The organism is Pseudomonas sp. NFPP02 (assembly GCF_900119355.1).
Lineage (GTDB): Bacteria > Pseudomonadota > Gammaproteobacteria > Pseudomonadales > Pseudomonadaceae > Aquipseudomonas > Aquipseudomonas paracarnis.
Window position 1 is genome coordinate 55625 of record NZ_FPJI01000011.1, and the last position, 113904, is coordinate 169528.

The following is a 113904-nucleotide window of genomic DNA, read 5'->3' on the forward strand; positions in this document are numbered from 1 at the left end:
GATTGAGATCAACGCAAACAGCCACGCATCAACCTGAGGGAACCACTGGTTGAGCACGTGCCCGGCGGCCAAGGCTTCGATGGGAATGACCAGCACCCAGAACCACCAATACAACCAGCCGATGGTGAACCCCGCCCAAGGGCCGATGGCCTGGTCGGCGTAGGTTGAAAACGAGCCAGTGTCCGGGCGTGCCACCGCCATTTCCCCCAGCATGCGCATGACCAGCACCACCAACAGGCCGGAAAACAGATAAGCCAGCAACACCGCTGGCCCGGCGGCGGCGATCGCGTGTCCGGAGCCGACAAACAACCCCGCGCCGATGATGCCGGCGATGGACAACATGGTCACATGGCGCGGCTTGAAGCCCTGCGCAAGCTGACCGTTGGAATCGTTGCAGTTGAGGCTAGTCATTGTTTTTGTTGTTCTCGGGCGGCCAATGACCTTCACCTTAAGTGCCCGAGGCCAGGCACAAGTAGCCTGGTTACGCCACCATCGTGCCTGATATCGACATGGGGAATAGTGGCATCCTGAAGTAACCGGCGGCGCGCCCTACTCTTGCGCGCTACGTATCAACGACCCGAACAGCTCGCCACGCGGCATCTTGCTCAGCTCGATATCGGCATTTTCAAACCATTCCCGCCCGGCTTCCGGGTGCGGCCCGCTCAGCACCACCACGCCACGTTCGTAGGTATAGCGCGCCGCCGCCACGTCACCATTGTGGTAGGTGGCGATGACCTTGTAGGGCGCAGTGGCATTGGCTTTGGGAAAATACGGACCGTCCTGATAGAACACAGAGTCGGGTTGCCCGTCCCACGTCACCCGCACGGCGGCGTCCTCAATACCGGACACTTCAAAACCGGGACGGCCAGCTTCGGTATCAAGCGCCTGGGGGATCAGGCCGAGGTTGTTGTCGTCGGCCAGGTAGGCGCCCATGCACAGGCCCAGGTAGCGGCCGCCTTTGGCGACGTAATCGCGGATGGCTTCGGCACGCGCATCGCCCAGGCTGTCGAGGGCGGCCGGGATGTCCTGGCCACCGCCGGGTTGCACGTATAGATCGTAGCGCGCCAGGGTTTGCGGGGTGATGTCGATGGGTTCGTCGGCACCGACGAAGTCGATCTGGTAATTGGGGTCCAGGCGCTGCAGGGCGGTTTTCACGTTTTCCGAGCAGTCGGGGCAGCCTGCCGGGCCTCGGTAGATGGCGACATGGGTGACGGGGCCTGCGCCGTGTACGGGTAAAGGATGCAGCGTAGCAACGGCGAGAAACGTGGCAGCGATGGCAGGCAGTTTCATGGGCTAGGCTCAACGGTCAGTTGAATGGGTTTGATCCAGACGTGGCAGCGCCAAGCCTATAACGATGAGCCTTTTGAATTCGTGAAGAGTTGTAAATCCACGAGGGCCATTTATCCACTTCCCAGCATCTGCCATAACGACGCGCCCACGCCAGTAATGCTCTCACCGGCGATCAGCCCCGCCGCTGCTGTGATCGCAAAGCGCTGCGTCACACTTGGCCAGCGACAGCTCACGGCCCAGGTCATGATCGCGCCAAGGGCCATCATCAGCGACACCGACGCAGGCAAGACAAACGCCAGTCCCAAGGCTGCCGCACTGGGCAGATAGCGGGCGCGATGGGTGGGCAGCGTGCTATCGAGTATGCCCAGCAGTACGCCGCACAGGCTTGCAACAGCAATGGCCGAGCGGATGCTGGGTGACAACGAATCCAGCCCGTGGGTCAGGGTTTGGGCCACGGCTTTCCAAGTGGCGACGGCCGGGGCTGGCCACTGTTCGGTGAGCAGCATGGTTTGCGGGTCGGGGATCAACGCCAGGTACGCGAATACGCCGATGACGCTGCCGACAAAAATCCCGAGAATCTGGGCGATAACCTGTTTGTGCGGCGTCGCGCCAATCGCTTTGCCCACCTTGAAGTCATTCATCAGGTCTGTGCACTGCCCCGCCGAACCGCCGGCGGTGTTGGCGCTCATCAGGTTGATCGGCACCTGGCCCGGCGCAACGATGCCAAAACTCAGCTGAGACAGTTGCCCGATGGCGCCAATCGGCGGAATACCGGTCGCCCCCACCACCCGCGCCGCCACGGCGGCCAGGCAGATCGCCAGGGGAATGGTTAGCAGCGCCATCCCAAGGTTGATACCGAACAACAGCGCTTGCAGGCTCACCACCAACACGATCGCCAGCGCGAACCCCACGGCAGGCCCAGGCTTGGGAACCGCCCAAGGCGTCCCGCCAGCCGCTCGGGTTGAGCGATGCAACGCCCACAGGCGAATCGCCAGGGACGCCAGGGTGGAACACACCATCAGGCTCACGCCGGGCCACAGCAGCCACTCCACCAGCGCGGCAAATTGCGGGCCGCTGCTGTCGGCGGGCAGGCTCACCAGGCCGTTGACCAACAGCCACGGCCCCAGCCCGCCCCATGCCAGCAAGGCGCCGAGCAGCAGGGTCAGGCCCACGCGAATGCCGATGATGCCGCCGAACCCCAGCAACAGCAGAGAGGGGTCGGCGGTGAAGGTCAAGCGCTCCAACTGGGCGTTCAGCGACCAGCGCGGGAAGGCCCACATAAAGGTATCCACCCACTTGACCAACCCGGACAACAACGCTGCGCCGAGCAGCACTTTCAAGCGCGTGGCGGCTTCGCGACCATGGTTGTAGATGTGCAGCAGGGTCTCCAGGGTGGCCATGCCTTCGGGAAACTTCAGTGCCTTGTCATTGAGCAATGAAGGCCGCAGGTACCACGCGATCCAGATCCCCAGGAAACTCACCGAGAACACCCAGGCGATCATCGGCAGCGCCGCCAGTTGGTTGCCGGTGAGCAAGGTATAAGCCGGGATGGGCGCGACCAGCCCGCCGGAAATGATCGACGCCGCGGCAGAGGCCACGGTCTGGTTGATATTGCTCTCGTGCAGGGTCCACGGCAGGTGTTCAGCGGAACGCCGGGCCAGGCCTTGCCAGAGGCCATAACCGATCAGCAAGGCGATGATCGACATATTGAACGACCAGCCGATCTTCAAGCCTGCGTAGACATTGGAAGGGGTCAGCAGGATGCCCAGCACGATCCCGGTGATAACTGCCCGCAGGCTCAGTTCGCGCTCTACGGGCGCGATTGACGAGGTGGAGTGCATGCAGATTCCTTTCGAGAAAAGCCAGTGCCACCTTTTAAGTGAGCGCTGGGAGACTCGAAGGTTCACCTGCCGAAACGGGTTCTGTAGGAGCGAGCTTGCTCGCGAAAAACCCAAAGGCGCCGCGTTTATCCAGGAAACACGCGTTATTGTTTACGTTTTTCGCGAGCAAGCTCGCTCCTACAGGAGGCGGTGTCGGTGGGCCCGCTATTTGGCGAACGCGTATTCCCCGCCCCGCTCCACCGCCTTGCGGTATGCCGGGCGCGCCTGGAGCTTTTGCAGCCATGCGGCCAAGTTCGGGTAGGCCTGCAATTTGCCCTGGGCCTGGGCGACTTCGCCGATAAAGCTCATCTGGATATCCGCGCCGCTGAGTGCGTCGCCCACCAGGTACGGCGTTTGGCCCAGCACGTCATTCAGGTAGCCCAGGTAGTTGGCCAGCTCCGACTCAATCCGCGGATGCAGCGGTGCGCCTGCTTCACCCAGCCGTCCCACATAAAGGTTGAGCATCAACGGCAACATCGCCGAGCCTTCAGCAAAATGCAGCCATTGCACATAGCTGTCATAGGCGTCGGTAGCCGGGTCGGGTTGCAGTTGGCCGTTGCCGTGGCGGCGGATGAGGTAGTCGATGATCGCGGCGGACTCGATCAGCACACGAGAGCCGTCTTCGATCACAGGGGATTTGCCCAGGGGGTGAATGGCCTTGAGTTCAGGCGGCGCCAGGTTGGTCTTGGCGTCGCGCTGGTAGCGCTTGATGTCGTAGGGCAGGCCCAGTTCTTCAAGCGCCCACAGGATACGTTGCGAGCGGGAGTTGTTGAGGTGGTGAACAGTGATCATCGAGGCGACACCTTGGGGGGATTTAAGAGAAGACTACAGCGTAGCGGTGAAGTGCCGCGAATGTGGCCAGGCAGCACCGGCCTGCGCGATCAAATGTGGCAGATGTCGAGCTTTAGCGAGGCTTCGAAGGCTGCGGCATTCACGACATGGATGTTGCCTGATACACCGCTCGAAGCCTCGCTAAGGCTCCACATCTCCCACACTGGACCGGTGGCGGTCAGGCAAGCAATTGAACGATCCACTTCACCTGCTGCACGATCTCCTGCACTTTCTGCTCGGGCACCGCCTGCCGCGCCTGTTCGAGGCTGGCCAATGTCTTGCGCTTCTGGCGCAACATCCGTTGCCATTTCGCCACAAACACCGGGCTGCGGGCCTGCATTTGCAGCGGGCCGAAGTACAGTTGCTCGGCGGTATAGGTGACCGCCTCGGCGCGTTCGGCAACGATGATTTCGTAGTAGAAGCGGTTTTCCAGCAGCAGCTCCTCGTGCAGGATCCGGTAGCCGTTGTCCATCAACCATAGGCGCAGGGGCTGCTCGCCGCCGTTGGGTTGCAGGATCAGGCGTTCCCGGCCATTGAGGTGCGCCTTGCCGCTTTCGAGAATGTCGCGGATCGTCTCGCCGCCCATGCCGCACAGGCTGATGGCGGTAATGTCATCGCCGGCTTGGATCGCCGCCAAACCATCGGCCAGGCGCACGGTGATGTGCTGCCTCAGGCCGTTGTCGGCCACGGTACGGTTGGCCGCCTGAAACGGTGTCGCGGCCACTTCCCCCGCCACGGCCGCCGCAATAGCGCCGCGGTGTATCAGGGCCACCGGCAGGTAGGCGTGGTCGGAGCCGATATCGGCCAGGCGGGCACCCGTCGGTATGTGCGCGGCAACGCGCTCCAGGCGCTGGGACAAGGTGTGTTCGTTCAACGGTGATTCCTTAAGAGTGCCCGGAAAATCGATCCCGGCTGTTAGTCAAGTGCAGCACCATGGCCGCCCGTGCGGCGTCCGGGTCCTGGCGCTTGATAGCGTTGTAGATGGCCTCGTGTTCCAGGTTCGCCAACTGCCCCAGTTGGGCAAAGTCCGCGCCGCCGCGCTCGACGGCATTCACCTGGGTGCGCGGAATCATCGCCGTGCCCAGGTGCTGCATGATGTCGGTGAAAAACGTATTGCCGGTGGCTTCGGCGATCAGTTGGTGAAAGCGCTTGTCCTCCTCCACACAGCTGTCGTTGTTGGCCAGGGAGGCTTGGTAGTCGTCCAGTGCCTGGCGCATGTGGGCCAATTGCGCGTCACTTCTGCGCAGCGCGGCCAGGGCCACCGCTTGCACTTCCAGGCCCAGGCGCAATTCGAGCATGTTGCGCACGCTGGCGACCGTGTCCACATGCAGGCGCAGGCCCGGCTGCGTGTGCTGCTCCAGCACAAAGGTGCCGATGCCGTGACGCGTCTCCACCAGCCCCGACGCCTGCAGCTTGGACAAGGCTTCACGCACCACGGTACGGCTCACCCCATGCTCAAGCACGATGGTGGATTCGGACGGCAGTTTTTCACCCGGCTTGAGTTGCCCCAACTGGATGCGCTGGGTCAGTGCCTCGACCACACCTTGGGCCAGGTTGGCGGAACGTTTGCGCACAGGCGGTGTGCTTTTAATCGGCATCGAGACGGGTCCACGGGGTTGGGCTGGGGGGAGCTTATCACCCTGAACGCACGGGGCGACGGGTGGCGGCGAAAAACACCCAACTTGTATGACAACATACTCATCCCACCTCACCCGACCCTGTCTTCGCTTCGAGAGAAGCGCACACCCCGAGCCGTCACTAGCGGGGCAAAACCCAATAAAATCTGGCAAATAACCAAAATAGCCAACCTCAATACCGGCTTATAAGAACAAAAACAGCCCTGACAGGATTGCGGCCTTTAAAAAACAACTTGTATGATGTCTGTCAACAAAACACCAAACCCGCATAAAAATAATCAGGGGGAGTTTTCATTCGTGAAGCATTCAAGCCCAGCATCTGCCGTACCCGAAAGTGATTCAGCGCTCGCCCGCGCCGTGAGCAAAGTGAAGGGCCATGTGCTCCCACTGTTCGTGGTCATGTTCATCCTCAACTACATCGACCGGGTCAATATCGGCTTCGTGCGCACGCACATGGAGCATGACCTGGGAATCGGCGCAGCGGCCTACGGCTTCGGCGCCGGGCTGTTCTTCATTGGCTATGCACTGTTCGAAGTGCCCTCCAATATGCTGCTGCAAAAAGTCGGCGCCCGCATCTGGCTGACCCGCATCATGTTCACCTGGGGCATCGTCGCCACGCTGATGGCGTTTATCCAGAACGAAACCCACTTCTACATCCTGCGTTTCCTGCTGGGTGTGGCGGAAGCAGGATTCTTCCCCGGCGTGATCTATTACTTCACCCGCTGGTTGCCCGGTGTGGAGCGTGGCAAGGCCATCGCGATCTTCCTCAGTGGCTCGGCGGTGGCGTCGTTGATCTCCGGGCCGTTGTCGGGTGCGTTGTTGCAGATCGAAGGCTTTGGTTTGCATGGCTGGCAATGGATGTTCGGCATCGAGGGCCTGGCCTCGGTGGCGCTGGGCTTTTTTGTGTGGTTCTGGCTGGACTCCAAACCCCATGATGCCAAGTGGATGAGCCGCGAAGAACAAGACGCCCTGGTTGACGCCATCGACCAGGAACAGCGCGAACGTGAAGCCCTGACCACGGTGAAACCCACCCTCGGCAAACTGCTCAAGGACCGTCAGATCCTGCTGTTCTGCGCTCTGTACTTCTGCATTCAACTGACGATCTATGCCGCCACCTTCTGGCTGCCCAGCATCATCAAGAAGATGGGTGACCTCACTGATGTGCAGGTCGGTTTCTTCAACTCGATCCCCTGGCTGATCTCGATCATCGCCATGTACGCCTTCGCGTCGCTGTCGGGCAAGTTCAAGTTCCAGCAGGCCTGGGTCGCGGCGGCGCTGCTGATCGCGGCGGCCGGTATGTTCATGTCCACCACCGGCGGGCCGATCTTCGCTTTCGTGGCGATCTGTTTTGCGGCCATCGGGTTCAAGTCTGCGTCGTCGCTGTTCTGGCCGATCCCCCAGGGCTACCTGGATGTGCGCATCGCCGCCGCGGTGATCGCGCTGATCAACTCTATCGGCAACCTGGGCGGCTTTGTGGCGCCGACTACCTTTGGCTTTCTGGAGCAGACCACCGGATCGATCCAAGGCGGGCTGTATGGCCTGGCCTGTACTTCGGTGCTCGCGGCCATCCTGGTGTTCTTTGCCAAGACCTCACCCTCTGCCGTACCGGCCGTGCCCAGCGGCGCCGCCATCAGCAAACCTCTTTGAACTCAGCCAGGAACGCGCCATGAATACCCCTGTCGTTACTCATTTCCAAGTCATCCCCGTCGCCGGCCACGACAGCATGTTGCTGAACCTCAGCGGCGCCCACGGCCCCTACTTCACGCGCAATATCGTCATCCTCAAGGACAGCAGCGGCAACACTGGCGTGGGCGAAGTACCCGGCGGCGAGCGCATTCGCCAAACCCTGGAGGATGCCCGCAGCCTGGTGATCGGCCAGCCGATTGGCCAGTACCAGCGCGTCCTCAACCAGATGCGCAGCACCTTTGCGTCCCGAGACAGCGCGGGTCGCGGCCTGCAAACCTTCGACCTGCGCATCACCATCCACGCCGTCACCGCCATGGAAGCCGCCCTACTCGACTTGCTTGGCCAATTTCTTGAGGTGCCGGTGGCCGCCTTGCTTGGCGAAGGCCAGCAACGCGACGCAGTGAAGATGCTCGGCTACCTGTTCTATGTGGGGGATCGCAACGCCACCGACCTGGCCTACCGCAACGAGGCCGATGCCGACGATGAGTGGTTCCGCCTGCGTCATGAAACAGCCCTGACCGCCGACGCGGTAGTGCGCCTGGCCGAAGCGGCCAAGGCCAAATATGGCTTCAACGATTTCAAGCTCAAGGGTGGCGTATTGAGCGGCGACGCGGAAATCGAAGCCGTCACCGCGCTGGCCGAGCGTTTTCCCGATGCGCGCATCACCCTTGACCCCAACGGCGCATGGTCGCTGAAAGAAGCCATCCGTCTGTGCCGCGACCAGCATCATGTGCTGGCCTACGCCGAAGACCCGTGCGGCGCAGAAAACGGCTACTCGGGCCGCGAAGTCATGGCCGAATTCCGCCGCGCCACGGGCCTTAAAACCGCCACCAACATGATCGCCACCGACTGGCGCGAAATGGGCCACGCCATCCAGTTGCAATCGGTGGACATTCCCCTCGCCGACCCGCACTTTTGGACCATGCAGGGCTCGGTGCGCGTCGCGCAAATGTGCAACGAGTGGGGCCTGACCTGGGGCTCGCATTCCAACAACCACTTTGATATTTCCCTGGCAATGTTCACCCAGGTGGCGGCGGCCGCACCGGGCGAGATCACCGCCATCGACACCCACTGGATCTGGCAGGACGGCCAGCGCTTGACGCGCGAACCATTGAAGATTGAAGGGGGTTACGTAAAGGTGCCGGCCAAGCCTGGCCTGGGTGTGGATATCGATATGGACGCGGTGGCCAAGGCTCATGAACTGTACAAAGGCATGGGCCTTGGAGCCCGGGATGACAGTGTGGCGATGCAGTTTCTGATCCCGGGTTGGGGCTTTGATAACAAGCGGCCTTGTCTGGTGCGGTAAATCGGCTTTAGGAATGCTCAGCGCAATTTGAGCGTGACGCAAATAATCCGATGCCCAAACAGGCATCGGATTTTAGTCAGATCAGAAGCTTAGCTGTTTGACCTCTGGCACGTCTGCCAGAGGCCCCTTTTGCGCTACTGCCGATTGGCGATCTCCAGATCCGCCTCTTCCTGCTCCAGGCCAGCGAGATCAGTGCCATTGATCATCGGCCCATAACGGCGGCTGAACTCCCAGTTGTAGGGCACATGGTCTTTGTTGATCCCGTTGTCCCAATTCACCGACCAGGTCATCAGGCCCTTGATTGACAATCCTTTGTCGTGCAAACGCTTGAATGTATTGGTCACGGCTGTCGGGTTGACTACATAACCGGTGGCAGCCGCATCGACGTTGGCGGGCAGGCCAATGACGAACTTGTCTGCCGGGATCTTGGTAAACCCGCGCGTTCCGCTCACCAGACTTTCGGTGAGGTAAAACAGGAAATCCTCCTTCATCGCGTCGTTGTTCTGGGCAATCCAGGCGCCGTTGCCATTGTTGACCTCCTGCACCCAGATGCCGTCGCCCCCCTGGTTGTAATACTGCGGGGCGATGAAGTCGTAATAGCCTTCCAGCGCCTGGATGTAACCGACGTATTTGCCGGCGGTGGTGAGGTACGGAAACTCCGGTGCCATGCTGATGATGAAGTGTTTGCCTTGACTTGCGTAGTGGTCCTTGACCAGTTTCAAGGCGGCGGGCAGGACAGTCTTGTTGTCGGCGAAATCAATCGCGCTCTGTTCAAGATCGATATCCAGGCCATCAAAGCCATAGGTTTCCACCAGGCGGATAATTTCGCTGGCCAGTGGCTGTTCGTTGCCTTTATGCAGTTCGATGTGTGCATCGGCGCCGCCAAGGGAAATCAGCACCGCCCTGCCCTGGCTGTTCAGCACGCCCACCTGGCGACGAAACTCGGCATCGGACAGGTTGTACGGTTTGAAGGTTGGGATACCGTTGCCCTTCATGAAGGCCACGGCCACCACGTTGTAATCCTTTGGGACATCCACCAGGCTGATATTGGCGAACTGGCCACGCTGGTAGCCATCGCTCGGGCCGGCAGGCCAGTTGTGCCAGAAGCCCATGAGGATCTTTTTGCCGGCAATGCTCGGCATCAGCGAAGCGGCATCGTTGAGCGGCGATTGCAGTGAGGTAAAGTCAATCTTTGACATGTTCTAATCCTTCAGAACGTGTGGGTTTAACGGCGCGGGCTTATTTGAAGTCCACATCGAAGGCTTGATAGAAGGCGTTGCCGGTGTTGGCGACGATCCACATCAACACAATCACATGCTGGCCCTTTTTGTGGGTCGGCAGTTTCACTTCATGATTGACCTTGGCCTTCAGTTCGCCTGCATGGCTGTAGTACGGCACCTGGGCATAGAAGTCTTCAGCGAACGGCTGGTTTTCCAGTTGCGCGCGGGTGATGCGCTGTTTCGGATCCCAGCCATCCTTGGTGATCAGCCAGCGATAGCCACGGGTGGTGTGCGGCGCGGTGTATGCCCAGGTGACCTTGAAGGTCTGACCCGACTCGACATTGAGCAACGGCCAGGTGAAGGCGCGGCCAAGTTTCTTGGCCATTTCCTCGTGGGTGAAGTTGATGCAGTCACGGGCATCGGTCTTGCCACCGCTGAGGATGACGCCGTCGGCGGGTGGGGTGACGCTGTCACTGTCGGTTTGATAAGGCGCCGGGAACGGACCGGCCGTCAGTGCCGGGAAGTTCTTGCCGCCTTCCATTTCATTGACCTGCCAGGTTTCCAGCAGGCCAAGATCCACGGCGACTGCGCCACGGCTGGAAGGGGATGTGACACGACCATGGCGAAGAGGTGTCTGGGTTTGTGGTTTGTTCATGTTGTGACTCCATTCACTTGATTAAGAACTCTCCCTTTCTTGAAGGAGAGGACCTCAACCTAACGGAGTTGCTTTTTTTTGCCACAGGCCCATTTTTCACTCATTTTCGTTTCGTGAGCGCGCAGACCCGCAAATACTGGATATACAACCAGTATTATAGAGGAAGCCTTACGCTACTAGAGGTCGATTTCCTACAAGACCAGGCGCATATCAACACGCTTCTCTCGTAAATGGCTTTATCCCCTTCGTAAGGGATGGGCGCTCTGTCGAAAAAAAGGGACGTATCTATTTTCATCAAAACCGTCCTCTGTTTGGTCCATCAGGTTTTGCCGATGACAGCCGTTTTTTTAGCGGTAGTCGCGGTAATCGGTCGCACCGTCAGTTCCACCCCCAATGCCAGCATCAGCTTCTGGACCGTCTCATAACGCGTCTTTGAGCCGCCTTTCAGGGTTTTATACAGACTCTCCCGATTCACCCCCGCCGCTTCGGCAACCTTGTTCACTCCCTGGGCCTTGGCAACCTCGGCCAGCGCCTTCATAAGGACTTGCGGGTTATGGCACGCCATGCTTTGCGCAAGATAGGCACTGATGGTTTGCGGGCTATCAAGGAAACGTGAAGCCTCATAGGCGCTGGTGCCGGATGTATCCAGCTCGAGGATCGGCATGTCCTCTGGTTTGAATGTCGACTTACTCATGTCATTGACCTCTCAGGGCATCGAGAATCTCTTTTGCCCGCTTGATTCCTCGTTTCTGGTCGGTTTTATCGCCTCCCCACAGCATCAGGTAAGCGGTGATGCCCGTGCGCACAAAGTAAATCCTGTAGCCGGGCCCGACAAACACACGCATTTCACTCATGCCATCGCCTACAGGCTGGCAATCGCCAAAATTGTTTTCTTCGGCTCGATCCAGGCGGATCAGTACAGCCGTCTTACCCCACACATCCTTCATACCGTCGAGCCATGTATCGAACTCGGGCGTCCTGCCGATCGTATTGGTCACAGATTCAAATGTAGCCTACTGGCTACTCCTTGTAGATGCCAGTGAATTTTTAATGTCGGTGTGCACCGCCAGAAAAAATCCTAGTCCAGCCGCCGCGCAGGCAGCCGAGCAATACTATTAGCGCTTGTGTCCTCAAGACCGAAACGTTGCGTCGCGACTGAGGCATCCTCTCTGTAGGAGCGAGCTTGCTCGCGAAGAACGTAAAGATAATGTGTTCATCCAGAATGAACGCGGCGCCTATGGTTTTTCGCGAGCAAGCTCGCTCCTACAGGGAGTGAGTGAGTGGGCCGGCGTTGATGTAGACCCGTCCTACAGCAAGCTGCACCACCTTGCTCCATTGCCTACAGTTGCGTCAGAATCCGCCGGCTTGTGCGCTTGGATGGGCGTCTCTAAGGTGGCTCGGTCGCTGACAACTCAGTGATCGGGTTTAGTAGCCCGAGGGTCAATTACATTTAGTGCATGAGCTTCATCTATCAGACGTTCCTGTCTGTGCCTGATGGTGGCTGTGCGTAGGGCGCCTTCGGGCGCGCCGGCTTTGTGTAATTCCCCGGTCTACTAACCTGCGTACAGCTGCCACCCTTTCGTTTAGTAGCGAAACGGTGTCGGCCCCATTCAGGAATTACGCATATGTACAAAGTCACCCCAAACCCTCCAAACGATCCAAACCTGAAGCTTGATCAGGCAGCCCGTCGTGCGATCGATCACGCCCTCAACCCCAACGCCGAACCCTCTCCTCCACCCTCGACACCGCTGTTCAGCGTTGCCGACGATGCCAGCAATGAAATGCTCGTCGCCAATAGCTATGAAACCTTTTCCTCAGTAACCGCCCTGCTGCTCGACCTGTCGGATGAACTGACCGGTAAACAGCGCGACGTCGCGTTGGCGATTCATCAGTTAAGTGAGCTGGGAATGTTGTTGGTCGATAAGTTGATGGAGCGCGAGGCGGCTGTAGCAGCTGGCTAAACGTTCAACACGCCCAAAAAAAGCCGAGCCGTCGCGCCCCAAGACGACTCGGTTTTTTTTTGCCAAAGCAGGGGTTGACCTTAAAGCGAGGTTTAAGGTGAGCATGCACCAACCGACAGGATTACTGGACCCTGGATCATGCTCAAAACCCTTATTTCTTTTGCGTTGGTAGCGATAGGTGGCGCGCTTATGACATTTGCACAGGCTGAACCCGGCCCTTCCACGGCCGCTGCAAACAATCGCCAGATCCTGGTGATCATGACCAACCACGCCAGCTACCCCTCAAGGCCCGATACCACGGGCCTGTGGCTGACAGAGCTGACGCATTTCACCGAGGTCGTGGAAGCGGCTGGCTACACGACGGTATTTGCCAGCCCCAAAGGAGGTGCTGTGCCTCTGGACGAGCGCAGCCTCGGTTGGCTGTACATGGATAAGGCGGCGCGTGAACAGTTGCAGTCCCCGGCCTTTCGCGCCCGGCTGCAAAACACGCTGCCCATCGCCAATGTCGATCCGTCGCAATTTCGCGCGATCTACTTCACCGGCGGCCACGGTGTCATGTGGGACTTCCCTGGCAACCTCGACCTGCAACGTGTCGCCCAAACCATTTACAACCAGGGCGGCATCGTCTCGGCCGTGTGCCACGGTGTGGCGGGCCTGCTGGATCTGAAGGATGAACAGGGCAACGCGATCATCAAGGGCAAAAACATCACCGGCTTCTCCAATCGCGAAGAACTGCTATCGGGCATGAAGCGTGAGGTGCCGTTCTTGCTTGAAGACCGGCTGCTGAGCCAAGGGGCGCGTTACCGCAAGGGCTGGGTGCCGTTCACCTCATTTGTCATCACCGATGGCCGCCTGATCACGGGCCAGAACCCGCAATCGCCCAAGGCCGTCGCACTCGCCGTAATAACCGAGCTGTCCCACGAACGATAGCGCCTAGCCCCTCTCTGGAGAAAACCGATTGAACATTCCAAGCGCCATTTTAACCGGATTGCTGCTCACCCCTTTTGCCAACCTTGCGTTGGCCGGAACGCCCGAGATGCCCAGCCCCAACGACACAACCCACATCGATATCGCCGGCCAGCAGGTGCCCGTCGTCAAGGGTGGCTTGTACGACCGCTTTCGCTCCAACCCGCCGTTGTCGGTGGTTGCAGCAGAATTACCCGGGGTTGATTTAAGCTGGTTCAAAGGGTTGCAAAAGCACAAGGTCGACATCGGTTTTGAATCCTACTCGCCCAATTTTTACTACCAGAACAGTCGGGTAACAGCAGTCTATACAGCCGACATCGATAAGCTTCGGGCGTTGATGCCACCGCAGGTACTGGCCGCCGTGCAGCCCTTGCAAGTCTGGCCGGGTCGCGGGCTGATCGCGTTTACTGCGTACACCTATGAGCATTGCGATAACGACGCCTATAACGAAGTCGCCGTGTCGATCATCACGAACAAACCTGGCAAAGCCAACCTGGGCCCCTTTACGCTGGTGGGCCAGTCGATGTCGCAGGACTTTTGGGGCTATGTGCTCAAGCTGCCGGTGAATACCGAGCTGGCGCGGGTGCGCGGGGTGGTCGGTTACAACCTGCCGAAATGGCTGACCGGCATTGATCGCAAAGAGGATGGGCACTCGGTGGTGTATGACATTACCGATAGCAAGACCGGCAAACTGGACGTGTCGTTCAAGGCTAAAAAGCTTGAGAAGCTGTCCCGTGATATGGACCTGGTCACCAGCAGTTTCACCAATCTCGATCACCACGGCCAACTGGCCTATGGGTATGCGGTTTCCCGCCAGCTCAGCCATGGCTCCAGCCGTGACGCAGACTCAGCCACCCTCACGCTAGGCGATGGCAGCCTGTCCGATTACCTGCGCGACCTCAAGCTGGGGAAAATGGTGAAGTACGAATACGTACCCGAGTTCCAGAGCGCACTCTATGCGCCAGAGCCGCTCGTCAACCTGATTGGCGAACGCTGAACCTCGTGCGCCGGTCAGGCCCTCGGGGCCCGGCGGGCGCTTTTTTTTGTGGATGAGGCTGGAGCGCCCCCTTCCTCGCGCAGACGGTTTATCAGCATCTGCGCATTCTCGGCACAGGCCATGCCCTCGGGCTTGCCTTCGATGCCCTTGATGACGTTCAGCAACTGCGCCTTGTTCTGGGCCAGCCGTTGTTGCAGAACCTCGATTTCCTCGACCTTGTGCTTGAGCCCGCTGAGCAGCTCGTCATGCTGCCAACCACCGGCACTGCGGGGCATTAACTGCCGGATTTCTTCCAGAGAGAAACCGGCTGCCTGGGCACCCTTGATGATCTCCAACACCGCCTCGGTGCCGGGCGTATAGTCCCGATAGCCGTTGGATTTACGCTCAACCGATTGGATCAGACCGCTCGCCTCGTAGAAGCGGATGCGTGAGGCCGCCAACCCGCTGATTTTTGCCAACTCGCCTATTCTCATGTACCACCCACAAAAAACCATTGACCTTAAAGTTGACTTTAAACCTAAAGTCATTGGGCGGCCAAGGCGGCAATTGGTAGGCGGCGCGCTTGCCAGACACGCATGGGCCGCAGTGGGTCAATCCAGTGCCATGATCGCGATTCGATCAGGCCATCATTTCATTTGGGAGAGGCGAACATGGGCTACGTCACCACGCGAGACGGTGTTGAAATTTTCTACAAGGACTGGGGCCCACGCGATGCCCAGGTCATTTTCTTCCATCATGGCTGGCCACTGAGCGCAGATGATTGGGACGCGCAAATGCTGTTTTTCCTGGGCGAAGGTTACCGGGTCGTTGCCCACGACCGGCGTGGCCACGGGCGTTCCAGCCAGGTCTGGGACGGGCACGATATGGACCACTATGCCGACGACGTTGCGGCGGTGGTCGAGCACCTGGGTATACAAACTGCGGTGCATGTCGGTCACTCCACCGGCGGCGGTGAAGTGGTTCATTACATCGCCCGCCACGGTGAAGAGCGCGTCTCGAAGGCCGCCATCATTAGTGCCGTCCCTCCTTTGATGGTCCAGACCCCGAGCAATCCTGGTGGCCTGCCCAAGTCAGTGTTCGACGACTTGCAGGCGCAGCTGAAAGCCAACCGCGCACAGTTCTATCAGGACGTTCCCGCCGGACCTTTCTACGGCTATAACCGCCCAGGCGCCAAGCCGTCCGAGGGCATCATCCTGAACTGGTGGCGGCAAGGCATGATGGGCTGTGCCAAGGCGCACTATGACGGGATCGTGGCGTTTTCCCAGACCGATTTCACCGAAGACCTGAAGAGCATCCAGATTCCCGTATTGGTCATGCATGGCGACGATGATCAGATCGTCCCCCATGAAAATGCCGGGGTGCTGTCCGCCAAATTGTTGAAAAACAGCACGCTGAAAATCTACCCGGGCTTCCCGCATGGCATGCCTACTACCCATGCCGATACGATTAATGCGGATTTGCTGGCGTTTATAAGGAGCTGATTGATTATTGGGGGGGCGGGTGACCGCCTCCCCTCTACCTGAACCGCTCGTTTCAGGTAATGCTGCGTCCTTCATTTCAAGGACGATAAAAACAATGAAAGCCCCCCTCGCCGCCCTGCTCCTGATCAGCCTGACTGGGCCTGCACTCGCCAACGACCCCATCGGTTTCCAAACCACCACCATCCCTGACACTCACAACATTCGCCCACTGGAAATGGCCGTGTGGTACCCCTCCACCAGCACCGCCCAACCCAAGCTGATCGCTGACAACCTGGTGTTCATCGGTGTGCTTGCGGTGCCTGATGCCGCACCGACGCCCGGTAAACATCCGGTGGTGGTGCTCTCCCACGGCTACGGTGGCAATTGGGGCAAGCAGGCGTGGTTGGCCAGTGCGCTGGCCCGGCAGGGGTATATCGTGGCGGCAGTGAATCACCCTGGCACCACCAGCCAGGATCGCAGCGCGCAAGCCGCCGCGCAGTTGTGGCAACGGCCCAAGGATTTGAGCCGGGCCATTGATGCGCTGCTGGCGCAGGCCACGCCATTTGGCGCGGCGGATAGTGGCCGGATCGCGGTGATAGGCCATTCCCTGGGGGGCTGGACGGTCATGGAGAGCGCGGGGGCGCGTTTTGACCCGGCGTTGTTTGCCCGGGACTGCGACGCCCATCCGACGTTGGTGGCGTGCAAGGCTTACCGTGAGATGAACCCTGAAGGTACGCCGAGCGGGAAGGCTCAAGTGGCCGCGGACTTGAGCGACAAGCGCGTGACCGCTGTGGTGTCTCTGGACTTGGGCCTGTCGCGCGGCTTTACCGATGCGAGCCTAGCGGCATTGCCGGTGCCGGCTCTGGTGATCGCCGCCGGTGTGCCGTCAGCGGATTTGCCGGCGCAGATGGAATCCGCCGACATGGCCAAGCGGCTGCCAAAAACGTCGACACAGTACGTGGAGATCCAGGACGCCAACCACTTCAGTTTTATGTCCCAGTGCAAACCGGGGGCGGCAGCGGTGCTTGACGCTGATGTGCCCGGCGACAGCATCATTTGCCAGGACGGCGAAGGCGCGCGGCCACGGCCCGTGATCCAGCAGCAGATAACCACGCTGATCACCCAGTTCCTGGCGCGCTGAGCCCGTGGCGAGGGAGCTTGCTCCCGCTGGAGTGCGCAGCGCTCCCAGCTTTTTTGGGGCCGCTACGCAGCCCAGCGGGAGCAAGCTCCCTCGCCACAGTTACCGGCTCTGCCTTAACTGACTGGCATTAACCCAGGGCCCGGTCACATTTGTTGAAACTGGTATCATCCGCGCCTTTCCCCTTCAGGCAACGAAACATGAACCGCCAGAAAAAACTCCAGCAGCTCTTCAAAGCCAAAGCGAAAAAGGCCAGCGCCAAGCTGGCGCCTAAAAGCAAAGACAAATACATCAGCAAGGCGGACCGCTTGAAGCTGGCGACCGAAGCCGGCCAAGAGTCGGTCATGGCTGTCGAGACGCCTGCTGAGTAAGGCGCATGGCTGAAGGGGTGGCCGCTTCATACTTACCCCAGATACGCCGCAGATGCCGCGCCGAACCGAAGCCTGCGCGCTCGGCGATGGCTTCAATGTCCAGGGCCGACTCGGCCAGCAGTTCGCGGGCCACGGCCAGGCGCAGGCGATGCAGGTAATCCAACGGGCGGATGCCGACATGCTCTTGGAACAGGCGCGCCAGGTGCCGGCTGCTGGTGCAGGCCAGGCTTGCCATGCGGGTGAGCGTCCAGGCCTCGCAGGGGGCGGCGGCGATGGCGTCTTGCACGCGATGGACCGCCGGGTGCAGGTGATTGCGCCCGGTCACCCAAGGCGATAGCTGCGGGTCGCTGCCGCTGCGGCGCAGGTACACCACCATGTCCCGCGCCACGGCGCAGGCCAAGCGTGGCCCGGCCAGTTCGGCAACCAGGTGCAGCATCAGGTCGATACCCGCCGTGATACCGGCGCTGCAACTGACCGGGCCGTCGGTGACGTACAGCCGGTTTTCCAGGACCCGGGCCTTGGGTGCGAGGGCTTGCAAGGTGGCGCACAGCGAATGGTGCGTGGTGCATTGGCGCCCATCGAGCAGCCCGGCCCTGGCGGCACTCAACGCGCCGGCGCACACGCACACCAGGCGTCCGGCCGAGGGCGCGAAGACGTTTTGCAACCACAGGGTGAGCTGATGGCTGGCCGATTCGAAAGCCTTTTGGTGGGCCTTTGATACGTTCATCGTGGAGCCCACCAGCACCACCAGCGTGCCGGGTTCCAGAGTCTGCGGCAGGGGCGCCAGCCCGGTCAGTGGCAAGCCGATGGAGCTGTGCAGCGACTCCACCGGGCTGACGTACTGCAGGTCGAAATCCACCGCCGCCGGGTCCTCGGCTTGCGCGGCCAGGCGCAACACTTCAGCAGGCCCCGCCAGGTCGAGCATCAGCACATTGGGCAACAGCACGAACAGCACCGGTACGCTCACAGGTTCATCCTTCCAAGGCCTGTTCGACCGTGACGATGCGCGCAAAACGCTCTTCCAGCACCAGCTCCGTGCGTTCGCGGATTTGCGCAGAGGTGTACTCCCGGCCGCTACGCAGGTGGGTCATGGGGAACGTCAATGTCGCTTCACTGACAAAGTCCACCTTGAAGCCGCTGTCCGACGCCTGCCGCGTGGTGGTCTCGCAGCATTGCTCGGTCCGGATGCCACTGATGATCAGCGTGGTGACGTCCATCTCCGTGAGGCGAGCGGCCAGGGGCGTACCGGCGAAGGCGCTGTGGTAACGCTTGTGGATCACCAACTGCGGATTGATCGATAGTTCGCTCAATGCCCTGACGTTGCCCGATTGCATGGAGAAATGCCCTTGGTCTTCAACATGGAAGACTTGTATCACCGGGATGCCCCGCTGAACACAACCATCGATGAGCGCCTGCTGTTTTTCCAGGTAGTCGGGCAGGTCATTTTCGGACCAGTAGGTTGAATGGCGGAAGGAATGTTGCGCGTCGATCACGATCAGGGCTTTATGGGTCATGGACGGTCCTTGTGGCTTGCATCAGTGGGTAAACGATGCACGCCATGGTAAGGACCACCCACAGTGCGCGACAGACGCAAGGCAGACTACTTCAGGACGGATTCGGACATATCACCGGGCACGCCATGGCACAACGGCTGCCGGGTTCGAAGCCATGGGCGTATTCATCCGTCAGGATCGTTTCCAGACGCGGATCGACGTGAATTGCAAAGCCCAGGCGCCGGTAGAACGGAGCATTCCAGGGTACATGCTTGAAGGTGGTCAGCGTCACCGCACGCAGGTGTTGGGCGCGGGCATGCTCTATCGCCGTTTCCACCAATCTGCGCCCCCAGCCCTGGCCTTGCAGCGGCTGGGCAACCGACACTTCATGGATATGCAGGTCGTCGCCAAAGCGTTCTGCGCTGAGGAAGCCTTGAGGGTGATCGTGGTCATCAACCACCACCCAACAGGTCGATAGCGCGATCCATTGCCGATGGCGTTCGATGCTGATCGACGCCGCATCCGCCAGCCAAGCCAGCCCTTCGATTGCGCGAAATGCCTGGGCTGCGCACTGCTCGATGGCGGGCAACAAACCGGCATCTTGCGCGCGCGCCAGGCGAATGTGGGTGGACTGCTCAGCAGCCACTCAAGGCCACCTGGGGCCGTTCGCCCGCAAAGAAGAAGGGCCGCAGGCGCACGCCCACGCCGTTACCGATAAAGGCCGCCACCAGCCACACCCAGCCATGCAGGCTGCCCGAGGCGATGCCACTGAAGTACGCGCCGATGTTGCAGCCATAGGCCAGGCGCGAACCGTAGCCAAGCATCAGGCCGCCGATCACAGCCGCGATCAACGAGCGCGCTGGAATATTCAGGCTGGGCGCGAAACGCCCGGCCAGGCCTGCGGCCAGCAACGCGCCGAGGACAATGCCGATGTCCATGACGCTGGTGATGTCTTCCCACACCGGTGCAGCCAGGGCCTTGGCATTGCCCGGCATCTGCCAGAATGCCCAACTGGCGACATCCACGCCCAGCCCGCTCGCCACCTTGGCGCCCCACAGCGCGAACGCCGAGGTGATGCCCCACGGCCGTCCGGCCAGGGCGAGGGTGGCGTAGTTGAGCAGCGCCAGGCCAATCGCGCCCCACACCAGCGGCCAGGGTCCGCGCAGGAAGCGGCGTAGCCCTTGGTGCTCGCTTTGCACGCCTTGTTCAAGCTGGCCGTGACGGCGCTTTTCCAGGCGCACTGTCACCACTGCAATCAGCGCGAACACCGCCAGGCTCAAGACCAGCGCCGGCAGCACACCGAAACTTTTGACAATGGAAACCGCCGGGAACGATGGCAGTGCAAACCACCAGTCGACATGGTGGGTGGCGATCAACGAGCCGCAGATAAAGAACAGCAGCGTCACCAACATCCGGGCATTACCGCCGCCCACGGTGAACAAAGTACCCGACGCACAACCACCACCCAGCTGCATGCCGATCCCGAAGATGAACGCCCCGAACACCACCGACACACCGGCCGGCGCCACCAGCCCCACGACCGGCTGACCGAACAAAGTGCCCGCGCCCAACGCCGGGAAAAACAACAGCACCGCCACCGCCAGCATCACCATCTGCGCACGCAAGCCAGCGCCACGCCGATCATTGATAAACACGCGCCAGGCCGAGGTGAAACCGAAGGCTGCGTGATACAGCGTCAGGCCCAGCGCGGCACCGACCACCAGCAGCAACACTTGGCGTGCGCCGACCATGTTTTGCAGGAACAGCGCGCCCGCCACCAGGATGATAAAGGCAATCAGTGGCGCGACGGGCTTGCGCACGGGCGTCAGGGAAAGAGACGTGCTCATGGGGTTCTCGATTGGTTGGAAGGAGGCAAGTATAGCCCTAGACGGAATTTGATCAGATGGCGGCATTGCCGAAAGGCTCATCGCCTGAAGCACCGCTATCGCAGCCCTCGCTGAAGCTCGACAGCTCCCACAGGGGATGGAGGACTGACTAACCCAGGCTGATCGACTTCCACGCTGCTTCAGCCAGCAGTTCGCGGTATTCAAATGGACTCTTTTTGACCTTCGCCGACAACCACGCACGCGAGTAACTTTCCGCCGCGCCAATGATCAGCGAAGGGATCAGCTCGGCAGGCAAGTGACTGAAATGCTCCTTGCGCCCTTCCCCGCTCATCCATTCCTTCAACTGCTGGTTGCGCTGTTTGTTGCGTGCAAGCAGCTCGTCCTTGAACGGCCCGCTGGAGACGGCAAAACGGCTTTGGAACACGAACCGCGCCCAGTCCGGCTGTGCGGTCACCCATTCAACGTAGCTGTACACCAGCCCGACGACGCCTGCGTGGGCGGTGTCCGCTGCTTGCAGATAGTGGTCACGCAGACTGGCCTGGTCCTCCAGCGCCGCAAAGAACAGCGCAGCGACCAACCCTTCTTTATTGCCGAAGTGGTGATAGATAGCGCCCACGCTGGTGTCGCAGCGCGCGCGAATGGTTTCGATAGAGGTCGCCTCGATGCCCACCTCGTTAAAACACGCCAGTGCTTCGCGCAGGATGATGCGCTTGAGGTCGCTGCGCCTGCCGGGGAAGGTGCGCTCGATGAGATCGATGGAGTGCATGGAGGAACGCCAAATCAAAACAGTTTATAGGCTGAACGACCGGCAGAGAAAGCTCAGGTTGACAGTCGTGGAATCAACAGAATATTGTTCCGTTACAGAATATTATTCTGTAAATGACCCTTGAGGATATTCCGATGAGCCAAGCCCTGAGCATGTTCAATAGCGTAGGCCCCGCCGCATTCAGCAACCTGGCGTGCCAAATGGCACCCTACTTCAGCACCATCACTCCCGAGATCGCGGAGCTCAAACCCAACCATGCGGTGGTCACCGTGCCGTTTCGCAAGGAAATCACCAATCACCTGGCCTCGGTGCATGCCATCGCACTGTGCAACGCCGCCGAACTGGCCGGCGGCATGATGACCGACGCGTCGATCCCCGCAGGCGCACGCTGGATTCCCAAAGGCATGACTGTGGAATATCTGGCCAAGGCGAAAACCGATATCCGCGCTGTTGCCGATGGCAGCGCTATCGATTGGCAAACCGCCGGAGACAAGATCGTGCCGGTGGAGATCTTCGATGCGGGCGGCGTCAAGGTCTTCACCGCCCACATCACCATGAATGTGAAGCTCGCTTAGACACAATCGTTCAACAGACTACAGGTGCGCCGTCTGCCGGCGGCGTGTCCCGTACATTCGTAAAATCAAGAATGACCGTAAACCGTTGCTGCTCGCGGATCACCTCAATCTGCCAGCCCAGCTTTGCGCACAACTGCCGCATCAACTGCAACCCAAGCCCATATCCAAAATCATCGGACTCCTGCCGCGGCTTGACCTCACTGATGTAATTGGCAATCACCAGCCGGGGGTATTTGAAACTGATATCCACCGTGCCCTCTTCCGCGTATTGCAGCGCATTGCGCAGGAAGTTGCCGATCACGATACGGCACGCCGTAGGGGGCAGCCGGCAAGGTTCGTTGTGGATGTCGATGCTTAGCTCAATATCCCGGTGACCGATCAGGTAGCGGTGCCTTTCAATCAGTTCGCCAACTACTTCGCTCAGATTAACGTCTTCCTCGGGCAACGACTCTGGACGTTCGCGACTCATCCACAGCAATGTCTCGGCGATGAGCTGCATATTGAGCACCGAGCGTTCTACGCGCTGCAACGAGGGTGGTAGCACACCACCCGATTGCAGGGCCAACAATTCGATATTGGCCTTGAGCACCGCCAGCGGCGTGCGCAGTTCATGGCTGGTGTAGCGCAACAGACGGCCTTCTCGCTGGCTGGCGGCCTGCACTTGTTCAACACTTTTGGCCAGGGCATCGGCCAACATATTGAACTCCTTGAAGTTGAAACCCGGCCGCTCGCTGGCCAGGGCGTCAGGATTGTTCAGGGTGCTGGACCATTGGATCAGACGTCCCAGCGGACGCACCAACCACCACACCAACAGCGCGATGATAATCAGCGCCGGCACGAATACGGCCAGGCTGATGAGCTGGACGCTTTCCAGTACCTGGTCAAAGTAGGCGTCGGACAATGGCGTCTCCACCTCTCCCCCTACTTCCTTATCGTGGTCGATGTCATACATGTAGAGGGTTTTGCCGTCGCCCAGAGGTTGTTCGAGAACGATATGGAACGGCGCCTCGTCGTCATCGGAATAGAGATCGCCGAAGATATTCACCGCACCAAAGGACAGGCTCGGCGGTGCATTCAGCAACTCGCGCACGTCCTGCGGCAACGCCTCCTTGCCGATGACGCTGGTGTAGTAGTAATTGTGCGGCGTCGGCGTGGTCGGGTCCTGTTTGTAGTGCCGGAGAAAATACAGGGCTTCCTCCTCCATCATCGCGCTGGCGGTGTAGAACAGGCCGCGCACGGTGAATTCAGGCAGCAGCCTGCTATAGATCACCAGCACCACCGCAATCAGACACAGGAAACTGCCGCTGATTACCCACTTCAGGCTCAGGCCGCTACGCATGGGCCTTTACCTGGATGCCGACACCCGCCAGGGTATGGATCAATGGCCGGCCAAAAGGTTTGTCTACCGTCTTGCGCAGCCGATGCATATGCACTTTGAGCGTATTACTGTCGGGCGGCTCATCGCCCCAGATTTTGCTTTCCAACCGCTCCCTGGGAACAGGCTCGGGACTGGCCCGCATCAAGTGCTCCAGCAAGGCCCAGCAAATGGGTGACAGATGCAGCTCCTGCCCTGCCCGGCTGACTTGGCGGGTGGTCAGCTCCATGACCAAGTCGTCTACTTGCAGGCGGCTGGTCTGGCCGCTGCGCCGCAGGCTCAAGGCGCGAATCCGCGCCACCAGCTCGGCAAGCTCGAACGGCTTGACCAGATAGTCGTCGGCTCCCGCAGCAAAACTGGCGAGCTTGTCGGGCAACGCATCCAGCGAGGTCAGCATCAGGATGGGGGTCTGGATGCCTTGCTGGCGTAACCCTGCGCACAACTGCTGGCCGTTCAGTCGCGGCAGCATGATGTCCAGCAGAATGACGTCGTAATGCTGGTTGAGCGCCAGGTTGAGCCCGGCCTGGCCATTGCTGGCGTGATCGCAGACGATTCCGCTGATCTCCAGGTACTCGATGACAGTGGTGGCCAGGTCCAGGTTGTCCTCGACCAGCAGCAGATGAATATGCACGGAAAAACCCTCGGGCAGATGGTGCTCAGCGGTGTGAAGGATAGCGGAAGTCGGGCTGTTTCCTGCGATGTTTACCTGGTGTTAACCCCGTGCTGCTTAGGCTAAGGCTCTTCTTATCCAGAGCTCGTCACCGTCATGAACCTGTATTCGATGATCAAAGGGGTGCTGTTAGCCGTGATTTTCCTCGCGCTGATGGTGGGCATCCTTCCACAGCAAACTCAGTTGGTACGCATGGGAGGCAGTGGCTGGTTTCTGATTGGCCAGAATGTTGAGCAGACAGGGTCGTGTCATGTCGCCCGTGCGTCGTGATGAGCTGGGCGCCAACTATGCCAGCCAGTTGGTCGCCTGCGTGGTGCTGGTTATTGGTGTGGCGGTTTCGATGGGTATCTATATCGCGCGCTTGAATGCGCACCTCGATGAGCAACGCAACCTGACCTCGGTGTATCTGCCCGACTGCCCTGACGGCCGTGGTGGTTTTATGGTCTATCCCGATGACAGGCGCAGTGGTGACGAGTGCTACACCGCGCAGGAAGATGAGTCGATCGATGTCGATGAGCTGCAGCGGCTATCAGGCTGGAGCCTTGCGCAACGGTTCGACTCCATCCCGCCAGCGGCTCAATCACCGCGCACGTTTTAGATGCACAGCCTTTATGCTTACCCAGTGCAGGCGCCGGGCCGCTCTAAAGCCGCTGCGCTGGAGGCAGACTTGCTGCCAGGCCAGGTCGCCAACGGCGAGCTGCGCAGCGCACCAGAACACCCTCTCAACGTTTCACGCCTGAACATGCCGCCGCGTTGATCACTGTCATTGCCAGTTGAAACACATACTGCCAATACTCCACCACACCATTCATCAGCCCCGCTGGCGAGTACACTCGACAGCAATGCCCACCAGGACAACCCTGCTGGGCAGGTTGCTGCTGATTATCATGGAAACTTGAGAAGGACACTCAAATGGTACGTGCCGTTACTATCCTCACCGAGAATTTTTCTGACTGGGAGCCCGCGCTGATCAATTCCACGGGCCGTGCCTACTATGGCTTCGAGACTTTTTTTGCCGCTCCCGGTGGCAAGCAAGTGACATCATCCGGTGGCATGACCATCATTCCCGACCTGGCCATCGAGGCCATTCGGCTGGACGATGTCGACTTGCTGATTGTGCCGGGAGGCCCGATCTGGAGAACAGACAACGCCCCCGCCATCGAGGCGCTGGTCCGTGAGGCTCACGCCAGGAACATCGTCGTGGCGGGAATCTGTGACGGTACCCGCGTACTGGCCAAGGCTGGAGTGCTGGATCACTTGCAGCACACCTCCAACTCCGCTGACAACCTCAAGCAGGTGCATTATCGCGGAGCAGATTATTACCAAGACGTACCGTACGCCGTTGCCGACCAGGGAGTGGTCACGGCTCCTGGCAGCGCGCCGGTCAGTTTCATGGCCCAAATTCTCGACACCTTGGGTTTGAAAGACAAGAAGCTGGATGCCTACCTGGCCATGCATGCGGCTGAACATATTCACGGCTGAACCCCTTCCCTCTGTCTCTCCCCCTCATCTCGGCGCTGCGGCCTGTTACCGGGCCGTAGCGCGCTTCACCGTTGAACCGCCCCTCCAATACTCAAAGCGGCAGAACCGATGCTGAACATGATTGAGTGGTGGATATGTATGAACATACCGCCTGACGAGGTCAACAAAATCGCCCGGTTCCGCGAACTCAATGATGCTCAAAAAGCGCTGATGCTTTCAGCTCGTAAGAAGTCAGGGAAATTCACGGAGGGGTCCTGGGACTCTCAACAGCAACTGAATGCTGATAGCCGCCTCCTCACCGATGAAGCGTATCGACATCGACCTCAACCGACATGCCCGGGCGCAGCGAAGACTCGAAAGGCTGGTCCGGATCAACAGATATGCGCACCCCGATACGCTGCGGTACCTTGACGAAATTGCCCGTTGCATTGTCCGGCTTGAGCACCGCGAATTCCGAGCCCGTCGCTGGTGAGAGCCGCTCGACATGCCCCTTTAGCGTCGCCCCTCCTAACGCATCAATCCTGAGCGTCGCGATCTGCCCGGGCGCAATAGCCTTAGTCTGCGCCTCCTTGTAGTTCGCGACTATCCAGTGGTCAGCGGGAACTACCGACATCAATTGTGTACCGTGGGTCACGAATTGGCCCAACCGCACGCCCACTTCTCCGAGCACGCCATCCTCCGGCGCCTGGATGACCGTGTGATTAAGATCAATCTGAGCCGCACGCAGTTCTGCCTGTGCCACCCGCACCTGGGCTTCCAGACCTTCACGGCCGACATCCACGGTACGCAACTCCTCCCGAGCAATCGACTCTTGCGCACCCGCCTGCTGTACCTCGGCCTGGGCTTGACTGAAATCGGCTCGTGCCTGGTCGCGCTCGCGCGTAGAAATGGCGCCATCCATGACCAACGCGTTTGCGCGCTGCATGTCAGCGCGGGCACGCAATAAGCGCGCCTGCGCACCGGCCATAGCTGCAACTTGACTCTCGATGCCCGCCATGCGAGCAGCGTGCGCCTGCTGGTTGTTGGAGAGGTCGGCATTGGCGACGCCAAGATTGGCCGTCGCCTCATCTACCTGCGCCTGATAGACCTCATCGTCAATACGCACAAGGACCTCGCCTCGCTTGACCTGCGCGAAATCCTGCCCGGCCACCTGGACGATATAGCCGCTGACCTGAGGGGCAATCACCGTGGTTCTCCCCCTCACATAGGCGTTATCTGTCTGTTGCAGACCTGCGTCAAAAGGCGGCAACTTCCAGATGTACAGGACGATCGTAATAACGCCAATCGCAGCCAGCACCATGATGATGCCTTGCAAACGGCCACGGGGCGGGGGCGACCAATGAGAAGCAGTGTGTTCAACATCCGATGGAGCAGTCATGGAATCAGTCATTTACGTTCTCAGGCTCGCGACGGATGCGCGAGAGGAAAAAAGCCGACATCTGCAGATAAAACACATACATCGCGGTGCCAAAAGCCAGCACTGACACGATGCGAAAGACGTCATTGAATGCCAGTACGCTAGCCTGTTGCTGCAACGCTTGTCCTAGCAGCTTGCTGCCCTGTTTCTGACGCTGTTCCGGGTCGGCTATATGACTCGAAAGCAACGCCTCGCCAATGCCGAGGCGCGCTACGACAAGAGGATTGGTGATCGGCGTACTGTCCGCCAGGCTAGCGATATGGGACTGGGTTCTGATGAACTCGTAGCTGCCCATTACAGCCGACCCTGCCAGGCTACCGATACTCTGGCTCGCCCCGTACAGGACCACGAGCGTGATCATGTACTGAGGTCCCTTCGCGAACAGTTTGAGAAAGCCAAAGATCAAGGCAGGCCCGATGAACAGCGTCGCACCGAACCCAATCAAACACTGGCTCAGGTACAGTTGCGGCGCACGCGTGAGGCTGGTGGATTGCGAGTCCAGATACGCTCCCGTTGCGATAAACAACGCCGCGACCATGACCTGCCAGGGGATACGTTTGGGCGACAACGTCAGGCAAGCGACGACGATCCCCATCAGCATCGACACCAGTACGCACGCAAACAGGACACGCAACTGATCGTTATTGAGCCCGCCCATTGATAGCAAACCTACCGAGCCGAAAGTCTGCTCGGCCAGCGATAGCCGAACCAGCAGCGCAATCGCAACAAAACGCATCAAGTCGAAACTGCCCAGCCATTCCAATTGCAACAGCGGCTGACGCCGACGTCGTTCAATGAACACCACCGTCACCAGCAACGAGATAGCCGCCACCAGCATCCAGCCGAGAAAGGGCGCGTCGGTCCACCAATAGCTCCGGCCGAGGCCAAGCACACCGGCAAACAGCAGGAAGGATGAAACCAGCAATACAATCACGACTGCGTCCGAGGCAGAAAACACACTGGCCCTATCACTGCGTGGCAAAGGCACCGCCAACGTCACACCCAACACCGCCATACCAATGCCCAGATTCAACAAGTGCAGCCCCAGCCAATGTTCCGAGGCGAGAAATTCCACGGGAATCATGCGCGCCACCGGCGATCCTATCTGGGTAAGCCCTACGCTGATAATCAGGGCCATCGGCTGGGCCGATGGGGCTAGGGCCTGCATCAGATAATAGGTACTCAAGGCGATCAACGTCGCGCACATCAAGCCGTTGATCGCCGTGGCAATGACCGCAGTTGTCAAAGTGGGCCACAGTAACTGCAGCACACAGGCAGCGATGTAGGTACCGACAATGCTTGCCGTGACCAAAGGGATTCCGAACTGCATCCGGGCCTTGACCAAGGTCAGGTTGGCGCTGGCATTGATCGCCAGAAAAACTGCCACCAACCATGAGACCTGAGCCGTGTACTCGCCAATAGAGCCAGAGATTACGCCTAGATTGCTCGCCACCAGGCCGTTGCACAGCGTCGTGCAGGTCCCGAGGAATAAGCCTACGACAAAATATATGCCACGCCTGGCCGGCGACAGCCTGGGCTTATAAGGACTGCCCGCCATCGCCGGTTTCTCGTCAGCTTTGAACACGTATTCAGCGCTGGCCATGTACAAGTAACGCCTTCTTTTGCTGTCGCTGCAGACGCTTCACGGTTGGGATGTCGGAAGGCTGAAGGCCATTACATAGTCACCGGTGTCGGGAGAATGCGCTGCCCCGCCTACGGAAATGACAACGTACTGTTTGCCCGTCGTCGGCGAGACGTAGGAGATCGGCGTGGCGCTGGCGCCGACCGGTAATTCATGTTCCCAGACGAGTTTGCCACTTTGCCCGTCGTATGCCCGGATGTAGTAGTCCTGATAACCCGCAAAGAATACGAGGCCGCCTGCCGTGGTCATCGTTCCTGCATAAGTTGGCATGCCCATGGGCATGGGCAGGTGTGATGCGATACCCAGTGGCCCCAATTGCTCTGTGGTGCCAGCCGGCACTTGCCAGGCCACCTTGTGCGTATTCAGATCGACCGCCGTGACGGTCCCATAGGGTGGCTGGTTGCACGGAACCCCTAGGGATGACATCCAGATATAAATGGCTTGACCGTAAGGTGTTTTCAACTGCGGTGATGGCCCATGTCCGCTCACCTCGATCTGGTGGGTTTTTGTCCAAGTATTGAATTCATCACGAGGCATCAGCCAAAAGATGTTCGGCACCCGGATATCGTTCATGTAAGCCAGATGATTAACGGGGTCGTAGGAGACGCTACCCCAGTTGAATCCTCCGATATTGCCGGGCTGATCCAGTGCCTTGGTCAGACCGATCGGCGTAAAGTCCCCCTCGTAGCGCAGTTGCTTGAACATGATGCGGCACATGAGTTGGTCGAACATGGTTGCCCCCCACATCTTCTTCTCGGTGAGGTGTTCGGCACCGATAGTCGGCATCCCTACCGAATAAGGCTGTGTAGGCGAAAGCTTTTCTTCAGGTACCGCACCGGCCGTAGGCACGGGCTTTTCGACGACGTCCGCAATCGGCTCCCCGGTGGCGCGATTTAGCAGGAAAAGCTGGCCACGCTTGGTGGTTTGCAATACCCCGGGGATGGTTCCGCCTTGGCCGTCAGGCAAATCGACCAGCGCGGGTTGAGAAGGCAAGTCGTAGTCCCAGATGTCGTGATGGACGGTCTGGAATTTCCATTTCGGGCGACCCGTCATGATATCGAGGGCGACAAGGGAAGAGTTGTATTCATCCGAGTGCGGTGGACGCTCCATGCCGAAAAAGTCCGGCGTGGCATTTCCCAGCGGCGCATAGATAAGACCCAACTGGTCGTCATAGGCAGCGGCGGTCCACATGTTGGGCGTGCCGGGCGTGTAGGTCTGCCCCGCCGGTGGCAAGCCGGTTATGTCCGGGTTGCCCAGGTCCCACGCCCATGCCAGTGCGCCGGTGCGGGCATCAAAGGCGCGGATCACGCCTGACGGCTCACCGCGACTGTAGTTATCAACTACCCAGCCACTGATAATAATGTAGTCGCGCGCCACCAGCGGCGCGGAGGTCTGAAAGTAGAACCCAGGCTTAACGTCGCCCATTCCCTGCTTCAGGTCGACGACGCCGTCGCTGCCAAAACCTGGGCACTGCTTGCCGGTCTTGGAATCTAGTTCGATCAGGCGCGCATCGATGGTGGAATTGACGATTCGTTCCGCACAGACGCCATCAGCCGGCGCCTCCTTGAGCTTGTAGTAACCCAGGCCGCGGCAACGGTTCCAGATAGGAGATGCACTATGGGTATCGAATTTCCAACGTTCTACCCCCGTATCTGCATCGATGGCAGCAATGCGATCATCGGGTGTGCAAGTGAACAACGTATCTTCAATTTGCAATGGGGTGTTCGAATCCACGGCGCCCTTGTCCAACTGGATCTTCGCGCCGGTACGATACGTCCAGGCCACTTTCAGGTCCTGAACGTTGTCACGGTTGATCTGCGTAAAGGGCGCGTAGCGCGTACCCGCAGTGGTTCGGCCATATGCGGACCAATTTGAAGGCGTGGTGTTTGTGGCTGCTGCAGTAAAAGGTGTGCCCGAGACAGGCGAGACGACACCATGTGGAGTAAAGGCAAACCCAAAGAACACAGCCGTCCCTAATAACGCTAGTACACCCAGGCCGCGTATCCGACGCCGGGAGTCCGCAGGCGACCAAGTGGATAACAGGAGCAAGCCGATGCTCGCCAACGCTGCCGGTACGAGCAGGCGTGGAAACAGCGCCCAATAGAACGTGCCTGACTCCCAGAGCGCCCATGGAACACTCAGCACGGCAACCGCTACCAGCAGCCATACTCCACAAACTTGCCTACGCCAAAGCATGACGCCAGCGCTCAGATAGGCCCATCCGGCCAGCACGTAATAAAACGATCCGCCAAGGGTTAAGAGGTAAGCTCCACCTAACAATAGCCCCAGCCCCATCAAGGCAACTAGGCTGGCAAAAATACGATTTATCGAGGTCACAGTTGAACTCCTATACGCTAAATGGCTCTCAGACTTGGTGATGATAGTGTTAGTCTATTAATTTTAGCCATGCCATATGGAGCAACTATACATTGCATAAAAGCAACGCCATGTGGAGCGAATACCACACCTTCCTCGTTGCCGCGGAAACATTGAACTTCAGCCGTGCGGCTGAACGGCTTGGGCAGAACACTTCAAGCATCAGTCGCGCCGTGACCCGGCTGGAGGAGCACCTGGGTCTGCGCTTGTTCAATCGGATGCCCTCTATGCGATTGACGGACCCGGGCGAGCGGCTCTATAGCGAAATCGCGCCCTTGTTCGAAGGCCTTCAGGAGGTTGAAAGCGCGATCAAGTCGGATGATGGAAAAATTAGAGGACGCATCCGGGTCGTCGGATCGCCCGAGGTTGTGCACTGGTTTATCAACCCGGCTATCGCTCGAATGCTGGAAGAACAGCACGAAATTCATTTTGAAGTGGAGGCCAGCACACGCGTGCCAAACCCCATTGAAGAGCCAGTGGATGTCTACTTCAGTCATCGCCGCGCCGAAGTGATTAACAAGTCGCTGGTTGCTCGGCCAATCTGTTCAATGCCACAAGGGTTATTCGCTTCTCCCCTGTTACTGGCCGGCAGGAAACCTCCCCATGTACCGGAAGATCTCCTGCAATGGCCCTGTCTTGGGCGTCAGGGAGAACCCGAGTGGGAGCTGATCGACCCCCAAGGACATAAACACCTGACGCCGGTGCAAGCTATCCTGCTTGCCACACCGAACGATGCGCGCATGGATCTTACTCTGCGCGGACTTGGCATCGCGCAGTTCAATTTGCCCAGCGCCAATGACGCCGTAGAGAGCGGCAAACTGGTACGTGTTTTACCTGGCTATACCCTCCAGAACATGTCGCTGTATGCTTTTCTACTTTCACGGCGCTTGATTCCGCAGGCGGTGCAGATCTTTCTGCGCTACACCACGGAAGAGGCAAAAAAATACTTTCCTGATTGAGTCCTGACTTGATATCGGTTCGTTAGGGCAGATGACGTACGACCTTAATAATCTTATAGCCTCCTATTCGTTGCATAACCGAGTAAAAACACTATGGGTAATTACTTTCATCATGTTCTTATTGGACTATTAGCCCTGCTTCCTATGGCCAATCCTCTAACTAGCATCTCCCTTTTACTAGGTCTTGGAGGAAAGCTGCCTACAATAGAGCGTAACCGGCAAATCCTGAAGGCAAGCTTGTATGTAGCTCTGATTATGTTTGTCAGCTTCTACGGGGGCAGCCTGGTAATGCAGTTATTCGGAATATCTGTTCCCGGCTTGAGGATAGCGGGAGGTCTGATCGTTACCTACATCGGTTTCGCCATGCTTTTTCCAGCAACGACACCTGACGAAACGGAGGTTCAGAAAGATTTCCTTTCAGAGAAAGAGAAAGCAACCCCACATTTCCGCGATCTGTCATTCGTACCTTTAGCTCTTCCTGGTGCAGCAGGCCCCGGCACGATAGCGTTGCTTATCAGCTCCGCCTCTACCCTGCAGTCGACCTACCAGAACCTACCACTCGTCATTCACCTTGCAGCCGCAACCGTATTCATCATTACTGCGCTTATTTTCTGGATAGCTTTAAGATGTTCGGGGCGAATCATGAAAGTGCTTGGTGAGTCAGGAATCGATGCAATTTCCCGAGTCGTTGGTTTTCTACTGGTTTGTATGGGTGTTCAGTTCGTTATCAATGGTGGTTTTGAGTTAGCGTCTACACCTATGCACTGATCATAGTTTTTCATAATAGTGAATTATTAAAGGCCGTTGATACTTCCGCGGCCACATTCGCTAGCAATTTTATCAAATGCCTGGCTCGGCGCTTCACCTCATTACCGACAGAAGAAAGCGCTCCGCGGAGGCATTTCATTATTAACGATCAGTTGGTAGGTCCCGCCCGGCGCCTCACGCATTAGCGTATAGAACAAGGACAGTGACGGCTGGGATCGAGATCGATCAGTAAGGTCCAATGACACGCGTCGGCGCAGAACGCGCCTAGATTGGCGCCAACCGCGGTTTTCCCCGGCCCGCCTTTGGTTGAAACGACTGCAGCGACTTTCATTGGCCTTACCTCTGAATCGAAGGATTAGAGATGGCATCATGGGAACCGCGCTAAGCGTTTGGTTTGCTGGGTCAAATCCCAAGCAAAAAAAAGCCTGCATCTCTGCAGGCTTTTCTCTATCTGGCTCCACGACCTGGACTCGAACCAGGGACCCAATGATTAACAGTCATTTGCTCTACCAACTGAGCTATCGCGGAATGCGCCGTATGTTACTGATTAAAAAGAAGAAGTCAAGCGTCCTCAGAAATTTTCCGCAAATCGTCCCCCTGCTCGCTTGAATACGGCGGTTCCTTGGCCAAATCCAGCCAGGCCCTTGCCGCCGGCGGCAAGTGGGCGCTCGCGCGCCAGGCCAGGGCGATGTGCCAATCGGTATGAGGCTCGTCCAGGGGGATCAAGGCGATGCCGGGATGTTGGTGTTTGTGCGCCAGCATCCTAGGCAGGAAGGCAACGCCCAGCCCTGCGGTGACCAGGTCGACGATAAAGTCTATTTGCCCGCTGCGGGCGGTGACTTTGGGGGTCACGCCTTTGCGTTCACAGGCGCTGAGGATCTTGGCATTGAGGGCAAAGCCGGCCTCGAACAGGATGAAGGGTGAGTCGGCCAGGTCGGTGAAGTCGATGCGCTCGCGCTGGGCCAGTGGGTGACCCATGGGCAATACGGCGATCAATGGCTCGTTGCGCACCGGTTGGTAGTCAAAACCTTCATCAACCGGCAGCAGCAAGGCGGCAAGGTCCACCTCCCCTGCTTCCAGGCATTCGCGCAGCCTTTTACTGCCGTACTCCGTCAGTTCGATGTCGATGCCCGGGTAACGGCTGCGGTAAGTGGCGAACATCGCCGCAAACAAGACTCCGCACCCTACCGGCGGCAGGCCGATGCGCAGCACGCCGCGCTGGAGGCCGCGCAGGTCGTTGATTTCAGCCATCAGGTCGGTGCGTTCGGCGAGCATTACCAAGGCGCGGCGGTAGGCAATTTCGCCGGCGGCGGTGAGTTCGTTCTTGTGGCCGAGGCGATTGAGCAGCGGCATGCCTAATTCGCCCTCAAGGGTCTTGACCGCTTTGCTGACGGTGGACTGAGTCAGGGCAACCACTTCGGCCGCCTGGGAGAACCCGCCCTGGCGCACCACTTCGACAAACGCACGCAATGTTCGTAGGTTCATCAGTATTCCTATAACGACTGGATGGCAGTGATAAAAGTTGTTTTCATCATGGCATAACTTTGCTTAGGGTGTAGCACTTTGCCCTGTGGAGACACCGTCGATGATCATCTCGTCCGCTTCCGATTACCGCGCTGCGGCCAAGCGCAAGTTGCCGCGCTTTCTGTTCGATTACATCGACGGCGGTGCCTACGCCGAGCACACACTGCGCGCCAACAGTTCGGACCTGGCCGAGATAAGCCTGCGCCAACGCATCCTGCGCAATGTCGACGACCTGAGCCTCACCACCCAGCTGTTCGGTACCGAACTGGCGATGCCAGTGATCCTTAGCCCGGTCGGCCTGACCGGCATGTATGCGCGACGCGGTGAAGTGCAAGCAGCCAAGGCGGCGGCCAACAAACACATCCCCTTCTGCCTGTCGACAGTGTCGGTGTGTTCGATTGAGGAGGTGGCCTCGCAAAGCCCGCAGTCGATCTGGTTCCAGCTGTATGTGCTCAAGGATCGCGGCTTCATGCGCAACGCTCTGGAGCGGGCGCAGGCAGCTGGCGTGACCACCCTGGTGTTCACGGTGGATATGCCCACACCCGGCGCACGCTACCGCGATGCGCACTCGGGCATGTCTGGCCCCTACGCAGCGCAGCGACGCATGTTGCAGGCGGTGACCAAGCCGCAGTGGGCCTTCGACGTGGGCTTGATGGGCCGCCCTCACGACCTGGGCAATATTTCCAAATACCTGGGCAAACCCACCCACCTGGAGGACTACATTGGTTGGCTGGCCAACAACTTCGACCCATCCATCAGTTGGAAAGACCTGGAGTGGATCCGCGAGTTCTGGAAAGGGCCGATGATCATCAAGGGCATCCTCGACCCTCAGGATGCCAAGGACGCGGTGAGTTTCGGTGCCGACGGCATCGTGGTCTCCAACCATGGCGGCCGCCAGCTCGACGGGGTGCTGTCCACGGCCAAGGCGTTGCCGCCGATTGCCGAAGCGGTGGGCGATGACTTGACCGTGCTGGTGGACTCCGGCATTCGCTCCGGGCTCGACGTGGTGCGCATGCTCGCCCTGGGCGCCAAGGCGTGCCTGCTGGGGCGCGCCACCGCCTACGCGCTGGCCGCCGAGGGCCAGCATGGGGTAGAGAATCTGCTGGACATCTTCGCCAAGGAAATGCGCGTGGCCATGACCCTGACCGGGGTCACCTCCATCGCGCAAATCGACCGTACCACCCTGGTCTAGTGGTGATGGGTGCGGTGTACTTTGTTCACGAATAACCGAAGCGTTGTTTATTTGCGACAAGCAACTCGCCCCACCGAAACAGTTACGTCAACCGGGCCGGCGGTAACGCTGGCCCAAACCAGCCAAATAACTGGCGCCATGCTTTAACGGACTTTTCTTACTTAAAAATTAGTTAATTGATTTATAAGGATTTTTGCCAACTAAATACACTTGGCATGAATCTCGCTCTAGTACTGTTCAAGCAGGTTCGGCGATGACAAGACGTGCGGCAGGGCCATGGGGTTATAACCCAATGAAAAGCGGTTTAAACTGTTTCCAATGTTTTACGGAACTGAAGGATCAGTAAGACGCTTGGCACTCGCCACCCTCATCCCGCCTGTAAGACAGCCCAGTGCTTAGAGGCCACGCGCTTATGAAAACCCCCACCCAGACCAACGCAATTGACTTTGACAGTGCCAAATTGCAACGCCTGGGATTTGGCCAGCCATCCTTACGCCCACGCCGCCCCGCCACCCTTGCCGAACTTCGCCAGCAACTGAACCAGCAGTTGCAGACCAGCCTGGAGCCGGAGCGCATCCTGGGCCTGTTCTTTCGTGAGGTTCAGCGCCTGGTTCCGCTGGACGCGTTGCAATACCGTCACGCCGCCAGCGACCTGCGCCTGGAGTTTGGCCACCGGGGTCATCACTCCGTCAGCTACACCCTGAGCCATGAAGGCGAACACCTGGGGGAACTGGTCTTTCGTCGCAACCAGCGGTTGCTTGAAGAAGAACTGAGCCAACTCGAACTCCTGCTGGTGACCTTGCTTTATCCGATGCGCAACGCCCTGCTCTACCGCGCCGCCACCCGCAGCGCCCTGCGTGACCCGTTGACCGAAACCGGCAACCGTGTGGCCATGGACCAGACGCTGCAGCGAGAAATCGACATGGCACGCCGGCATTTGCACCCGCTGTCGTTGTTGATGCTGGACATCGACCACTTCAAGAAAATCAACGACACCCATGGGCATGCTGCGGGCGACAGCGTACTGCGCGCCGTAGCCGGGGCGATCAAACGCCAGCTGCGCAACGTGGACATGGTGTTTCGGTTTGGCGGGGAAGAGTTTTTGATCCTGCTCTCCAACACCGGTCGCGATGCCGCGAAAATGGTGGGAGAACGCCTGCGCCAGGCGGCGCAAGCCCAGGACTACTGGGTAGAGGGCACGCGAATCGAACTGACCGTGAGCCTCGGTTGTTCTACGCTGCTGGCGGCGGAGTCGGCTGAAAGCCTGCTGCGCCGGGCCGACAATGCGTTGTATGTAGCCAAACGCGAAGGTCGCAACCGCTTGGCGATGGCGGGATAAGGCCAGTTGTGGCGAGGGAGCTTGCTCTCGCTGGGGCGCGAAGCGGCACCGTTCTTTATTTAAAAAGAATGAGCCTGCTACGCAGTCCAACGGGAGCAAGCTCCCTCGCCACAAATACCATCCGAACCGTTACATCACGCCTCGCTGGCGATGCGCACAGGGCGCTCGCGAACGGCTGGCGCCTTGTCTTTTTCCGCATTCTCTAGACGCATGCAGCTTTCCAGGAACAAGTGCATGTAGTCGTAGCTCTTGCACACCGCCTGGCGCAACTCTTCCTGCAAGGCCTTGCTGGGGTTGGTCCCGGCCAGTGTGCAGATGATTTCCAGGGCTTCCCAAGGGTGGGCATCGTCGTATTGGGCGTGCATCTTCAGCCACTTCATCGCCCGCTTGCGATCTTCCTCAGGGAAGGCGGCAGCATACACACCGGTAGAGCAGACCACGGCGGACCACTCCCCCGTCGCCCCCTCGATCGCGTAGTTGGTGGCGGCAATCGCGACGATCAACGCATCCGCCGAGCTGGTGTGCCAGCACCAATGACTCAGGGCGTGCAACTCGGGCGGCACCTCCTGCGCTTGGAGTTCTTCAAGGCTGACGCCGTGAGCCCGCGCCCAATTGACCCAATAGTCGGCATGGTTGAGCTCCACGCGAATGTTGCGCATCAGCCAACGGCGCGCCATATCCTCCCCAGGATGGCGGGCAAACTTGGTCTTGGTCAGGTTCTGCGCCATGTACAAGGCAAACTGTTCCACCACCGGCCAACCACCAATCAGGTAGTGGCGCATGGTCTTGGCGCTGAGGGCGTTGTCGCGCATGCGCTGGTACAGTTCGTGCTCGACAACCCGACGCTTGCTCTCGCTACAGTCCTGGATCAGTTGCTGCGCCCAGGCGGGGTAACTCGAGGCTTCCATAAGCGGGCCGGTTCTGTTGAATGTGTCGATCACTGTGGGGCTCCTTTTCAAGTGTGATTGTACAGACCAGCAAATGTTTCAGCGGAAAGTGCCGGGCGCCTTGAATAACAGAGGCTGCGGCCGCTCAGGTCGGCACTGCAGGCTATCAAAGGTAAACAATTGCGGGCGTTCAATCAGGTAGCCCTGAGCGTAATCCACACCTATCTCAAGTAAAGCCTGTTCGATCTGGGGTGTTTCAACAAACTCGGCAATCGTGCGCTTACCCATGACGTGGCCGATGTGGTTGATCACCTCGACCATGGCGCGGTTAATCGGGTCGTCCAGCATATCCTTTACGAAACTTCCATCGATCTTCAGGAAGTCTACAGGTAAATGTTTCAAATATGCGAATGAGGACATTCCGGCGCAAAAGTCATCCAGGGAAAAATGGCACCCTAACGCTTTGAGTTCATTAATAAATCGAATCGCACTGCCCAAATTGGCTATAGCGCTCGTTTCAGTTATTTCAAAACAAATCATTTCCGGTGGAATGTTGTAACTATCGAATTTCTGACGTAAAAAACCCAAAAAGTCATCATCGCCAATGGTGATGCCTGACAGATTAATCGCACACATGGCCATGGGGCGGCCCGGACGCTCATGCATGCAGCGGGCGATAATCTTGAATACGTTTTCCACTACCCAACGGTCCAGGGACGTCATCAAACCGTAACGCTCGGCCGCCGGAATAAAACTGTTGGGTAAAATGATCCGCCCCGCTTCGTCATGCAGGCGCAGGAGAATTTCGATGTGCCCATTGCCGGCGTCGGTAGGGCCCAACGGCGCGATTTCCTGGGCGTAGAGGCAAAAGCGATCTTCTTCAAGGGCGATATGCAGCCGCTGTACCCAGGCCATCTCGCCAAACCGCAGAGACAACTCGGAGTCGTCGACGTGGTAGACCTGCACCCGGTTGCGCCCCTTTTCCTTGGCCATGTAGCACGCCATGTCGGCGGCGCGCAGGGAGGTTTCCAGGGTGGTCGGGGTTTGCGAGATATGCACCAGGCCGATGCTGACAGTGGTCATGAAGGGCCGCCCCTTCCACACGAAGTGCAAGCTTTGCACGGTATGGCGCAGGCTCTCGGCGATTTTTTCCGCCACCGGCGCCGGGCAGTTTTCCAGCAGGATGCCAAACTCGTCGCCGCCCAACCGAGCCAGGGTATCGCCTTCGCGCAAGTCTGATTGCAACAGCGCGCAGATGTGACGCAACAATTCATCGCCTGCCGCGTGCCCACAGGTGTCATTGACCAGCTTGAACTGGTCGAGGTCGAGGAACATCAAGGCATGTCGCCCACTTTGCTGGCGCGCGACCTGTTGCAGCACCTGTTCAAGGCGGAACTCGAACTCGCGACGGTTGGCCAGGCCGGTCAAGGCGTCATGGGTGGCCTGCCAGGAAAGATTGGCGATGTACTGGCGTTCCTGGGTCATGTCGTGCAGCACCAGGACCGCACCGCTGATCTTGCCGGCGCTGCGGATCGGCGCGCCCACCAGGGTGACCGAGACCGTGCTGCCGTCCAGGCGCTGGATCAGCTTGGAATGCTCGCTGCCGCCGCTGAACTGGCCCTTGACGATGTGCTCAATCAGGGTGAATCCGTCGGGCTCGGCGTTTTCATTCAAAAGCTTGAACAACGCCGCCAGCGGCAGGCCCTGGGCCTGCTCCGAGCGCCAGTGGGTCAAGGCTTCAGCGGCAGGGTTCATATAGGCAATGGCCCCGTCGACATCGGTGGTAATCACCCCATCGCCAATCGACTCCAATGTAATCTGCGCCCGCTCCTTCTCCGCTTGCAGCGCATCGGCAAAGGCATGACGCTGGGCCAGCAGCTTGTGGGTGCGCAGCAGCGCCAACACGATCAGGCCCAAGGCCGTCGCTAGGTTGGTGATCAACAACAGGCGCAGGATCATCCGCGAACCTTCGCCCAGGGCATCGCTGAAGGCCTTGGCGGCGGGCGTCACCCCTTCATTGATGGCCGTGATGCGCGCCTTCCAACTATGGACATCGTCACTGCTGACGTAGCCGGAGGTAATGGCGCCGTGCATCTCCTGGGCCAACTCATCCAACTGCAGCAGATAGCCGTCGCCCACCGTCCACAGCTCAATGGCTTTTTCCAGGTAGCTGAAATGGCGGAAGTTGAGGTACAGCCAGATCAGGCTGGAAACGTCGTCCGGATGGTTGCCGCCCTTGAGGATACCCAGGCGCGCGGCCTCCATGTCTGGATTGGGACGGTCCAGGGCAATGCGCAATTCATGCCCACCCTGGGGCACGGCAATGGCCTGCTGGTATTTGAGGTAGGTGGCGTCGTTGCGGTTATCGGCGTAGAGGGTGAGGTAGTAGATGGCATCCTTCTGGCCCTTGGACCACAGGCTTTCGCCCGCCACATAGCCCCGCACTGCCGAAAGCACGTAGAGACTGACGCAGCCTAACAATGCCTGGAACAACACGACGGCGATGAAGGGCCAGACAATACCCAACAGGCGTGGCGTTCCGAGAGTCCGCTTTTGCTTCATGAAGTCCCTTACACATGCACAGCTTAATACGCACGCGAAAATCCGCTCCCGATAGCACAGCCTAAGCTAAATCAACGTACTTGTTGCAAGTGTCCGTACAGTTTGGCGTACAACCCACCATCGGCAATCAACTGCTGATGGTCGCCATCCTCGGCGATGTGCCCGCCATCGAACACCAACACTCGGTCAGCCTGCTTCACCGCAGACAGCCGGTGGGCGATGATCAGTGTAGTACGCCCGCTGAGAAACCGCGCCAGTGCCTGGTGCAGGTTGTATTCGGTCGCCGCATCCAATGCAGACGTGGCCTCGTCCAGAATCACCACTTTAGGCTCGGCGAGCACCATGCGGGCAATCGCCAGGCGTTGCCGCTGGCCACCGGAAAAGCGCACGCCCGAACGCCCGACCACGCTGTCCAGGCCCAAGGGCAATGCCTTGACAGTAGCATCCAGTTGGGCGATTTCCAGCGCCTGCCAGCAGGCTTGATCGGTGCGGGTGCGGCCCATGGTCAGGTTGGCGCGCACGGTATCGTTGAACAGCGCCGGGTGTTGCAGCACCACCGCGACGTTTTCGCGGATGGTCTCCAGGCCGATCTCCTGCTGGGTGGCAGCACCAAAACGAATGCTGCCGGACTGCGGTGTGTAGAGCCCCAGCAACAGTTGCACCAGGGTGCTTTTACCGCCGCCGCTGGCGCCGACAATTGCCACCTTTTCACCCGGTGCGATGGCCAGGTTCAACTGGTTGAGTACCAGGTCTTCGCCGTAGCCAAAGTCGAGACCACGCACTTCGATGCCGACCGTCTCGCGCCCGCTGAACGGGTCTGCGCCGCCTGGGTATTGCGGCTCATCGGCACGCGCCAGCAGCTCGTTGATGCGCGACAGCGCGCCGCCCGCCGCGTAATAGGCGTATTGCAGGTTCAGCAGTTGTTCCACCGGGCCAATCATGAACCACAGGTAACTGAACACCGCGAGCATCTGGCCGATGGACAGGTCGGAAAACAGCACGGTGAGCATGGCCGCGGCGCGGAAGATGTCGATACCGAACTGGAACAGCAAGCCACTGGCGCGGCTCGACGCGTCGGTTTTCCACTGGGAATGAATGGCGTAGTCACGCACTTCCTGAGCACGCTGGCCCAGCCGCCCGAGGAAAAAGCCTTGGCGGTTGCCGGCACGTACTTCCTGGATGGCATCGAGGGTTTCAGTCAGCGCCTGGGTAAAGCGTGAAGTACTGTCGTTTTCCAGCTTCTTGAGGTGCTTGACGCGCTTGCCCAATTGCACCGTGGCGTAGATCACCAACGGATTGAACAACAGGATCAACAACGCCAGTTGCCAATGCATCCACACCAGGATCGCCGAGGTGCCGACCAGGGTCAGCATCGCCACCAGGAAGCGACTGAGGGTTTCACCCACGAATTTGTCCAGGGTGTCCAGGTCGGTCACCAGATGAGTGGTGACCGTACCGCTGCCCAGGCTTTCGTACTCACCCAGAGAGATACGCTTGAGACGCTCGATCAGCCGCACGCGGATGCGGTACACGATGTCCTTGGCCAAGCGCGCAAACAGCCGCGCCTGCACCACGTTGAACACCAGCGCGCCGCAGCGCAGGGCCAGGGTGACCAAGAGCATCAGGCCGATATAGCCAGCGGCTTTTTGCCAACCCAGGGGCAGCGCGTGGTTCATCACCTTGAGGGCGGCATCGCCATGGCCCAGCAGCACTTCGTCCACCAGCAACGGCAATAACAGCGGGATAGGCACGCTGCACAGGGTGGCGAGCACGGCGACACCGTTGGCGACCCACAGGGATTTCTTGTGGCGCAGGGCCAGGCGGCGAATTTCTGCCCAGGTCAGGCGGTCGGTGCGTGGAGGCTGTTCATACACAGGCAGCTCGCTCCAGCCATCGACCCAGTAACGGCGACAGCTCGGACAGCGGCTGGTAACCATTGGTCAGCAAGGCCAACTGGCCGTTGCGCTCGGCCAGCAGGGTCGGGAACCCGGCAATGCCCAGGTCTTGCACCCAAGTGAAATCGGCCGCCGTGGCCGCGTGCTGCTCGGCACGGTCGAACTCTCCGGCAAACTCGATACGTGGAATGCCGGCCTGCTCGGCCAGCTCAACCAATACATGGGCGAGGGTCACGTCCCGTCCTTCGACATAGAACGCATGCTGGATCAGCCCCAGCAGCTTCCAGGCGCAATCTGGCGCCAGGCTGCGTGCGGTGACGATAGCGCGGCACGCCGGCTCCGTGTCGTAGACAAAACCGTCGGGCAGCGCGCCGTCACGCTTGAACGGCTGGCCGGTGGCGTCGGTGACGGCCTGCCAGTGTTCAAGGATGTAGCGCCGGGTAGTCGGCTCCAGCGCCGCGCCGCTGCCGGTGCGCAAGCCGCCCACCACCAGGTGCACGTCCACGCCGGCCGCCTGGGCCTGCTCCACCAGCGCTTGTGCCACCGGGGCAAAGCCCCAGCACCAGGAACACATCGGGTCCATTACATAGAGCAGGCGCGCAGACATGGCTCAGGCCTCGGAAGGGGTTTGCTTGTAGTTGTAACCAATCGGGTGCGGCATGTTGCGGGCCTTGGCCAGTTCGATCTGCTTCTGGCGGTCGATTGCACTGCGACGGGTCTTCTCCGGCAGCTTATCCCAGCAATGGGGGCAACTGATGCCCGCCACGTAATGCTCGGAGGCGCGGTCTTCTACGCTCACGGGTGTGCGGCAGGCATGACATTGATCGTAGTCGCCTTCGCTCAAGTCGTGGCGCACGGTCACGCGATTGTCGAACACAAAGCAGTCGCCCTGCCATTTGGTTTCTTCCTGGGGCACCTCTTCGAGGTACTTCAGGATACCGCCCTTGAGGTGGTAGACCTCATCGAAGCCTTCGCTGAGCATGTAGCTCGAGGCCTTCTCACAGCGAATGCCGCCAGTGCAGAACATGGCGACCTTCTTGTGCTTGGCCGGGTCGAAGTTGGCTTTGATGTAGTCGGGAAATTCGCGAAAACTGGTAGTTTTCGGGTCGATTGCGCCTTCAAAGGTGCCGATGGACACTTCGTAGTCGTTACGGGTGTCGATCAACAGCACTTCCGGGTCGCTGATCAACGCATTCCAATCCTGCGGGTCGACATAGGTACCGACTTTTTTGTTCGGGTCGACGCCTTCAACGCCCAGGGTCACGATCTCTTTCTTGAGCTTGACCTTGGTGCGATAGAACGGCTGGTCATCGCAGTAGGATTCCTTGTGGTCGATGTCGACCATGCGCGGGTCTTTTTTCAGCCAGGCCATCAGCCCGTCAATGCCTTCGCGGCTGCCGGAAACGGTGCCGTTGATGCCTTCTTCGGCGATCAGCAAGGTGCCTTTGATGCCGTTATCGACCATCGCCTGCAACAGGGGCTCGCGCAGGGCGACGTAATCTTCGAGGGTGACGAACTTGTACAGTGCCGCCACGACAATCGGTTGAGTCATGGGTGTTCTCTCCAGGTGGCTACCCTCGTAAGGGGTGAACCGGATGCAAAAAAAACGCGCCGGCTAAGCGGCGCGTTGCGGATTCTATCAGGGTTTCCCCATCAATGTCCGCCGGCGCAGGTCGGCGAGGCCGGGGCTGCGCCGATTGTCGCCCATTCTTCGGGCGTATAGGTATGCAGCGCCAGCGCATGAAATTCGCTCATCAGATCACCCAGGGTGGCGTAGACCTTCTGATGGCGCTTGACGCGGTTGAGCCCCTCGAACTGCTGGCTGACCAGCACGGCCTTGAAGTGGGTCTGCAACCCACGGCTGTGCATGTGGCTTTCATCCAGCACGCTCAAATGTTCCGGGGCCAGGGCGGCAAGGGCCGTTTCGATACGCTGTTGCATGGTCATTCCTGCTTACTTCTTCTTGGCCGGTGCGGCGGCTTTTGGCGCCAGCTCGTTGGTCATGTCTTCCAACAGCTTGTTCACCACCGGTACGGCGCTTTCCAGCTTGGCCTGGGTCATCTGGGCCGATTGCTGGGTCAGCTGGGGCATTTTTTCCAGGACTTTCTTGCCAAGTGGCGACTGGTAGAACGCTACCAGGTCCTTGAGCTCGGATTCGCTGAAGTTGGTGGTGTAGAGCTTGACCATGTCAGGCTTGAGCTTCGGCCAGCCGATGGCCTGGTCCAGAGCGGCGTTGGCCTTGGCCTGGTAGCTGTCCAGTACGGACTGCTTGGCGGCAGGCGCCTTGGTCTGTTCGAAACGCTGGGCGAACATTTGCTGCACTTGCATGTACACCGGGGTCCCCAGCTTGTCAGCATGGGCCAGGGTAAGGAAGGCTTCGGCACTGGCGTTGTGGCTGGCGGTATCGGCAAGAACCTGGCCGCTGGCGCAAACCAGAGCAACCGCGGTACAGATGGCACGAAGACGAGTCATCGAGTTTCCTTTTCTAGCTGGCGAGGTAAGACCCCAAGGGCGACCATTCTGCGCCTAAAAAACCTCGCGGCTCAACCCCACTCCTTGGCAAGCCCCGGTTTCACGGGGCGCGATGGCACAAATGCGCTTTTAGGGAACCCACGCTGGCCGCCAGGGCCTAAACTGACCAATCACGACTGCATAAGGAGGGTGACCGATGAGCCGTATCGAAACCGACAGCCTGGGGGAAGTACAGGTCCCTGATGACGCCTATTGGGGCGCGCAAACCCAACGTTCGCTGGTCAATTTCGCGATTGGCGAGCAGCGCATGCCGCTGGCGGTATTGCATGCCTTGGCCTTGATCAAGAAGGCTGCGGCGCGGGTCAACGACCGTAACGGCGACCTGCCCGCCGATATTGCCCGCCTGATCGAGCAGGCTGCCGACGAGGTTCTGGACGGCCAGCACGACGACCAGTTCCCGCTGGTGGTCTGGCAGACCGGCAGTGGCACCCAGAGCAACATGAACGCCAACGAAGTGATCGCTGGCCGCGCCAACGAACTGGCCGGCAACAACCGCGGCGGCAAAAGCCCGGTGCACCCCAACGATCACGTCAACCGTTCCCAGAGTTCCAACGACTGCTTCCCTACCGCCATGAGCATTGCTGCGGTGCAAGCGGTGAACAAGCAACTGTTGCCGGCAATCGCCACCTTGTCCGGTGGGCTGGCAGAATTGGCCGCGCGGCATATGAAGCTGGTCAAGACCGGCCGTACCCACATGATGGATGCCACACCGATCACCTTCGGCCAGGAACTTTCGGCGTTTATCGCCCAGCTCGATTACGCCGAGCGTGCGATCCGCAGCGCCCTGCCCGCGGTGTGCGAGCTGGCCCAGGGCGGCACCGCCGTCGGCACCGGCCTCAATGCCCCCCATGGCTTTGGCGAGGCGATTGCTTCCGAGCTGGCCGCGTTGTCGGGTCTACCCTTTGTGACCGCGCCGAACAAATTCGCCGCCCTCTCCGGCCATGAGCCGCTGGTGACCTTGCACGGCGCGCTGAAAACCCTGGCCGTGGCGCTGATGAAGATCGCCAACGACCTGCGCCTGCTGGGTTCCGGCCCTCGCGCCGGGCTGGCCGAAGTCAAGTTGCCGGCCAACGAACCGGGCAGTTCGATCATGCCCGGCAAGGTCAACCCCACACAATGCGAAGCGCTGTCGATGCTGGCCTGCCAGGTGCTGGGCAACGACGTGACCATCGGCATGGCCGCCAGCCAAGGGCACTTGCAGTTGAACGTGTACAAACCGGTGATCATCCACAACCTGCTGGAGTCGATCCGCCTGCTGGCCGATGGCTGCAACAACTTCCAGGAGCATTGCATCGCCGGCCTCGAACCCGACGCCGAGCAAATGGCCCAGCACCTGGAACGCGGGCTGATGCTGGTCACTGCACTCAACCCGCATATCGGCTACGACAAGTCGGCCGAGATCGCCAAGAAGGCTTACGCCGAAGGGCTGACACTGCGTGAGGCTGCACTGGAACTCGGCTATCTTACCGATGCCGAGTTTGACCAGTGGGTGCGCCCGCAAAACATGCTCGGCGCCTAAACTGACATCCGCAGCCGCCGGGCCCTGAGCCCGGCGAGCAGCGAAGGCGCCAGCGCCACCATCGCCGAGCCAGTCACCACCACCAAAGCCCCCACATACCCCAAGGCATTGATCTCTTCGGCTTGCACATAGTCCGGCCACAGCCAGGCCGCCACTGCCACCGCCACAAAGGTCACCAACGGCGTCAACGCCAGGGTCGCACTGACCCGCGAGGCTTCCCAATGCGCCAGGGCTTCGGCAAATGCGCCGTAGGCCACCAGCGTATTCATGCAGCACGCCAGCAGCAGCCAGCCTTGCAACGGGCTCAACTGCAACGCCTCCAGCGGGTGCGCCCAAGGCGTGAGCAACACCGCGCACGACAGGTAGATCACCATCATCACCTGCAATGAATTCCATACCGTCAGCAACTGCTTCTGCCCCAGTGCATAGAACACCCAGATGGTGGTGGCGAGCAGGATCGTCAGCACACCGGCGGTGTAGGTGCCCATGGACGTCAGCAACTCCACCAGGCGTTGGTTGAAAAACAAGCCAAAGCCTGCGATCAGCACCACCAGCCCCACACCCTGCCCCAGACTGAAGCGCTCCTTGAACACAAACACACTGGCAACCATCAGAAAGATCGGCCCCATCTGCACCACCAACTGCGCAGTGCCTGGGCTGAGCATTTTCAGGCCAACCAGGTACAGCACGTAGTTGCCCACCAGGCCACACACCGCCATGCCCACCAGCCACCCACCCTTGGGGCCAAGCACTTTGCGGCTGGGCAGACGTTTGGTGGCGGCCAGGTAAACGAACAGGCACGTGCCCGCTACCATGAGGCGAAACCAGGTCACGGTGATCGGGTCCATCACCTGCAACACTTGCTTGAGCTTGATCGGGAGAATGCCCCACAGAAACGCGGTCAGCAGGGTCAGGAAGAAACCGTAGACCCAGCGGCCGGAAGAGATGTGCATGAGTGCCCCAGATGCCAGAGGAAGTGGAGCAGGCATTCTAGGGGCAAGTCACTGAGTTCGGATACGTCACAGTTTTGAGTGTGGGAGCTTGCCTGCGATGGCCATACGCCCACGGTAACCACGATGCGAAGCGAGTCGCTCTTGATTTTGCTCTTGATCTGCTTGTGATCGTGATCTCAGGCGCCCCGTTAAACCACGCTGGCCGAACGCAGGCTTGAATTCGTGGGTAACCCGGCAGGACGCCGGGTTAGCCGCCCCGCGCCATGGATGGCGCGTGGCGGCGGCCCACGGATTCAAGCCTGTGTTCGGGCACACCGAGCCTAGGCGAGGTGCCGAGTGGTGGGGCAAGAGCGTTTTGCTTACTTTTGCGCTTTTCAAAAGTGAGCCGCCGTCAGGGCGGAACCCTAAGTGGCCGTTACCGAAATAACGGATATGTACCCGGTCCAACTGTGTTGACTGTTAGGCCGCCTTCGCGAGCAAGCCCGCACACAGGTTGATCGTGGTGTGCCAGGTAGATGGGTGTCGGCTATCAGGCCGTCATCGCAGGCAAGCCAGCTCCCACATTAGCCCTCCCACACTGGCGCTGTTCCAACCGCAGTCAACGCACGGCTTCGAAGAGTCCGGTGGCGCCCATCCCACCCCCCACGCACATGGTGACAACCCCGTAACGCAGGTTGCGCCGTTGCAGTTCGCGCACCAGGTGCCCCACCTGCCGCGAGCCGGTCATGCCGAACGGGTGCCCGATGGAAATCGAGCCGCCGTTGACGTTGTATTTGGCATTATCGATCTCCAGGCGATTGCGCGCGTAAAGGCACTGGGAAGCAAAGGCCTCATTGAGTTCCCACAAGTCGATATCCGCCACCTGCAACCCCTTGGCCTTGAGCAACTTGGGCACCGAGAACACCGGGCCGATGCCCATCTCGTCCGGCTCGCAACCGGCCACGGTAAAGCCACGGAAGAACGCCTTGGGCTTGAGCCCCAGTTCCAGAGCTTTTTCCAGGCTCATCACCAGGGTCATCGACGCACCGTCGGAGAGCTGCGAGGAGTTACCTGCAGTCACCGAGCCATCCTCGGCAAACACCGGCTTCAAGCCGCTGAGGCTGGCCAGGGTGGTGTCCGGGCGGTTGCAGTCGTCCCGGTCTACCACGCCATCCAGGATCTGCACCGCGCCAGTGTTCTTGTCCTCGACCTTGTACTTGACCGCCATCGGCACGATTTCATCGTTGAACAAGCCATCAGCCTGGGCCTGGGCGGTGCGCTGCTGGCTTTGCAGCGCGTAAAGGTCCTGATCTTCGCGGCTGACGTGATAGCGGCGCGCAACGATTTCGGCGGTCTGGCCCATGGGGAAGTAAATGCCCGGCACCTGTTCCTTAAGCAGCGGGTTGATCAGGTTATCGGTGTTGACGCTCTTCATGGTCAGGCTGATGGACTCCACGCCACCGGCAACAATGATGTCGCTGCAGCCCGAAGCGATCTGGTTGGCGGCAATGGCAATCGCCTGCAAGCCCGACGAACAGAAACGGTTGAGGGTCATGCCCGCCGTACCGGTGCCCAGTTGCGAGAGCACCGCCACGTTACGCCCGATGTTATAGCCCTGGGCGCCTTCGTTGGAGCCGGCACCGACGATGCAGTCTTCTACCGTCGCAGGGTCGATACCGTTGCGGGCCAGCAGCGCATTGACACAATGGGCCGCCATGTCATCGGGGCGGGTCTGGTTGAACTTGCCGCGAAAGGATTTGGCCAGGCCGGTTCGCACGCTGTCGACGATCACTACTTCACGCATGGGCTACCTCGATCTTGTGGTTGTTGATCGAGGATAGATCCAGGCCTGGCCGACCGCGATGATCATTCACTGCGTGGATGCAAAAGCATGGGCTATTTCTTTTTCTTCTTGTCGCGCTTATCGCTTTTATCAAACGCCTCTTCCAGCGCACGGTTGATGGTGCGCAGCACCTTGACCCGCGCCCAGCGCTTGTCATTGGCTTCTACCAGGGTCCAAGGCGCCACCTCGGTGCTGGTGCGGTCAACCATATCGCCCACTGCCGCGCGGTAGTCGTCCCACTTGTCGCGATTGCGCCAGTCGTCTTCGGTGATCTTGAAGCGTTTGAAGGGGATTTCTTCACGAGCCTGGAAGCGCTCCAGTTGCGTCTCCTTGTCGATGGCCAGCCAGAACTTGACCACGATCACCCCCGCATCGCGCAGTTGCTCTTCGAAGTCATTGATCTCGCCATAGGCGCGCATCCAGTCCGCAGGGGTACAGAAGCCTTCGATGCGCTCCACCAGCACGCGGCCGTACCAGGAGCGGTCAAACACGGTGAACATGCCGCGCGCCGGGATTTTCTGCCAGAACCGCCATAGATAAGGCTGGGCCCGTTCGTCTTCGCTGGGCGCGGCAATCGGCACGATGTGGTACTGGCGCGGGTCCAGTGCTGCCGCCACACGGCGGATCGCCCCGCCCTTGCCCGCCGCGTCGTTGCCCTCGAACACGCTTACCAGCGCGTGCTTGCGCATAAGTTTGTCGCGCATCAGGCCAGAGAAGCGCGCCTGTTCGGTAATCAGTTGCTCTTCATAGTCGTCCTTGTCCAGGCGCAGGGTCATGTCGAGGCTGTCGAGCAGGCTCTTTTGGTCCACCGAGGCAAGCAACGGCGCCGGGTTCATGCCGCTGGCCTTGACCTTGGCCTGCTTCAGGGCACTTTGCAGCCCATCGAGCAGGATCTTGCCCACGGTCAGCCCACGGTAATGGGGGTCGACGCCTTCGATCACATGCCACGGCGCGTAATCGCGGCTGGTGCGGCGCAGCACACGCTCACCGAAATGCACGAACTTGTCGTAGGTCTTGGACTGCTGCCAGTCCAATGGGCTGATGCGCCAGCTGTGCAGCGGGTCGTCGGCCAGGGCCTTGAGGCGCGCCTTCATCTGTTTTTTGGACAGGTGGAACCAGAACTTGAAGATCAGCGCACCTTCATCGCAGAGCATCTTTTCCAGACGTTCGGCGCCGGCGATGGCCTGGTCCAGGCGCGCATCCTTGATCTGCCCATGCACGCGGCCTTGCAGCATCTGGCTGTACCAGTTGCCGAAGAAAATGCCCATGCGGCCCTTGGCCGGCAGTTGCCGCCAGTAGCGCCAGGCCGGTGGACGCGCCAGTTCTTCGTCGGTCTGCTGGTCGAAGGTGCGCACTTCGATCAGGCGCGGGTCCATCCATTCATTGAGCAGCTTGACGGTTTCACCCTTGCCCGCGCCCTCGATGCCGTTGATGAGGATGATCACCGGGAAGCGTTTCTGCTGTTGCAGCTCGTACTGAACTTCCAGCAAGGCTTCACGCAAGGCCGGCACTTCGGCGTCGTAGGTGTCTTTGTCGATGGCGTGACCGATTTCGGCGGATTCGAACATGGGCAGCTCCGTTTCAAGATGGCTCAAGACTAGCGGATTGGGCCCCGACACGCGCAAGGAAATACAACCCAGCCTTGCCATGGATCAATTCAACGCCGGTTGATCGGCTAGAATGGCCGCCTTGCCTTTGCCCGCTTTCATTTTATGAGCCGCCATGAACCCCATCACCCACGCCCAGCTCGACTGGGATGACCAAGGCCGCCCGCATTCGCGGGTATTCGACGACGTGTATTTCTCCGACCAGTCGGGCCTGGAAGAAACCCGCTACGTGTTCCTGGAGCAGAACCGCTTGCAGGAACGCTTCGCCGCCTTGCCCGCAGGTGGGCGCCTGGTGATTGGTGAAACTGGCTTCGGCACCGGCTTGAACTTCCTCTGCGCCTGGCAGTTGTTCGAACAGCACGCAGTCGCCGGTGCGCGGCTGCACTTCGTCAGCGTGGAAAAGTACCCCCTCAGCCATGCCGACCTGCAACGCGCCCTCGCCCTCTGGCCTGAACTGCAACCCTTGGCCGAGCAACTGCTGGCGCAATACATTGCCATCCACCAGGGTTTCCAACGCCTGGTACTGGACAACGGCCGCGTGACCCTGACCCTGTTGATCGGCGATGCGCTGGAACAATTACCGCAACTGGACGCCCAGGTCGATGCATGGTTTCTCGACGGGTTCGCCCCGGCGAAAAACCCCGACATGTGGACCGCCGAGCTGTTCGCCCACCTGGCGCGCCTGGCGGCACCGGGCTCGACCATCAGCACCTTCACCAGCACCGGCTGGGTAAGGCGGTTGATCAATGCCGCCGGGTTCAAGATGAAACGCACGCCAGGCATCGGCCATAAGTGGGAGATCCTGCGTGGGGAGTTTGTCGGTTGGCCCGCCGACTTACCCGCGCCGGCCCCACGTAAACCCTGGTTCGCCCGGCCATCCGCCATCGAGGGAGAACGTCATGCCCTGGTCATCGGCGGTGGCCTGGCCGGGTGCGCGACCGCCGCCAGCCTGGCCGCCAGGGGTTGGCGTGTCAGCCTTCTGGAGCGCCACGCCGGCTTGGCACAGGAAGCGTCGGGCAACCCACAGGGTGTGTTGTACCTCAAGCTTTCGGCCCATGGCACGGCCTTATCCCAGCTGATAGTCAGCGGTTTTGGCCACACCCGACGCCTGCTGGAACACTTGCACCGAGGTGTCGATTGGGACGGCTGTGGCGTGTTGCAACTGGCGTTTGACGCCAAGGAAATCCAGCGTCAGGCTCAATTGGCAAACGCCTTTGCTCCGGACCTGTTGCATCTGCTGGACCGCGAGCAGGCGCAGCAAAAGGCGGGAATCGAACTGGCCCACGGCGGGTTGTTTTTTCCAGAGGGCGGTTGGGTGCATCCGCCCGCGCTGTGCCAGTGGCAGGCCAAACATCCACTGATTGAAGTGCTCACCCACCACGAGGCACTGGAACTGCACCGGCTCGACGACCAATGGCAAGCCCGCGCCGGTGACCGCGTGCTGGCCAGCGCCGGTGTCGTGGTGCTCGCCGGGGCTGCGGAGATCAAGCGTTTCCCCTTCAGTGCAGACATACCGCTCAAGCGCATCCGCGGGCAGATCACTCGGCTGGCGCAAACCTGCGCGAGTAAAGCGCTGGCCACGGTGGTCTGTGCCGAGGGCTACGTCGCGCCGGCCCGGCTTGGCGAACACACCCTGGGCGCCAGTTTTGACTTCAACAATCAAGACCTCACGCCCACGCCCGCCGAACACAGCGGCAACCTGCAGATGCTGCGCGAGATGTCTACCGACCTGCTGCAGCGCCTGGGTGCCGACCGCCTGGCGGCCGAACAACTGGAAGGCCGTGCCGCGTTTCGTTGTACCAGCCCCGACTACCTGCCCATCGTTGGGCCACTGGCCGACCATGCGGCGTTTCAGCAGGCTTATGCGGTACTGGGCAAAGACGCCCGGCAAGTGCCGCAAACGCCATGCCCGTGGCTGCCGGGGCTGTTTCTCAACAGCGGCCATGGCTCGCGTGGCCTGATCACTGCGCCGTTGTGCGGCGAACTGCTGGCTGCATGGCTGAGTGATGAGCCCCTGCCAGTGCCAACCAGCGTAGCCGAGGCTTGCCACCCCAATCGATTTGCCCTGCGCGCGTTGGTGCGAGGCCAGGGCGCTGCACGAAAAAAGCCGGATTAAAGGCAAGGCGGCTATCTGCCTTATAACTTATCGGTCTAAAACTCCACGCATAGCACTGGGTCAGTTTCTGGGTACGCGCCCTTTTGGGCGTATTGAGTATTGACCCCTCCCCAACGGAAAAACCGGTAAGGAATTTATGTGTGGACTAGCTGGCGAGTTACGCTTTGATCATCAACCTGCCGACCTGGCAGCCGTAGAACGCATCACGCACCACCTCGCCCCCCGAGGCCCCGACGCCTGGGGCTTTCATGCCCAAGGGCCGATTGCCCTGGGCCACCGCCGCCTGAAGATCATGGACCTGTCGGACGGCTCTGCCCAACCGATGGTCGACGCCCATCTGGGGCTGTCCCTGGCGTTCAATGGCGCTATCTATAATTTCCCGGAGCTGCGCCAAGAGCTGGAAGCCCTGGGTTACGCCTTCTATTCCGGTGGCGACACCGAAGTGTTGCTCAAGGGTTATCACGCCTGGGGCGAAGCGCTGCTGCCCAAGCTCAACGGCATGTTCGCTTTCGCCATCTGGGAGCGTGATGCCCAGCGTCTGTTCATCGCTCGTGATCGTCTCGGTGTGAAGCCCTTGTACCTGTCGCGCACCGGCCAGCGCCTGCGTTTCGCCTCGGCGTTGCCAGCGTTGCTCAAGGGTGGGGATATCAACCCGATCCTCGATCCGGTCGCCCTCAACCACTACCTGAATTTCCACGCCGTGGTCCCCGCGCCGCGCACGCTGTTGGCCGGCATCGAAAAGCTGCCGCCCGCCAGCTGGATGCGCATCGACGCCAGCGGCAAGACTGAACAGAAAACCTGGTGGACCCTGCCCTACGGCCCCCATGAGGACGAAAAACACCTGACCCTGGAAGACTGGACCGACCGCGTGCTCGACAGCACCCGCGAAGCCGTGGCCATCCGCCAACGTGCGGCGGTGGATGTGGGTGTGCTGCTGTCAGGCGGCGTCGACTCGAGCATGCTCGTCGGCCTGCTGCGTGAAGTGGGCGTGGAGGATTTGTCGACCTTCTCCATCGGCTTTGAAGACGCCGGCGGCGAACGTGGCGATGAGTTCCAGTACTCAGACCTGATCGCCAAACACTACGGCACCCATCACCACCAACTGCGCATCGCCGAAAGCGAGATCATCGAGCAACTGCCAGCAGCCTTCCGCGCCATGAGCGAGCCGATGGTCAGCCATGACTGCATCGCCTTCTACCTGCTGTCGCGGGAAGTGGCCAAGCATTGCAAAGTGGTGCAGAGCGGCCAGGGCGCCGATGAACTGTTCGCCGGTTACCACTGGTACCCGCAAGTGGACGGTGCCAGCGACCCGTACGCGGCCTACCGCGAGGCGTTTTTCGACCGCAGCTACGACGACTACGCGGCGACCGTCGCGCCCAAATGGCTGACCGCCAACGACGCTGCCGGCGATTTCGTGCGCGAGCACTTTGCAATGCCGGGCGCCGACGCGGCGGTGGACAAGGCCCTGCGCCTGGATAGCACGGTGATGCTGGTGGACGACCCGGTCAAACGCGTCGACAACATGACCATGGCCTGGGGCCTGGAAGCGCGCACGCCGTTTCTCGACTACCGCCTGGTAGAGCTGTCGGCCCGTGTGCCGGCCCAGTTCAAGCTACCCGACGGCGGCAAACAGGTGCTCAAGGAAGCGGCGCGTCGGGTGATCCCCAGCGAAGTCATCGACCGCAAGAAAGGCTACTTCCCCGTGCCCGGCCTCAAGCACCTGCAGGGCGATACCTTGAACTGGGTGCGCGAGTTGCTGCTGGACCCGAGCCAGGACCGCGGGCTGTTCAACCCGGCCATGCTCGACCGCTTGCTCACCGACCCGCAAGGCCAACTGACCCCACTGCGCGGCTCCAAGCTGTGGCAGTTGGCGGCGCTGAACCTGTGGCTGAGCGAACAAGGAATCTGATCCATGAAACCGAATGCCGCGGCTTACAGCCAACGCTTACTCAAGGGCCAGGCGCCGACCTACGAGCGCCTGCAAGCGCGCCTGGCCGAAGATGGCAGCGCACTGGCCGCCGACCCGATTGCCGTGCATTGCGGCTGGGGCCGTTTGTTGATCGGCCACACCTTTCCCGACCCGGCAAGCCTGGCTCAGGAACTGCTCAACGAGCAGCCCGGCGAGCGTGATATCGCGCTGTACGTGGCCGCGCCTCAGCAAATCCTGGGCATTGACCCGCAGCAACTGTTCCTCGACCCGTCCGACACCCTGCGCCTGTGGTTCACCGACTACCGCCCGGCCACCCGTGTATTTCGCGGCTTTCGTATTCGCCGGGTACAGAGCGAGGCCGACTGGCAAGCGGTCAACCACCTGTACCAGGGCCGCGGGATGCTGCCTGTCGACCCGGAACGCCTCACCCCACGTCATCAAGGCGGCCCGGTGTACTGGCTGGCCGAAGACGAAGACAGCGGCGCGGTGATTGGCAGCGTGATGGGCCTCAATCATCACAAGGCCTTCCAGGACCCGGAGAACGGATGCAGCCTCTGGTGTCTGGCCGTCGACCCTCAATGCACCCGCCCTGGCGTCGGTGAAGTGTTGGTGCGCCACTTGGTGGAGCACTTCATGAGCCGAGGCTTGAGCTACCTGGACTTGTCGGTGCTGCACGATAACCGCCAGGCCAAGAGCCTTTACGCCAAGCTCGGCTTTCGGGCGTTGACCACCTTTGCAATCAAGCGCAAGAACGGTATCAATCAACCGCTGTTTCTGGGCCCGGGGCCGCAGGCGGAGTTCAACCCTTACGCGCGCATCATTGTCGAAGAAGCCCACCGACGCGGTATTGATGTGCAAGTGGACGATGCCGATGCGGGCCTGTTCACCCTTAGCCACGGCGGGCGTCGCGTGCGTTGTCGTGAGTCCCTGAGCGACCTGACCAGCGCCATCAGCATGACCCTGTGCCAGGACAAGAGCCTCACCCACAAGGTGCTCAAGGCGGCGGGCCTGCAGGTGCCGGTGCAACAGTTGGCGGGCAGTGCCGACGACAACCTGGAGTTTCTCGACGAACACCAGCGCATCGTGGTCAAGCCGCTGGATGGCGAGCAAGGCCATGGCGTCGCCGTGGATCTGCGCAGCATCGAAGAGGTGCAGCAGGCGATCGAAGCGGCGCGCCAGTTCGACAGCCGCGTGTTGCTGGAAAGCTTCCACGAAGGCCTGGACCTGCGGATTCTGGTGATCGGTTTTGAAGTGGTCGCGGCTGCGATTCGTCGCCCTGCCGAAGTGATCGGCGACGGCCAACATTCGATTCGCGCGTTGATCCAGGCGCAAAGCCGTCGTCGCCAGGCGGCCACCGACGGCGAGAGCAAAATCCCGCTGGATGCAGAAACCGAGCGCACCCTAAAAGCCGCAGGTTACGACTACAACAGCATCCTGCCCCGTGGCGTGCAACTGGCCGTGCGACGCACCGCCAACCTGCACACCGGGGGGTGCCTGGAAGATGTCACGGCGATCCTGCACCCCACGCTGGTGGACGCGGCCGTGCGTGCGGCCCGTGCCCTGGATATCCCTATGGTCGGCCTGGACCTGATGGTACCTGCGGCCGACCAGCCAGAGTATGTGTTTATCGAAGCCAACGAACGGGCCGGCCTGGCCAACCATGAACCGCAACCCACGGCTGAGAAGTTTGTGGATTTGTTGTTTCCACACAGTCAGCCAGCTACCTGACTACCGATCGTTCCCACGTTCCGCGTGGGAATGCAGCCTGTGACGCTCTGCGTCACCACAGCGGACGCAGAGCGTGCCTGAGGCATTCCCACGCAGAGCGTGGGAACGATCGCACGATCGCAGAGCGTCGATCGCCCTCAACTCATCAGGAGTTTCCATGACCCGAACCATTCCCGAACCCGATCTCGCGTACCTGCAAAAAGTGCTGCTGGAAATGCTCGCCATTCCCAGCCCCACCGGTTTTACCGACACCATCGTGCGTTACGTCGCCGAACGCCTGGAAGAGCTCGGCATTCCGTTTGAAATGACCCGGCGCGGCACCATTCGCGCCACCCTCAAGGGCCAGAAAAACAGCCCTGACCGCGCCGTCTCCGCCCACCTGGACACCATCGGCGCCGCCGTGCGTGCGATCAAGGACAACGGGCGCCTGACCCTGGCGCCGGTGGGCTGCTGGTCGAGCCGCTTTGCCGAAGGCAGCCGGGTCAGCCTGTTCACCGACAACGGCGTGATTCGCGGCAGCGTATTGCCGTTGATGGCCTCCGGGCACGCGTTCAACACTGCAGTGGATGAAATGCCGGTGAGCTGGGACCATGTGGAACTGCGCCTGGACGCCTACTGCGCCACGCGTGCCGACTGCGACTCCCTGGGCATCAGCGTCGGTGACTACGTGGCGTTCGACCCACTGCCCGAGTTCACCGAGAGCGGGCATATCAGCGCTCGCCACCTGGACGACAAGGCCGGCGTCGCCGCCCTGCTCGCCGCGCTCAAGGCCATCGTCGACAGTGGCGAACCCTTGCTGATCGACTGCCACCCGCTGTTCACCATCACCGAGGAAACCGGCAGTGGTGCAGCGGCCGCCCTGCCCTGGGATGTGAGTGAGTTTGTCGGCATCGATATTGCCCCGGTCGCCCCCGGCCAGCACTCCAGCGAACACGCGGTGAGCGTGGCCATGCAGGACTCCGGCGGGCCCTATGATTATCATCTGTCCCGCCACTTGCTGCGCCTGGCGTCGGAGAACGACCTGCCGGTACGCCGCGATCTGTTCCGCTATTACTTCAGCGATGCGCACTCGGCGGTCACCGCCGGCCATGACATTCGCACTGCATTACTGGCCTTCGGTTGTGACGCCACCCATGGTTACGAGCGTACCCATATCGACAGCCTCGCCGCCCTGAGCCGCTTATTGGGCGCCTATATCCTCAGCCCGCCGGTGTTTGCCAGCGATGCGCAACCGGCCCAGGGCTCACTGGATCGGTTCAGTCATCAGATCGAGCATGAAACGCAAATGGAGAGCGACACCCGCGTGCCGTCGGTGGACAGCCTGGTCGGCCAGAAGTCCTGACGCGGGGTGAGTGAATACTGGCAACAAAAGTCCCGGCACAGTAGCATCGCCGGGACCTGACACCTGAGGCTTGTATGCTGATTCCCTACGATGCACTTGAAGTCGACACCCTGACCCGCCTCATCGAAGACTTCGTCACCCGCGACGGCACCGACAATGGCGACGACACGCCCCTGGAAACCCGCGTGCTGCGCGTGCGCCAGGCGCTGACCAAAGGCCAGGCGCTGATCGTCTTCGACCCCGAGAGCGAGCAATGCCAGTTGATGCTCAAGCACGATGTGCCCAAGCATCTGTTCGACTGAAAAGCTGCGCCTAAGGGTTGGGCACCGGCACGGGATGAGTAGCCTGGCCCTCGCCTTTGAGAATCTTGCGGTACACCTCGGAGCGGTACACGTTGACGCCCATCGGCGCCTCGATGCCAAACTTCACATGAGTGCCGTTCACGTCAAGGATATGCACGGTGATGTCATCGCCAATGGCGATGGCTTCGCCTATGGCACGGCTTAAGACCAGCATGGCGGTAGTCCTTTTCCAGTAACAGGACCTCGACCATGCCCCCTTGGCGCTGGACCGACAATGGCTTGCGGGCAAATCAGGCATCTCCTACACAGGTAGGTAACTTGCCTGACAGACCCCAGCCAAATCAGGCCTTAACAGCCTGCGCCTTGGCGCGCATCTTGTCGGCCATCAGGGTCATTTCGTCATACAGCAACTGCGGATTTTTCTGTTTCAACGCCCAGGCCATGCGGCCTTGCTCATGAGGCAGGATCATGAATTCGCCTTCGGCCACGCGCTGGTAGATGTAGTCGGCAATATCCGCCGCCGAGATGGGCGAACTCTCAAGCAACTTGCCCACTTGAGCCTTCATGGCTGGGGTTGGCCCACGGAACGAGTCGAGCAGGTTGGTCTGGAAAAACGACGGGCACACCACATGCACGCTCACTTCCTGTTGCTTGAGCTCCACCAACAGGCTCTCGGACAACGCTACCACGCCCGCCTTGGCCACGTTGTAGTTACTCATGGCGGGGCCCTGCATCAGCGCTGCCATTGACGCGATGTTGATGATGCGGCCCTTGCTCTTTTCCAGCAGCGGCAGGAACGCCTTGCAGCCTTTGACGACGCCCATCAGGTTGATTGCGATCTGCCAGTCCCAATCCTCCAGGGACAGTTCAGCGAAGAACCCGCCCGAGGCCACGCCGGCGTTATTGACGATCACATCGATGCCCCCGAGCTTCACCTCACAGGCCTGGGCGAAGGCCGTGAGCTGGCTGTAGTCACGCACGTCACAGCGCTGGATAAAGCCATCCCCCCCTGCTTCGCGAACCTGCTTGAGGGTTTCCTGCAAACCGGGCTCGCTGACATCAGACAACGCCAACTGCCAGCCTTCACGGGCCCAGCGCAGCGCGATTTCGCGACCCAGGCCAGACCCGGCGCCAGTGATCATCATGCGGTTTTGCATAGGAGGTAGCCTTGTGGTTCACGAAAGAAGTGACCGGCAGTGTAGCGAAGGTTTTTGCTCTACCCACGCACCATCAGGGTGATGAATGCCCCGGGCAAACCGCGGGCCCGGTCGCAAGCGTGCCTATCGACTAAGTTCAATTTTTTTCAACTGATTAGTTCAAGTTGCGCACGCGTTAAAAGAAATAAGCGTCACATCAAAATGTTTTATAAAAACAATGAATTTTCTACGAAGTAGCAGAGTCGGAATGGGTAAGGCGTCCCACTGTACATGGACGAACCAACGGTTAAACAGCCGGTTTTTGCAAAGAACCTATAAGGAATAAAACCATGAGCCTCATTCTGATTATTATCCTGATCCTGCTGCTGGTCGGTGGCCTGCCCGTGTTCCCGCACTCGCGTAACTGGGGTTATGGACCGTCGGGTATCCTGGGTGTGGTGCTGGTTGTTCTGCTGGTGCTGTTGTTGCTCGGCAAGATATAAACGCCGCGCTACGCTTTTTGTAGGAGCGAGCTTGCTCGCGAAAAAGGTACAGGCGCCGCGTTTATTCAGGACGCGCGTTATCATTGACCTTCTTCGCGAGCAAGCTCTCTCCTACAAGTAAGAAAGCAAAAAAAAGAGGCCCTCTAGAGGGCCTCTTTTTTATTGCCGGTCAGTTAGTCCGGTTTGCCATCTACCACACCTGCGGTGTTATCCAGCAGGCTCTTGGTCGCGGTCTGCAGGAACGACTCGAGCTTCTGCTTGAGCACAGCTTCGTCCGGCGACTCAGGAATCACCTTGCCAGTCGGCTCGGCGCCCAGTGTGTATTCCCACAACTTGGGTGGCATTTCCTTGGGCAATACCAGTACGCGGTCGCCGGTGAGCAAGGCCACGGTCTGGTCGCTGCCCGATGGCTTGATCACGCCGAAACCCTTGTCACCTTCCGGCAGGTTCAGCAGGTCGCGGCCCCAGCACTGGTGCAAGGTATCGCCGCCCAGGCGGCCCATGATGGTCGGCACGATGTCGATCTGGGTGCCCACGGTGTGGTCACGCTCACCGAACTTCTCGCGCATGCCCGGTGCAATCATCAGCATCGGCACGTTGAAGCGACCCAGGTCCATCTCGGTGATCTGCTGCTCATTGCCAAAGCCGTGGTCACCGACGATCACAAACAGGGTTTCCTTGAAGTACGGCTCTTTGCGGGCCTTTTCAAAGAACTGGCCCAAGGCCCAGTCGGAGTAACGCATGGCCGTCAAATGCTCGTTGAGGCTGCCACGGTCGGTGACCTTCTCAACCGGCAATGGGGTCGGCAATGCGTACGGCGTGTGGTTGGACAGGGTTTGCAGCAGTGCGTAGAACGGCTTGCCGCCTTCGCGCGCCTTCAGTTCTTCCAGGCCACGGTTGAACATGTCCTGGTCGGACACGCCCCATGTAGGGTCGGAGAACACCGGGTCGACGAAGTCATTGCGGCCGATGAAGTTGGTCATGCCCTGGTTGCTGAAGAAGCCCGACTGGTTGTCCCAGGCAAAATCGCCGTTGTAGACATACACATCGTCGAAATCACGCGCACTGAGCAACTGCGGCAGGCCCGACAGCTTGTGGCTGCCTTCCGGAGTCTGCATCAGGTATTCGAAACCCGGCAGGTTCGGGAAGCAGGCCATGGTGGCGAACATACCCTGGTGGGTGTGGGTGCCGTTGGAGAAGAAGCGGTCGAACAGCAAGCCCTCGTGGGTCAGCTTGTCGAAGTACGGGGTGATATTGCCCGGACGTCCCAAAGCGCCCACCGAGTGACCGGCGAAGCTTTCCATCAGGATCACCACGACGTTCTTGATCGGCAGGGTTTTCTCGGCTGGTGGCGTGAAGTCACGGCGCACGGCAGCGGTGTCGGTGTCTACCAGCTTCTCTTGCGGCAGCACCAGCATGTCACGCACGGTCTGGGTGGCCAGCGGTTGTTCCAGGGTCGCCTTCCAGATGTTGGCGCGGTCTTCACCAAAGCGCGCCTTGGCCGCCGCGATCAGCGACAGGGTGCCATTGAGGCCCAACTGGTTGGCGAAGTTCGAATCGGTGGTGTAGACGTCACCCCAACGCAGCGGTGGCCCCTGGCGCAGGGTGCCACGGATGGCGACCACGGCGACCAGCAGGCAAACCATGAACACTGCGATGCGGCTGTACCATGGCGCCACCTGGCGCGTGCTGATAGTGCCGCCGCTGAACGGGCCCCGTGGGCGCGTTGCGCGGTCAGCGCCCTTGAAGGCCATGCTCAGGATCAGCGTGCCCACGGCCCAGGCCAGCAGGTAACGCACCACCGGGAAACCGTACCAGAGCATGCTCATCACGGTTTTCGGGTCTTCCTTCACATACTGGAAGACCAGGCCGTTGAGGCGCTGGTGGAATTCGCGGTAGAAGTCCATCTCCATCAAGCCCAGGAACAAGGCGATGCTGGACGCGACGGTCAGCCACAAACGGAAGAACCCGCGCGCCGCCATGGCCCGCACGCTGAACAGCGCCAACAGCAGCGGAATCAGCAGGTACATCACCAGGCGAATGTCCAGGCGCAGGCCGTTGGCGAACGCTTCAAGGAACGTCGAGGCCGGCGTATCGAGGATCATCTCGCGGTTGTAGACCAGCAACGCCAGGCGCAGCAGGGAAAACATCACCATCATGACCAATGCGCAGAGCAGCGTGTACGCCAGATGGGATTTGACGGTCGGTTGCAGCAGGCGATTTGAAGCTCGCTGCTGATTCAGGGCGTCCGGGTTTGCCATGTCGTTTTAGGACCCATTGGAAGTTTAAGTTGCGAAATAATGCAGTGGCGTCCGTCCCTCGCCCAGGCTGGCTGGGGTAGGCGGTTAACGCGGTGGCACAAATGGTGCCCGATCAAGGCCGGCAAGGCTATTAATTACTGAACGCATGCCACGGCCCTGCCTTTAAGGGCACTGGAGATAGAGCCCTGGCAGCCGGATAAAGCCGGAGAATTGTCTTGGATGGGATGTGAAAATTTCGTGCGGCGAATACTTTCGACACACAAATCTGCTGTTGTAGGAGCGAGCTTGCTCGCGAAAAACTCAAAGTCACCGCGTTCATCCAGGAAGTACGCGTTATCGTTGACGTTTTTCGCGAGCAAGCTCGCTCCTACACTGGCATTAGGGCTCAGATCCGCACGTTACCGCGCGGCCCGGCGATAGCCCAGATGATCAGGCCCAGCACTGGCAACAGCAGGATCAACAGGATCCACAGCACTTTGGCGCCGGTGCTGGCGCCGCTTTTGAACACGTTGATGATCGCCCAGATATCCAGCGCGAGGATGATCAGGCCAATCAGACTATTAAACGTGGAACCCATGGTGTCGCTCCTAAGTGAGGGCATGCACTTGTAGGATAGTCAGCCTTGGCGCGGGTTCCGTTTTATTTCAGACGTGTACGGCAATCTTCAAGGCTTCCAATGATGGTTCGGCCTTGATGCCGACTTCGGCACACAGTTCCAGTACCCGCGCCAGGTCGTTGCCGAACACCAGCACTGCCTGGATCTCGTCATCCAACAACTGGCTGAAGTTCATCAGCACATAACCGCCATCTTCCGGGCTCAGGGCGCTCATCTGGATCTGGATGCGGTTGAGCGCGGTCAGGTCTTCGGTCTTGGCCAGTTGCTTGGGCTTGAGGTTGAACGCCACGCCCGGACCGAACGACGCAACGATCTGGGCAAACAGGTCGCCATAGGTATCGGCCTGGAACAACACCGTGTCCGGCAGGCTACCGACCACCACCCACTCCCCCAGCGGGATCGGGAAACTGTCGTCGTAGTTGATATCCGGATTGGCCGCCAGGAACGCCGCCGGGTCCGCGTAGGCCTGGGCCGCTTCTTCGGCGATACGCGCTACTTCATCGTCCCCCATGACGCCGGCGCTGATTTTGCTGATGAGTTCGACGAGGGCGGTTTTCATGGGGCGATCCTGTAACGGGCAAGTTTTGAAGGGCGCGTAGCCTACACCAGTTTCTGCAACTGCGCCGCCGTATCCACCGCGCCCATGGTCTGCGCCGCGGCCAGTGCCGTCGCGCCTTGTGCATCGGTGGCCTTGGGGTTTGCGCCTTTACCAAGCAGATAGTCAACCATGTCAACGCGGTTGAACATCGCCGCCATCATCAAGGCCGTACGCCCGTCCGAGGAGGCCGCGTCAATCGGCGTGCCGCCCTCGATCAACGCCTGGACCACCGGCAGATTGCCTTTGAACGCCGCGCCGGCAATCGGCAACTGGTTCTTGTCGTTGGCGATCAGGGGGTCGGCCTTGAACTCCAGCAGCACTTTGACCGCCTCGGCATGGCCGTGGTACGCCGCGAGCATCAACAAGGTGTCGCCATTGTGATTACGAAAGTTGGCCGGCAGGCCTTTCGCCAGCAGTGCGGCAAGCATCGCGGCGTCGCCGCGCCGGGCGACGTCGAAGACTTGCTCGGCAAACTCGGCGGCTTCGTCTTCGGTCATTTGTTTAGGCTGATCTGACATGGGGGCTCCTTGCTGAGGCGACTGACATAACTGTTTAAGGCGCCCAGTGTCGCGATGGAGTTCCCCGGTGTCATGGCTTTTTTGTCAAAAACCGCCATAGCCAGAATCAATAACGGAATTGGCCGCCCTGGATCTGCGCCAGCAATTGCCCGGTCACCGGCACATAGCTGTCCGAACCCGGCAACCAGGCGTAGACCGGGTCATTGCCAGCCTTGTCCGGGTCGAACCCTTGCTCCTTGAGCTTCACTTTCTGGTACTTGAACGTGCCGGTGGTTTCCATCTTCACCTTGATCCGCAAAAACAACGGCACCGCATAAGGGGGCAACTGGCCGTGGGCGAATTGCAGCAGTTCGCGCATGTCCAGGCTGGCCAGGGATTCGCTGGGGGTGATGGCGACCATGCCGGCGCGGCCGTTGGTGTTGTCGATCTGGACGCCATAGGCCACCACTTCAGCGATCTGCGGGTGTTTCAGCAGGACGTTTTCCACCTCGGTGGTCGAGACGTTTTCGCCCTTCCAGCGATAGGTATCCCCCAGGCGATCGACAAATTGCGCATGCCCGAAACCGATGCTGCGCACCAGGTCGCCGGTGTTGAAATAGCGGTCGCCTTTTTCGAATACGTCGGTCAGTACCACCTTGCGGTTCTTTTCCGGGTCGGTGTAACCGTCGAAGGGCGACTTATCATCAATGCGCGCCAATAACAGGCCCTGCCCGCCGGTGGGCACCTTGACCATGAACCCGTTGCTGCCGCGCAGCGGTTCACCAGTGTCATGGGCGTAGTCCACCAGCGCCCAATGCTGCAGGCAAAAGCCGATGGTGTTGTCAAAGTTCAGCACGTTGGTAAAGCCGATATTGCCGTCGCTGGCGGCATACAGTTCGCAGATATGCTCCACACCATAGCGCTGCTTGAACTGCGCCCACACACCGGGGCGCAGGCCGTTGCCGACCATCTTGGTCACCTGGTTATCACGGTCCTGCGCACTCGCGGGCTGGTCGAGCAGATAGCGGCACAGCTCACCGACATAGCCCAGGGTGGTCGCCTTGAACTTGCGTGCATCGTCCCAGAACTGGCTGGCGCTGAATTTGCGCCGAATGGCAAAGCCGGACGCACCGATAATCGCCGCCCCCCAGCACACGCACAGGCCGGTGGCGTGGTACAGCGGCAAGGTGCAATAGAGGACGTCCTGTGGCCCCATGTCCAGGGCGATACTGCCGAAGCTCACGGCGGTTTTGGTCCAGCGCCCGTGCTTCATGATGCCGGCCTTGGGCAAGCCGGTGGTGCCGGAGGTGTAGATATAGAAGCAGGGATCGTGGAAGAACACCTGCGCGGAACTCGCCGGGTTGTCCACCGGGCTTTCGGCACTGGCGGCCATCAGGTCGATGTAGCCGTCGGGCACCCTACTGCCCGGCTGATCGGCCACGAACCAAGTGCGCTCGGCCGGGATCTGGACTTGATCGCGCACTGCTGCGTAAGGGCTCAGCAATTCGGCACCGACCACAATGGCAACCGGCTTGACCAGGGTCAGGCTGTGTACCAGCGCCCCTTGAGTTTGCGCCGTGTTGAGCATGGCGCAGATGCCGCCCAGCTTGGCCACGGCCAGCACGTTGAGCAGCAACTCGGGGCGATTCTCGATAAACAGCGCTACCACATCGCCCTTGCGGATGCCCTGGGCCTGCAAGTGATGGGCAATGCGATTGGCGCACTGATTGGCGTCGCGGTAGCTGATCACGCTGTCCCCATACAGCAGGGCAGCACCGTCAGGGTTACGCAAGGTGGCTTGTTCGAAATGCCAGCCCAGGCCGCAGGGTTGGTTGGGGTCGGTGACGTTGGCCGCACGCATGCCGCGCACCACCCGTGGGAGCGCCCGAACAATGGCAGGCACCTTACGCAGCATCATGCGCCAGGTGATCATGTCGACTTGCTGATGAGTCATGGAGGGACGTCCCTTTTCTTATTCTTGGTCTGGTCCAGGTACATCGACTGGTGTAGCGGAAAATACGTCAGCGGTTCTTTGGCTGTACACGCGGGATTTGAAAAGTTTTGTATCCCGTGGCGGCCGCCCGATGCCTATCCCCCTGACACTCCACCATTTAAATGTGGGAGCCGCCTTGCCTGCGATGACGGCCTGCCAGCCGACCGGGATTTTTCCTGGCAAAAGGCGGTCAGTATCATTACAGCCCTTCCCCTCCGGCCCGGAAAATCACCGGGCAGATAGCGCAAAATGCAGGATGCACGATGGCCCTTCATGCAAATTGCACGAAAATGAAAATCCTATAAATTTATAAATGACTGATTTGTAAGGATTTTCTAGAAAATCCAATACTGGCACAATCACTGCACCTATCACTCCATGCTTGCCAACTTGAGCCAATGGAGCTGATAGACATGAGCCTGATCCAAGATAAATTCGCTTCGGTATTCTCCAACTACGACGTCACCACCCAGCCACGTCCGGACGGCGGTATCCTGTTGACCCTGCGCAACAGCGAAGGTAAACAGGTCAAGCGCTCGATCTCTTATCAGCAGTTGCACACCGCCGATCAACTGACCTGGGTCATCAGCGCCATTCGCCGTGACTTGGCTGAACAAGCCAGCGAACTGCCGCAGATTTCGATGTTGCAAAGCCAGAACCGCTTTGCGCTGCCGACTTATCATTCGGCCTAAGCGACAGTATCCAGTCCTGAATAGGTTTACACCTGGTTCTTCCCGACGCCCGATGCATTGTATCGGGCGTTTTTATTCGGTCCCGCAGCCCTCTTAGTGGTCCCAAGTCTAGCCAAATGCCTCTTTGACCAAGCTGTCGAACATGCTGTAGGTCGACAGCGCTTCACGACGGTGATCTTCATCGCTGGCGTCCAGGGGTGTGACCCGCAAGGTCTGGATCTCGATGACATTGCTGGCTGCGTCATGCTGGTAGTGCAGGAGCACCGAGATACCATAGTTGTCGCCACACAGGCTGTAGCAGACATTCATATACTGCGGCTTGAGCAGCTCCAGGCCGTGCATCTGGCTATGGATGGCCAAGGCACAGACCCTGGCCTGGCATGTCGCAGCGAAGGCCGACTTGGGCAGTTTCTCGGCGTAGGCCGCGTCGCCGATCACATGCACATCCGGTACTAGCAGGGATTCCAGGGTTTGGGTGTTGACCGGACACCAGCCATGCTCTGCGGCCAGGCCGTTGTGCCGTGAAAAATCATCTGCCTGTTGGGGCGCAATGATATTGATCACATGGCCGCTGACCGGACCACCCTCGGTCAGCAACTGCCCCTTGGCTTCGTCGAAACCTAGCACGGTCCCCCCCTGCAAGGCGCCGACCCACTGGATGGTGGCCTGCTTACTCCCATAGCCATAGAAACGTTTCCAGGCCTGCTCGAATTGCGCCTGCTTGGCAAACCGCGGCTTGGCATCCAGGACGATCACCCGAGAATCGGGCTTGTGGGTCTTGAGATAATCGGCAATCAGGCTGGCCCTTTCATACGGCCCGGGTGGGCAGCGGTAATCGTCCACGGGTACCGAGATCAGCACATTGCCGCCGTTGGGCATGGCCTCCAGTTGCTGCCGGAGCAAGCGCAGTTGCTCGCCGCCGCCCCAGGCATGAGGTACACGACTGGACACCGCCTCGCTGTAACCGGCGATGCTGTCGTACTTGTAGCCAATACCCGTTGCCACTACGCAGCGGTCAAAGCCGAGCACCGAACCGTCCGCGAGCCTGATCTGCTTTCGTTTGGCATCGATCAAGCGCGCCTTCTGATGGACCACCTCGATGCCCTCGGCTCGTAACTGCTCGTAACCAAAGACCAGGGTTTCTTCGTCCCGCTTGCCCACCAGGTATTCAACCCCCAGCAGGCAGCAGTGATACTGCCGGCTGGGCTCGACCAGAGTGATGCCGACGTTGGCGTCCAGGCGCCTGAGAGTACGAGCGAAAGTTGCGCCGGCAAAACCACCGCCGATCACCACTACCGCATAAGAGTGGGCCGTCACGGCCACCGCAGGTCTGGCCAGGGCCTGGATCGAGGAAACGCCGATGCCCGTGGCCAGCCACCTGAGCAGCAGCCTGCGTTGTGGGTTCATCGACATAGAGCCCCCTGCGCGCAACCTTGTAGATACCCCAGAAGCTGCTGCAACTCCTCGCCTTTGAGGGCAGACATCGCACTGGTCATTTCCTCTGGCATCGTTCGTTGGCCTGTGACCATATCCTTCAGCACTCCTTGCATATACTGCGCATTCTGTCCTCTCACATACGGCGTATCTGCCTGCTCCTCATGGCAACTGGAACAGTATTGCGCGTACAGCCGCTCACCCTGTTTGTGTGCCTGGGACGAGGCCCCCCCCAGCGATTCTTTCGGCAGGCTGCTGTAATACTCGGCTAACTGCCTGAGCGTCTGGTCGTCGTACCCTTCCATCGCCCGGTTCATGATGGTGCCTTTGAGAGTGCCGTCGCGATAAGCCGCCAGGGTCTTGTACAGGTAGGCCTCGGGCTGGCCGGCCAGCGAAGGAATCGCCCCCGGCGTGCGCTGTCCCTCGAAACCGTGGCAATTGATACAACCGTTGCTCAACATGAAGAGCTCGCCACGACTGCCTGCTTGCAGACTGGGAACCGCGAAAAACACTAGGCCAATCAACAACGCCCCGATAACCACGCGCATAGCCTGGACTCTCTCTGCGTATCGGCCGCTGCATCGGCGGCCGAGTAATTCCTTCGACTACTCAGTGAGTACGTTGCTCATGTACACCTTGGTGTGACGCAGGTACTCCTTGGGAATGTGGTAACCGCCGTAGGCTTTCACATGGCCGTCGATATAGCCGCTCATGGCCTCGCGCGAAGCGAATATCCGCTTGGCTCGCTCGAAGGTCGCAGGGTCGCGGTAGATCATCAGGTGGATCAGCGGCTCGCCCAGTTCGGTGGGGATCAGGTTGATCACCTTGACCCCTTCCTTCGACTTACCCGCATAAGTCTGCATGTGCGCAGCCTGAGAGGTGACGAAGGTATGCAGGAACGCCTCTTCCTGACCCTTGGGCGGCTCGAAAATGATGGTCATTGCTTTGCTGGAGGAGGTGGCGGCCGAGGCTGGGGCTGTCGGGGCCTGAGTCTGAGCCCATGCATGGCTGCCAAAAAACCAGATAAAGCCGACTAGGCCAAGACGCGCTGTAAGATTGCTCACCGTTATCACCGTTATTGTTACCAATGGTTTTTTATGTCGAGCCAAGCATGTCCGGCGAGCGGACCTGGGATGGCTGACTCGAGGCTTTTGCTATTTGTGCAGCACGACTGAAATCATTTTCCCGTCCAAGTCCGCCGTGGGGTTGGCCGTATCCCTGGGCGCAACCTGCACGGAACTGATTTCCACGCGGCGATAGTGTTCGAACATCACACGCTGGTACTCCTGCGGCAGCAAGGTCCGGATGCAGAAAAGGGCGAGGCGCCCGCCATCATCGAGCAGCGACTGCGCGGCAAACTTAAGGAACCTGAGGTTTTCGTTGTCAACCGCCGCCATTTCATCGGCGAACGGATCGAAGAAAATCGCGGAATAACGCTGGCTGCTGGTGTCAAGCTGCTGCCAGTAGCCGGGGTGCAACTGAATGTTCTTACGTACGCCCTTCCAGCGCTCGGCCTGGAGCAGCACCTGTGGGTGGGGCTCGACAATGGTATGGGACGCCGGGCCGAACTCCTGCAGGATGCTGGCCGAGATACCCATACCGAAGCCGATTTCCAGTAGCCGGTCATCAGGCGTGAGCTTGAGGTCCTCGACCATCCTGCGGATCAGTGGCCTCTCCCACTCATGCATGACGTACTCGTTGCCGATGCGCAGTGAATCGCCGGTGTAGACCGCCTCTGTCGCCAGATAGTCCTTGCGTTGCGGGTCCATGAACACTCCTTTTCTCGTCAATCACGGGTAGGTACGGCGATCACTCCAACAGGCAGACGGCGTTACCGCACCAGTTTCAATTCGGGCCTGCCGACGAAGGCTTGCGCCGGCGTTACATTCGATTTCAGCAGCAGTGTCTGGAACCCGTCCTTGAACGGAACCCTGGCGAGGATCGCGATACTCAGCTCTTCGAGGTACAGCGAAAAGCCTTGGAGCATCTTCAATGGCAGACCGGCAAGTACGGCATATGCGATTTCGAGCAGTAACTGGTCGAGATAGATCACTAGGGTTCTTTCGCTGTACCGGTGCAGAATCGCTTCCAGTTCGATGGCAAATACATGGTAGAGAGTGTTGAGGCTCTGGCTACCGTAGCGACCAGCATAGGAATCGAACAACCAATCCATCTTGCGAGCCCCATAGACCTGCTGCGGATCGTAGAACTCCTGCTCGAAGACCAGGGTCTGGATCCCCAAGCTGCCAGCCAGCGACAGGACCGGGGCATAGCAGGTCGAGCACCCGGACAGAACTAGCAGGTCACCATGTGCGCACTGCAGCGTATGCAGGTGGTTTTGCAATAACTCCTCATCGAACTTCTTCGCACGGCGCATGAGAATCACGTTCATCTCATCGAACTCCTGAAGCCAGCCTCGCAGGCCGTCAATGCCTCGATATGCCGCGTACGGGTAGCGCCGACGATACAAGCGTCTACCTGCCGATGATGAAAGGCGTAGTGCAGCGCAGGCGCCAGCGGAATATCGCCGCCCGCCAGGCAATGCACGGCGTAGAGGCGGGATCGGGCCTTGATTTGGCGCAAGTAGCCGGCGTAGCTTGGGCATTGCATGTTCAGCAGGTTGACCGGCACCGCGGCGCCGGCGAACGATCGCTCTCTCAGCACCTGCAGGAAGCCGGCGCTGGGGTGGAACCCCAGGAGAATTCGCGAGGCAATCGCAATGGCCGCCTCCATCTGTTGCAGGATCGCTTCGAGCAGCGCGTATTGCTGTTGCGCAAGCAGAATGTCCAGCCAGTCGCCCCCTAGGGTCACTAGGCCCGGCTGGCAGTAGTGGATGATATCGAGGTCTTCGGCTATCTGTTGCGCATCGGCGGCGAAAGTATATCCAGGAGCCGTGTAGTAGTACTCCGGGTTGGCCTGGATCTGACGGACACTGACGCCCTGCCCCGTTGCCTGCTCGGTGACTCGCAGCAAAAACCGCGAATGATAGATATGCCGCGTTCGTGCGCCCCCAGCCAAGGCATTGCTGACAGCCTTGGCTGTGGACCAGTCGCCGCTGGCCAGGCCCAGTCCGGATTTGGCCAGAACCCTGCGCGCGATCTCCTCGACCTGTTGCGCCGAGTAAGGACTGCCGTAACGTTTAAGAAACCCCCGGTCGCCCAAGTACAGAATCGGCTCATCCATGAGTCTTTCCTCGCTCCGGGCAATCAACTACCAGCTCGCCGAGCTCTATGTCATTTTCCAGTCGGCAACGATGATCCACCAGCACCAGGGTGTTACCGCTACGCTCGGCGTAAAGGTGCAACGCTTGCACACGCTCGGCCAACTGCTCCGCGCGCAAAGCACTGAACGGCTCGTCCAGCAACAACAGATGATGGCGGTCCTCCGGCAACGCGCTCAGCCAAGTATCCAGCCAGCCGCTTGCCCCGGGTTCACCGCCGAGCAGCGCCAGGGAATTACTGTCCAGGTAATAGCAGGTTGATGTCATGGCCTTCACCATGCCCGCCTCTTCGATGATCACGTCGGTGATACCGGCCACGCCCTTGAGGTAATCGCTCTTGCCAGAACCGGAGTGCCCCGATAGCGAATACAACCGGCTCCGTTCCAGGCTCAGGGCACGATAGGCATGTTGAGCAATAAAGGGAGCAATGCTCAGGCTTTGCCCAGCAATCGCCACGACCACCGAGCTTTTGGGCCGGGCAAAATGCTGCAGACGCTCCACCGACACCGACTGCGACTTGAAACCTGTGACGGCCAAAAACACATTGGCCAGATCGGAACGCACCAGTAACAAAGCCGTGACCGCGAGCACAAAAGCCGAATCGCTGGGCCGGTAGAGCCAGCCCATCAGGACCACCAGAACAATCACTAGGTCGCTGAGCAAAGTGCAACTGGCTGCCGTGACGGTACGGGTGATAACACTGCGCATGCGAGTGGTGTAGAAATGCCTCACCCCCTCGACTATCGTCCCCCGCTGAGTGAGCGCTAGCCAATCTCCCATGCGTTCAAAACCCACGCCACCGGCCCGGGAAATAGAAAACGTCACATGGGCCGAGCGCAATAGGGAGTCAAATCCCTTAACGCTTTCCACCCGGGTCCGATATAGCTCGTTGATCGAAAGCCGGTACAACCCCGCCAGCAAGCCGCTGAACAGCAGCGCCACCGCGATGCCGAACAGGCCGAACCCCATCCACAAGGCCACGCCATTGCACAGCAATAGCGCGATAATCCAGGCAATGTCGTGGGCATACCAGGCAATACGTTCGAATGTCGTGGTGACGTCGCGAGAAACCACCTGCAGCGCATCGGCCAGGCCAGTGACCCGAATGTCTCGCAAGCCATCGGTGAACAAGCGGGAAAAGCGGCTGCGCAACAGATTCTCGATAAACAGCCCGGCAGCGATTCCTGCCCCTACCCCGACCACGGCATACAACACAACCTGCCAAGGCGAGAAGCCTGCCTCTGGTAGCGTCAGGTTGGCGGCATAACTCATCATCAGCGCCGGCACCATCAACATCAGCACACCCCAGCCACAATACTTGAACAGATCGCCGAGACTGAAGCGATCCAGTGCCCGGCAGTTAGCCGGCACCGTCGAAGCCGTCCGCTCACTAACCTGCACGGGTGAGCCTTTGCGCTGCGCTATCGCTCTTGCTGCCGATGGGCTGAAGCTTACCCAGGACAGGCACTCCAAGGCGTCTTTCACTGCCAGCGCGGCCGCAGCGTCCAACGCCGAGAGGTCGTGGTCGATATTCAGGGTTCCGTCCTGGGCACGGGCCAGAAACACCCCGCGCAGCAGTTGCAGGCGCAGGCGTTGTCCGGCAGAGAGATTGCTCCCGTCCAGCTCGATGGGCAGCTGCAGGACCTGCTGTGGGTTCGGCCCCAGCTCGGGTACCAGCCGGAAAGCGCCCAGCAACGCGTGCAGGTCCTCGCGCTGGCTCTCCAGCGGGCCAGGAATCAGTTCGACCAGCTTCGCAGGCCAGACCGGCCAGTCGGCATCGAACTCGATCACGCCCCGGGCCAGATCGGCGGCGGCGGGTCGCAGCACCGAATGCCTGGAGGAATTCTGATACAGACCATTGAGTGCTTCCAGAGAGCGGCCGATGGCCTTGTAACTCACATAGGATCGGGGCAGCGCTAGCACCGCCGCCAGCAACGGGATGCTCAGCCAGAAAATCGCCCCTTCCCAGACCGTGGCCGATTCCGAGGTGCCCAGCAGCCCCAGCAACACAAAGGGAATCAAGCGACCGAAACCGATGATGTAGCTGTCGGCACCACGCAACAGAGTATCCAGGTTGCGCAGGCAGCGTTCGCCCCCCAGTGTCCGCTCGATGCTCTGCAAGACCGTCCGGTCGGCGAACTGCTTGAGCCACGGGCCTTTACGCAACCATGCCGAACACCGTTCGATACGCTGCGCCGCCATATCCATGATCCGCTGGTAGTTGCGGTCTGAGAGCCAGGACAGCAGATAGGAAAGCGGCAGGAACACACCGATCACCGCAACCGCCCAGAAACCTGCCGTGCCAAAGACCAACAACGCCAGCAGGATTGAAAGCAGCAGGAAAACCGGAATAGCCAACAGGTTAACGCTAGCACCGATGCCATCGAGAATGACGCTGAAATCCCGCGAAACCACCCGCTCCAGCACCGACACATCTACACGGGGCTGCATCTTGCGCGCCAGAAGGCGCTCGAACTCGCGGCATAACGTCAGGGAGATGTAGCGTTCCAGATTGAGCTCGCTCACCATCAGCAAAAAACCGCTGATGGCCAAGAACGCCAGGAGCACGGTGTCCGTCAGTACAATATCGACGATGCCTTGGGCCGCCACCAGTGTGCTCAGCTTGTAGATGAACAACAGCGGCACGGCGTATTGCAACAACGACACCCATACATAAGCGCCGACCGCCCAGGGCGCAAGGCTGAAGGCCAAGCCGAAAAAGCCGTCGGCGAAAGCTCGCTCTTCGGAGCGAGCGAACGGCTGATAGCGTAATGTCGGCGTAAAACAGTACATCCACTTCACGACAGCGCCTCCTCGCAGTACACCCGACCAGGCTCCAGGGCCTGTACACGCAGCAGGCAGTCTTGGATTTTCTGCAGATCATAATAGTGGGCGGGAATCTTCCGGCACTCACAGTAACGGGCCACCCATTCCTCCAGACTCCACGAACTTACCGGCCCCACCCCCAGGAAGCGGCTCAAGGACAAGATGTCGAACCACACACTGCGCTGCAGGGAATGAGTCTCCAAGTCGAGGATGCGCACGCCATCCACGGTAACGAGCAGATGCTCCGACTTGCAGTCACCGACGCTGATGCATTGCAGGTCGAACGGCGGCAAACGGCAGCGCGACGACAGGCAGGGATCGAGAAACTCAGGGGTACTGCGGTGCCCCATGACCCGCTGGATATTCGCAAGGGCCGTGGCATGCATCGCCGCGTAGGCCGCGATCACTTCAGGCAGGTCGGCCGGACCGGGCAAACGCCCTTGAAGAGACTCCAGCACGAGTACCTGGTGCCGCGCATCCTGACAGCGCATGCCTGCGATCGGCCCCGAGCGGAACAGCAAGTATCCGCTGGCTTCGGCGGTATAGGCCGCCTCATCGAAATAACGTTTGATCACCACCTGCTCGCCCGAGGCCACGCACACGCCCGAGCAGACCAGGGACTTCACCGACTGGCCAAGTACCCGCAAAACCTGATAACGCTCGGCCAACAGCTCGGCAAGCGCCTGTCGCTGCTGCTGTACCTGAGCTGCGCCGAGGAGTTCGAGATGCACATGCTCAAAGGCTCTTTGCCGGCTCATGGCGCAGTCACCAGGGACAGCTCATAACTGCGCAAGGCACGTCCATAGTCCACTTGCTCGTTGTAATACTCGAGCCAGAACGCCAGTGGGCTGTCATAGCGATCGCAGACATACCACTGCGATGCCGACAGGTTGAGCAGCTCCCATATCTGCAACTCGCCGAGAACCAGCTTGCAGAAATCGCCATGGTCGACACGGATGCCGTAGGGATAACGCTTGATCGCCCCCTCGCCTTCGTCCGGCACCTCGATGAACTCGACCCTGGACACATCCAGCACCCACTGGTGACCGGCGCCGTCGTCCCGGATCAATTGCAGCACCGCACGGCACGGACTAACGGGGCGCCCCAGGTAGTTGCTCTGAGCCATCAGGACCTGGCCGTAGCGAGTAATCAGCCAGGTCCTGGCCATTTCGTCGAGATGGGCCTTGATCCGCTGTGTATCAAGAGAGACCGTCTGGCGTCGCCCTTTCGGTGGGCAGGGCCCTATCTGTTCCTCGGATGCGCAGATCCAGCCAGCCGGTTCGCCAGGCCGAGCCGGCGCCACGTCAAAGCTTTCGCCGGGTGTCAGTGAGTGCACCGCTCGCAACAAAGACAGTTCGCTACAGATCTGCGCAAGTTCGAGGTTCGACCAGGGGTGATGCGTCTTGCCAAAGGGATCGCGATATCCATTGCCCGCGAGGAGCAGGGTCGGCACCTGGTTCAGTCGGCGCATCGGTCTGTGTACGATTTCGTCCAGCAGACGCAAGCCGGACAGCCGGGTGTAGCGTTGGTCCGGCACCGGCAACAGGTTGTCCAGGCCAATCGGCCCTTGCGTCCCGCTGCACTGGAAATTATTGGTCATAACCATGACCTGGGGCCAGGCAACGGCTCCATTATTGACATCGGCAAAGTAGACGTCGGCGATTCGGGTGTCGGACTGGATGAACACCGCCTCGCGGCCCTGATGCTCGACATGCAGCGACGCTACCCGGCTGTCCCAGAACAGTACCTCGGTGAAGGGCATGTAGAAGCGCAGCCTCAGCGAGCCGATAACGAACTCTGCCTGAGTATCGACCCGCCGCACCTCGTAACCGCATGCACGGACAATCGCCTCGGCCGCGCCGGGAAACAGTTCCGGGACATAGACCACTTTGCGCTTGAGCAAATGCCCACAGTCCGACGACAGACGGCGCAAGGAGGGCGGGTGAAAGTGCTGCAGGTGCTCGGTGGTCAATACAATGCCATCCACCGCCGGCATACGCTGCAGATCGACGTTGCGCGCCGGGATTATCGCAAACTGCCGGTCAGCATCGGAACCGAAGCCACCACCCAGCACCGGGTCAATCAACACATGGCAATCACCAGCCTGCAGTGACCAGCTTTCGTGGCCGATCATCGTCAGTTGCATGGGCACACCTCAAGATTGCGCATGCTGCGCCAGATGATTTTCGCCAAGAGCTCAGGGCTGCCGTTCTCGCCGTAATAGCTGTAGAAGAACGGGATCAGGCCATCGAAGATGCCGGTCTCAAACCAGGACTGGACCGAAACGCCGACGATGTCCCAGACCTGCAGGTCCCCTTCGACCATGCCGATGAAGTCCACCAAGGGCAGGCATACTCCAAAGGGATACAGCCCCACCAGCGATTCGAGCTGGTTATGCGCCTCAGCCTCGAACTGGCCGCTGATCAGATTCAGTGCATAGCTGTCCTGACGCCCCAAGGCATGGGCGACAAAACTAAAAACGATTCTTTTCGGCCCGAGCTTGCACCCGTTGTAGTGAGACATCGCCAACACCTTGCGTCCGGTGATAAACAACATCAGGCTTTTCGCCAGGCGTTGCAGCTCGGCTTGCGCACGTCGCAGCAACTCTTCATACGCCTCGGCGTCCTGCACGTCCGGGCGTACCGATGCGACCACCTCGACGGTCTTGCGGGCATCGATGAACTGGTCCAGCTCCTCCATTAGCAAGTTGTGCTGCACCTTATCCACCTGAACCCAGTCGATAACCGCCTGCGGCCTGGGATCAGTGTCCAGGGCAAAGGCTTCGCCTGGCAGCAGGCCGACAATATTGGTGTCCAGGCTGAGCTGATTGGCCAAGCGGCTCAATGTCGGCTGATCGGAAAACGGGAAAGCGGCGAAACCGCCCAGGCGCTTGATGAACCCACCACCGCAAAGGGCGATGTTCTCGGGTTGCACCGGAAAATCGTCCATGTAGCCGGTCAGCACGGCGCTGAGCACACCAATCCCCAACGGACCGACTTTACGGTTGCTGTCACTTGCGTTCTTGCCCCAGTTTTCCAGGGACTGAAAGGCTCCTGGAGGCGATACCCTAGAGTTGTTCGAGACGATCACCAGCTTGGGCGGTACCAGTCGTCCTGCGACGATATCGGTCTTGAACACTTCGGACACCAGGGCATCCACAGCAATGAAGATGCCACCGCTCGACTGCTCGGCCTCCTCGATATGCACCTGGGTGACCCGGCTTTCCCAGAAGGCGGTCTTCGGATCCGCCGGGTAGAAGCGTAGGCTCAAGTCGCCGACCCGCATTTGATCGGTGTCGTTGACTTGCGTAAGGGTAAATCCGAGGTCACGGATGCATTGTTTGACCGGTTCAACAATGGTCGCCCCCACCACAAACTGGGCGGAACGTGGTAACAGATTCAGCGACTTGATATCGAAATGATCGGAATGTTCGTGACTGAGGAAAATCAGGTCTATATCGGAAAGTGCGGCGGCATCGACGGTACGCGGCGGATAGATCTCGATCCGGTGCTCGTCGACCAGCCCGAAGTCTTCACATAACAGCGGGTCAATCAGGATCCTTGTACTTCCATGTTCCACTAGCCACGTTTGATGGCCGATAAAGATCGCCCTCATGTCCACCTCCCTGATCGACAACTGAATACTCAGTACCCAAAAAATGAAAAAGCAAGAAAGGACTTTCTTGCTTTTTCGGGGTCAGTTCAACGGTGGTACGCGCAGCTCGCAGCCTTGGTTTCGGAAACACGGGTCTTGGACTTCTTGATGGCATCGCTCAAGACCTGCAACTCTTCCTTGCTGAAGAATACTTTCTCGACGTCTTGATGATTGGGTGCGGTCGCACCTTCCTGGATCTTCTGGTTCATGGCTTGCTCCTTGTCTAAGTGTTTGCAGGTATGCCAAAAGGGTAATGGCACTTGCAAAAGCCGAGTCGCGGATAGGCAGCGACATGCCAACACTAGAACCCCGGTAGGGTGCACGCAATGGAAAATGGCCGGCAACAGCATCTTTGGGAAACGTCCGACAAGAAGGCGAGAACTCTAGTTTTTCGGCGCAAATACACATCGCAAAGCTTGTCTGAGTGCGTGAACAGAAGCAGAAGGGCTCTTGCATCAATGGGCGTCTTCGAGTTGAGCGAATTCAAACGCAAAAAAGGGCCGCGGCGCCATTGGCGTCGCGCCCCTTTTTTGTGCCTTCAGCACAAGCCCTGGCGTGCGGCCTCATTCTTTGCCTGTACACGGTTGGTGACATCCAACTTGCCGTAGATGTTGCGCAGATGAAATTTAACCGTGGCTTCAGAGGTGGCGCGAATCTGGCTGATTTCCCAGACGGTCTTGCCCTCGGAGGCCCATCGCAGGATTTCCAGCTCGGTGGAAGTCAGGGGCTTGCCGGACAAGCTCATGCGTTTTCTGATAGCCGTCGGCACGATAACCAACGGGCGATACGTCTCCTCGGGGCCACTCATTGTTCTCTCCTTATATCTGCTGATGCGCTGCCATCTTTCGGATTCCTCCCATTGACAGATGGCATAAACATTGACGCCGAACAGAGAGTTACATAAAGAGTGGAATCAAAGCGCACAGCACCGAACAAACAGCGTTGCCCTACAAATAATTAAGTTTCTTCCCACAGCAACTTCCAACTTGCCAGGGTTGAACATTCAGTTATCTATGCTTAGTCATCCAGCCTTGGAAAGCGGGCGGCAATCGCATCACCGGTCAAAGAGGGCACAACGCCTTGGGCCGTGTTGAACAAACGCAGTGTCACACAGTGCGGGTTTTCGCCGATGTCGAACCAGTGCGGTACACCGGCCGGGATGATCAGCAAGTCATTCTTCTCACAGCGCAAGCTGTACACATAGTCGCCTATGTGCAGCGTAAACAGCCCCTGGCCTGCGATGAAGAAACGCACTTCATCTTCACTGTAGGTACGTTCATCCAGGAACTGTGCGCGCAACTCGTCTTTCTGTGGATGGTCGTGGGTCACGCTGACCACTTCAACAGCGGCGTAGCCCAGAGCATCGATCTGCGCCTGGTACGCGGCGATCATCTGCGCCGCACTGGCGCCCTTTTCGATTGGGCTGGGCTGCCAGCGTTCGAACCGCACACCGTGCTCGGCCAGGGTCGACTGGATGTCGTCGGCATGGGTCAACACTTTGTTCGGGGTGTCCGGGGTGGCGATGGAGTAGACGGCTACATAGCTCATTGCACGGTTCCTTGGTTCGGCTCTTGCAATCGAAGGCCAATGATAATGGCGGCGGCCAGCGCCGCGAGGCTGGCGATACTGAACGTGAAGGTTGGCCCCAGCAGATTCCAGCTGTAACCGGAATACAGGGCGCCGAGCGCGCCGCCGGTGCCGGCCAGCGCGGCATATAGGGCCTGGCCCTGGCCTTGCTGGCGGTCACCGAAGCTGCGTTGCACAAAGGCAATCGCCGCCGCGTGGAAGCTGCCGAACGTGGCGGCGTGCATCAACTGCGCCACCAGCAGCAGCCAGAAAACCTCGGCAAATGAACCCAGCAGCCACCAGCGCAGCGCCGCCAGCAAGAAGCTGGCGAGCAGCACCCGGCGCACCGAAAAGCGCGCAAGAATACGGCTCATGGCCAGGAACATCAGCACTTCCGCCACCACCCCAAGCGCCCACAGCAGGCCGATCACGCCACGGCTGTAGCCCAAATGCTCCAGGTGCAGGGTGAGGAAGGTGTAATACGGGCCATGGCTCATTTGCATCAGCGCCACGCAGGCATAAAACGCCAGCACGCCTGGGCTGCCCAATTGCTTGAGAAAGCCATCGCCGGCCAGGCGGTTGCCGTGGCTGGCCGGCTGCGCGTTCGGTACCCACAGGCTGGCGCCGATGATGCCGGCCATGATTACCACGACCACCACCGGGTAAATATCCAGGCTCAGCCAATCGAACAGGCGCCCCATAACCACCACGGTGAGGATAAAACCAATGGAGCCCCACAGACGGATCTGGCTGTAGCGCGAGGTTTGCTTGTGCAGGTGGGCCAGGGTGATGACTTCAAACTGCGGCAGCACCGCGTGCCAGAAGAACGCGTGCAGGGCCATCACCAGCGCCAGCCAGGCGTAGGTTTTGCTGACAAAAATCAGGCAGAAGCTGGCCAGGGTGCACACCGCGCCGAAGCGCACAATGGCCAGACGCCGGCCGGTGTAGTCGCCGATCCAGCCCCACAGGTTGGGGGCCACGCAGCGCATCAGCATGGGAATGGCCACCAGCTCGCCGATGCGCGCGCTGGAGAAACCGAGGTGATCGAAGTACAGCGCCAGGAACGGCGCGGTCGCCCCCAGCAGGGCGAAATAGAAGAGGTAGAAGCTGGAGAGGCGCCAGTATGGGAGCGGTGGGAGCATGTTATTGGGGCTGCTGCGCAGCCCAGCGCGAGCAAGCTCGCTGGCCACAACAAGCTCGCTCATTGCCCCAGGCGATCACAGTTGGCCCAGTATCGGGGTACTCACGCGCACATCGGCATTTTGCCCGCGGTTGCGCAGCAGATGGTCCATCAACACGATGGCCATCATGGCTTCGGCAATCGGTGTGGCACGGATGCCGACGCACGGGTCGTGGCGGCCCTTGGTGATCACGTCCACCGGGTTGCCGTGCACATCGATCGAACGGCCAGGCGTGGTAATGCTCGACGTGGCCTTGAGCGCCAGGTGCGCCACGATCGGCTGGCCGGAAGAAATACCGCCGAGGATGCCGCCCGCGTTGTTGCTGAGGAAACCTTCAGGGGTCATCTCATCGCGATGCTCGGTACCGCGCTGGGATACGCAGGCGAAGCCGGCGCCGATTTCCACGCCTTTCACCGCGTTGATGCTCATCAACGCATGGGCCAGTTCGGCGTCGAGGCGATCAAAGATCGGCTCACCCAGGCCCGGTTTCACGCCTTCGGCCACCACGGTGATCTTCGCGCCGACCGAGTCCTGGTCGCGGCGCAACTGGTCCATGTAGGCCTCCAGTTCCGGCACCTTGTCCGGGTCGGGGCAGAAGAAGGCGTTGTCTTCGACGCTGTCCCAAGTCTTGAACGGGATTTCAATCGGGCCCAACTGGCTCATGTAGCCACGGATGACGATGCCCTGGGTGGCCAGGTATTTCTTGGCGATGGCGCCAGCGGCCACGCGCATGGCGGTTTCACGCGCCGAGCTGCGGCCACCGCCACGGTAGTCGCGTTCGCCGTATTTGTGGTGGTAGGTGTAGTCGGCATGGGCCGGGCGGAACAGGTCCTTGATCGCCGAGTAGTCCTTGGACTTCTGGTCGGTGTTACGAATCAACAGGCCAATGGCGCAGCCCGTGGTGCGACCTTCGAACACTCCGGAGAGGATTTCGACTTCGTCCGGTTCCTGGCGCTGGGTGGTGTGGCGGCTGGTGCCGGGCTTGCGGCGGTCGAGGTCGCGCTGCAGGTCGTCCAGGCTCAGCTCCAGGCCTGGCGGGCAGCCGTCGACAATGGCGACCAACGCCGGGCCATGGCTTTCGCCCGCGGTGGTGACAGTGAACAGCTTGCCGAAGGTATTGCCGGACATGCAGGGCGCTCCGTGAAATCAGTTGAATCAAGTCAACCGTAATAACTTAAGACAGCCAGTATACGCAGGCTAACCGACTAGTTCATCCTCGAAACCTTACCGGTAGACGTTGGTCCAACCGGCACCTCTCCAATGATGGCGCTATGATGCTGCGAGTTCTGCTGTTCACCCTCACCCTGTTCACCGCCGTGGCCCAGGCCGCCTCCCCTGTTGTCTTGCAACGCCCGATCAGCCTGGACACCGGCAGCGGCCAACTCTTTGGCTCCCTGCTGTTGCCGCAATCGGATAAACCGGTGCCGGTGGTGCTGATCATCGCCGGCTCCGGCCCCACCGACCGTAACGGCAACAGCGCCGACGGCGCGCGCAATGACAGCCTCAAGCGCCTGGCCTGGGTACTGGCCCGGCATAACATCGCCAGCGTGCGCTACGACAAGCGCGGCGTGGCCGCGAGCCTGGCGGCCACGCCGGATGAACGCAACCTGACTTTGGAGGCGTATGTGGCCGACGCCGTGGCCTGGGGCAAGTTACTCAAGGCCGACAAGCGCATGGGCCCGCTGATTGTGCTGGGCCACAGCGAGGGCGCGCTGGTCGCCGCCCTCGCCGCGCCGCAACTTGAACCGGCCGGGGTCATTTCCTTGTCTGGCAGCGCCCGCCCGGTGGACCAGGTGATCCGTCAGCAACTGGCCGATCACTTGCCCCCTGCCCTGCTGCTGCGCAGCAATGAAATACTCGATCACCTCAAGGCCGGCCAGGTGGACGCCGACGTGCCGCGCCCATTGGAGGGTATTTTCCGACCCAGCGTGCAGCCGTATCTGATCAGCCTGTTCCGCGCCGATCCGTCGGCCGCCTTTGCGCGCCTGGACATGCCGGCGCTGATCATTCAGGGCACCAACGATATCCAGGTTGGCGTAGGCGACGCCCGGCAACTGAAGCAGGCCAAGCCCGACGCGCAGTTGACGGTGATCGAAGGCATGAACCACGTGATGCGCATCGTGCCCAATAACGTAAAGCAGCAACTGGCCTCCTACAATGACCCGAAACTGCCGCTGGCTGCGGAGCTGGGCCAACGTATCGTCAGCTTTATCGAAGGACTTCAACCCCGTTAAGCGGCAATTGGCCTCCAGTCCTGGGAAAAACGGCCGATAAGTCCAGAGTCGACAGTAAAAAGACTGTCGGCTCGCAGGGCTTGGACAGGATCGCGCCGCATGACAACCACCGAAACAACACCCGAATCTACCGCCGAAACTACGGCCGCAACCGAAGCTGGCGCCGCAGCGGCCCTGCCGTGGGCCGACGTTCACGCCGAACATTTCAAGATGCTGCGCCTGGCCCCGCTGGCCACCGACCGCGCGACCGGCGCACGGCCGTTGCGCTTTGTGCAGTTCGGCTATGCCGAGCGCCATGATAAACACCACAGCCTGTTGCGCATGGTCATCCAGTTACCGGGCCAGCGAGTACGGCGCGAGCAGAACCACCTGGATATCTGGGTCGATCACGATAAACACCGCGTGCATTTCGGGCCCGGCAACAGCCTGGAAATCGAGCCGGCCAACCGCGGTATCGGGCGCTTCCTGGTGGCCCAAGGCGCCGCCTGGGCGAAGAAGAAGTGGTCCCACTACCGCGTCGACGGCGTGGACCTGGCCAATAAGGACGCCCTCAACGAAGCCACGCGCCTGCGCCGCGATCACTTCCTGCGTATCCAGGGGTTCGATGTGGCCTACGCCGATGTGCAGCACCTCAAGGGCAATGTGCAACCCGGCAAGGTCAGCGACGTGCTGGACAGTTGGAACACCGAGAAAGTGCAGTTCGTGGAGATCCTGGAAGCCGCGCAGATGCTGCAACAGGCAGAGCAGAACCTGGCGGAGCAGGAAGTGAAGCTGCGCAAGGAAGAGGAGAAAGTCACCAAGTTCAAGCGTGAAGACAGCGGGCTGCGCTTTACCATCACCTGTCTGGTGGCGTTTACGGTGTTTCAGGCGGGGTTGTTGATCTGGATTGCCACACACCGCTGATAGATTGAAATGCAATCAACATGTGGGAGCTGGCTTGCCTGCGATAGCGATGTATCAGTAGCACCAGTGCAAGCTGACCCACCGCTATCGCAGGCAAGCCAGCTCCCACATTGACCGAGTTTCTGCAGTTATATCCGGGCAGCGAAAACGGCCTGGTGTTGGCGGCACTGCTCAGCCGTCAACATAAACACCCCATGCCCACCGCGCTTGAAGTCCAGCCAGGCGAAATCCACTTCCGGGTACAGCGCCTCGACATGCACCTGGCTGTTGCCCACTTCGACAATCAGCAGGCCCTTCTCGGTGAGGTGGTCCGCAGCTTCAGCCAGCATCCGGCGTACCAGGTTCAGGCCGTCGTCGCCGCAGGCCAGGCCCAGTTCCGGTTCGTGCTGGTATTCATCGGGCATGTCGGCGAAATCTTCGGCATCCACGTAGGGCGGGTTCGACACGATGAGGTCGAAACGCTGGCCGGGTAGCCCGTCAAAACCATCGCCCTGCACGGTGTAGACCCGCTCGTCGACGCCATGGCGCTCAATGTTCTGGTTCGCCACTTCCAGGGCTTCGAAGGACAAGTCTCCCAGCACCACTTCGGCCTCGGGGAATTCATAGGCACAGGCGATGCCGATGCAACCGGAGCCGGTGCACAGGTCGAGGATGCGTGCCGGCGGCTGGGCCAGCCAGGGTTCGAAGCGGTCTTCAATCAGCTCGCCTATGGGTGAACGCGGGATCAATACGCGCTCATCGACGATAAACGACATGCCGCAAAACCAGGCCTCCTTCAACAGGTAGGCCGTTGGCACTCGCTCATGGATACGGCGATGCAGCAAGCGCTGCACGTGGGAGATTTCCTCTTCTTCCAGGTTGCAATCCAAATAGCTGTCGGCGATTTCCCACGGCAGGTGCAAGGCGCCCAGTACCAATTGCCGGGCTTCGTCCCAGGCATTGTCGGTGCCATGGCCAAAAAACAGGTCTTCCCCATGGAAACGGCTGACAGCCCAACGGATGTGGTCGCGCAAGGTGCGCAGGCGAGAAGTGATCACGGGGGCAAGCTCCTGGAAAAAACGACTGGCGATTCTAACAGCCTTCACCTGTACCGACGATGTACGAAAAACCTGGCGCCGTACGTCGGATTTCATCGAATCTGCCCGCATTGTGTTAAACAGGCCTGCCTCTTGACATGGCTGCACGCCAGCAACGGCGTACCTTACGATAGTAGCGATTCACAGAAGCGCTCAGCCAGTGGACAATGTCGCAAAAGCCCCACTCACAGGAGCCCCAGAATGTCCGTTCCAAAGACGATGTTTCAACTCAGCGGTCGCGGTTACGCAGCAGCCAACCTCAATCATGCGACCCTGGTGATCATCGACGCCCAGAAAGAATACCTCAGCGGCCCGCTCGCCCTCTCGGGCATGGACGCGGCGGTAGAAAACATCAAGCAGCTTGTGACCGCAGCGCGCAGTGCCGGGCGCCCGATTGTGCATGTGCGCCACCTGGGCACCGTGGGCGGCCTGTTTGACCCCCAGGGCGAGCGCGGCGAATTCATTCCGGGCCTAGAGCCTGAGGGTGACGAAACCATCATCGGCAAACTGCTGCCCAGCGCCTTCCATGGCACCGGCCTGGAAAAACACCTGCAAGACCTCGGCTCCCTGGACCTGATCGTCTGCGGTTTCATGAGCCACTCCAGCGTCAGCACCACCGTGCGCGCGGCCAAGAACCTGGGCTTTCGCTGCACGCTGGTGGAAGACGCCTGTGCCACCCGCGACCTGCCCTACAAGGGCGGTATCCTGAGCGCCGAGCATGTGCAGCAAACCGAAATGGCCATCATGGCAGACAACTTCGCCACCCTGGCGCTGGCCAAAGACTTGATCTGATGCTGCTGGCGGTGAGCGGCGTGTTTATTGCTCCGCTCATCCGCAAAGCCCTCTCATTTGGCGCATTTACCTCTCCCCCCGGAACAACCTGTGTATCTTCCGGTCGAAGGGCCGATACCCTGGAGGAAAGGTCGGAATGAAGATATCCGATGGTTTTGATGCTCGTCGCTTGCGCCCCAAGGGCCCGAGCAATTGGCGTCTGCGCCTGGTAGCGTGCATTGCCGCGTTGCTGGCGCTAGTAGGCTTGTTGTTGGCGGGCGCTGGTGGCGCCGGTCTGTTTGGGCATTCGCCCGCCCTGGGCGAACTGAATGCCAGCCCGGGCGGCTCGGCACTCCTGCTGGGGATCGGCTTGCTGGTGCTGTGGTTGGGCGTGTGGTTGTGGCGTCGCAGCCGCCGGAAAATGCGCCAGCCGCTGTCGTTGAATATCGCCTCTCACCTGATGAAAAAGCACGACTGATGGCGCTTGGATAGCGTTTCCTGCGCCCTGGCCGCCGCGATTTAGGTAAACTGCCCGCCCTTCGCGGAGGCTGACATGCAAGACGACGATTTTTCCCTGTTCAAAAACGAGCTGCGCGGCGTCAAGCCGATCAAGCACGACCGCGCCGACACCGGCAAACCCAAGACTGACCGCGCGCAGATCGCCAAGCTGCGCCAGGCCGCGACCGTGCGCACCGATGCCACTACCGTGGACGGCCTGTCGGACCAGTTCGTGATCGACGTCGGCCCCGAAGATGAACTGATGTGGGCCCGCGACGGCGTGCAGGAAAGCCAGATGCGCAAGCTCAAGGCCGGCCAGATCCCGTTCGAAGGCAGCCTCGACCTGCACGGCATGACCGTGGAAAAAGCCCGGGAAACCCTCTGGGCCTTCCTGGCCGAAGCGACCAAATTCGAAATCCGCTGCGTGCGCGTCACCCATGGCAAGGCTGTGCGGTTGGACGGCAAGCGCCCGATGATCAAGAGTCACGTCAATACCTGGCTGCGCCAGCATGCCCAGGTGCTCGGCTTTACCTCCTGCCAGGCTCGTCACGGCGGTGCCGGCGCGGTGTATGTGATGCTCAAGCGCACCATGATGGAAGGGCGCGACGAGTAACAAGTGCCATCGTCAGGCTTGCAGCGATGTGTCCGCCACCGTAACCTTGCGCTTTGCGAAAATCCCACAGGTAGTTTCATGTCCCTGGAACAGAATTACACCGCGATCCTCGGCCAACTCGGCGAGGACGTGTCCCGCGAGGGCCTGCTCGACACGCCAAAGCGTGCCGCCAAGGCAATGCAGTATCTCTGCCGCGGTTATGAACAGACACTCGAGGAAGTCACCAACGGTGCCTTGTTCAGCTCTGACAACAGCGAAATGGTGCTGGTCAAGGACATCGAGCTGTACTCGTTGTGCGAACACCACCTGCTGCCGTTTATCGGCAAGGCCCACGTGGCGTATATCCCGAGCGGCAAAGTGCTGGGTCTGTCGAAGGTCGCACGCATTGTCGACATGTATGCGCGCCGCCTGCAGATCCAGGAAAACCTCAGCCGCCAGATCGCCGACGCCGTATTGGAAGTGACAGGCGCCCTGGGCGTGGCCGTGGTGATCGAGGCCAAGCACATGTGCATGATGATGCGCGGTGTGGAGAAGCAGAATTCGTCGATGATCACCTCGGTGATGCTGGGTGAGTTCCGCGAGAACGCGGCCACCCGCAGCGAATTTCTCAGCCTGATCAAGTAACCGGCTGGGCAGGAAGGAACCGGCGTTCATCGCCGGTTTTTTTTCGCCTGCAGAAATCAGGTAAGCTGCGCCCCCTCAGTCATGGGCAAGAGGTTTCAGCCATGTTCGTCAAAGCACTTCGAGTGGGCCTCGGCCACGTCATCATCGCGGGCGACTTTCTTACCCGCCCACGCAAAAAGCAACGCCCTGCCGAACAACAGGCCAAGGTCAATGCTGCGGCCAAGGACCTGACCCTGTATCAGTTCCACGCCTGCCCGTTCTGCGTGAAGACCCGTCGCACCCTGCACCGCCTGAATGTGCCGGTGGCGCTCAAGGATGCGAAGAACAACGAGCAGGACCGCCAGACCCTGCTGGAGCAAGGCGGCAAGATCAAAGTGCCGTGCCTGCGCATCGAAGAGAACGGCCAGACCACCTGGATGTATGACTCCAAGGTGATCATTGACTACCTGGACAAGCGCTTCGCTGCGATCTGAAGCCCGCGGCGATCAATGTAGGAGCGAGCTTGCTCGCGAAAAACGTCAACGATAACGGGGGCTGCCTGAATAAACGCGGTGCCTGTGAGTTCTTCGCGAGCAAGCTCGCTCCTACAGAAATCAGGTGGGTATTGCCAGGTCGAGATCCAACAGTGCCGAACCCAGGCACTTGCCGTGGGCGTCCAGGGCCAGCGAGCGGGTTACGCCGCCGCGCAGGATTCCCGGCAGGACGAAGTTCAGCGCCTGCACGTTCGGCAGCTCATGGCGCTGAACCGGTGCCGCATCGGGATCGCGTAAATCGGCAAAGAACTCGGCCACGCGCTCAGCCGTCAGCTGTTCACACAGCAACGGATAATCCTCGGCGCGATAGGCAATGATCGAGATGTTCGACGTGTCGCCCTTATCCCCGGTGCGGGAATGGGCCAGCCTGTGCAGTTTCATTCTTCAATCCTCGGTTTGACCGCTTCACGGGGCAACAGCAACGACGCCACCGCCACCACCTGACGCACGCTCTTGCTCGCCCCACCGCCCCCGGCCGGGCCGTTGGTGTAGAGGGTCTCTACTTCATTGCCGACCCGCACGGCGTCGCTGCGCTCGTCACAACGGGCGGCAACCCGCAGGCGCACTTCCCAAGGCTCGACGCTGCTGCGAGGGCCGTGCAATGAATCCATGCCGATCAACTCGGCACGCAGGTCCTGCATGTTGACCCCGATCAACGCGAGACGCTTGAGCACCACTTCCCGCGCCAACTCGGCCCGTGCGACAGCGCCAGGACCACCGTAGGACATCTGCCCTTCACCAATCCAACCGTCCAGATAACCGACGCTGACCTTCAGTTGATCAGGCCGGGCACGCCCACTGGCTCCCTGGGCACGCACCCGGTCCACGCCCTCCTCGACAAACCCCACCTGGGAAAAGTCGGCCGTCACATCCGGGGTCAAATAAGCTGCCGGGTCGTGAACTTCATAAATCAGTTGTTCGACGCAGGTCGCGCGGCTGACCCGCCCACCCGAGCCTGCCACCTTGGTGATCACTGCGTTGCCGTCGGCGTCGATCTCGGCCAGGGGAAAGCCCAGGCGCGCCAGATCCTCCACATCCTTGAAGCCTGGATCGGCGAAATAACCGCCACTGACCTGCCCCGCGCACTCAAGCAAATGCCCCACCAGCGTGCCCCGGCCCAGTCGCGGCCAATCATCGAAGGCCCAGCCGAACTCGAACATCTGCGGCGCCAGGAACAGCGAAGGGTCGGCCACGCGCCCGGTGATCACCACATCGGCGTCGGCGCGCAACGCTTGAACAATGCCCTCCACGCCCAGGTAGGCATTGGCAGAAATCAGCCGCTCACCCAATGCGCCTACGGTCTGGCCGTTATCCAGCAACTGCTCGGCAGACAAGGTATGCAGCACGTCATCCCCGACCACCGCCACAACCTTGAGGCCCAGGCCCAGCTCGCCAGCAATGCGCCGTACTTCACTGGCCGCCGCCAGCGGGTTGGCCGCGCCCATGTTGGTGATCACGCGCAGGCGTCGACGCCCCGTCCCCTGCCCCACAAAGGGCAAGACACGGCGCATGCGCTCAGCCAGCAGCGGGTCATAACCGCCTTGCGGTTCGCTGATACGCGCCTGTTGCGCCAGGGCGATGGTGCGTTCGGCCAGGCATTCGAAGACCAGGTAATCCAGGTCGCCGTGTTCGGCCAGTTCCACGGCGGGTTCTATACGGTCGCCGGAGTAGCCGGCGCCGGAGCCGATGCGCAAGGTGTTCATGTCAAATCACTCCCAGGAGCAACGCCGTCAGGGTCATCAACACCGAGGCGGCAAACAGGAAAGGAATGGTGAAGCGCTGGTGATCGGCCAGTTCGATCTTGCACAGGCCCACCAGCAGGAAGGTCGCAGGGGTCAGCGGGCTGACCGGGAAGCCGGTGGTGTGCACGCCCAGCAGCGAAGCCTGGGCCACCTGAAGCGGGTCGACGCCCAGGGCTTTGCCGACTTCGGCGATCACCGGCATCACGCCGAAATAGTAGGAATCTGGGTCAAACAACATGCTCAGGGGCATGGACAAAAAGCCCACGACGGCCGGAATCAACTTGCCGTGGCCCGCCGGAATCTGCGCCACCGCCACTTCGGCGATGGCCTTGAGCATGCCGGTGCCTTGCATGATGCCGGTAAATACCCCGGCCGCGAGCAGGATACTGGCCATGGTCAGGGCGGTTTTCGCATGAGCGTCAATGCGCGCACGCTGGGCGTCCACGTTGGGATAGTTGATGCACAACGCAACCACGGTGCCGAGCATGAACATCACCACCGGGTCGACCCAGCCGGCGATCATCACCACCATCACCAGCACGGTCAGCACCAGGTTGACCCAGAACAACCGTGGACGGCGCAGCTTGATGTCGTCATCGCTGAGCACTCGTTGCGGCACCGCCTCCACGCTGGAACCGGCGCCCAGGCCCAGGCGTTTTTCTTCGCGATGGCCCAGCCACCAGGCGCAGGCGAAGACAAAGATCAACCCGACGATCTGCACCGGGATCAGTGGCTGGAACAGGTCGGCCACTGGCACATGCAGCGCCGCCGACGAACGCAGCACCGGGCCGGTCCAGGGCAGGAAGTTGACGCCGGCGGCCATCGCACACACGCAGGCGAGGATGCGTTTATCAATGCCCAGCCGCGTATACAGCGGCAGCATCGCCGGCACCGTCACCAGAAAGGTCACCGCGCCAGAGCCGTCCAGGTGCACCAGCAACGCCAGGGTCGCGGTCCCCACCACAATCCGTGTAGGACGCGTGCCGACCGTGCGCAGGATGCGATCAATGATGGGATCGAGCATGCCCGCGTCGGTCATGATCCCGAAAAACAGGATCGCGAACACAAACATGCCGACCACAGGGGCGACGTTCTTGATACCGGTAATGATGAAGGCACTGGTTTGCAGGCCGAAGCCGCCGATCAGCGCAGCGATGATCGGCAAGGCGATCAAAGCCACCAGTGGCGAGAGGCGCTTGCTCATGACGGCAGCGAGCAGGCACAGGATGGTGATGACACCCAGGGTTGCGAGCATGGGTTACTCCAGGCGGCCTGGTTGGCCAGTTATTGTTTTCCCTGGAGTATTGGAAGCGGGTTAGTCTTTGTAAATTGGAATATTCGGCCTAGCTCGTTCGGAAAAACAAAATGAAGAACTCCATCCAGCACATCCAGGCGTTCCTCGCGGTGGCCCGCACTGGCAGTTTCACCAAAGCGGCCAACGAGTTACACCTTTCGCCGTCGGCCCTCACCGTGCAGGTGCAACAACTGGAAGACTGGCTCGGCGTCGCCCTGCTCGACCGCAGCCCGCGCCACGTGAGCATTACCGCTGCGGGCCAGGAGGCGCGCGGGCCCATGGAAAAACTGGTGCTGGACCTGGACAACATCGTCACCGGCTCCCGCGACCTCGCCGCCTTGCGCCGTGGAGTGGTAACCATCGCCGCGCTGCCCTCAGTCTGCGCTGGCGCCCTGCCCCCGGCCTTGCGCCTGTTTCGCGAACGCTTCGCCGGCATCGAAGTGCGCCTGCATGACCTGGTGGCCCAGCGCATTCACGCAAAGGTTCGCAACGGCGAAGTGGATTTCGGCATCGGCGTGCGCGCCCGCCTGAGCCACGGCCTGGACTTCATACCGGTGCTCAATGATCGGCTGTGCGCATTTGTGCCATCGGGCCATGCGCTCGCCCGCCATCGCCAACTGACGCTGGAACAATTGGCGGACCAGCCAATCATCCTGACCGGGCGCGACAGCAGTGTGCGCGAGCAAGTGGACACGCTGTTCGATGACACACGGTTGACGCTGAACGCCGGCATGGAGGCCAACTACATGTCGACCGTATTGGCCTTGGTGCGCCAGGGCCTGGGCATCAGTGTGTTGCCGGAGTCAGCGGCCGATAGCCTGGAAGGTTTGAAGCGGATCAGCATCGATCATCCCGGGGTGAATCGGGAGATCGGGTTGATCAGCCGTAGCGGGATGGGCTTGAGCCCGGCGGCGCAGCGCTGCTTTGAACTGCTCAACAAAGCACTGCCTGACACGCCGCCGCGCTGAATGTGGGAGCAGGCTTGCCTGCGATGCAGACACCTCGGTTTAGCCGGGGCACCAGGGTGACGCTATCGCAGGCAAGCCAGCTCCCACATTGGACCGAGGGAGTCAGTCGAGCATCGCCACGTAGTTGGGATGACTGGCCACGCGCTGCAACCACGCCTGCACCGCCGGATACGGCGCCAGGTCAAAGCCGCCTTCATGGGCCACATGGGTGTAGGCATACAACGCAATATCGGCAATGGAAAATTGCTCGCCCACTAAATAAGGCGTGGCTTGAAGCTGACGCTCCATCACCCTCAAGGCCTTGTAACCGCCTTTGTGGGTGGTCTTGTATTCTTCCAGCCGATCCTCGGGCATGTTCAGGTAAAACTGAATGAACCGCGCCACCGCAATGTAGGGCTCGTGGCTGTATTGCTCGAAGAATTGCCACTGCAGGACTTGCGTGCGCAGGCGCGGTTCGGTCGGTAGGAACTCGCTGCCATCGGCGAGGAAGTTGAGGATCGCGTTGGACTCCCACAGGCAGGTGCCATCTTCGAGCTCCAATACCGGGACCTTGCCATTGGGGTTCTTGGCCAGGAACGCCGGGGTCTGGGTATCACCCTTGAGGATATCGATATCAATCCATTCATACGGGATGCCCAACAGATTGAGCATCAATTTGACCTTGTAGCAATTGCCCGACTTGTAATCGCCATAAACCTTGTACATGGGGCTCCCCTTTTTCGCCGCGCTGACCGAATGCTTGCGCCCACAAGGTGCGGGTATCGAAGGCTTGTTTCAAGGCGTCGTGCAGAATAAATCCCTTGGCCTGGGCCTTTCATCCCTTTTCGCCAAGATAATCGAAAACATTATTTGCTTTATTTGTATACAAAAGCATAATTCGCTTCGTGCGAGTTCCTGACCTTTTGGTCAACAAAGCCCGCCAGTACCTCAAAGCGCGGTTGCCCACTCATGTAACCGGCGCTGGAAATAACAATAAAACGATTGAGGAGTACTCGCTGTGGATAGCCGTAAAACCGAAGCCCCTACGTTGGATCTGGCCGCGCCCCGAGGCGGTTGGCTGGAGCGCCTGTTCAAACTGCGCTTGCATGGCACCACAGTGAAGACCGAGCTGATCGCCGGCCTCACCACCTTTATCACCATGGCCTACATCATTTTCGTCAACCCCAACATCATGGCCGATGCCGGTATCGATCACGGCGCGGCTTTCGTCGCCACCTGCATCGCCGCCGCGCTGGGCTGCCTGTTGATGGGCCTGTACGCCAACTGGCCAGTGGGCCTGGCGCCGGGCATGGGCTTGAACGCGTTTTTCACCTACACCGTGGTCGGCACCATGGGCTACAACTGGGAAACCGCCCTCGGTGCGGTATTTGTCTCGGGTGTGCTGTTCATGATCCTGACGCTGTCGCGTATCCGCGAATGGTTGCTCAACAGTATCCCGGTCAGCCTGCGTCATGCCATGGGCGCGGGCGTGGGCCTGTTCCTGGGGGTGATCGGCCTGAAAACCGCCGGCATCATCGTCGACAGCCCGGCCACCCTGATCAAGCTCGGCTCCCTGCATGAACCCGCCCCACTGCTGGCGGCGGTGTGCTTCCTGCTGATCGCCATCCTCAGTTACCACCGCGTATTCGGCGCGATCCTGATCAGCATCATCGCCGTGACCCTGGCGGGCTGGGGCCTGGGCCTGGTGCATTACAACGGCATTCTCTCTACCCCACCGAGCCTGGCACCGACCTGGATGGCCATGGACGTGATGGGTGTGTTCAATGTGAGCATGATAAGCGTGGTATTTGCCTTTCTTTTTGTACACATGTTCGACACTGCCGGTACACTGATGGGCGTTGCCCAACGCGCAGGGCTAGTCAAGGCAGACGGCAAGATCGACAACCTGTCTCGTGCATTAAAGGCCGACAGTGCTTCCAGCGTGTTCGGCGCCATGGTTGGCGTGCCGCCCGTGACCAGCTATGTGGAAAGCGCTGCCGGTGTAGCTGCCGGCGGCCGCACCGGCTTGACTGCCGTGACCGTAGGCGTGCTGTTTGTGGCGGCGATGTTTTTCGCGCCGCTGGCCGGCATGATTCCCGCCTATGCCACGGCGGGCGCATTGATTTACGTGGCAATGCTGATGATGGCGAGCATGGCCCATATCAATTGGGATGAAGCCACCGACAGCATTCCGGCCATCGTGACCGCGATCATGATGCCGTTGACATTTTCGGTCGCCGACGGAATTGCCCTGGGCTTTATCACCTATGTGGCGTTGAAGGCCGGCACCGGCAAGTACCGTGAGATTTCCATCAGCCTGTGGGTGCTGTGCGCGATCTTTATCGCCAAGTTCATCTTTCTGTAGTTCAGGAAGGGCTGAAAAACCGCCTCACCTTCGGGTGGGGCTTTTGCACGTAAGGGAGAACTGTAGATGAACCTGGATACCTGGCTGTTGTTCAGCGGCGCTGCGCTGGTTGTGATCCTGATCCCCGGCCCGCTGTCATTGCTGATGATCAGCAACAGCCTCAACTTCGGCCTGCGCCGCTCTTACCCGGCGTTTCTGGGCGGCGTATTTGCTTCGATCTGTCTGCTGAGCGCCTCGGCACTTGGCCTCGGCGCGCTGTTGCTGGCATCCGAGCAATTGTTCAGCGCACTGAAGATCGTCGGCGCGCTGTACCTGTTCTACCTCGCCTGGCAAAGCTGGCAGCAATCGCGCCTGCCGAGCGCAGGCGCCGAAGTGCCACCGTCCCCGGCTGTGCCGCGCTTTGGTGCGTTGTTTGGCCGGGCCTTCGTACTGGGGGCCAGCAACCCCAAGGACATCCTGTTTTTTGCGGCCTTCCTGCCGCAGTTTCTCAGCGCCGAGCAGGCGTTTTTACCGCAATTGTTGATCATGATCGCCACCTGGACGGTGCTCGACCTGTTGTGCAAATTGGCTTACGGCTTGGGCGCCCATGGCGCCGCGCGGTATTTGCGCAGCGGTTCGGGCCAGAGCTGGTTCAACCGCACCAGCGCTGCGCTGTTTGGCGGCGCCGGTGCAATGGCTCTCATCAACGCTAAGGGTTCAATTTGACGAAATAGACAGTGGGGGCCAACTGCCCCTTTGTGGGCCACTGAATGCCGGCCACAATCCGCACCAAGCGTTGTTCTTGCATCGCGTTGTCAACCGCCCTTAATAAAGCAGAGTCAGGGTGGGAGTTGATGGCTACCCGAACCCACTTGTCCGAAAGCTTCGTTCTCACGCTAATTCGCCCTGTCTCAAACCATTGGTAGGCCACGTAGTAAATTGTGCTCGAACGGGGATGAGTCACGACTGATTCAATACTGTTTTCTCCAACAGGTAACCCTGGACGTCGCACAGACAAGTCCACAATGCGGTAACCCTGCTGCTCCAACACGGTTCTGACGGCGGCGCGCTCTGCTTCAAGCCTCTGCGTCCTGACCGGTCTGACAGCATATTGCAGGCTCGGGTCTAACGGATGAGGCGGTATGAAGTCGACACGCGTGAAGCCGGGCGCCTTGCCTTCAAAACCGATGTATAGATATTCGCTGCGACGTTCATTAGGTCGCAACATCCGCAGTAAATCATCCGTTTGACCGCTCCTCGCAGGAGGCGCGGGAAGCCATTCGTCCAGCGTCGCGCGGATGTCGAGCAAATGGCTTGCCGTGGCAGCCCGGGAAGGACCTGACAACTCAACCAACCTTATGACGGCAAACGTTCGAGCGTCATTCGTCAGGGTGGGAAAGGCCATGGTCACATACTGCCTCAACGGCCTGTCGAACAGTGCCGGATGATTTTGCCACCCACCTGAAGGCAGGCGTGATACGGGAATAGGCTGGTCGCGAATATCAGTGCTTGTCCAGCGCATGATATCGGTTAGCGCGGATCGCCCCGGTGGCTCATTTCGGGTGATAAACACCAGGCCGTTCAACGGTGCACGATCACCCTGCGGGAGCATCCGGTAGAAACCGCTGCTCGGATCCTGGATGGCGGTATAAGGAGGAGCCACGCGTAAAAACCTGGCATTGAGCTCAGAACCTCTGGGACCCACGCCTACCTCAAACACGCCAGCCGCCGGAAAGTCTACAATTTGACTGGGTTGGACTTGAACACGCCAACTCAGCCACTGAGTATCCGTTGTACGTGACTGCACAATCCGATTCTCGGTAGCCGTGCGCGTACGAGGGGGTTGCCAATCCGGCAATGGGGAAACGGGCCATGGGTTATGCACCCCGGAGCTGGGCCCAGGTTGTGGCGCATTCATGCCCAACAACCACTCTTTAGGCTCTTGAATGTTGATGACCAACTCATCCAGTCCCGGTTCCCGGCTATTTCGCAGACGAAATACCTCTTCGCTTTCGCGCTGGTAAACCGGGTAATGGTGCGTATCGTCCGCTATGAACTGCTCACCGTTCTTGACATGCACGCCTTGCCTGCCCGGCCCTTTCAACGCTACGGCGCCCTCGGGCTTACCCTTGATTCTGAAACGGTCCAAGAGCTTCGATTGCGTCACCAGCGACGAAGACGCGCTGGGCAAATGACTACGTATTGCCATCGGCAAGCGACGGATACGACTCAGAACCTTCATCGGCGAACGCATACCTATGACCTTACCGCTCTTCACTTTGGGAACAGGTGCAAAGTCTGTCGCCAGTTCGACCGCCAGAAACAGGGTCATGAACGCCACATCCACGGCATCGTTAGGGTCGCCAAAGCGATGATAGCGTCGGGCAGCCAACAGCAAATCATGGAAGTCGTTAGCCTTACCGAATAACGGAATCAAAATACCCAGCAACCCGCGCCTGGTGGCCTCGCTCTGCTCTTCAAGACGTTGAACCCGATAAGTCGCCAACATCCAGCTGGAGTTACTGACGGCTTGAACCCGCCCTTGCAGCTCCAGCGAGCTGGCCGCGTACAGCAGTGCCATGGCGTCAGGGTAGGTGGTGGGCACCACCGCCAACCAGTTCGCTGGTGCACTGGCAATCTGCTCGTGGATCAGCTCTTCGATTTCATTGACCGCTGGCGTAGGCTCAAGGTGCGTGATTTTGAATGAGCGGAAAAACTCATAGCTCCTCCACACACCTTCGAAGAATGAAAAACCGGCGAGGATATGGTCCACGTCATAAATCGAGCTGGTCTTGTTTGTTGCATCGACGTTATGGGCGATGGCCTCGAATGCCCAACCCGGTGCAACCTGTCGCGCCAGAACCTTAACGTAATCGGGCTCTGCAGCCATACGATTGAGCGCCGCCAGGGCTACTCCCACACTGGTGTATTCGCTGATGACCAAGGCTTGGGGCGCGGCCGGCCAGTAAACCACGCAGCGTCCGCTGGCCTGGTCCGCCATCACCACAATGCCTGCGATGTAACGATCATGCAGCATCGTGTGTCCTACCAAATGAACCACACTGAGCGTCAGCCGATGCCCGTTCTTTAACAGGTCTTCAGCCGTGCGGGCTGCCATTGCAACCTTGAACAGGCTCTGCGCCTGGGCGCTCAAACCCTGGGCGGCCGCTGAAAAAAGCTGCATCTGCGCGCAGTCCCGCAACGTGCGATTTATCAGCACAGGGATACGTTCTTCCCTCTGACCGCTCGCCCCCGCAGGGTAAAATGCACGGTGGGCCCGTATCGCGTAATTACCGCCGATATCCAGCGAAGACACGGTGTTGATCAGATAATCGGCGTTCAGTCGCTGGCGCCACTGCGGTTGCAGATAGCGGCCGCGTGTCAATCGCGGGCGTGTCCAGGGTGCTTGCGAGTCAAGGTTATGCAACGCCAGTTGCAGCATGCTGAACGTGTGGCGTTTGAGGCTGGGTGTCACGATGACTTTGCGATCGCCCGGCGTGCAGCGGCTTTCGTGGCCACAAAAACTGCTGTAGGTGTCATCCGGCAAGTCGATCAACGGCTTGTCGATGTCCAGTTCCGGGTAAAAACCGTCTTCAGTCAAACGAGCGATCAATGCACTGCGGGCGAAGGTGTCCAGGTCAGGCAGGATCTGCACGAGCCCGCTTTCAGCGGCAGCGGCACTGCCCAGGTACCTGCGCTTGAGGCGTTGGAATTGTTTGAGCTGGGTACGCGTTGCGCTGGCCAGCCACGGTGGAGATTCTTTCATCTCAAGCGCAACTTTACGCAGCACGTCCACATTGGCCAACGCCTGGCTCAAAGCATGGTTGGGAGGAAACGCCAGATGTTGGTGCAGCTCGACCACCCACAACAAGCGGCTGACCATCGCATCCTTCACCTCGCCGAAAAGCCCCGTCATGCCACCGATGCGTTTGCTCAACCCTGCGTAGTACATCACCAGGTTTTTCAGCGAGAGACCCGTGGGGCTGATGTAGACAGGCTCGTAACGCACAGCCAGCGTTTTGCGCACCGCATGGGCGCGCAAGTCGTGGAGCTTATCCCGTTCGACACAACCCCATAACCTGGAATAGTCACTGCTGCCCAGTGTCGCTTTGAGCCCCTGCGTCAGCGCCTCCAGGCCGGAAAAAGCCATAAGCCCGCCATAGTCTCCAAATGCATACAGCACCACCGGAATTGCGCCTGCCGGTTTTTTCAGCGCGGTCACTCGCGTCACCACCCACACGTTATGCAGCGGATAGAAGGCATCCGGCGCGCTGCCCACCGAGACCGACAGCACCTGGGTTCGACTGCCAGGGCGTTTGCGCGCTGCAGGCTGGTCCAGCACTTCGCTAATCACGTCACGATGCGCCGTGGATATGAGCTTTAGCTGGTGTTGCAACTCAACCTCACAGCGCAATGCTTCGACCTGGGCGCTCAAAAACAGCGCAGCACGCCTGCGCCCTCCCCCAGGGCGCGCAAGCCAGAACGGCAAATCGAACAGTTGATGCTGCGCATCCTTGATCTGTGCGCTCAACACCTGCGTGTGCTCCTTGCGCTGACGCTCGAGCGCCAACACCTGCTCAAACGCCGCGCTCTGCGCACTCGGATCATCCTGGTTAAGCAACGCAACCAGGCCTTTTTCATAGCGTTTGACCTGTTGCTCTGCCGTAAGCCGGGCCAGCTCGGGCATCGCACTGGCAAACAGGATTTCTGGCTCCCGTCGCTGCCGGTCCCAGATAAGTAATTGGTCGCACACGTTGTGCAGCCGGGCGCTGCCTGCCAGCCGTTTGCGAGCTTGCTCGATCGAACGGAGAAAGACCGTGGCCGACAACGTTTCAGGCCGCGGCCTGCTTGCAGCGAACACATGCGCGTGATTGATCGCCAGCGCGCAGGCCAACTCATTCGCCCACTGGCCATCCAGCAACGCCCGGGCGCTCAGAGCCAACGCATCCTCCGTCACCGCCGCGCCACGCACGACAACGGAGGCTGGGCTCAGGTGATCGGGTCGGCATAATTGGTGACGACGCTTTAGTGGCAAGCATTGCCAGAGTTCATCGAACAGCGTCTGACTGGTCAACGCCAACAGGCCGCATTGAAGCGAGAAGAACGACGGGTACTCGTAAAAATGGCGGGCCACGCCCGGCAGGTAAATCACATGCGGCGCACCCTCGGGGTCGCCGTCTCGATAAATATGCAGTGCCCCGGGAATCGCGACTGCAGGCAAGCCTGGCCACATCAATTGGCTTACCCGCACGCTGGCCCAACTGCCCCCGGCGCGCTGGCGCGCCTCGGTGTCGGGGGCATCCACCAATTGCTGGACCAGGGTCATTCCCGCAATGGAAATCTCATCCAGTTGCCGTGCCATGAAAGCCTGCTCGGCAAAAGCTGCGGCGTATGATTCAGCCCAGCGTTCCTGACGTGTGTGCCACGATCCATGCGCCAAGGCCTGCCAATATTCCGTTACCGCTTGAGGCAGCCGCTCCAGCAGGTTCATCGCGATCATGCGTCGCAACACCTGCAAAGGCGTATACGGCAGCCGACGGTTTGGATCGCCCTTGACACTCAAGGAGGTGAATTGATTGAGGTTGTCCGGTACCGAAGGCAATGCCAGCGACAGCAGCGCCCGGTCGGTCAAACTGTCAACTTTGGCGGCCGCCCCCGGCAATGCCGCCTGGGTAAACAGCAGGCTGTCGGGGTCAATTTCAAATTCCTTGCGCAGCGCGGCACGAATCACTCCCAGAACCCGGGGCGCATGACCTATCAAGCGGGCGAGCACTCTGGTCGACTGGAAACACCGCCGGTCGGCCTCCGCGAGCTGGTTGATCAGGCGGCCGGGCTGGGGATGAGTGTTGATGCGCCGAGTCAGTTGATCGCGCATCTGCTGCACGCGTTCGGCAGTGATATCCGGATCATCTGAATAGATGTTGCCGATGGCTGAAGTCATGGTGCTTTCTTCTTGATGGAAGGACAAACACCAGCCTAGGCAGCGTCGCGGCTCAAAAGGCGTTAGATAATTGAACACACCACGGGCGAAAAAAAGCCCGCAGTGTGCGCGGGCGAAACCAACGAAGAGCATTTGGGGGTATGAAGCGAGGTGACGACTCAGCTACCGCGATAGGTGGAATAGCTGTAAGGCGAAATCAACAGGGGTACATGGTAATGCTCTTGCTCGGCGCTGATGCCAAAGCGTAGTACCACTACATCCAGGAAAGCCGGCTCCGGCAGCTGCACGCCACGGGCGCGGTAGTAATCGCCAGCGTTGAATTGCAGCTGGTAGACACCGCTGCGGTAATCGTCGCCTTGCAACAGCGGCGCATCGCAGCGGCCGTCGCTGTTGGTGGTGGCGGTAGCGACCAGCTCAAGCTGCGCACCTTCGACGCGGTACAGCTCAACCTTGATTGCGCTGCCGGGGCAACCGTGCGCGGCGTCCAAAACGTGTGTGGTCAAACGTCCCATGGCTTTTATGCGCCTCCCGAAGTCAGTCATAGAGAAACCCGCACTCTTTCAGGGCAGTGAAAAAGCCGGCGATGGCTGATTAAGACATTTTCAAAGAAAATTGTACACAATAAATTTCACAGCGCTTCAACCCCCTGTAGGAGCGAGCTTGCTCGCGAAAAACGCCAACGATAACGCGGGCTCCCAGGATGAAAAGTGGCGCCCTCAGGTTATTCGCGAGCAAGCTCGCTCCTACAGTGGGCTTTTTGATCTTAACCTGACCACTCAGGCAAGTTTCTTGCACAGACCCGTAGAGAGCCCGTTCAGAAAAAATGCAGAAATGCAGGCTTACAAAGTTTGCAATAAGTTGTATACAATCACTCATCGCTGTGACGCCACTCAGTCATTCTACTGCCCGGACGCCACACACACCTGCTACCACGAACAAGAAGGAAGACTGCAGTGAGCGCTGACTACCCACGCGACCTGATCGGTTACGGCAGTAACCCTCCTCACCCCCACTGGCCGGGCAAGGCACGCATTGCGCTGTCGTTCGTACTCAACTACGAAGAAGGCGGCGAGCGCAACATTTTGCACGGTGACAAAGAGTCCGAAGCCTTCCTCTCGGAAATGGTCTCGGCGCAACCGCTGCAAGGCGAGCGCAACATGAGCATGGAGTCGCTGTACGAGTACGGCAGCCGTGCCGGTGTGTGGCGCATCCTCAAGTTGTTCAAAGAATTCGACATCCCGCTGACCATCTTCGCCGTGGCCATGGCCGCCCAGCGGCATCCGGATGTGATCCGCGCCATGGTCGCCGCCGGCCACGAGATTTGCAGCCACGGCTACCGCTGGATCGACTACCAGTACATGGACGAGGCCCAGGAGCGCGAGCACATGCTCGAAGCCATCCGCATCCTCACCGAACTTACCGGTGAACGCCCATTGGGCTGGTACACCGGTCGCACCGGCCCCAACACCCGTCGCCTGGTGATGGAGGAAGGCGGCTTCCTGTACGACTGCGACACCTACGACGACGACCTGCCCTACTGGGAACCCAACACCCCGAACGGCAAGCCGCACCTGGTAATCCCCTACACCCTGGACACCAACGACATGCGCTTCACCCAGGTGCAGGGTTTCAACAAGGGCGATGACTTTTTCGAGTACCTCAAGGATGCCTTCGACGTGCTGTACGCAGAAGGCGCCGAAGCGCCGAAGATGCTATCGATCGGCCTGCATTGCCGCCTGATCGGTCGCCCGGCACGCCTGGCCTCGCTCAAGCGCTTCATTGAATACGTCAAAGGCCATGATCAGGTGTGGTTCACCCGCCGCGTGGACATCGCCCGTCACTGGCACCAAACCCACCCTTTCCCGGGAGCAGCGAAATGACTGCGTTCCAGACCCTGAAACCTTCGACCTTGAGCCGCGACGCCTTCGTCCAGGCCTTTGCCGATATCTACGAACACTCGCCATGGGTGGCCGAAAAGGCCTTCGACCTGGGCCAGGACGCGTCGATCGACCAGATCGAAACCCTTCACCAGCGCATGAGCGATATCCTGTTGAGTGCTGATCACGCCTCGCAACTGGCGCTGATCAATGCTCACCCGGACCTGGCCGGAAAAGCTGCCGTCCAGGGCCAACTGACCCAAGCCAGCACCGATGAACAAGCGGGCGCGGGTATTCACCAATGCACGGCCGAAGAGTTTTCTCGCTTCACCGAGCTGAATGAGGCCTACAAAGCCAAATTCAAGTTTCCCTTCATCATGGCGGTAAAAGGCAGCAACCGGCATCAGATCCTCGCCGCGTTCGAAACGCGCATCCACAACTCGGCAGACACCGAGTTCAAGTGCGCGCTGGACGAGATCAACAAGATCGCGTTGTTCCGCTTACTGACCCTCTAGCAGTCCATCCCCAGCCACTCTATCTAAGGCAGACAAGAAGAATGAAAGCTTACGCCGTACCTTTCGAAAAGTTCGTCAACCTGGCCGACGCCCGCCTGGGTACCAAGATCATCTCGGTGACCGATGACTGGTTCGCTGACGCCAACCGCCTGTTCCAGCCGACCCCGGCCGTGTGGAAGGAGGGCGTTTTCGATGACAACGGCAAGTGGATGGACGGCTGGGAGTCACGCCGCAAGCGCTTCGAAGGCTACGACAGTGCGGTGATCCGCCTGGGCGTGCCGGGTTCGATCAAAGGCGTGGACATCGACACTTCATTCTTCACCGGCAACTTCCCGCCGTCGGCTTCCCTGGAAGCCTGCTTCCTGGCCTCGGGCGAGCCGGATGCCAACACCCAGTGGGTGGAAGTGCTGTCAGCCGTCGAGCTGCAAGGCAACAGCCACCACTACCACGAGATCAACAACGACCAGGCGTTCAGCCACCTGCGCTTCAACATCTACCCGGATGGCGGCGTGGCCCGTCTGCGTGTGTACGGCGTGCCGTTCCGCGACTGGTCTTCGGTGGGCGACAACGAACAGGTCGACCTGGCTGCCGCGCTCAATGGCGGTCGTGCCCTGGCCTGTTCCGACGAACACTTCGGCCGCATGAGCAACATCCTCAACCCGGGCCGCGGCATCAACATGGGCGATGGCTGGGAAACCGCACGTCGTCGCACGCCAGGCAATGACTGGGTGATCGTCGCCCTGGGCCACCCGGGCGAGATCGAGAAAATCGTGGTGGACACCCTGCACTTCAAGGGCAACTACCCGGACACCTGCTCGATCCAGGGCGCCTTCGTGAAAGGCGGCACCGACAGCCAGATCGAAACCCAGTCGCTGTTCTGGCGCGAACTGCTGCCGGCGCAGAAGCTGGAAATGCACGCCGAACACACCTTCGCCGAGCAGATCAAGGCGCTGGGGCCGATTACCCACATCCGCTTGAACGTGTTCCCGGATGGTGGTGTGAGTCGCCTGCGCGTCCTGGGCAAGGTCGCCAAATAACACCCGATCGTCCCCACGCTCTGCGTGGGGATGCACCCCGTGACGCTCCGCGTCACACAGCGGACGCAGAGCGTCCAGGGCAGCGTTCCCACGCAGAGCGTGGGAACGATCTATAGACAAGACAAGAAGACAGCCATGCGCACACTGATGATCGAACCCCTGACCAAAGAAGCCTTCGCCCCTTTCGGAGACGTTATCGAAACCGATGGCAGCGATCACTTCATGATCAACAACGGGTCGACCATGCGCTTTCACAAACTGGCCACGGTCGAAACCGCGAAGCCGGAAGACCACGCCATCATCAGCATCTTCCGCGCCGACGCGCAGGACATGCCGCTGACCGTGTGCATGCTGGAGAGACACCCGCTGGGCAGCCAGGCTTTCATTCCGCTGCTCGGCAACCCCTTTCTGATCGTGGTCGCGCCACTTGGCGATGAACCTGTATCGGGCTTGGTCCGCGCCTTCGTCACCAACGGCAGGCAGGGCATTAATTACCATCGCGGCGTCTGGCACCACCCGGTGCTGACGATCGAAAAGCGGGATGACTTCCTGGTGGTTGATCGCAGTGGCACAGGCAATAACTGCGATGAGCATTTTTTCAAAGAGGATGAGCGTTTGATCCTCGCCCCCCACCAATAAGAGAAGGTCTGATCACCCGACAACAAGGGTGACAGGCGAGAGGTAAAGACTGTGGAAGCACATCTGTTGGAATGGCTGAACCTGAGCGTGCGCTGGGTTCACATGATCACTGGCGTCGCCTGGATCGGCGCTTCTTTCTACTTCGTCTGGCTGGAAAACAACCTTAATCGCGTCAACCCCAAGAACGGCCTGGCCGGTGACTTGTGGGCGATCCACGGTGGCGGTATCTACCACCTGGAAAAATACAAACTGGCCCCGCCGACCATGCCGGACAACCTGCACTGGTTCAAATGGGAAGCCTATTTCACCTGGATGTCGGGCGTCGCGCTGCTGTGCGTGGTGTTCTACCTCAACCCGACGCTGTACCTGCTCGCCCCCGGCAGCAGCCTCAGCGGTACCGAAGGCGTATTGCTGGGCATCGGCTCACTGTTCGCCGGCTGGTTCATCTACTCCTTCCTCTGCGACTCGGCCCTGGGCAAACGCCCTGCCCTGCTCGGCTTGATCCTGTTCGTGCTGTTGATTGCGGCGGCTTACGGCTTCAGCAAGGTGTTCAGCGGCCGCGGTGCCTACCTGCACGTGGGCGCGGTGATCGGCACGATCATGGTGGGTAACGTGTTTCGCATCATCATGCCGGCCCAACGCGCGCTGGTGGCAGCCATCGCCGAGAATCGCACGCCCGACCCGGCGCTGCCGGCCAAAGGTCTGCTGCGCTCACGCCACAACAACTACTTCACCTTGCCGGTGCTGTTCATCATGATCAGCAACCACTTCCCGAGCACCTATGGCAGCCAATACAACTGGCTGATCCTGGCCGGTATCGCGGTGGCAGCAGTGTTGGTGCGCCATTACTTCAACACCCGGCATGACAGCCAGAAGTATGCGTGGACCTTGCCTGTAGGCGCCTTGGCGATGATCAGCCTGGCCTACGTGACCGGGCCCAAGCCGGCTGAACCGATTGCCAAGGCACCGGCTGCCATCGAGTACCAACCCCTGCCGGAAACCGCACTGGGCGGTGGCTTGAAACCGGCCGCGCCTGCCGCACCCGCCGCACCCGCCGCACCCGCCGCTGAACCGGCACCGGCCCAGGCCACCACGGACTTCGGCCAGGTGCACCACGTGATCGAGCAACGCTGCACCGTGTGCCATTCGGCCAAGCCCACCAGCCCGCTGTTCAGTACGGCACCGGCTGGGGTGATGTTCGACACACCGGCACAGATCCAGCAGCAGGCGGCGCGGATTCAAGCGCAGGCCGTGGCCAGCCAGATCATGCCGCTGGGCAACATTACCCAGATGACCCAGCAGGAACGGGATTTGATCGGCACCTGGATTAATCAGGGGGCCCGTACCAACTGACTGTTTCACACCGTTCCCATGTGGGAGCTGGCTTGCCTGCGATAGCGGCAGATCACCAACATTTTCGGTGACTGACACACCGCCATCGCAGGCAAGCCAGCTCCCACAAGGGAGATCAGTGATGGTTTGAAGATTAAGTTTCATCCGGCAATTGAATGCCAAACAACACAAAAATAAAAAGATTCGAGGTGTTGCATGTCCCAGTTAGAAACGCAGACTCCTGCCGCGCCCGCCATGGTGCGGCTGCCCCTCTTGCAACTGATCCTGGTAGGCCTGCAACACGTCTTGCTGATGTACGGCGGTGCCGTCGCCGTGCCCCTGATCATTGGCCAGGCCGCCGGCTTGAGCCGTGAAGAAATCGCCTTTCTGATCAACGCCGACCTGCTGGTAGCCGGTATCGCCACCATGGTGCAGTCGTTCGGCATCGGCCCCATGGGCATCCGCATGCCGGTGATGATGGGCGCCAGTTTTGCCGCCGTGGGCAGCATGGTCGCCATGGCCGGCATGCCCGGCATCGGTTTGCAGGGCATCTTCGGCGCGACCATCGCCGCCGGGTTCTTCGGCATGCTCATCGCACCGTTCATGTCCAAGGTGGTGCGCTTTTTCCCGCCGCTGGTGACCGGTACGGTGATCACCGCCATCGGCCTTTCGCTGTTCCCCGTGGCGGTGAACTGGGCCGGCGGGGGCAGCGCCGCCGCCACGTTTGGCTCGCCGGTCTACCTGGCGATTGCCGCCCTGGTACTGGCCACGATCTTGCTGATCAACCGCTTCATGCGCGGCTTCTGGGTGAACATCTCGGTACTGATCGGCATGGGCCTGGGTTACGCGCTATGTGGTGTGATCGGCATGGTCGACCTCAGTGGCCTGGCCCAGGCGCCGTGGGTGCAGGTGGTGACGCCGTTGCACTTTGGCATGCCCAAGTTCGAGTTGGCGCCGATCCTGTCGATGTGCCTGGTGGTGGTGATCATTTTTGTCGAGTCCACCGGCATGTTCCTCGCCCTGGGCAAGATCACCGGCCAGGAGGTCACGCCGAAGATGCTGCGACGCGGCCTGTTGTGTGATGCCGGCGCGTCGTTCTTTGCCGGCTTCTTCAACACCTTTACCCACTCCTCCTTCGCGCAGAATATCGGCCTGGTGCAGATGACCGGCGTGCGCTGCCGCTCGGTCACGCTCATGGCCGGCGCGTTCTTGATCGTGCTCAGCCTGTTGCCCAAGGCGGCCTATCTGGTGGCTTCAATTCCACCTGCGGTACTCGGCGGCGCGGCGATTGCGATGTTCGGGATGGTGGCCGCAACCGGGATCAAGATTCTGCAGGAAGCCGACATCGCCGACCGCCGTAACCAGTTGCTGGTGGCGGTGAGCATCGGCATGGGCCTGATCCCCGTGGTACGCCCGGAGTTCTTCGCACAGCTGCCGTTGTGGATGAGCCCGATTACCCACAGCGGCATCGCCATGGCCACCCTCAGCGCGCTGTCGCTGAACATCCTGTTCAACATCCTCGGCGGCGCTGAGCGCCCCGAAGTCGCGCATACGCATTGATTCCTTTGTTAGTACAAAAATAACAACAAACAGGGAACCCCCACATGCACAACCTTGACATGGGGCCGGCCACACGCCGCGCCCCATTCTTGCCCCTCGCGCTCTGTTACAGCGCACTTGAGCCCAGGCCTGGGAGCCAGTATTCTCCGCGCCCGCTCGAATCGACTCAAAAAAAAACAGCGAATGTAAAAGCTGACCTCAAGGCCAACTTATCCCGGCCTGATGTTTGCTGCCAAAGTGCACAAAAGTCCCCTGAATTCGACTGCATCCGCTGCAGCCGACGGGGATTTTTTGGCTTTTTCAGCACCTTGGCGCAGCTCTTGCTAAAAGCATCAAAGCTGACCGAACAGACGATTTTTGCAGCGAACCAAAAGGCGCCACACCAGAGCGCCTGCGTAGAAGAAAAACCATAAAATTTTAACTCGGGAGCAACCGAATGAAACCTATGTTCAAAGGCCTGATGCTGGCTGGATCACTGTTGGCCGGTGGCCAGGCCGTAGCCGGTGACTTGTTGCAGTGGCAAAACAACAGCCTGACTTATCTGTGGGGCAAGAGCTTTACCGTCAACCCGCAGATCCAGCAAACCGTCACCTTCGAACATGCCGACGCATGGAAGTACGGCGACAACTTCTTCTTCCTCGACCGTATCTTTTACAACGGCAAGGAAGACGGCAATGTCGGCCCGAATACTTACTACGGCGAGTTCAGCCCGCGTTTGTCGTTCGGCAAGATCCTGGACAAGGACCTGTCGTTCGGCCCGATCAAGGACGTGCTGCTGGCCTTCACCTATGAGTTCGGCGAGGGCGATAACGAGTCCTACCTGCTGGGTCCGGCGTTCGACTTGAACATCCCCGGTTTCGACTACTTCCAGTTGAACTTCTACCAGCGCCAGACCGAGGGCAATCGCCCGGGTGACGGCGTGTGGCAGATCACTCCGGTCTGGTCGTACACCATTCCCGTGGGTAATTCCGACGTGCTGATCGACGGTTTCATGGACTGGGTGGTGGATAACGACAAGAACGCCCGCGGCACTTATCACGCCAACCTGCACTTCAACCCGCAGGTCAAATACGACTTGGGCAAGGCGCTGCATTGGGGCGACAAGCAGTTGTATGTGGGTTTTGAATACGACTACTGGAAGAACAAGTACGGGATTGAAGACAGCGGCGCCTTCAAGACAACCCAGGACACAGCAAGCTTCCTGGTCAAATACCACTTCTAAAGGTTGACCGCGGTTCCCTGTGGGAGCTGGCTTGCCTGCGATCGCGATGTGTCTGTGCCAACAGTGTTGGCTGGCATACCGCTATCGCAGGCAAGCCAGCTCCCACATTCAGTTCGGCGTCAGGCCCAGGAAACGAGTGATTTCTTCGCGCTTGGCCAGCGCATCCTTGCGCCCCAGTTCGATCAACTCACTGCAATACCCCCCCTCGAACAACAGATAACTCAACACCCCTGCCCCGCTGGTCTTGGTCGCCCCCGGCCCGCGCAAAAACACACGCAACGCCGCCGGCAATTCCTGGCGATGTCGCGCGGCGATTTCATCGATGGGCTGGCTGGGCGCAATCACCAGCACATCCACCGGCGCCAGGCCCTGTACCGCGGCATCGGCAGGGACAACCCGACTGAACTGATTCAAGCGCTCCAGCAGCTCGATATCGCTTTCCAGGCTGTCAATGAACGTGCTGTTGAGCATGTGCCCGCCGATTTGCGCCAGGGTCGGTTGCTGGCCGGTGTAGGTGCGTTGCGTCGAGGCTTCATTGCCCCTTGGGTTGCCGCTCACACCGACGACCAATACGCGGCTGGCCCCCAGGTGCAAGGCCGGGCTGATGGGCGCTGACTGCCGCACGGCGCCATCGCCGAAGTACTCTTCGTCAAGTTTGACCGGAGCGAACAACAGCGGAATCGCGGAGCTTGCCAACAGGTGCTCTACCGTCAGTTGGGTCGGTACCCCAATGCGCCGATGACGCAACCAGGCATCGATGGTGCCGCCGCCCTGATAGAAGGTCACCGCTTGCCCGGACTCATAGCCAAAGGCCGTCACCGCCACCGCCTGCAAGTGCTTGCGGCGGATAGCCTCGTCGATACCGTCCAAGTTCAAGCGTTCCTGCAACAGGTCGCGCAGCGGCGAGCTGTCGAGCAACGCCACCGGCACCTGGCTACCCAGGCCCAACAGGCTATGGATCAGGAAACGACTGGCCTGGCGCATCACCCCCGGCCAGTCACTGCGCAGCACCTGATGGCTGCGAAAGCCCTGCCAGAATGCGGTCAGCCGTTGGATGGCTGCCGAAAAATCACTGGCGCCGCTGGCCAGGCTCACCGCATTGATTGCACCAGCCGAGGTGCCGACGATCACCGGAAAAGGATTCGCTGTCCCCGCAGGCAGCAACTCGGCAATCGCCGCCAGCACCCCCACCTGATACGCCGCTCGCGCCCCGCCGCCAGAAAGAATCAAGCCTGTGACCGGTTCAGCTTGGCGCATTGCATCAATCCATGTGAGAAAGGGTTGGGCTTATCGACGGCGCTTTTCGTACAACTTGGGCTCACCCGGCGGCCGGCTCTTGAAGCGGCGATGGGTCCACAGGTATTGCTCAGGGCATGCGCGTACCGAGGCTTCGACCCACTGGTTGATGCGCAGGCAGTCGATCTCGTCGGTTTCACCCGGGAAGTCGGTCAGCGGCGGATGGATCACCAGGCGGTACCCGCTACCGTCAGCCAGGCGCTCCTGAGTAAACGGCACCACCAGCGCCTTGCCCAGGCGTGCGAATTTGCTGGTAGCGGTAACGGTAGCAGCCTGGATGCCGAACAACGGCACGAAGATGCTTTGCTTGGCGCCGTAGTCCTGGTCCGGTGCGTACCAGATGGCCCGGCCGGCGCGCAGCAGCTTGAGCATGCCGCGCACGTCGTCGCGCTCCACGGCCAGGGAATCGAGGTTGTGGCGTTCACGGCCACGGCGCTGGATAAAGTCGAACAGCGGGTTGCCGTGTTCGCGGTACATGCCGTCAATGGTGTGCTTCTGCCCCAGCAGCGCCGCGCCGATTTCCAGGGTGGTGAAGTGCAGCGCCATGAGGATCACGCCCTTGCCGTCCAACTGCGCCTGCGTGAGGTGCTCCAGCCCTTCGACATGGGCCAGGCGCGCCAGGCGCGGCTTGGGCCACCACCAGCTCATGGCCATTTCAAAGAAGGCGATGCCGGTGGAAGCGAAGTTTTCCTTGAGCAGGCGTTTGCGTTCCTTGACGGATTTTTCCGGGAAGCACAGCTCTAGGTTGCGCGCCGCGATGCGGCGACGATCACCTGCCACGCGGTACATGCCCGCGCCCAGCAGGCGACCAATGGTCAACAGCGCCCGATACGGCAATTGAGTGACCAGCCACAGCAGGCCGAGCCCCAGCCATAGCAGCCAAAAACGCGGGTGAAGAAATACAGCTCGAAAACGCGGGCGATCCATTACAGATTCCGGTAAAGACAAGGGCCGCGCATTCTACAACGGTTCGACTCGGCTTGCGGCGGGTGAGTGTTCTCGTTATAAGTCTCGACACTTTTCGTGACAAGCCGCTTTCGCCGACCATGAGCCAAACCGAACCGCTAGACCAAGATCCCGTGTTCCAGCTAAAAGGCAGCATGCTCGCCATTACCGTGCTGGAACTGGCCCGCAATGACCTCGACGCCCTGGACCGCCAACTGGCCGCCAAGGTCGCCCTGGCGCCGAACTTCTTCAACAACGCCCCGCTGGTGCTGGCGCTGGACAAGCTGCCGGCTGGCCAGGGCGTGATTGATTTGCCCGGCCTGATGCGCGTATGCCGTTCCCATGGCCTGCGCACACTGGCGATTCGCGCCAGCCGCATCGAAGACATTGCCGCCGCCATCGCCATTGAACTGCCAGTACTGCCACCGTCCGGCGCCCGCGAGCGTGCGCTGGAGCCATTGGTCGGCGAAGAAAAGAAAAAACCGGAAAAACCACCGGAGCCTGCGATCAGGCCTACAAAGATCATCACCTCGCCGGTACGCGGCGGGCAGCAGATTTACGCCCAGGGCGGCGACCTTGTGGTGGTTTCCTCGGTCAGCCCGGGGGCGGAACTTCTTGCCGATGGCAACATCCATGTATACGGCCCGATGCGCGGACGCGCCCTGGCCGGCATCAAGGGGGATACCAAGGCACGTATTTTCTGCCAGCAGTTGACCGCCGAGCTGGTTTCCATCGCGGGTCAGTACAAGGTTTCCGAAGATTTGCGCCGCGATCCACTGTGGGGCGCTTCGGTACAGGTCAACCTGTCGGGCGATGTGTTGAACATCATCCGTCTTTAACGGATACTGCCGCATTTTCCAAGCATCTCTAGACTCTGATAGCAAAGCGAAACCGGCAAGACTTGTGTAGGACTAATTGGAAGTTGGTGTTTCCCCATGGAAACTCCTTCTTTTCCTGCAAAGGCTGTCCGCCTGCAGCGAGTTTCAAGAGATGTTTTTCAGGGACCGAAAGTCCTTTTTCCTTAGGGGTGAAACACCTTGGCCAAGATTCTCGTGGTTACATCCGGCAAGGGTGGTGTGGGTAAGACCACCACCAGCGCCGCTATCGGTACCGGCCTCGCTCTGCGCGGCCACAAGACAGTCATCGTCGACTTCGACGTCGGTCTGCGTAACCTTGACCTGATCATGGGCTGCGAGCGTCGCGTGGTGTATGACTTCGTCAACGTGGTGAACGGCGAAGCCAACCTGCAACAGGCCCTGATCAAGGACAAGCGCCTTGAGAACCTGTACGTGCTGGCTGCCAGCCAGACCCGTGACAAAGACGCGCTGACCAAAGAAGGCGTCGGCAAAGTCCTCGCCGAGCTCAAGGAAACCTTCGAATACGTGGTCTGCGATTCTCCGGCCGGTATCGAAACCGGTGCTCACCTGGCGATGTACTTCGCCGACGAAGCCATCGTGGTAACCAACCCGGAAGTCTCCTCCGTACGTGACTCGGACCGCATGCTCGGCCTGTTGGCCAGCAAGTCCAAGCGCGCCGAAGAAGGCCAGGACCCGATCAAGGAGCACCTGCTGCTCACCCGCTACAACCCGGAGCGCGTCAACAACGGCGAAATGCTGGGTGTTGAAGACGTGAAGGAAATCCTCGCCGTGACCCTGCTGGGCGTGATTCCGGAATCCCAGGCCGTCCTGAAGGCATCCAACCAGGGCGTACCGGTGATTCTCGACGACCAGAGCGACGCCGGCCAGGCGTACAGCGATGCAGTTGATCGCTTGCTGGGCAAGACCGTGGAACACCGCTTCCTCGATGTCAAGAAGAAGGGATTCTTCGAGCGTATCTTTGGAGGCAACTAAACAATGAAATTTCTCGACTTCTTTCGCGCCAACAAAAAGCCAAGTACCGCGTCGGTAGCGAAAGAGCGTCTACAGATCATCGTGGCGCACGAACGCGGCCAACGCAGCACGCCGGATTACCTGCCAGCCTTGCAGAAGGAACTGGTCGAGGTGATCCGCAAGTACGTCAATATCGGCAACGATGACGTGCATGTCGCCCTGGAAAATGACGGCAGCTGCTCGATTCTGGAACTCAATATCACCCTGCCCGATCGTTGATCGAACGGGCGGTCGCCACGGCGGCTCCACTGACGGCCCCCTCGCTCCTACAGGGTGAGGGGGCCGTCAGTGGAGCCGCCGTTGGCGTTTGTTACGAGGCTGTTTAATGCCGCTGTCCAATATCCATATCCTGCATCAGGACGACGCTGTCCTGGTGGTGAACAAGCCGACCCTGCTGCTCTCGGTGCCTGGTCGCGCCGACGACAACAAGGACTGCCTGATCACTCGCCTGCAGGAAAACGGCTACCCCGAAGCCCGCATCGTCCATCGCCTGGACTGGGAAACGTCGGGGATCATCCTGCTGGCCCGGGACGCGGATACCCACCGCGAACTGTCCCGCCAGTTTCACGACCGCGAGACCGAAAAGGCCTACACCGCCCTGGCCTGGGGCCAACCGGCACTGGACAGCGGCAGCATTGACCTGCCCCTGCGCTACGACCCGCCGACCAAGCCCCGCCATGTGGTCGACCATGAGTTCGGCAAACATGCACTGACCTTCTGGAAAGTCCTGGAGCGTTGCGGCGACTGGTGCCGCGTAGAGCTGACACCCATCACCGGGCGCTCGCACCAGTTGCGCGTGCATATGTTGTCCATCGGGCATCCGTTGCTGGGCGATGGTCTGTACGCCCATGAACAAGCCCTGGCCGCCTGGCCGCGCCTGTGCCTGCATGCAAGCATGCTCAGCTTCACCCATCCGCAAAGCGGCGAGCGCCTGCGCTTCGAGTGCCCAGCCCCTTTTTAAGACAAAGACGATGACCTTGTAGGAGCGAGCTTGCTCGCGAAGAACCTGAGAACACCGCGTATAGCCTGAATGGCTGCGGTGCCGTTGAGTTTTTCGCGAGCAAGCTCGCTCCTACAATGAATCGGCGGGGCCAATACGGTAAACTCCGCACACTGCTGTCTGGAGCTATTTATGCGCGAAGCGTTGAATCAAGGCCTGATCGACTTCCTCAAGGCCTCCCCTACTCCTTTTCACGCCACTGCCGCCCTGGCCCAACGCCTGGAAGCGGCCGGTTACCAGCGTCTCGACGAGCGCGACACCTGGGCCACCGAGGCCAACGGTCGCTACTACGTGACCCGCAACGATTCCTCGATCATCGCCTTCAAGCTCGGCCGCCAATCGCCGCTGCAGGACGGTATCCGCATGGTCGGCGCCCATACCGACAGCCCATGCCTGCGGGTCAAGCCCCAGCCGGAGCTGCAACGTCAGGGCTTCTGGCAACTGGGCGTGGAAGTCTACGGCGGCGCGCTACTGGCGCCCTGGTTCGACCGCGACCTGTCCCTGGCAGGCCGTGTTACCTTCCGCCGCGATGGCAAGGTCGAGAGCCAACTGATCGATTTCAAGCTGCCGATCGCCATCATTCCCAACCTGGCCATTCACCTCAACCGTGAAGCCAACCAGGGCTGGGCAATCAATGCCCAGACCGAGCTGCCGCCGATCCTGGCGCAGTTTGCCGGTGACGAACGCGTGGACTTTCGCGCCGTGCTCACCGAACAGTTGGCCCGCGAGCATGGGTTGAATGCCGATGTGGTGCTCGACTACGAGCTGAGTTTCTACGACACCCAAAGTGCTGCCGTGATCGGCCTCAATGGCGACTTCATTGCCGGTGCGCGCCTGGACAACCTGCTGTCGTGCTACGCCGGCTTGCAAGCCTTGC

Annotated in this window: 110 protein-coding genes, 1 tRNA gene and 2 pseudogenes (2 of these 113 only partly in view); 48 read left to right on the forward strand and 65 right to left on the reverse strand. The window is 60.0% G+C overall.

Annotated features, from left to right (window positions below):
- From BT204_RS19350 to BT204_RS19375, 6 genes are all read right to left on the reverse strand, one after another.
- A protein-coding gene (locus BT204_RS19350; protein WP_072447967.1) for an amino acid permease crosses the window boundary here: on the reverse strand, positions 1-411 show its beginning. It extends 996 nt beyond the left edge of the window; 411 of the gene's 1407 nt are visible here — the first part of the coding sequence; its start codon is at positions 409-411; its stop codon lies beyond the left edge, outside the window.
- 138 nt (positions 412-549) lie between these two features.
- On the reverse strand, positions 550-1290 hold the full coding sequence (locus BT204_RS19355; RefSeq protein WP_072447969.1) for a BPL-N domain-containing protein: 741 nt from the start codon (positions 1288-1290) through the stop codon (positions 550-552).
- 110 nt (positions 1291-1400) lie between these two features.
- Positions 1401-3131 (reverse strand): OPT family oligopeptide transporter, encoded by a 1731-nt coding sequence (locus BT204_RS19360; RefSeq protein ID WP_072447970.1) that lies wholly within the window; start codon positions 3129-3131, stop codon positions 1401-1403.
- A gap of 204 nt (positions 3132-3335) precedes the next feature.
- Complete coding sequence (locus BT204_RS19365) at positions 3336-3962, reverse strand: glutathione S-transferase family protein (protein WP_072447972.1); 627 nt, start codon at positions 3960-3962, stop codon at positions 3336-3338.
- A gap of 217 nt (positions 3963-4179) precedes the next feature.
- On the reverse strand, positions 4180-4875 hold the full coding sequence (locus BT204_RS19370; RefSeq protein ID WP_072447974.1) for a tRNA (adenine(22)-N(1))-methyltransferase: 696 nt from the start codon (positions 4873-4875) through the stop codon (positions 4180-4182).
- 10 nt (positions 4876-4885) lie between these two features.
- Positions 4886-5599 (reverse strand): FadR/GntR family transcriptional regulator, encoded by a 714-nt coding sequence (locus BT204_RS19375; RefSeq protein WP_034126185.1) that lies wholly within the window; start codon positions 5597-5599, stop codon positions 4886-4888.
- Between the two features lie 336 nt (positions 5600-5935).
- On the opposite strand from BT204_RS19375, the gene BT204_RS19380 reads away from it, so the two are divergent.
- Together BT204_RS19380 and gudD are read left to right on the forward strand one after the other, a co-directional pair.
- Entirely contained in the window at positions 5936-7285 is a 1350-nt protein-coding gene (locus BT204_RS19380; RefSeq protein ID WP_072448072.1) for an MFS transporter, read from the forward strand.
- 19 nt (positions 7286-7304) lie between these two features.
- Positions 7305-8630 (forward strand): glucarate dehydratase, encoded by a 1326-nt coding sequence (gene gudD, locus BT204_RS19385; RefSeq protein WP_072447976.1) that lies wholly within the window; start codon positions 7305-7307, stop codon positions 8628-8630.
- A 197-nt stretch (positions 8631-8827) separates the two neighbouring features.
- On the opposite strand, the pseudogene BT204_RS19390 reads toward gudD, so the two are convergent.
- From BT204_RS19390 to BT204_RS19405, 4 genes and pseudogenes are all read right to left on the reverse strand, one after another.
- A pseudogene (locus tag BT204_RS19390) lies at positions 8828-9829 on the reverse strand (chitinase); the annotation flags it as partial.
- 40 nt (positions 9830-9869) lie between these two features.
- Positions 9870-10505 carry a lytic polysaccharide monooxygenase auxiliary activity family 9 protein gene (locus BT204_RS19395; protein WP_072447980.1) on the reverse strand — a complete coding sequence of 212 codons (636 nt, stop codon included), beginning with the start codon at positions 10503-10505 and terminating at the stop codon, positions 9870-9872.
- A 319-nt stretch (positions 10506-10824) separates the two neighbouring features.
- Positions 10825-11199 carry an addiction module antidote protein gene (locus BT204_RS19400; protein WP_072447982.1) on the reverse strand — a complete coding sequence of 125 codons (375 nt, stop codon included), beginning with the start codon at positions 11197-11199 and terminating at the stop codon, positions 10825-10827.
- Between the two features lies 1 nt (position 11200).
- A complete protein-coding gene (locus tag BT204_RS19405) occupies positions 11201-11503 on the reverse strand; it encodes a type II toxin-antitoxin system RelE/ParE family toxin (RefSeq protein WP_054896297.1) in 303 nt (100 codons plus the stop codon).
- A gap of 627 nt (positions 11504-12130) precedes the next feature.
- On the opposite strand from BT204_RS19405, the gene BT204_RS19410 reads away from it, so the two are divergent.
- The 3 genes from BT204_RS19410 (at position 12131) to BT204_RS19420 (ending at position 14429) form a co-directional block, all read left to right on the forward strand.
- Entirely contained in the window at positions 12131-12466 is a 336-nt protein-coding gene (locus tag BT204_RS19410; protein WP_032902107.1) for a DUF6124 family protein, read from the forward strand.
- Positions 12467-12655: 189 nt separating this feature from the next.
- A complete protein-coding gene (locus BT204_RS19415; protein ID WP_034126180.1) occupies positions 12656-13396 on the forward strand; it encodes a type 1 glutamine amidotransferase domain-containing protein in 741 nt (246 codons plus the stop codon).
- Positions 13397-13502: 106 nt separating this feature from the next.
- On the forward strand, positions 13503-14429 hold the full coding sequence (locus BT204_RS19420) for an acetoacetate decarboxylase family protein (protein WP_034126376.1): 927 nt from the start codon (positions 13503-13505) through the stop codon (positions 14427-14429).
- A 14-nt stretch (positions 14430-14443) separates the two neighbouring features.
- Here BT204_RS19420 and BT204_RS19425 read toward each other — a convergent pair whose 3' ends face one another.
- On the reverse strand, positions 14444-14902 hold the full coding sequence (locus tag BT204_RS19425) for a MerR family transcriptional regulator (RefSeq protein ID WP_034126375.1): 459 nt from the start codon (positions 14900-14902) through the stop codon (positions 14444-14446).
- Between the two features lie 177 nt (positions 14903-15079).
- Between BT204_RS19425 and BT204_RS19430 the strand changes: the two genes are divergently transcribed.
- The 3 genes from BT204_RS19430 (at position 15080) to BT204_RS19440 (ending at position 17398) form a co-directional block, all read left to right on the forward strand.
- Positions 15080-15910, forward strand: a complete 831-nt coding sequence (locus tag BT204_RS19430; RefSeq protein ID WP_032896079.1) for an alpha/beta fold hydrolase — start codon at positions 15080-15082, stop codon at positions 15908-15910.
- Positions 15911-16004: 94 nt separating this feature from the next.
- On the forward strand, positions 16005-17030 hold the full coding sequence (locus BT204_RS19435) for an alpha/beta hydrolase family protein (protein ID WP_034126179.1): 1026 nt from the start codon (positions 16005-16007) through the stop codon (positions 17028-17030).
- A 197-nt stretch (positions 17031-17227) separates the two neighbouring features.
- A complete protein-coding gene (locus tag BT204_RS19440; RefSeq protein WP_072447984.1) occupies positions 17228-17398 on the forward strand; it encodes a DUF2986 domain-containing protein in 171 nt (56 codons plus the stop codon).
- On the opposite strand, the gene BT204_RS19445 is transcribed toward BT204_RS19440, so the two are convergent.
- The 5 genes from BT204_RS19445 to BT204_RS19465 all read right to left on the reverse strand — a co-directional run bounded on the left by BT204_RS19445 (position 17370) and on the right by BT204_RS19465 (position 21504).
- Complete coding sequence (locus BT204_RS19445) at positions 17370-18365, reverse strand: GlxA family transcriptional regulator (RefSeq protein WP_054896299.1); 996 nt, start codon at positions 18363-18365, stop codon at positions 17370-17372. The two genes, BT204_RS19440 and BT204_RS19445, sit on opposite strands and share 29 nt — an antisense overlap.
- Positions 18366-18369: 4 nt before the next feature.
- The gene (locus tag BT204_RS19450; protein WP_054896300.1) at positions 18370-18912 is read right to left on the reverse strand and encodes a cysteine hydrolase family protein; all 543 of its coding nucleotides are present in this window, start codon (positions 18910-18912) and stop codon (positions 18370-18372) included.
- A 91-nt stretch (positions 18913-19003) separates the two neighbouring features.
- On the reverse strand, positions 19004-19537 hold the full coding sequence (locus BT204_RS19455; protein ID WP_057977050.1) for a GNAT family N-acetyltransferase: 534 nt from the start codon (positions 19535-19537) through the stop codon (positions 19004-19006).
- Positions 19527-20738 carry a YeeE/YedE family protein gene (locus BT204_RS19460; RefSeq protein WP_057977048.1) on the reverse strand — a complete coding sequence of 404 codons (1212 nt, stop codon included), beginning with the start codon at positions 20736-20738 and terminating at the stop codon, positions 19527-19529. The genes BT204_RS19455 and BT204_RS19460 overlap by 11 nt, the downstream gene beginning before the upstream one ends.
- A 148-nt stretch (positions 20739-20886) precedes the next feature.
- Positions 20887-21504 carry a TetR/AcrR family transcriptional regulator gene (locus BT204_RS19465; protein ID WP_054921569.1) on the reverse strand — a complete coding sequence of 206 codons (618 nt, stop codon included), beginning with the start codon at positions 21502-21504 and terminating at the stop codon, positions 20887-20889.
- A gap of 134 nt (positions 21505-21638) precedes the next feature.
- Here BT204_RS19465 and BT204_RS19470 point away from each other — a divergent pair, with 134 nt between their 5' ends.
- Positions 21639-22079 (forward strand): hotdog fold domain-containing protein, encoded by a 441-nt coding sequence (locus BT204_RS19470; protein WP_003192702.1) that lies wholly within the window; start codon positions 21639-21641, stop codon positions 22077-22079.
- 10 nt (positions 22080-22089) lie between these two features.
- Here BT204_RS19470 and BT204_RS19475 read toward each other — a convergent pair whose 3' ends face one another.
- Positions 22090-23418 (reverse strand): sensor histidine kinase, encoded by a 1329-nt coding sequence (locus BT204_RS19475; protein ID WP_057977047.1) that lies wholly within the window; start codon positions 23416-23418, stop codon positions 22090-22092.
- Entirely contained in the window at positions 23411-24085 is a 675-nt protein-coding gene (locus BT204_RS19480; RefSeq protein WP_060773055.1) for a response regulator transcription factor, read from the reverse strand. Before BT204_RS19480 ends, BT204_RS19475 begins: the two co-directional genes overlap by 8 nt.
- A 135-nt stretch (positions 24086-24220) precedes the next feature.
- Here BT204_RS19480 and BT204_RS27925 point away from each other — a divergent pair, with 135 nt between their 5' ends.
- From BT204_RS27925 to BT204_RS19490, 4 genes are all read left to right on the forward strand, one after another.
- A complete protein-coding gene (locus BT204_RS27925; protein WP_014719228.1) occupies positions 24221-24394 on the forward strand; it encodes a hypothetical protein in 174 nt (57 codons plus the stop codon).
- Positions 24375-24722 (forward strand): hypothetical protein, encoded by a 348-nt coding sequence (locus BT204_RS19485; protein ID WP_034126171.1) that lies wholly within the window; start codon positions 24375-24377, stop codon positions 24720-24722. Before BT204_RS27925 ends, BT204_RS19485 begins: the two co-directional genes overlap by 20 nt.
- Entirely contained in the window at positions 24723-24881 is a 159-nt protein-coding gene (locus tag BT204_RS27930) for a hypothetical protein (RefSeq protein WP_155290827.1), read from the forward strand. It abuts the gene before it with no gap.
- Between the two features lie 155 nt (positions 24882-25036).
- Positions 25037-25606, forward strand: a complete 570-nt coding sequence (locus BT204_RS19490) for a type 1 glutamine amidotransferase family protein (protein ID WP_057977043.1) — start codon at positions 25037-25039, stop codon at positions 25604-25606.
- 295 nt (positions 25607-25901) lie between these two features.
- Here the strand turns inward: BT204_RS19490 and BT204_RS19495 are convergent, their stop codons facing one another.
- From BT204_RS19495 to BT204_RS19505, 3 genes are read right to left on the reverse strand one after another with little or no spacing between them, the layout of a single operon-like run.
- Positions 25902-26996, reverse strand: a complete 1095-nt coding sequence (locus BT204_RS19495) for an HlyD family secretion protein (protein WP_072447986.1) — start codon at positions 26994-26996, stop codon at positions 25902-25904.
- Complete coding sequence (locus BT204_RS19500) at positions 26989-28626, reverse strand: hypothetical protein (RefSeq protein ID WP_057977039.1); 1638 nt, start codon at positions 28624-28626, stop codon at positions 26989-26991. Before BT204_RS19500 ends, BT204_RS19495 begins: the two co-directional genes overlap by 8 nt.
- A 39-nt stretch (positions 28627-28665) precedes the next feature.
- Entirely contained in the window at positions 28666-31002 is a 2337-nt protein-coding gene (locus tag BT204_RS19505; RefSeq protein ID WP_072447989.1) for a membrane-bound PQQ-dependent dehydrogenase, glucose/quinate/shikimate family, read from the reverse strand.
- A 92-nt stretch (positions 31003-31094) separates the two neighbouring features.
- Between BT204_RS19505 and BT204_RS19510 the strand changes: the two genes are divergently transcribed.
- Both BT204_RS19510 and BT204_RS19515 read left to right on the forward strand, forming a co-directional pair.
- Positions 31095-32000, forward strand: coding sequence for a LysR family transcriptional regulator (locus tag BT204_RS19510; protein WP_072447991.1), 906 nt, complete (start codon positions 31095-31097; stop codon positions 31998-32000).
- 93 nt (positions 32001-32093) lie between these two features.
- Positions 32094-32768 (forward strand): MarC family NAAT transporter, encoded by a 675-nt coding sequence (locus tag BT204_RS19515; protein ID WP_072447993.1) that lies wholly within the window; start codon positions 32094-32096, stop codon positions 32766-32768.
- Between the two features lie 146 nt (positions 32769-32914).
- On the opposite strand, the pseudogene BT204_RS19520 reads toward BT204_RS19515, so the two are convergent.
- The 3 genes and pseudogenes from BT204_RS19520 to BT204_RS19530 all read right to left on the reverse strand — a co-directional run.
- Positions 32915-33099 (reverse strand): annotated as a pseudogene (locus BT204_RS19520) (ParA family protein); the annotation flags it as partial.
- 121 nt (positions 33100-33220) lie between these two features.
- Positions 33221-33296, reverse strand: a tRNA-Asn gene (locus BT204_RS19525).
- A gap of 33 nt (positions 33297-33329) precedes the next feature.
- Positions 33330-34253 carry a LysR family transcriptional regulator gene (locus tag BT204_RS19530; protein WP_057977033.1) on the reverse strand — a complete coding sequence of 308 codons (924 nt, stop codon included), beginning with the start codon at positions 34251-34253 and terminating at the stop codon, positions 33330-33332.
- A gap of 100 nt (positions 34254-34353) precedes the next feature.
- Between BT204_RS19530 and lldD the strand changes: the two genes are divergently transcribed.
- Both lldD and BT204_RS19540 read left to right on the forward strand, forming a co-directional pair.
- Entirely contained in the window at positions 34354-35484 is a 1131-nt protein-coding gene (lldD, locus tag BT204_RS19535; RefSeq protein ID WP_003192725.1) for an FMN-dependent L-lactate dehydrogenase LldD, read from the forward strand.
- 412 nt (positions 35485-35896) lie between these two features.
- Positions 35897-36823, forward strand: a complete 927-nt coding sequence (locus BT204_RS19540; protein WP_054896309.1) for a GGDEF domain-containing protein — start codon at positions 35897-35899, stop codon at positions 36821-36823.
- Positions 36824-36957: 134 nt separating this feature from the next.
- On the opposite strand, the gene BT204_RS19545 is transcribed toward BT204_RS19540, so the two are convergent.
- The 7 genes from BT204_RS19545 to BT204_RS19575 form a co-directional block, all read right to left on the reverse strand.
- Entirely contained in the window at positions 36958-37764 is an 807-nt protein-coding gene (locus BT204_RS19545; RefSeq protein WP_034126163.1) for an iron-containing redox enzyme family protein, read from the reverse strand.
- Between the two features lie 45 nt (positions 37765-37809).
- Positions 37810-40272, reverse strand: coding sequence for an EAL domain-containing protein (locus BT204_RS19550; RefSeq protein WP_072447995.1), 2463 nt, complete (start codon positions 40270-40272; stop codon positions 37810-37812).
- 71 nt (positions 40273-40343) lie between these two features.
- Positions 40344-42146 (reverse strand): ABC transporter ATP-binding protein, encoded by a 1803-nt coding sequence (locus tag BT204_RS19555; protein ID WP_072447997.1) that lies wholly within the window; start codon positions 42144-42146, stop codon positions 40344-40346.
- Positions 42139-42741 carry a DsbA family protein gene (locus tag BT204_RS19560; RefSeq protein WP_175550978.1) on the reverse strand — a complete coding sequence of 201 codons (603 nt, stop codon included), beginning with the start codon at positions 42739-42741 and terminating at the stop codon, positions 42139-42141. The genes BT204_RS19555 and BT204_RS19560 overlap by 8 nt, the downstream gene beginning before the upstream one ends.
- A 36-nt stretch (positions 42742-42777) precedes the next feature.
- Positions 42778-43719 (reverse strand): oxygen-dependent tRNA uridine(34) hydroxylase TrhO, encoded by a 942-nt coding sequence (locus BT204_RS19565; protein WP_014719256.1) that lies wholly within the window; start codon positions 43717-43719, stop codon positions 42778-42780.
- 101 nt (positions 43720-43820) lie between these two features.
- Complete coding sequence (locus BT204_RS19570) at positions 43821-44114, reverse strand: BolA family protein (RefSeq protein WP_072448001.1); 294 nt, start codon at positions 44112-44114, stop codon at positions 43821-43823.
- A 6-nt stretch (positions 44115-44120) separates the two neighbouring features.
- Complete coding sequence (locus BT204_RS19575; protein ID WP_014719258.1) at positions 44121-44639, reverse strand: DUF2059 domain-containing protein; 519 nt, start codon at positions 44637-44639, stop codon at positions 44121-44123.
- 196 nt (positions 44640-44835) lie between these two features.
- Between BT204_RS19575 and BT204_RS19580 the strand changes: the two genes are divergently transcribed.
- Positions 44836-46218, forward strand: a complete 1383-nt coding sequence (locus BT204_RS19580; protein ID WP_057977022.1) for a class II fumarate hydratase — start codon at positions 44836-44838, stop codon at positions 46216-46218.
- Here the strand turns inward: BT204_RS19580 and BT204_RS19585 are convergent.
- From BT204_RS19585 to pap, 3 genes are all read right to left on the reverse strand, one after another.
- Positions 46215-47171, reverse strand: coding sequence for a DMT family transporter (locus BT204_RS19585; protein ID WP_054896314.1), 957 nt, complete (start codon positions 47169-47171; stop codon positions 46215-46217). The genes BT204_RS19580 and BT204_RS19585 overlap by 4 nt on opposite strands.
- A gap of 598 nt (positions 47172-47769) precedes the next feature.
- Positions 47770-48954 carry a thiolase family protein gene (locus BT204_RS19595; protein WP_057977018.1) on the reverse strand — a complete coding sequence of 395 codons (1185 nt, stop codon included), beginning with the start codon at positions 48952-48954 and terminating at the stop codon, positions 47770-47772.
- A gap of 92 nt (positions 48955-49046) precedes the next feature.
- Positions 49047-50561 carry a polyphosphate:AMP phosphotransferase gene (gene pap / locus BT204_RS19600; protein WP_072448003.1) on the reverse strand — a complete coding sequence of 505 codons (1515 nt, stop codon included), beginning with the start codon at positions 50559-50561 and terminating at the stop codon, positions 49047-49049.
- Between the two features lie 154 nt (positions 50562-50715).
- Here pap and mnmC point away from each other — a divergent pair, with 154 nt between their 5' ends.
- The 5 genes from mnmC (at position 50716) to BT204_RS19625 (ending at position 58018) form a co-directional block, all read left to right on the forward strand.
- A complete protein-coding gene (gene mnmC, locus BT204_RS19605) occupies positions 50716-52716 on the forward strand; it encodes a bifunctional tRNA (5-methylaminomethyl-2-thiouridine)(34)-methyltransferase MnmC2/FAD-dependent 5-carboxymethylaminomethyl-2-thiouridine(34) oxidoreductase MnmC1 (protein WP_072448004.1) in 2001 nt (666 codons plus the stop codon).
- A 136-nt stretch (positions 52717-52852) separates the two neighbouring features.
- Positions 52853-54625, forward strand: a complete 1773-nt coding sequence (locus BT204_RS19610; protein WP_034126154.1) for an N-acetylglutaminylglutamine amidotransferase — start codon at positions 52853-52855, stop codon at positions 54623-54625.
- A gap of 3 nt (positions 54626-54628) precedes the next feature.
- Positions 54629-56374 carry an N-acetylglutaminylglutamine synthetase gene (ngg, locus tag BT204_RS19615; RefSeq protein WP_072448006.1) on the forward strand — a complete coding sequence of 582 codons (1746 nt, stop codon included), beginning with the start codon at positions 54629-54631 and terminating at the stop codon, positions 56372-56374.
- A 157-nt stretch (positions 56375-56531) separates the two neighbouring features.
- Positions 56532-57716 carry an osmoprotectant NAGGN system M42 family peptidase gene (locus tag BT204_RS19620; RefSeq protein ID WP_034126152.1) on the forward strand — a complete coding sequence of 395 codons (1185 nt, stop codon included), beginning with the start codon at positions 56532-56534 and terminating at the stop codon, positions 57714-57716.
- Between the two features lie 74 nt (positions 57717-57790).
- A complete protein-coding gene (locus BT204_RS19625; RefSeq protein WP_003192759.1) occupies positions 57791-58018 on the forward strand; it encodes a YheU family protein in 228 nt (75 codons plus the stop codon).
- Between the two features lie 10 nt (positions 58019-58028).
- Here BT204_RS19625 and csrA read toward each other — a convergent pair whose 3' ends face one another.
- Complete coding sequence (csrA, locus tag BT204_RS19630; protein ID WP_072433735.1) at positions 58029-58232, reverse strand: carbon storage regulator CsrA; 204 nt, start codon at positions 58230-58232, stop codon at positions 58029-58031.
- A gap of 127 nt (positions 58233-58359) precedes the next feature.
- The gene (locus BT204_RS19635) at positions 58360-59175 is read right to left on the reverse strand and encodes an SDR family oxidoreductase (RefSeq protein ID WP_072448008.1); all 816 of its coding nucleotides are present in this window, start codon (positions 59173-59175) and stop codon (positions 58360-58362) included.
- Positions 59176-59504: 329 nt separating this feature from the next.
- Here BT204_RS19635 and BT204_RS19640 point away from each other — a divergent pair, with 329 nt between their 5' ends.
- Positions 59505-59657 (forward strand): DUF3309 family protein, encoded by a 153-nt coding sequence (locus BT204_RS19640; protein WP_003192767.1) that lies wholly within the window; start codon positions 59505-59507, stop codon positions 59655-59657.
- Between the two features lie 173 nt (positions 59658-59830).
- Here BT204_RS19640 and BT204_RS19645 read toward each other — a convergent pair whose 3' ends face one another.
- The 5 genes from BT204_RS19645 to BT204_RS19665 form a co-directional block, all read right to left on the reverse strand.
- A complete protein-coding gene (locus BT204_RS19645) occupies positions 59831-61918 on the reverse strand; it encodes an LTA synthase family protein (protein ID WP_034126149.1) in 2088 nt (695 codons plus the stop codon).
- 385 nt (positions 61919-62303) lie between these two features.
- The gene (locus BT204_RS19650; protein WP_003192770.1) at positions 62304-62495 is read right to left on the reverse strand and encodes a PLDc N-terminal domain-containing protein; all 192 of its coding nucleotides are present in this window, start codon (positions 62493-62495) and stop codon (positions 62304-62306) included.
- A gap of 67 nt (positions 62496-62562) precedes the next feature.
- Entirely contained in the window at positions 62563-63093 is a 531-nt protein-coding gene (locus BT204_RS19655) for a hypothetical protein (RefSeq protein WP_054896321.1), read from the reverse strand.
- A gap of 41 nt (positions 63094-63134) precedes the next feature.
- A complete protein-coding gene (locus tag BT204_RS19660) occupies positions 63135-63650 on the reverse strand; it encodes an ankyrin repeat domain-containing protein (RefSeq protein ID WP_014719271.1) in 516 nt (171 codons plus the stop codon).
- A gap of 106 nt (positions 63651-63756) precedes the next feature.
- A complete protein-coding gene (locus tag BT204_RS19665; RefSeq protein WP_020302245.1) occupies positions 63757-65583 on the reverse strand; it encodes a long-chain-acyl-CoA synthetase in 1827 nt (608 codons plus the stop codon).
- Positions 65584-66035: 452 nt separating this feature from the next.
- Between BT204_RS19665 and BT204_RS19670 the strand changes: the two genes are divergently transcribed.
- Positions 66036-66314, forward strand: coding sequence for a DUF3509 domain-containing protein (locus tag BT204_RS19670; RefSeq protein WP_003172952.1), 279 nt, complete (start codon positions 66036-66038; stop codon positions 66312-66314).
- A 108-nt stretch (positions 66315-66422) separates the two neighbouring features.
- On the opposite strand, the gene BT204_RS19675 is transcribed toward BT204_RS19670, so the two are convergent.
- The 15 genes from BT204_RS19675 to aroC all read right to left on the reverse strand — a co-directional run bounded on the left by BT204_RS19675 (position 66423) and on the right by aroC (position 81323).
- A complete protein-coding gene (locus tag BT204_RS19675; RefSeq protein ID WP_072448010.1) occupies positions 66423-67727 on the reverse strand; it encodes an FAD-dependent oxidoreductase in 1305 nt (434 codons plus the stop codon).
- A complete protein-coding gene (locus BT204_RS19680) occupies positions 67718-68296 on the reverse strand; it encodes a c-type cytochrome (RefSeq protein WP_072448011.1) in 579 nt (192 codons plus the stop codon). Before BT204_RS19680 ends, BT204_RS19675 begins: the two co-directional genes overlap by 10 nt.
- Positions 68297-68353: 57 nt before the next feature.
- Positions 68354-68689, reverse strand: a complete 336-nt coding sequence (locus BT204_RS19685; protein ID WP_054920475.1) for a hypothetical protein — start codon at positions 68687-68689, stop codon at positions 68354-68356.
- A 213-nt stretch (positions 68690-68902) separates the two neighbouring features.
- Positions 68903-69517, reverse strand: coding sequence for a class I SAM-dependent methyltransferase (locus tag BT204_RS19690; protein WP_054920472.1), 615 nt, complete (start codon positions 69515-69517; stop codon positions 68903-68905).
- A 62-nt stretch (positions 69518-69579) separates the two neighbouring features.
- Complete coding sequence (locus BT204_RS19695; protein ID WP_072448014.1) at positions 69580-70140, reverse strand: hypothetical protein; 561 nt, start codon at positions 70138-70140, stop codon at positions 69580-69582.
- On the reverse strand, positions 70137-70931 hold the full coding sequence (locus BT204_RS19700) for a hypothetical protein (protein ID WP_054920468.1): 795 nt from the start codon (positions 70929-70931) through the stop codon (positions 70137-70139). The genes BT204_RS19695 and BT204_RS19700 overlap by 4 nt, the downstream gene beginning before the upstream one ends.
- Complete coding sequence (locus tag BT204_RS19705; protein WP_072448016.1) at positions 70924-73770, reverse strand: ATP-binding cassette domain-containing protein; 2847 nt, start codon at positions 73768-73770, stop codon at positions 70924-70926. Before BT204_RS19705 ends, BT204_RS19700 begins: the two co-directional genes overlap by 8 nt.
- Entirely contained in the window at positions 73767-74552 is a 786-nt protein-coding gene (locus tag BT204_RS19710) for a hypothetical protein (protein WP_054920461.1), read from the reverse strand. Before BT204_RS19710 ends, BT204_RS19705 begins: the two co-directional genes overlap by 4 nt.
- The gene (locus BT204_RS19715) at positions 74549-75940 is read right to left on the reverse strand and encodes an MBL fold metallo-hydrolase (protein WP_054920459.1); all 1392 of its coding nucleotides are present in this window, start codon (positions 75938-75940) and stop codon (positions 74549-74551) included. The genes BT204_RS19710 and BT204_RS19715 overlap by 4 nt, the downstream gene beginning before the upstream one ends.
- Positions 75931-77409 (reverse strand): MBL fold metallo-hydrolase, encoded by a 1479-nt coding sequence (locus BT204_RS19720; RefSeq protein WP_054920457.1) that lies wholly within the window; start codon positions 77407-77409, stop codon positions 75931-75933. Before BT204_RS19720 ends, BT204_RS19715 begins: the two co-directional genes overlap by 10 nt.
- Positions 77410-77495: 86 nt before the next feature.
- A complete protein-coding gene (locus BT204_RS27935; protein ID WP_156359065.1) occupies positions 77496-77657 on the reverse strand; it encodes a hypothetical protein in 162 nt (53 codons plus the stop codon).
- 329 nt (positions 77658-77986) lie between these two features.
- Positions 77987-78256, reverse strand: coding sequence for a response regulator transcription factor (locus tag BT204_RS19725; protein ID WP_054896323.1), 270 nt, complete (start codon positions 78254-78256; stop codon positions 77987-77989).
- 209 nt (positions 78257-78465) lie between these two features.
- Positions 78466-78996 carry a 1,2-dihydroxy-3-keto-5-methylthiopentene dioxygenase gene (locus BT204_RS19730; RefSeq protein ID WP_057977005.1) on the reverse strand — a complete coding sequence of 177 codons (531 nt, stop codon included), beginning with the start codon at positions 78994-78996 and terminating at the stop codon, positions 78466-78468.
- Positions 78993-80156, reverse strand: coding sequence for an MFS transporter (locus tag BT204_RS19735; RefSeq protein WP_054896363.1), 1164 nt, complete (start codon positions 80154-80156; stop codon positions 78993-78995). Before BT204_RS19735 ends, BT204_RS19730 begins: the two co-directional genes overlap by 4 nt.
- A 75-nt stretch (positions 80157-80231) precedes the next feature.
- On the reverse strand, positions 80232-81323 hold the full coding sequence (gene aroC, locus BT204_RS19740) for a chorismate synthase (RefSeq protein WP_003192786.1): 1092 nt from the start codon (positions 81321-81323) through the stop codon (positions 80232-80234).
- Positions 81324-81466: 143 nt separating this feature from the next.
- Here aroC and BT204_RS19745 point away from each other — a divergent pair, with 143 nt between their 5' ends.
- Positions 81467-82429: an alpha/beta hydrolase gene (locus BT204_RS19745; RefSeq protein WP_019818577.1), complete on the forward strand. Its 963-nt coding sequence runs from the start codon at positions 81467-81469 to the stop codon at positions 82427-82429.
- Positions 82430-82528: 99 nt separating this feature from the next.
- Entirely contained in the window at positions 82529-83332 is an 804-nt protein-coding gene (locus tag BT204_RS19750) for a hypothetical protein (protein WP_034126144.1), read from the forward strand.
- Between the two features lie 128 nt (positions 83333-83460).
- Here BT204_RS19750 and prmB read toward each other — a convergent pair whose 3' ends face one another.
- Complete coding sequence (prmB, locus tag BT204_RS19755) at positions 83461-84369, reverse strand: 50S ribosomal protein L3 N(5)-glutamine methyltransferase (RefSeq protein ID WP_034126143.1); 909 nt, start codon at positions 84367-84369, stop codon at positions 83461-83463.
- A gap of 240 nt (positions 84370-84609) precedes the next feature.
- On the opposite strand from prmB, the gene BT204_RS19760 reads away from it, so the two are divergent.
- From BT204_RS19760 to BT204_RS19780, 5 genes are all read left to right on the forward strand, one after another.
- Positions 84610-85200, forward strand: a complete 591-nt coding sequence (locus tag BT204_RS19760; protein WP_014719280.1) for a cysteine hydrolase family protein — start codon at positions 84610-84612, stop codon at positions 85198-85200.
- Between the two features lie 136 nt (positions 85201-85336).
- Positions 85337-85657 (forward strand): hypothetical protein, encoded by a 321-nt coding sequence (locus BT204_RS19765; protein ID WP_054896326.1) that lies wholly within the window; start codon positions 85337-85339, stop codon positions 85655-85657.
- 75 nt (positions 85658-85732) lie between these two features.
- Positions 85733-86290, forward strand: a complete 558-nt coding sequence (locus BT204_RS19770) for a Smr/MutS family protein (RefSeq protein WP_003192796.1) — start codon at positions 85733-85735, stop codon at positions 86288-86290.
- Between the two features lie 78 nt (positions 86291-86368).
- Entirely contained in the window at positions 86369-86914 is a 546-nt protein-coding gene (gene folE / locus BT204_RS19775) for a GTP cyclohydrolase I FolE (RefSeq protein ID WP_014719282.1), read from the forward strand.
- Positions 86915-87015: 101 nt separating this feature from the next.
- Positions 87016-87387: a glutathione S-transferase N-terminal domain-containing protein gene (locus BT204_RS19780; protein ID WP_020302241.1), complete on the forward strand. Its 372-nt coding sequence runs from the start codon at positions 87016-87018 to the stop codon at positions 87385-87387.
- A 120-nt stretch (positions 87388-87507) separates the two neighbouring features.
- Here the strand turns inward: BT204_RS19780 and BT204_RS19790 are convergent, their stop codons facing one another.
- Genes BT204_RS19790 through BT204_RS19800 form a run of 3 tightly spaced genes read right to left on the reverse strand, consistent with a single transcriptional unit; the run spans position 87508 to position 90444 of the window.
- Positions 87508-87828, reverse strand: a complete 321-nt coding sequence (locus tag BT204_RS19790) for an AtuA-related protein (protein WP_034126142.1) — start codon at positions 87826-87828, stop codon at positions 87508-87510.
- A complete protein-coding gene (locus BT204_RS19795; protein WP_072448020.1) occupies positions 87825-89150 on the reverse strand; it encodes an acyclic terpene utilization AtuA family protein in 1326 nt (441 codons plus the stop codon). Before BT204_RS19795 ends, BT204_RS19790 begins: the two co-directional genes overlap by 4 nt.
- Position 89151: 1 nt before the next feature.
- On the reverse strand, positions 89152-90444 hold the full coding sequence (locus BT204_RS19800) for a CitMHS family transporter (RefSeq protein ID WP_054896330.1): 1293 nt from the start codon (positions 90442-90444) through the stop codon (positions 89152-89154).
- Positions 90445-90554: 110 nt separating this feature from the next.
- Between BT204_RS19800 and BT204_RS19805 the strand changes: the two genes are divergently transcribed.
- Complete coding sequence (locus BT204_RS19805; protein WP_054896331.1) at positions 90555-91451, forward strand: LysR family transcriptional regulator; 897 nt, start codon at positions 90555-90557, stop codon at positions 91449-91451.
- A 102-nt stretch (positions 91452-91553) separates the two neighbouring features.
- On the opposite strand, the gene BT204_RS19810 is transcribed toward BT204_RS19805, so the two are convergent.
- Positions 91554-92156: a glutathione S-transferase family protein gene (locus tag BT204_RS19810; protein WP_072448022.1), complete on the reverse strand. Its 603-nt coding sequence runs from the start codon at positions 92154-92156 to the stop codon at positions 91554-91556.
- Between the two features lie 292 nt (positions 92157-92448).
- On the opposite strand from BT204_RS19810, the gene BT204_RS19815 reads away from it, so the two are divergent.
- Both BT204_RS19815 and BT204_RS19820 read left to right on the forward strand, forming a co-directional pair.
- Complete coding sequence (locus BT204_RS19815) at positions 92449-93795, forward strand: NCS2 family permease (RefSeq protein ID WP_034126137.1); 1347 nt, start codon at positions 92449-92451, stop codon at positions 93793-93795.
- A gap of 66 nt (positions 93796-93861) precedes the next feature.
- Positions 93862-94500 (forward strand): LysE family translocator, encoded by a 639-nt coding sequence (locus BT204_RS19820; RefSeq protein ID WP_072448024.1) that lies wholly within the window; start codon positions 93862-93864, stop codon positions 94498-94500.
- Here BT204_RS19820 and BT204_RS19825 read toward each other — a convergent pair.
- Both BT204_RS19825 and uraH read right to left on the reverse strand, forming a co-directional pair.
- Positions 94484-99742: a dermonecrotic toxin domain-containing protein gene (locus BT204_RS19825; protein ID WP_239695921.1), complete on the reverse strand. Its 5259-nt coding sequence runs from the start codon at positions 99740-99742 to the stop codon at positions 94484-94486. The two genes, BT204_RS19820 and BT204_RS19825, sit on opposite strands and share 17 nt — an antisense overlap.
- Before the next feature lie 131 nt (positions 99743-99873).
- Entirely contained in the window at positions 99874-100257 is a 384-nt protein-coding gene (uraH, locus tag BT204_RS19830; protein WP_169918711.1) for a hydroxyisourate hydrolase, read from the reverse strand.
- A gap of 411 nt (positions 100258-100668) precedes the next feature.
- On the opposite strand from uraH, the gene puuE reads away from it, so the two are divergent.
- The 8 genes from puuE to BT204_RS19870 all read left to right on the forward strand — a co-directional run bounded on the left by puuE (position 100669) and on the right by BT204_RS19870 (position 107897).
- Complete coding sequence (gene puuE / locus BT204_RS19840) at positions 100669-101595, forward strand: allantoinase PuuE (RefSeq protein WP_014719292.1); 927 nt, start codon at positions 100669-100671, stop codon at positions 101593-101595.
- Positions 101592-102107 carry a 2-oxo-4-hydroxy-4-carboxy-5-ureidoimidazoline decarboxylase gene (uraD, locus tag BT204_RS19845; RefSeq protein WP_014719293.1) on the forward strand — a complete coding sequence of 172 codons (516 nt, stop codon included), beginning with the start codon at positions 101592-101594 and terminating at the stop codon, positions 102105-102107. Before puuE ends, uraD begins: the two co-directional genes overlap by 4 nt.
- 41 nt (positions 102108-102148) lie before the next feature.
- A complete protein-coding gene (gene alc / locus BT204_RS19850) occupies positions 102149-103144 on the forward strand; it encodes an allantoicase (RefSeq protein ID WP_017137848.1) in 996 nt (331 codons plus the stop codon).
- Between the two features lie 135 nt (positions 103145-103279).
- A complete protein-coding gene (locus tag BT204_RS19855) occupies positions 103280-103783 on the forward strand; it encodes an ureidoglycolate lyase (RefSeq protein WP_003192823.1) in 504 nt (167 codons plus the stop codon).
- Positions 103784-103834: 51 nt separating this feature from the next.
- Entirely contained in the window at positions 103835-105136 is a 1302-nt protein-coding gene (locus BT204_RS19860; RefSeq protein ID WP_072448029.1) for a urate hydroxylase PuuD, read from the forward strand.
- Between the two features lie 195 nt (positions 105137-105331).
- Entirely contained in the window at positions 105332-106675 is a 1344-nt protein-coding gene (locus tag BT204_RS19865) for a nucleobase:cation symporter-2 family protein (protein ID WP_032896003.1), read from the forward strand.
- 44 nt (positions 106676-106719) lie between these two features.
- Positions 106720-107088 (forward strand): hypothetical protein, encoded by a 369-nt coding sequence (locus BT204_RS27625; RefSeq protein ID WP_125919870.1) that lies wholly within the window; start codon positions 106720-106722, stop codon positions 107086-107088.
- 23 nt (positions 107089-107111) lie between these two features.
- On the forward strand, positions 107112-107897 hold the full coding sequence (locus tag BT204_RS19870) for an outer membrane protein OmpK (protein ID WP_003192827.1): 786 nt from the start codon (positions 107112-107114) through the stop codon (positions 107895-107897).
- 108 nt (positions 107898-108005) lie between these two features.
- Here the strand turns inward: BT204_RS19870 and BT204_RS19875 are convergent, their stop codons facing one another.
- A complete protein-coding gene (locus BT204_RS19875) occupies positions 108006-109154 on the reverse strand; it encodes a patatin-like phospholipase family protein (RefSeq protein ID WP_072448031.1) in 1149 nt (382 codons plus the stop codon).
- Between the two features lie 30 nt (positions 109155-109184).
- A complete protein-coding gene (locus tag BT204_RS19880) occupies positions 109185-110120 on the reverse strand; it encodes a lipid A biosynthesis lauroyl acyltransferase (RefSeq protein WP_054920436.1) in 936 nt (311 codons plus the stop codon).
- 119 nt (positions 110121-110239) lie between these two features.
- Here BT204_RS19880 and minC point away from each other — a divergent pair, with 119 nt between their 5' ends.
- The 5 genes from minC to BT204_RS19905 all read left to right on the forward strand — a co-directional run.
- Positions 110240-110977: a septum site-determining protein MinC gene (minC, locus tag BT204_RS19885; RefSeq protein ID WP_003192832.1), complete on the forward strand. Its 738-nt coding sequence runs from the start codon at positions 110240-110242 to the stop codon at positions 110975-110977.
- A 198-nt stretch (positions 110978-111175) separates the two neighbouring features.
- Entirely contained in the window at positions 111176-111988 is an 813-nt protein-coding gene (gene minD / locus BT204_RS19890) for a septum site-determining protein MinD (RefSeq protein ID WP_003192835.1), read from the forward strand.
- Positions 111989-111991: 3 nt separating this feature from the next.
- Positions 111992-112246, forward strand: a complete 255-nt coding sequence (minE, locus tag BT204_RS19895) for a cell division topological specificity factor MinE (RefSeq protein ID WP_003175252.1) — start codon at positions 111992-111994, stop codon at positions 112244-112246.
- A gap of 106 nt (positions 112247-112352) precedes the next feature.
- A complete protein-coding gene (locus tag BT204_RS19900) occupies positions 112353-112988 on the forward strand; it encodes an RluA family pseudouridine synthase (RefSeq protein ID WP_003192838.1) in 636 nt (211 codons plus the stop codon).
- A gap of 171 nt (positions 112989-113159) precedes the next feature.
- Positions 113160-113904 carry the 5' portion of a M18 family aminopeptidase gene (locus BT204_RS19905; protein ID WP_003192841.1) on the forward strand. 545 nt of this gene lie beyond the right edge of the window, so the window shows 745 of its 1290 coding nt (coding positions 1-745); the start codon lies at positions 113160-113162; the stop codon falls past the right edge of the window.

What these genes read in the sequence shown, in the direction of transcription:
- BT204_RS19355 (WP_072447969.1), bottom strand. Translation starts at nt 1,290, where the DNA reads ATGAAACTGCCTGCCATCGCTGCCACGTTTCTCGCCGTTGCTACGCTG.
- BT204_RS19360 (WP_072447970.1), bottom strand. Translation starts at nt 3,131, where the DNA reads ATGCACTCCACCTCGTCAATCGCGCCCGTAGAGCGCGAACTGAGCCTG.
- BT204_RS19365 (WP_072447972.1), bottom strand. Translation starts at nt 3,962, where the DNA reads ATGATCACTGTTCACCACCTCAACAACTCCCGCTCGCAACGTATCCTG.
- BT204_RS19375 (WP_034126185.1), bottom strand. Translation starts at nt 5,599, where the DNA reads ATGCCGATTAAAAGCACACCGCCTGTGCGCAAACGTTCCGCCAACCTG.
- gudD (WP_072447976.1), top strand. Translation starts at nt 7,305, where the DNA reads ATGAATACCCCTGTCGTTACTCATTTCCAAGTCATCCCCGTCGCCGGC.
- BT204_RS19395 (WP_072447980.1), bottom strand. Translation starts at nt 10,505, where the DNA reads ATGAACAAACCACAAACCCAGACACCTCTTCGCCATGGTCGTGTCACA.
- BT204_RS19400 (WP_072447982.1), bottom strand. Translation starts at nt 11,199, where the DNA reads ATGAGTAAGTCGACATTCAAACCAGAGGACATGCCGATCCTCGAGCTG.
- BT204_RS19410 (WP_032902107.1), top strand. Translation starts at nt 12,131, where the DNA reads ATGTACAAAGTCACCCCAAACCCTCCAAACGATCCAAACCTGAAGCTT.
- BT204_RS19415 (WP_034126180.1), top strand. Translation starts at nt 12,656, where the DNA reads ATGACATTTGCACAGGCTGAACCCGGCCCTTCCACGGCCGCTGCAAAC.
- BT204_RS19420 (WP_034126376.1), top strand. Translation starts at nt 13,503, where the DNA reads ATGCCCAGCCCCAACGACACAACCCACATCGATATCGCCGGCCAGCAG.
- BT204_RS19425 (WP_034126375.1), bottom strand. Translation starts at nt 14,902, where the DNA reads ATGAGAATAGGCGAGTTGGCAAAAATCAGCGGGTTGGCGGCCTCACGC.
- BT204_RS19430 (WP_032896079.1), top strand. Translation starts at nt 15,080, where the DNA reads ATGGGCTACGTCACCACGCGAGACGGTGTTGAAATTTTCTACAAGGAC.
- BT204_RS19435 (WP_034126179.1), top strand. Translation starts at nt 16,005, where the DNA reads ATGAAAGCCCCCCTCGCCGCCCTGCTCCTGATCAGCCTGACTGGGCCT.
- BT204_RS19440 (WP_072447984.1), top strand. Translation starts at nt 17,228, where the DNA reads ATGAACCGCCAGAAAAAACTCCAGCAGCTCTTCAAAGCCAAAGCGAAA.
- BT204_RS19450 (WP_054896300.1), bottom strand. Translation starts at nt 18,912, where the DNA reads ATGACCCATAAAGCCCTGATCGTGATCGACGCGCAACATTCCTTCCGC.
- BT204_RS19460 (WP_057977048.1), bottom strand. Translation starts at nt 20,738, where the DNA reads ATGAGCACGTCTCTTTCCCTGACGCCCGTGCGCAAGCCCGTCGCGCCA.
- BT204_RS19465 (WP_054921569.1), bottom strand. Translation starts at nt 21,504, where the DNA reads ATGCACTCCATCGATCTCATCGAGCGCACCTTCCCCGGCAGGCGCAGC.
- BT204_RS19470 (WP_003192702.1), top strand. Translation starts at nt 21,639, where the DNA reads ATGAGCCAAGCCCTGAGCATGTTCAATAGCGTAGGCCCCGCCGCATTC.
- BT204_RS19475 (WP_057977047.1), bottom strand. Translation starts at nt 23,418, where the DNA reads ATGCGTAGCGGCCTGAGCCTGAAGTGGGTAATCAGCGGCAGTTTCCTG.
- BT204_RS27925 (WP_014719228.1), top strand. Translation starts at nt 24,221, where the DNA reads ATGAACCTGTATTCGATGATCAAAGGGGTGCTGTTAGCCGTGATTTTC.
- BT204_RS19485 (WP_034126171.1), top strand. Translation starts at nt 24,375, where the DNA reads ATGTCGCCCGTGCGTCGTGATGAGCTGGGCGCCAACTATGCCAGCCAG.
- BT204_RS27930 (WP_155290827.1), top strand. Translation starts at nt 24,723, where the DNA reads ATGCACAGCCTTTATGCTTACCCAGTGCAGGCGCCGGGCCGCTCTAAA.
- BT204_RS19490 (WP_057977043.1), top strand. Translation starts at nt 25,037, where the DNA reads ATGGTACGTGCCGTTACTATCCTCACCGAGAATTTTTCTGACTGGGAG.
- BT204_RS19495 (WP_072447986.1), bottom strand. Translation starts at nt 26,996, where the DNA reads ATGACTGATTCCATGACTGCTCCATCGGATGTTGAACACACTGCTTCT.
- BT204_RS19500 (WP_057977039.1), bottom strand. Translation starts at nt 28,626, where the DNA reads ATGGCCAGCGCTGAATACGTGTTCAAAGCTGACGAGAAACCGGCGATG.
- BT204_RS19515 (WP_072447993.1), top strand. Translation starts at nt 32,094, where the DNA reads ATGGGTAATTACTTTCATCATGTTCTTATTGGACTATTAGCCCTGCTT.
- BT204_RS19530 (WP_057977033.1), bottom strand. Translation starts at nt 34,253, where the DNA reads ATGAACCTACGAACATTGCGTGCGTTTGTCGAAGTGGTGCGCCAGGGC.
- lldD (WP_003192725.1), top strand. Translation starts at nt 34,354, where the DNA reads ATGATCATCTCGTCCGCTTCCGATTACCGCGCTGCGGCCAAGCGCAAG.
- BT204_RS19540 (WP_054896309.1), top strand. Translation starts at nt 35,897, where the DNA reads ATGAAAACCCCCACCCAGACCAACGCAATTGACTTTGACAGTGCCAAA.
- BT204_RS19550 (WP_072447995.1), bottom strand. Translation starts at nt 40,272, where the DNA reads ATGAAGCAAAAGCGGACTCTCGGAACGCCACGCCTGTTGGGTATTGTC.
- BT204_RS19560 (WP_175550978.1), bottom strand. Translation starts at nt 42,741, where the DNA reads ATGTGTTCCTGGTGCTGGGGCTTTGCCCCGGTGGCACAAGCGCTGGTG.
- BT204_RS19565 (WP_014719256.1), bottom strand. Translation starts at nt 43,719, where the DNA reads ATGACTCAACCGATTGTCGTGGCGGCACTGTACAAGTTCGTCACCCTC.
- BT204_RS19570 (WP_072448001.1), bottom strand. Translation starts at nt 44,114, where the DNA reads ATGACCATGCAACAGCGTATCGAAACGGCCCTTGCCGCCCTGGCCCCG.
- BT204_RS19575 (WP_014719258.1), bottom strand. Translation starts at nt 44,639, where the DNA reads ATGACTCGTCTTCGTGCCATCTGTACCGCGGTTGCTCTGGTTTGCGCC.
- BT204_RS19580 (WP_057977022.1), top strand. Translation starts at nt 44,836, where the DNA reads ATGAGCCGTATCGAAACCGACAGCCTGGGGGAAGTACAGGTCCCTGAT.
- BT204_RS19585 (WP_054896314.1), bottom strand. Translation starts at nt 47,171, where the DNA reads ATGCACATCTCTTCCGGCCGCTGGGTCTACGGTTTCTTCCTGACCCTG.
- BT204_RS19595 (WP_057977018.1), bottom strand. Translation starts at nt 48,954, where the DNA reads ATGCGTGAAGTAGTGATCGTCGACAGCGTGCGAACCGGCCTGGCCAAA.
- pap (WP_072448003.1), bottom strand. Translation starts at nt 50,561, where the DNA reads ATGTTCGAATCCGCCGAAATCGGTCACGCCATCGACAAAGACACCTAC.
- mnmC (WP_072448004.1), top strand. Translation starts at nt 50,716, where the DNA reads ATGAACCCCATCACCCACGCCCAGCTCGACTGGGATGACCAAGGCCGC.
- BT204_RS19610 (WP_034126154.1), top strand. Translation starts at nt 52,853, where the DNA reads ATGTGTGGACTAGCTGGCGAGTTACGCTTTGATCATCAACCTGCCGAC.
- ngg (WP_072448006.1), top strand. Translation starts at nt 54,629, where the DNA reads ATGAAACCGAATGCCGCGGCTTACAGCCAACGCTTACTCAAGGGCCAG.
- BT204_RS19620 (WP_034126152.1), top strand. Translation starts at nt 56,532, where the DNA reads ATGACCCGAACCATTCCCGAACCCGATCTCGCGTACCTGCAAAAAGTG.
- BT204_RS19625 (WP_003192759.1), top strand. Translation starts at nt 57,791, where the DNA reads ATGCTGATTCCCTACGATGCACTTGAAGTCGACACCCTGACCCGCCTC.
- csrA (WP_072433735.1), bottom strand. Translation starts at nt 58,232, where the DNA reads ATGCTGGTCTTAAGCCGTGCCATAGGCGAAGCCATCGCCATTGGCGAT.
- BT204_RS19635 (WP_072448008.1), bottom strand. Translation starts at nt 59,175, where the DNA reads ATGCAAAACCGCATGATGATCACTGGCGCCGGGTCTGGCCTGGGTCGC.
- BT204_RS19640 (WP_003192767.1), top strand. Translation starts at nt 59,505, where the DNA reads ATGAGCCTCATTCTGATTATTATCCTGATCCTGCTGCTGGTCGGTGGC.
- BT204_RS19645 (WP_034126149.1), bottom strand. Translation starts at nt 61,918, where the DNA reads ATGGCAAACCCGGACGCCCTGAATCAGCAGCGAGCTTCAAATCGCCTG.
- BT204_RS19650 (WP_003192770.1), bottom strand. Translation starts at nt 62,495, where the DNA reads ATGGGTTCCACGTTTAATAGTCTGATTGGCCTGATCATCCTCGCGCTG.
- BT204_RS19655 (WP_054896321.1), bottom strand. Translation starts at nt 63,093, where the DNA reads ATGAAAACCGCCCTCGTCGAACTCATCAGCAAAATCAGCGCCGGCGTC.
- BT204_RS19660 (WP_014719271.1), bottom strand. Translation starts at nt 63,650, where the DNA reads ATGTCAGATCAGCCTAAACAAATGACCGAAGACGAAGCCGCCGAGTTT.
- BT204_RS19665 (WP_020302245.1), bottom strand. Translation starts at nt 65,583, where the DNA reads ATGACTCATCAGCAAGTCGACATGATCACCTGGCGCATGATGCTGCGT.
- BT204_RS19670 (WP_003172952.1), top strand. Translation starts at nt 66,036, where the DNA reads ATGAGCCTGATCCAAGATAAATTCGCTTCGGTATTCTCCAACTACGAC.
- BT204_RS19675 (WP_072448010.1), bottom strand. Translation starts at nt 67,727, where the DNA reads ATGTCGATGAACCCACAACGCAGGCTGCTGCTCAGGTGGCTGGCCACG.
- BT204_RS19680 (WP_072448011.1), bottom strand. Translation starts at nt 68,296, where the DNA reads ATGCGCGTGGTTATCGGGGCGTTGTTGATTGGCCTAGTGTTTTTCGCG.
- BT204_RS19685 (WP_054920475.1), bottom strand. Translation starts at nt 68,689, where the DNA reads ATGACCATCATTTTCGAGCCGCCCAAGGGTCAGGAAGAGGCGTTCCTG.
- BT204_RS19690 (WP_054920472.1), bottom strand. Translation starts at nt 69,517, where the DNA reads ATGGACCCGCAACGCAAGGACTATCTGGCGACAGAGGCGGTCTACACC.
- BT204_RS19695 (WP_072448014.1), bottom strand. Translation starts at nt 70,140, where the DNA reads ATGAACGTGATTCTCATGCGCCGTGCGAAGAAGTTCGATGAGGAGTTA.
- BT204_RS19700 (WP_054920468.1), bottom strand. Translation starts at nt 70,931, where the DNA reads ATGGATGAGCCGATTCTGTACTTGGGCGACCGGGGGTTTCTTAAACGT.
- BT204_RS19710 (WP_054920461.1), bottom strand. Translation starts at nt 74,552, where the DNA reads ATGAGCCGGCAAAGAGCCTTTGAGCATGTGCATCTCGAACTCCTCGGC.
- BT204_RS19715 (WP_054920459.1), bottom strand. Translation starts at nt 75,940, where the DNA reads ATGCAACTGACGATGATCGGCCACGAAAGCTGGTCACTGCAGGCTGGT.
- BT204_RS19720 (WP_054920457.1), bottom strand. Translation starts at nt 77,409, where the DNA reads ATGAGGGCGATCTTTATCGGCCATCAAACGTGGCTAGTGGAACATGGA.
- BT204_RS27935 (WP_156359065.1), bottom strand. Translation starts at nt 77,657, where the DNA reads ATGAACCAGAAGATCCAGGAAGGTGCGACCGCACCCAATCATCAAGAC.
- BT204_RS19725 (WP_054896323.1), bottom strand. Translation starts at nt 78,256, where the DNA reads ATGAGTGGCCCCGAGGAGACGTATCGCCCGTTGGTTATCGTGCCGACG.
- BT204_RS19730 (WP_057977005.1), bottom strand. Translation starts at nt 78,996, where the DNA reads ATGAGCTATGTAGCCGTCTACTCCATCGCCACCCCGGACACCCCGAAC.
- BT204_RS19735 (WP_054896363.1), bottom strand. Translation starts at nt 80,156, where the DNA reads ATGCTCCCACCGCTCCCATACTGGCGCCTCTCCAGCTTCTACCTCTTC.
- aroC (WP_003192786.1), bottom strand. Translation starts at nt 81,323, where the DNA reads ATGTCCGGCAATACCTTCGGCAAGCTGTTCACTGTCACCACCGCGGGC.
- BT204_RS19745 (WP_019818577.1), top strand. Translation starts at nt 81,467, where the DNA reads ATGATGCTGCGAGTTCTGCTGTTCACCCTCACCCTGTTCACCGCCGTG.
- BT204_RS19750 (WP_034126144.1), top strand. Translation starts at nt 82,529, where the DNA reads ATGACAACCACCGAAACAACACCCGAATCTACCGCCGAAACTACGGCC.
- BT204_RS19760 (WP_014719280.1), top strand. Translation starts at nt 84,610, where the DNA reads ATGTCCGTTCCAAAGACGATGTTTCAACTCAGCGGTCGCGGTTACGCA.
- BT204_RS19765 (WP_054896326.1), top strand. Translation starts at nt 85,337, where the DNA reads ATGAAGATATCCGATGGTTTTGATGCTCGTCGCTTGCGCCCCAAGGGC.
- BT204_RS19770 (WP_003192796.1), top strand. Translation starts at nt 85,733, where the DNA reads ATGCAAGACGACGATTTTTCCCTGTTCAAAAACGAGCTGCGCGGCGTC.
- folE (WP_014719282.1), top strand. Translation starts at nt 86,369, where the DNA reads ATGTCCCTGGAACAGAATTACACCGCGATCCTCGGCCAACTCGGCGAG.
- BT204_RS19780 (WP_020302241.1), top strand. Translation starts at nt 87,016, where the DNA reads ATGTTCGTCAAAGCACTTCGAGTGGGCCTCGGCCACGTCATCATCGCG.
- BT204_RS19790 (WP_034126142.1), bottom strand. Translation starts at nt 87,828, where the DNA reads ATGAAACTGCACAGGCTGGCCCATTCCCGCACCGGGGATAAGGGCGAC.
- BT204_RS19795 (WP_072448020.1), bottom strand. Translation starts at nt 89,150, where the DNA reads ATGAACACCTTGCGCATCGGCTCCGGCGCCGGCTACTCCGGCGACCGT.
- BT204_RS19800 (WP_054896330.1), bottom strand. Translation starts at nt 90,444, where the DNA reads ATGCTCGCAACCCTGGGTGTCATCACCATCCTGTGCCTGCTCGCTGCC.
- BT204_RS19805 (WP_054896331.1), top strand. Translation starts at nt 90,555, where the DNA reads ATGAAGAACTCCATCCAGCACATCCAGGCGTTCCTCGCGGTGGCCCGC.
- BT204_RS19810 (WP_072448022.1), bottom strand. Translation starts at nt 92,156, where the DNA reads ATGTACAAGGTTTATGGCGATTACAAGTCGGGCAATTGCTACAAGGTC.
- BT204_RS19820 (WP_072448024.1), top strand. Translation starts at nt 93,862, where the DNA reads ATGAACCTGGATACCTGGCTGTTGTTCAGCGGCGCTGCGCTGGTTGTG.
- uraH (WP_169918711.1), bottom strand. Translation starts at nt 100,257, where the DNA reads ATGACTGACTTCGGGAGGCGCATAAAAGCCATGGGACGTTTGACCACA.
- uraD (WP_014719293.1), top strand. Translation starts at nt 101,592, where the DNA reads ATGACTGCGTTCCAGACCCTGAAACCTTCGACCTTGAGCCGCGACGCC.
- alc (WP_017137848.1), top strand. Translation starts at nt 102,149, where the DNA reads ATGAAAGCTTACGCCGTACCTTTCGAAAAGTTCGTCAACCTGGCCGAC.
- BT204_RS19855 (WP_003192823.1), top strand. Translation starts at nt 103,280, where the DNA reads ATGCGCACACTGATGATCGAACCCCTGACCAAAGAAGCCTTCGCCCCT.
- BT204_RS19865 (WP_032896003.1), top strand. Translation starts at nt 105,332, where the DNA reads ATGTCCCAGTTAGAAACGCAGACTCCTGCCGCGCCCGCCATGGTGCGG.
- BT204_RS27625 (WP_125919870.1), top strand. Translation starts at nt 106,720, where the DNA reads ATGCACAACCTTGACATGGGGCCGGCCACACGCCGCGCCCCATTCTTG.
- BT204_RS19870 (WP_003192827.1), top strand. Translation starts at nt 107,112, where the DNA reads ATGAAACCTATGTTCAAAGGCCTGATGCTGGCTGGATCACTGTTGGCC.
- BT204_RS19875 (WP_072448031.1), bottom strand. Translation starts at nt 109,154, where the DNA reads ATGCGCCAAGCTGAACCGGTCACAGGCTTGATTCTTTCTGGCGGCGGG.
- BT204_RS19880 (WP_054920436.1), bottom strand. Translation starts at nt 110,120, where the DNA reads ATGGATCGCCCGCGTTTTCGAGCTGTATTTCTTCACCCGCGTTTTTGG.
- minC (WP_003192832.1), top strand. Translation starts at nt 110,240, where the DNA reads ATGAGCCAAACCGAACCGCTAGACCAAGATCCCGTGTTCCAGCTAAAA.
- minE (WP_003175252.1), top strand. Translation starts at nt 111,992, where the DNA reads ATGAAATTTCTCGACTTCTTTCGCGCCAACAAAAAGCCAAGTACCGCG.
- BT204_RS19900 (WP_003192838.1), top strand. Translation starts at nt 112,353, where the DNA reads ATGCCGCTGTCCAATATCCATATCCTGCATCAGGACGACGCTGTCCTG.